The following is an 85755-nucleotide window of genomic DNA, read 5'->3' as shown; positions in this document are numbered from 1 at the left end:
CGCCCGTCAACCGAAGCAGCTCACCCGACAGCGGCACCAACCCGGCGCCCGTCAACCGAAGCGGTTCAGCAGGCGGCGGTACAGGCCCGGTGCGAGACCGCGGACGCGGCCCGGGACGGTCAGCCAGGTGGGGACGTAGGCCTCGTCGCGGTTCTGACGGACGGCCTCCCAGATCGCGCCGGCCACGCAGCCCGGCGAGAGGAGACCGGTGCGGGTCCCGTCGTAAGGCCTGCCGCGGCGGGTGTGAAAGGCGGTGTCGACGGCTCCGGGCACGACGAAGGTGACGCCGACGCCCGTGCCCCGCAGTTCCTGGCGCAGCGCCTCGGCGAAGGCGGCGAGGCCCGCCTTGGCGGCGGAGTACACCGCCTCCTCCCGCAGGCCCACGCAGCCCGCGACCGAGCCGAGCAGCACCACACGCCCCCGCCCGGCGGCGATCATGGAGGGCAGCACCTCACGCACGAGGTGCAGTGTGGCGTTGAGGTCGAGGGTCAGCACCCGGTCGATGTCGGTGTGCGGCATGGCGGAGAAGGGGCCCGCCCAGCCCATGCCCGCCCCGGCGACCAGGACGTCGATCCGGCCGGTGGTGTGCAGCGCGGACTGGGCCAGCAGGCGCGGGCCGTCCGGGGCGGCGAGGTCGGCGGGCAGCACGACGGCCGTGGTCCCGGACGCCGTCTGCTCCAGGCGGCGCCGGTCGCGTCCGCTGAGAAGCAGCTGCCAGCCGTCCATCGCGAATCGCCGGGCCGTGGCCGCCCCGATGCCGGAGGACGCGCCGGTGACCAGGGCCACGCGCCGGTCGAGCCGTCGCGGTGGCCCGTACTGGTGCACGCGGGCGGGGACGGGGGCCGTGGAGCGGCGCCGGGCGGGATCCGCCGGTGGGTCGTAGGCCGAGCCGGAGCCGGTGAGTGTCACGAGTCGCTCTCCCCTGCACTGGGCGTCCGCCGTGGTCTCGTCTGTCTCCATGCGCTCCCTTGAAACGGAACCCCGTCTCACCGGACACCGCCACCGCACCGGGTGCCGGCCTAGACCCGGCGCTCCGGCTCCGGCGGGCCCCCTGTCCCTGGCCCACCCGGTTCGGGGCCGCCGTGCACCGCGTCCGGCGGGTCCACTCCCGCGGGCCGTGCGATTGCGCCAAGCGGCGGAACGAGAGGGGTGCGGTGGGTGGGGCGGAGACCCCCTCCCCGAAGATGTTGAACATTGAACGGAATAGGTCTACGGTGGGTCCCGTTGGAGTAGTTAAACATTCAACATCACGCACAGGAGGCGTACACCATGAGTATCTTCAGCCGCACCGACGCCCGCACCGCCGCCGCCACGAGCGCCGCCGTGAACCCCGACCTGGCCGCCCTGACCGGCGACTACACGATCGACCCCGCACACTCGGCGATCGGCTTCACCGCCCGGCACGCCATGGTCACGAACGTCAAGGGCGGCTTCCAGGACTTCACCGGCACGCTCCGCCTCGACGGCACCGATCCGTCGCGCTCGACGGCCTCCCTCGACGTCGTGATGGACAGCATCGAGACCGGCAACGCCGACCGGGACGGCCACCTCAAGAGCGCGGACTTCTTCAAGACGGACGAGTTCCCGGCCATGACCTTCCGCTCCACCGGAGTGGAGGCCCTGGGCGGTGACGACTACCGGATCACCGGCGACCTGACGATCCTCGGCACCACCCGTCCGCTCGCCATCGACCTCGAGTTCAACGGCGCCGCGAAGGACCCGTTCGGCAACGAGCGCGTCGGCTTCGAGGGCAAGGCGGAGATCCTGCGCTCCGAGTGGGGCCTGACCTGGAACGCCGCACTGGAGACCGGCGGCGTCCTCGTCTCCGACAAGATCAAGCTGAACTTCGACATCTCGGCCATCAGGAACGCGTGAACCCCTGGGGGACCGGCCCGGCGCATCATCGCCGGGCCGGTCTGGCCGGTTCCCGCCCCTTGTGCGGAGACTGTCGGCGTTCTCATAATCCAGCAGCAAATATTTTGACCAGTCCATGCCAGCACATGGACGTTCTTTTTGCCCTTGCTGCTGTCATGCACTCGTCAATCTGATGCTTCGGTTGCACCTCCCCAGTCAACCCCCCACGAAAGGCATCACGTTGAAGAGACTTCTCACGGCCCTGAAGAGATGCGCGGCCCTCGGCGCCGCCGCGCTCGCGATCGCCAGTCTCCAGCCCGTCTCCGCCGCACAGGCCGCCCCGTCGCCCGTCGTCGGCGGGACCCGGGCGGCGCAGGGCGAGTTCCCGTTCATGGTCCGGCTCTCCATGGGCTGCGGCGGCGCGCTCTACACCCAGCAGATCGTGCTCACGGCCGCGCACTGCGTGGGCAGCTCCGGCAACAACACCGGCATCACCGCCACCGCGGGGGTCGTCGACCTGCAGTCCACCAGCGGCCGGGTCCAGGTCCGCTCCACCAAGGTGCTGCGCGCCCCCGGCTACAACGGCACCGGCAAGGACTGGGCGCTCATCAAGCTCGCCCAGCCCATCAACCTGCCCACCCTGAAGATCGCCACCACCTCGCAGTACAACACCGGTGACTTCACGGTCGCCGGCTGGGGCGCGAACCGCGAGGGCGGCTCCCAGCAGCGCTACCTCCTGAAGGCGACCGTGCCGTTCGTCAGCGACGCCGCGTGCAAGGCCTACGGCGGCCTCTACAGCGGCCTCGTCGCGAACGAGGAGATCTGCGCCGGCTTCGACGCGGGCGGTGTCGACACCTGCCAGGGTGACTCCGGCGGCCCGATGTTCCGCAAGGACAACGCCGGCGCCTTCATCCAGGTCGGCATCGTGAGCTGGGGCGAGGGCTGCGCCCGGCCCGAGGCTCCCGGCGTCTACACGGAGGTCTCGACCTTCGCCTCCGCCATCGCTTCGGCGGCGTCGACCCTCTGACCCGCGAACCGGGGCCCGGCGCCGAGGGGTGCCGGGCCCGTTCGGCCTGTGGGGCTCAGCCGTCCGGGCCCGCCGACTCCAGCTTCCGCACCGCAGCCGCCACCTGCGCCGCCCGGCTCCGCGCCGTCCTGGCCCGCAGCACGCCGAGCATCGCCAGGTACCGGTCCGTCCGGCCGAGGGCGGCGAACGCCGCGGCGGCCCGGGGGTTCCGCTCCAGCGCCGCAGCCAGGTCCTCGGGGACCTCGGCCTCCTTCTGTGACGCGTACGCCGCCCCCCACCGCCCGTCCGCCCGCGCGGCCGCCACCTCCGCGAGCCCGCCGGGCCGCATCCGCCCGGCGGCGGTCAGCTCCTCGATCCGCCGGACGTTGACGAGAGACCAGAGGCTTCCCGGACGCCGCGGCGTGATCCGCTGCAGGTAGTACGCGTCGTCAAGCCCCTTGCGCTGCCCGGTGATCCACCCGTGGCACAGGGCCAGGTCGTTGACGTCGGCGGCACTGGCGGAGGGGATGCCCGAGCCCTTCTTCGCGATCCTGACCCAGAGGCCGGGACACGGCGGCGGGTGGGCGGAGAGCCAGGAGTCCAGATCGGTTGCGTCCTCGAAGGACAGGGGGCCGGTGTCCTCGGAGCTGGTCATGGCGCCACCGTAGGGCGGAAGCAGGACAGTTGCCGTCCGCTACGCGAGCACCGCGCGGGCCTCTTCGCGCGCCTGGGTGATGGCGTCGGGGAAGACACCGAGGCCATGGGCGACCAGGGCACCCTCGTGCAGGAGCATCAGCGTCCGGGCCGTCGCCTCCGCCGTTTCGGGCGCGATCTCCGCGGCGAGGCGGGTGAACAGGTCGAGCATCCACCGCTTCTGCCCGGTGATGATCGGGTGGGCCGGATGGGCGGGGTCGCTGATCTCCGCGTGGGCGTTGACCATGCTGCATCCCTTGGGACTGAACTCCTCCGCCCAGGCGCGCGAGGCGTCGAACACCGTCAGGACGCGCACCCGCGGGTCCGGGCCCGCCGCGTCGAGGCGCTCGGCGAGGAAGGCCCGCCAGCGCTCGTCGCGCTCCGCGAGGTACTCCACGACGATCTGCTCCTTGGAGCCGAACCGGTCGTAGAGCGTCTTCTTCGTGACCCCGGCCTCGGCGGCGATGAGGTCGACGCCGACGGCGTGGATGCCGCGCTCGTAGAAGAGCCGGGTGGCGGCCGTCAGGGCCCGGCGGGCGGCGGGCGTCATCGTGATCCGGCGCGGGGTCGGTGCGGTGGTACCCATGGCACCCGACTATACCGATCTGTATAGTGAGCCGGGAACGGGTAAACCGATCTGTCTACTGGTTGTGATGTCGTGAACATCCTCCTCTCCCTCGCCTTCGTCCTGTGCTGGAGTTCCGGTTTCATCGGCGCCAAGCTCGGCGCCGGCAGCGCGCCCGCGCTCACGATCCTGATGTGGCGGTTCCTGCCGCTGGCCGTCGTCCTCGTGGCCGTCGCCGTCATGATGCGGGCGGCCTGGCGGGGCCTCACCGCCCGGGACCTCGCCCGGCAGGCCGTGGTCGGCGTGTTGTCACAGAGCGGCTATCTGCTCAGCGTCTACATCGCCATCCAGCTCGGCGTCTCCAGCGGTACGACGGCCCTGATCGACGGGGTCCAGCCCCTGGTCGCGGGAGCCCTGGCGGGGCCGCTGCTGGGACAGTACGTCTCGGGCCGGCAGTGGGGCGGTCTGGGCCTCGGGCTGTGCGGCGTCGCCGTGGTCACCCTGGCCGACGCGGCGGCGGGCGGCGATGTGGCGTGGTGGGCGTACGCGGTCCCGCTGCTCGGCATGCTGTCCCTGGTCGCGGCGACGTTCCTGGAGGGCCGGTCCCGCTCGCGGGTCGCCCCGTCGGTGTCGCTGACCGTCCACTGCGCCACCAGCGCGGTCCTCTTCTCCGCCCTGGCCCTCGGCACCGGGACCGCCGCACCGCCCGCCCGGGGGGACTTCTGGGTGGCGGTCGCCTGGCTCGTGGGACTGTCCACGTTCGGCGGCTACGGGCTGTACTGGCTCATCCTGGAGCGTTCCGGCGTCACCAGGGTCAACACACTGATGTTCCTGATGGCCCCGGTCACCGCGGTCTGGGGCGCGCTGATGTTCGGGGAGCCGTTCGGTGTGCAGACCGCTCTCGGGCTCACCGTCTGCCTCGCGGCGGTCGTGATCGTCCACCGCGGGGGCGGCCGGAGGGACACGACGCTGACCGCAGCCCGGGGGGAGACCGGCGAAAACCGGTGGACCCGGTCCCGGGGGCCCGCCTAACCTGCCGTCCATGTCCGGCCCCGAGGCGTCCAGAGTGCGGCCACCGGCTCTCCGGTGGCTGTTCGTGACGCCGATGCCGGGCCGCTGAGGCCGCCCGCTCCGCTCCGCTGCCGGTTTGCCGTCCGACCTGTCGTGTCCGACGTCGACCTCCGGTGCGGAGTTCTTTCATGCCGTTCACTCTTCTTCTGCTGGGCCTTGCCGTGTTCGCGCAAGGCACGTCCGAGTTCATGCTGTCCGGGCTGGTGCCGGACATCGCGCGCGACCTGGGGGTGTCCGTCCCCGCGGCGGGCGCGCTGACCTCGGCCTTCGCGGCCGGGATGGTGGTGGGGGCACCCCTCGTGGCGGGGCTCGCGCGGCGCTGGCCGCGGCGGGGCGCCCTGCTGGCGTTCCTCGTCGTCTTCCTCGCCGTCCATGTCGTCGGCGCGCTCACCGGCAGCTTCGCCGTCCTGCTCGCCGCGCGCGTGGTGGGGGCGCTCGCCAACGCCGGGTTCCTGGCCGTCGCCCTGGTCGCCGCCGTGGGCATGGTTCCGTCCGATGCGAAGGGGCGGGCCACGTCCACGCTGCTGGGCGGAGTGACGCTGGCCTGTGTCGCCGGGGTCCCGGCCGGGGCCCTGCTCGGCGAACTATGGGGCTGGCGTGCCGCGTTCTGGGCCGTGGCGCTGGTGTCGCTGCCCGCGCTCGTCGCGGTGGCGCGGTCCGTGCCGGGTGGTGCGGCCGTGAGTGAGCCGCCCGCGCTGCGCGGTGAACTGCGCTCGCTGTGCGACCCCCGGCTGCTCGTCACCCTGCTGCTGGGCGCCCTGGTGAACGGCGCGACGTTCTGCACCTTCACCTATCTCGCGCCGCTGGTCACCGAGGTGACGCAGTTGGGCAGCGCCTGGGTCCCCGGCGTCCTGGCCCTGTTCGGCACCGGGGCGTTCCTCGGGGTGACGGCCGCGGGGCGTCTCGCCGACCGGCGTCCCCTGCCAGTCCTCGTCGGCGGGGGCCTGGCGCTGGGCGCGGGCTGGTGCGCCCTGGCCCTCGGGGCCGGGCACCCGGCCCTGGCCCTCGCCCTCGTCTTCACCCAGGGCGCCCTGTCCTTCGGCGTCGGCTCCACGCTGATCGCCCGGGCGCTGTACGCGGCGCAGGGCGCACCGACCCTGGCTGGCGGTTTCGCGACGGCGGCGTTCAACGTGGGCGCGGCGGTGGGCCCGTGGGCCGGAGGTGCGGTGATCGGAGCGGGGCTCGGGTACCGGGCGCCGGTGTGGGTCAGCGCGGGTCTGGTGGCGCTGGCCTTCGCGGTCGCCGGGGTGACGGCACGGCGGCGCGAGGGGGCGTCGGCGCGGGAGACGCTACGGCGTTGATCGCGCGTACGCGAGCCTCGGGTCATGGCCGGGGCCGGGCCCGCTGCCGAGCGCCGTGGAACTCAGGCCCTGGTCAGGCCCGCCGCCCCGAGCACCGTGGACCTCACCCTCCGGTCAGGGCCTGCCCGCACTGCGGCTCCCGCCGGCGTCAGAACCCGCCCCCGAAGTCCCCTCCACCACCGAAGTCTCCCCCGCCGCCGAAGTCCCCGCCTCCGAAGCCGCCCCCGAAGTCACCGGTGTCGAAGTCCGCGCCGGAGACGTCGCCGCCCTCGTAGCCGCCGAAATCGCCGTAGCCGGAGCCGTAGTCGGCCGCGTAGGCGGGGCCGGCCATCATGCTGCCGAGCATGGTGCCGACGAGGAGGCCGGGCAGGAGGCCGCCGCCGAAGTAGCCGCCGGCCCAGGGGCCGTACGCGGGCCCGGCCTCCCAGTAGGGGCGGCGGCCGCGGTCGGTGTCGACCTCGCGGATCTCCGGGTCGCGGCCCTCGGCCAGGCGCCTGTCGTCGGCCGCGCAGACGGGGACCTCGCGGGCGCTGCCGGCCGGCGGCGTCCAGGTCGCGTCGGCGACGGAGGGGCCGTGGCGCGGGTCGAAGAAGCAGGGCGGGCGGCGCTCCGGCAGGGCTCCGCCCGTGCGGCGGGCCTCGAGCCTGGCCAGGGAGAACCGGCCGTCCTCCACGGCCTGGGTGACGGCCCGGACGTCCTCCGGTTTCGTCGCGGCCGCCATGAGGGACTTGGCCTGTTCGTAGGAGTCCAGGGCACGCTCGTAGTCGGTGCGCATCGCGTCGTCGGCGCCCGGCTCCGCGGGATGGAAGTCGAGCCGGTCGAGTTCCTCGCCGAACGCGGTGATGTCCTCGTCGACGACCACCCGCAGCTTCTCCAGCGCGGCCCGCTGTTCCTCCTCGTGGCGGCGCCGGTTGCGGCGGACCACGGCGTAGGCGCCCGCGCCGCCTGCCGCGGCCAGGGCGCCGATCGTGATCAGGCCGCCGACCGGCACGTCGGTGCCCGAGCCGTCGCTCCAGCTGCTCGGCGCCGAACCGCCCACGTTGCGCAGGGCGTCGTCGACGAAGTCGTTCAGCTGGGCCTTGGTGTCACCCGCGTCCTGCACCGCCGTGACGAGGTTGGACACCGCCTGCCTGCTCATGACGGAGCTGTCGGCGCGGGCGTCGAACCGGTCGCCGAGGTGGATGCCGTACAGGCCGGCGATGCCGGTCTCGGTACGGAGGTTCCGGAAGAGGTCCTGCGTGGGGTAGCCGGCCGGGAGGACCGCCACGAAGACGGGCTTGTCCGCATCCTTGATCTTGTCGGCGAGCGCCTCCGCGTCCGACGCCGCGAGCTGCCCGGAGGCGGCCGGATCGACGTAGACCGGGTTGTCGCGCAGTTCCCGGGCGACCTCGGAGAGGTCGGTGGCCGCGTGCGCACCCGGCGCACCGGCCATCAGCACCGCCAGTACGGCGGCGAACGGCACGATCAGCAAGCGTACGACGGTACGCATCAGTGCGGCCCTCATATGTTCGAAAGTACCCGAAACGGCACAGAAAGGGTTATCCGTCGAGGCAGGGATTTGTCGGCGCGGCTGCGCCTAGGATGCCCCTGGCCATCCAGGAGGGCGGGAGCGGAACATGTTCGGACGACGCAGGGCTGCGGACATGACGGTGTCCGAACTGACCGAGCTGGACCGGTCGCGTACACGCGCGGACCTCCTGTGGGAGCTGTTCCGGCATGCCGAGGCGGAGGTGACGTCGGCGATCGGCTGGTATCTGGCCCGCCGCCGGGGGCCGTCGCTGTGGTCACGTTCGCTGCGGGCGCTCGCCACGCTGCTGGGCATCGTCGGCACGATAACGCCGCTGGTGCACGCGGCCTCGCCCACGACCGTGCAGCCCGAGTGGGGGTTCGTGTTCCTGGCCGGCGGTGCGGGCTGTGTGCTCTTCGACCGGATCTTCGGGTTCTCGGCGTCCTGGACCCGCTACATCCGTGCGGAGATGGCGCTGCAGCAGATCCTCAAGAGGGCGCAGTCCGACTGGGCGCAGGCGTACCTGAGGACCACCGACTCCCCCAGCGACAAGGAGCAGGCCGCCCTGCTCGGGGTGATCGAGCGGCTGCGGACCGACGCGCAGCGGATCATCGAGGACGAGGGCACGGCGTGGGTCGGCTATCTGGCCGACGGCGTCGAGGAGCTGACCCGCTCCACCAGCAACGCCACCGGCCAGCGCTCCCACACCGCGGGCCTCTTCCGCCTCGACCGGACCCCGGGCCGCGACCGCGGCGGCGAGGTCCCGGGACCGCGGTCCCGGGACACGGCGATGTGACACGCGCCCCGGCACCCGGCCGGGCCGCGGCTACTCCGCCGGTGCGACCCCCGCGCGCAGCAGCCCGTAGGTGTACGCGTCCTCCAGGGCCTGCCAGCTCGCGGCGATGACGTTCTCGGCGACACCGACCGTCGACCACTCGCCCGCGCCGTCGGAGGTGGAGATCAGCACGCGGGTCGTGGAGTTGGTGCCGTGCTTGCCCTCCAGGATGCGGACCTTGTAGTCCACCAGCTCCAGCTTGGCGAGCTGCGGGTAGATCTTCTCCAGGCCCACGCGCAGGGACCGGTCGAGGGCGTTGACCGGGCCGTTGCCCTCGGCCGTGGCGACGATGCGCTCACCCTTGGCCCACAGCTTGACCGTGGCCTCGTTGGCGTGGGAGCCGTCGGGCCGGTCCTCGACGATGGCCCGCCAGGACTCGACCTCGAAGTAGCGCAGCGGCCTGCCCTGGACCTCGGCGCGCAGCAGGAGTTCGAAGCTCGCGTCGGCGGCCTCGTAGGTGTAGCCCTCCAGTTCGCGCTCCTTCACCCGCTCGACCACCCGGCCGACCAGCTCGCGGTCGCCGCCGAGGTCGACGCCGAGCTCCTTGCCCTTGAGCTCGATGGACGCCCGCCCGGCCATGTCGGAGACCAGCATCCGCATGGTGTTGCCGACCAGCTCGGGGTCGATGTGCTGGTACAGATCCGGGTCGACCTTGATCGCGGAGGCGTGGAGTCCGGCCTTGTGGGCGAAGGCGGAGAGGCCGACGTAGGGCTGGTGCGTGGAGGGGGTGAGGTTGACGACCTCGGCGATGGCGTGCGAGATGCGGGTCATCTCCCGCAGACGGCCCTCGGGCAGGACCTTCTTGCCGTACTTCAGTTCCAGGGCCGCCACGACCGGGAAGAGGTTGGCGTTGCCGACGCGCTCGCCGTAGCCGTTGGCCGTGCACTGCACGTGCGTCGCGCCGGCGTCTACGGCGGCCAGGGTGTTGGCGACCGCGCAGCCGGTGTCGTCCTGGGCGTGGATGCCGAGCCGGGCACCGGTGTCGGCGAGGACGGTGGAGACGACGGCCTGGATCTGGGCCGGGAGCATCCCGCCGTTGGTGTCGCACAGCACGACGACGTCAGCGCCGGCCTCCGAGGCCGTACGGACGACCGCCTTGGCGTACTCGGGGTTGGCCCGGTAGCCGTCGAAGAAGTGCTCGCAGTCGATGAAGACCCGGCGGCCCTGCTCCTTGAGGTAGGACACGGTGTCGCGGACCATCGCCAGGTTCTCGTCCAGGGTGGTGCGCAGCGCGAGCTCGACATGGCGGTCGTGCGACTTGGCGACGAGCGTGATCACCGGCGCGCCGGACTCCAGGAGCGCCTTGACCTGAGGGTCCTGGTCGGCGGTGGTGCCGGCGCGGCGGGTGGAGCCGAACGCGACGAGCTGGGCGTGCCGGAAGTCGATCTCCTGCTGGGCGCGGGCGAAGAACTCGGTGTCCCGGGGGTTGGCGCCCGGCCAGCCGCCCTCGATGAAGCCCACGCCGAAGTCGTCCAGGTGCCGTGCGATGGCCAGCTTGTCCGCGACGGTGAGGTTGATGCCCTCCCGCTGGGCGCCGTCGCGCAGGGTGGTGTCGAAGACGTGGAACGAATCGTCGAGCTCGCTGGTTTCGGTCATGGTCTCAAGGCTCCTGAGAATGGGATCTCGGTCGTACCGGAATGACCGGCTCCACCGCCCTCACATACTCCCTCGCGCTCTCGCCTCCGGCTGTGGGTGGGCCAGAAATGCGAAAAACCTCTCGCGGGTGCGAGAGGTCTGCGCGCGGGTCTAGGACGACGGTGTCCACCCGTACCTGGTCGTACGTGGTGGTCACTGCGGACCGGCGCGCCTGCTGCCAATAATCATGGCGAACGAGAGCACGGGGGAAGTGTGGCACACCCCCCGCGCTCCGCTCACCGCCGTCTCAGGATGCGGTCGGTCACCTCAGGTGACGGACGTAGCTGTGCGAGGTGTCGTACGTGTCGCCGGGGACCAGGTCGGGTGAGGAGCTGCCGAAGGCGAGGGTGCGGCCGTCGCGGTCGATGACCGGGGCGGACACGCTCTGGTCGTTCGGGCCGCCCTGCGCGTCCGGGCTGGCGAGGGTGGCGCGTCCGGTGCGCAGGTCGCGGACGTACGCCCGGGTCGTGCGGTCCGCGTCCCCCGGGTCCCCGTGGACGCTGCTCCCCCGGCCCCGCGCCGAGGGCTCCCCCGAGCCAGCATCACCGCGGGCCGGAGGGCAATCCACCGTATTGGGTACGGCCCGGGCGTGCGTTCAGCCGTCTGCGAGGAGGCTGTCGGCGAGGAACTCGCCCACGTGACGGAGGATCTGCGTCCGGTCGGTGCCGCGCAGGCCGATCGCCACGTGGATCGCGAAGCCGTCCAGCAGTGCCCGCAGGCGGGCGGCGAACCGGTCCGGGTCGACGCGGCGGAACTCGCCCCGCGAGATGCCCTCCGCGAGCAGGGCGACCAGGTCGCGGTGCCAGGCGCCCTCGATGGCGGCCTGCCGGTCGCGGGCGTCCTCATCGGCGTTCTGCGAGCGGTTCCAGACCTCCAGCCACAGCGTCCAGTGCGGGTCGCGGTGGCCGTCGGGGACGTACAGGTCGACGTAGGCGTCGAGGCGTTCGCGGGCGGACGCGGTCCGGGTCAGCAGACGCCCCCGCTCGATCCCGAGCCGGCCCTCGCTCCACTCCAGGGTGCGCAGCAGCAACTCGTCCTTGGACCCGAAGTAGTAGAGCAGATGGCCGCTGCTCATGCCGACCTCGCGGCCAAGGGCGGCCATGGTGAGCTTCTCCAGGCCGCGCTCGGCGATCATCTCCATGGCGGCGGCGAGGACGTCCTCGCGGGGCGGGGCCTGCCTTCGCCCACCGGCCATGTGCGCTCCTAGATTTTCGGCTGCTGCTGCGTGATGCAGTGGATGCCGCCACCGCCCGCGAAGATCGTACGGGCGTCCACCAGTGTCACGGTCCGTTCGGGGAACAGGCGGCGGAAGATGCCGGCCGCGATCTCGTCGCGCGGGTCGTCGAAGCCGCACAGGACGACGCCGCCGTTGCAGAGGTAGTGGTTGATGTACGAGTAGTCGGCCCAGTGACCGTCGGCCTCCAGGACGGTCGGGGCGGGGACCTCCACCACCTCCAGGCGCCGTCCGCGCGCGTCCGTCTGCGACTTCAGCAGGCCGATGACCTCCCGGGTCACCTCATGATCGGGATGGGCCGGGTCCGGCTGGGAATGGGCCACGACGACGCCAGGGCGGGCGAAGGCCGCGACGATGTCGACGTGGCCGAGGGTGCCGAAGCCGTGGTGGGGGTACCCCCTGCTCGAGCGGAGCCGAGAGCTTGGGGGAGGGTAGTCGCCGGTCAGGCCGCGCGGCAGCCAGATGGCCCTGCGGGTGCCGAGCTGGGCGTGGATCTCGGCCTCGACCTGCTCGCGGGACCAGCCCGGGTTGCGCTCCGGGCCGAGCTGGACGGTCTCGGTCAGCAGGACGGTTCCCTCGCCGTCGACATGGATCGCCCCGCCCTCGTTGACGAGCGTCGAGGCGTACGTCCGGGCCCCGGCGAGGTCGGCGACGTGTGCGGCGATCTTCGCGTCGTGCTCCCAGCGGGCCCACGCCTGGGCGCCCCAGCCGTTGAACGTCCAGTCGACGGCGGCCAGTTCGCCGTTCCCGCCGGTCAGGAAGGTCGGGCCGATGTCGCGCATCCAGGCGTCGTCGAGGTCGCGCTCGACCATGTCGACGCCCTCGCCCAGCAGCGCACGCGCCTCGCCCGACTGCCCCGGCCCGCACACCACCGTCACCGGCTCGAAGCGGCGCACGGCCCGGGCCACCGCGGCCCAGGCGACCCGGGCGGCGTCCAGCTCCCCGGGGTCGTCGAAGGTCTGGTTCGGGCCCGGCCAGGCCATCCAGGTCCGCTCGTGCGGAACCCATTCGGCGGGCATGCGGAAGCCGTCGGCGGCTGCGGACATCGTTGATCCTCAGAGGAAGTAGAGACGGTTGAGGGAGACGGACTCGGCGGGTTCGGAACGCAGCGGCTCCCCGTCGAGCGTGACGAGGCCGGTGCGCTGGTCGACGTCGACGGCTCCGGTACGGGAGTTGAGGCGCAGGTCGGCCGGGCCGATACCGCGGGTGCCCCGCACGGCGACCCTGCGGCGCCGGGTCGGCATGGTGTCGTTCCCCTGGTCGAGCGCGGCCCGCGCGACGAACGCCACCGAGATGTCGGCCGGAGTCGCCCCGTGTGCGCCGAACTGCGACCCGAGGACGAGGGGTTCGCAGGTGTCGGTCGCCGCGTTGGGGTCGCCCACCACGCCGTACGCGGGGAAGCCGGCCTTCAGTACCAGTTGCGGCTTGGCGCCGAAGTACTCGGGCCGCCACAGCACGATGTCGGCGAGCTTGCCGGTCTCGATGGACCCGACCTCGTGGGAAAGCCCGTGCGCGAGGGCCGGGTTGATGGTCAGCTTGGCCATGTAGCGCAGGACGCGCTCGTTGTCGTGGCCTTCGTCCGGAGCGCCGGACTCGGCCTTCATCTTCCCGGCCATGGCGAAGGTGCGGCGGACGGTCTCACCCGCGCGCCCCATGCCCTGGGCGTCCGAAGAGGTGATGCCGATCGCGCCCAGGTCGTGCAGGACGTCCTCGGCGCCCATGGTTCCGGACCGGATGCGGTCCCGGGCCATGGCGGCGTCGCCGGGCAGGTCGGTCTTGAGGTCGTGGACCGAGACGATCATGCCGTAGTGCTCGGCGACGGCGTCCCGGCCGAAGGGCAGGGTCGGGTTGGTGGAGGAGCCGATGACGTTCGGCACGCCCGCCATCTTCAGGACGTTGGGGACGTGCCCGCCGCCGCAGCCCTCGATGTGGAAGGCGTGGATGGTCCGGCCCTCCAGCACGCGCAGGGTGTCCTCCACCGACAGGCACTCGTTCAGCCCGTCGCTGTGCAGGGCGACCTGGACGTCGTGCTCCTCGGCGACGCGCAGGGCGGTGTCCAGGGCGCGGGTGTGGGCGCCCATGTCCTCGTGCACCTTGAACCCGGAGGCACCGCCCTCTGCGAGGGCCTCGATCAGGGGCGCCTCGTGGGACGAGGAACCCCGGCCCAGGAAACCGATGTTGACCGGCCAGGCGTCGAACGCGTTGAACGCGTGCCGCAGCGCCCAGGGCGAGTTGACGCCGACACCCCAAACGGGCCCGAACTCCTGCCCGATGACCGTGGTCACGCCGGAGGCGAGCGAGGCCTCCATGATGCGCGGCGACAGCAGGTGCACGTGGGTGTCGACGGCTCCGGCGGTGGCGATGAGGCCCTCACCGGAGACGATCGAGGTGCCCGTGCCGACGACGACGTCGACCCCGTCGAGGGTGTCGGGGTTGCCGGCCCGCCCGATCGAGCAGATCCGGCCCTCGCGGATGCCGATGGAGACCTTCCGGACGCCCTGCACGGCGTCGATCACCACGACGTTGCTGACCACGACGTCACAGGTATGCCGGACCGCCGCGGCCTTGAGGTGCAGCCCGTCGCGGGCTGTCTTGCCGAACCCGGCGAGGAACTCGTCGCCGTGGAGCTGGGAGTCGGACTCGACCTTGACGATCAGCCCCGAGTCGGCGAGACGGATGCGGTCACCGGCGCGGGGCCCGTGGGTGGCGGCGTACTCGTAAGGGGTGAGGCGGCGGGCCTCGGCGGGGTGGCCTCCTGGTCGGCTCATCGTCCGGCCTCCCGATCAGCTGTGTCCGGTACGCCGAGATAGCCGCAGGCGGCGGCCCGTCGCAGCGCCTCCTCCTTCGCGCCCGGCGCGTCCAGCGGCCCGTCGACGAGCCCGGCGAACCCGATCGCGATCCGCTCGCCCCCGATCGGCACGAGCCCGACCTCGGCGCTCTCCCCCGGCCCGAACCGCACGGACGACCCCGCGGGCACGGCGAGCCGCATGCCGTAGGCCCGGCCGCGGTCGAAGTCGAGCCGGGGGTTGGCCTCGAAGAAGTGGAAGTGGGAGGTCACCGAGACGGGCACGGTCGCGGTGTTGGTGACCTCCAGCCGCTCGGCCGGCTCGGGCACGGGCTGCTGCGGCCCGGGCAGCAGCGCGCCCGGGGCGTCCGGCCCCGAGCCGCCGCCGATGGGGTCGGAGACGACCGCGAGCCGGGAGCCGTCGTCGAAGACGGCCTCGACGTGCACCTCGGTGACCACGTCGGCGACGCCGGGCAGCACGTCGTCGGGTCCGAGGACGGACCGGGCGGCCTCCACGGCCTCCGCGAGCCGCCTGCCGTCCCGGGCGGCCTCGCACACCGTGTCGGCGATGAGCGCGGTCGCCTCGGGGACGTTGAGCCTCAGCCCCCTGGCCCTGCGGGCGCGGGCGAGCTCGGCGGCGCCGAAGAGCAGCAGCCGGTCGCGTTCGGTCGGGGTCAGCCGCATGTCACTCCCTCTATTTAGAGCATCACTCTAAACATAATTTCCCCTTGCCCGGAAGGTTGACGACGGACCGAGCAAGCCAGCACATTGAACGTCGCTCTAACCGAGGGAGACCAGCATGCCGATCGAACAGCGCGGAGTCGACACCATTCCCGAGGAGGAACGCACCAGCGGGCCGCGGGACCTCGTCTCGATCCTGCTCGGGTCGAACCTCTGCCTGGGCGTGATCGTCTTCGGCTGGCTGCCGCCGTCCTTCGGCCTGGACTGGTGGTCCTCGGTCAGCGCGGTGCTCGCGGGCACCGTGGTGGGTGTCCTGTTCACGGCCCCGCTGGCACTGGTCTCACTGCGTACCGGAACCAACCTGTCGACCTCCTCCGGCGCCCAGTTCGGGGTCCGCGGGCGGCTGGTCGGCTCGGTGGTCGGGCTGCTGCTGGCCCTCGGCTACACGGCCCTGACCGTGTGGATCGGCGGGGACGTGATGGTGAGCGTCCTGGGCCGGCTGGCCGGACTGCCGCAGGGCGGGATCTCGTACGGCGTGGTCTACGGGCTGCTCGCCGCGGCCACCGTCGCGGGCGCCGTCTACGGCTACCGGGTGCTGCTGGCGATGTCACGGGTGCTGGCCTTCGGCATGACGGCCCTGCTGGCGCTCGGCGTGATCGCCTACGCCCCCGGCTTCACCGCCGCCGCGCTGCCGGAGGCCGGCGGCTATCTCCTGGGCGGCTTCTGGGCGACCTGGCTGCTCGCTGCCGTGGCCGCCGGGCTGTCCGGGCCGGTCGCGTTCATCACGCTGCTCGGCGACTACACCCGCTACATCTCCCCGGCCCGCCACTCCTCCCGCCGGGTGCTGCACGCGACCTGGCTCGGGCTGCTGCTGGGCCTGCTGGTGCCGCAGCTGTTCGGCACGTTCACGGCGTACGCGGCCGGGGCGGCCCTCGACTACGCCGGCCCGCTGGTCGACGCGGCTCCGTCCTGGTACCTCGTCCCGCTGCTCCTCGCGGCCTCGGCCGGCTCGGTCGGCAACGCGGGGCTGATGCTGTACTCGATGGGCCTCGACCTGGACGCGATCCTGCCGCGCGCGTCGCGGGCCCGGGCGACGTACGTGGTGGCGGCCGTCGCCACGGCCTGCGTCTTCGCCGGGCACTACTACTCGTCCGCCCAGGACGCGATGACGTCCTTCGTGCTCCTCCTGACCGCCATCGGCACGCCCTGGGCGGTCATCACCCTCATCGGCTTCGCCCGCTGCGGCGGGGTCTACGACGCGGACGCCCTCCAGGTCTTCAACCGCCGCGCCCGTGGCGGTCGGTACTGGTACCGCGCCGGCTGGAACGTCCCGGCGGCCCTCTCCTGGGCGGCCGGAGCGACGGTGGGCGTCCTGGCGGTGTCCCTGCCGTCGTACGAGGGGCCGCTGCTGTCCCTGACGGGCGGGGTGGACTGCAGTTTCCTGCTGTCGGGGGTGGTGGGAGGAGTGGCGTACGCGCTGTCGGCCCCGGGCTCGCCCGCAGAGGAGCCCAGGGCCGACCAGGCGATGCCCGCTTCTCGCCCGATCGATTCGAGCCAAGCTTCCTGACGGCCGCGAGTGGACGCGGGCAGGAGCCCGGCTTACTGCCGACCAGCGTCGACGCGGGCAAGGTCCGGCTCCGTGCCCGACCGACTCGGCTCAACCGTTCGACGCGGGCAAGGGCCCGGCTGCCTGTCCGACCGATTCGGGTGGTGGGTGGGCGCAGGCCGGGGGTCCGGGGGCGGAGCCCCCGGTAGCCAGGGCGATTCAGCCCAGGCGGTGCATCCAACCGTGCGCGTCCGAGGCCGTACCCCGCTGGATATCAAGCAGCGCCTGGCGCAGCCGCAGCGTGACCTCGCCCGGCTCTCCCCCGCTCTGCTTCCACTCCGCCCCGGAGCGCTTGACCGTACCGACCGGAGTGATCACCGCGGCCGTACCGCAGGCGAAGACCTCCGTCAGCGACCCGTTCTCCGAGTCCCGCTGCCACTGGTCGACCGAGACCCGGCCCTCCTCGGACTCGTACCCGAGGTCACGGGCGACGGCGAGCAGGGAGTCCCGGGTGACGCCCTCCAGGATCGACCCGGTGAGGGACGGCGTGACGATCTTGTCGCCGTACACGAAGTACAGGTTCATGCCGCCCAGCTCCTCGACCCAGGTGTGCTCCACGGCGTCGAGGTAGCAGACCTGGTCGCAGCCCTTCGTCGCGGCCTCGGCCTGCGCCAGCAGGGACGCCGCGTAGTTGCCGCCCGTCTTCGCGTCGCCCATGCCGCCGGGGACGGCGCGGACGCGGTCCTCGGAGACCCAGATGGACACGGGCTTCACCCCACCGGGGAAGTACGCCCCGGCCGGGGAGGCGATCACCAGGAACAGGTACTCGTTGGCCGGCTTCACACCCAGCCCGACCTCGGTGGCGATCATGAAGGGGCGCAGGTAGAGGGACTCCTCGCCGCCGTGCGCCGGCACCCACGCCTTGTCCTGCTGCACCAGGACGTCACACGCCTCGATGAACGTCTCGACGGGCAGCTCGGGCATCGCCAGCCGGCGGGCCGAGCGCTGGAACCGCTCGGCGTTCTTCTCGGGGCGGAAGGTGGCGACGGACCCGTCGGGCTGCCGGTAGGCCTTCAGGCCCTCGAAGATCTCCTGTGCGTAGTGCAGGACCGTGGTGGCGGGGTCGAGGGAGATCGGCGCGTACGGCACGAGCTGACCGTCGTGCCAGCCGCGGCCTTCCGTCCACTTGATCGTCACCATGTGGTCGGTGAAGTGGCGGCCGAACCCGGGGTTGGCCAGGATCTGCTCGCGCTCGGCGGCGGAGAGCGGATTGGCGGATGGCTTGAGCTCGATCGTGGGCGTCGTCATGGGTTGATGTCCTTCACCGGTTGTAGTGACGGGCCGCGCTCGGTACTGCTCTGATGGTGACCAGTGCTAGGACGTCCGAGCATTCCCTCATTTCGCGGCCTCGCGTTCGATTATCGCCCGGGGGCGGCGGCGGAAGGAACGGGGTGACTGCGGCCCGGTGGTCGATGGTGGCACCCGGCGGGAACATGCGAAAGCCGCCGGGCGCGGATGCGACCCGGCGGCCTGCGTGAAAGCAGCGGCGGGTCAGCCGGCTACGCGTACGGCGAGCGCGTCGCCGATCTCCGAGGTGGAGCGGGCGGGCTTGCCGGTGCGCTCCGACAGGTCGGCGGCGACCGCCTCGTCGATGCGGGCGGCCTCGGCCTCGTAGCCGAGATGGCGCAGCAGCAGGGCGACGGACAGCACGGTGGCGGTCGGGTCGGCCTTGCCCTGCCCGGCGATGTCCGGGGCCGAGCCGTGCACGGGCTCGAACATGGACGGGAACTCGCCGGAGGGGTTGATGTTGCCGGAGGCCGCGACGCCGATGCCGCCGGAGACGGCCGCGGCCAGGTCGGTGACGATGTCGCCGAAGAGGTTGTCCGTGACGATCACGTCGAAGCGCTCGGGCTGCGTGACGAGGTAGATCGTCGCCGCGTCCACGTGCATGTACTCCGTGGTGACCTCGGGGAACTCCTCGGCCACCTTGTTGAAGATGTTCGTCCACAGGTGGCCGGCGAAGGTCAGCACGTTGTTCTTGTGGATCAGCGCGAGCTTCTTGCGCGGGCGGGCCTGGGCCCGGGCGAAGGCGTCGCGGACGACGCGCTCGACGCCGAAGGCCGTGTTCACGGACACCTCGGTGGCGACCTCGTGCTCGGTGCCCTTGCGGATCGTGCCGCCGTTGCCGGTGTACGGGCCCTCGGTGCCCTCGCGGACCACGACGAAGTCGATCTGCGGCTCGCCCGCGAGCGGGGTGGCGACACCCGGCAGGAGCTTCGAGGGACGCAGGTTGACGTGGTGGTCGAAGGCGAAGCGGAGCTTGAGCAGGAAGCCGCGCTCCAGGACGCCGGAGGGCACGGTCGGGTCGCCGATCGCGCCGAGCAGGATGGCGTCGTGCCGCTTCAGGGCGTCGAGGTCGGCGTCGGTGAGGGTCTCACCGGTGGCGTGGTAGCGCCGGGCGCCGAAGTCGTACTCCTCGGTCTCCAGCTTCACATCCTGCGGAAGGACGGCGGAGAGGACCTTCAGGCCTTCGGCCACGACCTCCTGGCCGATGCCGTCACCGGGGATCACTGCGAGACTGATGCTGCGAGACATGCGGGCACCCTACTCCTCGTCCCATGGGATGACACACGGTGTCCGTGATGCGGACACCGCGGGAGGCGCCCACCCGGGGGACGGCACGCGTCCGTCCGGTGCCGTTCACTCATATGTGGTGCGGCCGTTGGCCTGTGCTGGGACATTCGCTTCCCATGGAGATCCCCCACTTCGGCATCCCGCCCGAGCTCGCCCGCCGGATGAGCATGGCGGAGCAGCACGAGTACCTGCGGGCGCGGCTGTCACGGCGGCGCACCCTGGTGACCGCGGGCGCGGTGGCGAGCGGGCTGCTGACCGGCTGCTCCGGTTCCGGCTCCCGTTCCGGGCAGGCCGGTGCCACGGCGACCGGGAGCCCGTCGCCCGCCACGTCGAAGGCCCCCGGCTCCTTGATCACACCCTTCGGCCGTCATCTGGCCTTCGGCGCCGATCCGAAGACCCAGATGCGGATCTCCTGGCAGGTGCCGCTCGCGGTGAAGAAGCCGTACGTGCGGGTCGGCCTGCGCCCCGACGACCTCGGCCGCAGGATCGAGGCGGAGCTGCGCGACCTGCACACCCCGGAGCTGAAGGGCGTACGGGCGGCGGTCGAGCAGTACTACCTGCACGCCGCGCTGGACGGGCTGCGCCCGGGCACGACGTACTACTACGGCGTCGGCCACGAGGGCTTCGACCCGGCCTCCCCGCGGCACCGGTCGACCGTCACGTCCTTCCGCACGGCACCGGCGAGCCCGCCCGGGCGTTTCGTGTTCACCGCGTTCGGCGACCAGGGCGTCGGTGACGAGGCGGCCCTCAACGACCGTACGCTGCTGCGCCGCGAGCCCGCCTTCCATCTGCACGCCGGCGACATCTGCTACGCCGACCCCACCGGCAAGGGCAAGGAGTCGGACGTCTTCGACGCGAGCCAGTGGGACCGGTTCCTCGAGCAGACCGAGCCGGTGGCCAGGTCGGTGCCGTGGATGGTGACGACCGGCAACCACGACATGGAGGCCTGGTACTCACCCGACGGCTACGGCGGCCAGCTCGCCCGGTTCTCCCTGCCGGACAGCGGCTTCGACGCGCGCAGGGCACCGGGTGTGTACGCCTTCACCTACGGCAACGTCGGTGTGGTGGCGCTGGACGCGAACGACGTGTCGTACGAGATCCCCGCCAACTTCGGCTACACCGAGGGGCGGCAGACGAAGTGGCTGGATGCGAAGCTCGGCGAGCTGCGCTCCTCGAAGGACGTCGACTTCATCGTCGTCTTCTTCCACCACTGCGCGTACTCGACGTCCACGCACGCCTCCGACGGCGGGGTGCGCGCCGAGTGGCTGCCGCTGTTCGCCCGGCACGAGGTGGACCTGGTGATCAACGGGCACAACCACGTCTACGAGCGGACGGACGCCGTCCGGGGCGGTGACGTGGGCAGGCCCGTACCGGTCGGCGGGACGACGGACCCGAGGCGGGACGGAATCGTGTACGTCACCGCGGGCGGCGGCGGCAAGGAGCTGTACGGTTTCCCCGACGGCGTGAAGGAGAGCTACGAGGGGCACGCCGCCGACCACGAGCCGGTCTCCACCTTCCGGTGGACCAAGTCCCGGGACACCAAGGCGGAGTCGGCGCAGTGGTCACGGGTGCGCTACCGCGGTTTCTCGTTCCTCTCGGTGGAGGCGCAGAGCGGCGTCAGGCCGAGGCTGAAGGTGTCGGCGCTGGCGTCGAGCGGTGAGCGGATCGACCACTTCGAGGTGCGGCGCGGGGCGTGAGACCCCGCACCGCGCCTCGTCGGGCGGCTCCCGGTCCTGCGGTGATGCTGCGGCTCAGTGGCCGCTGGATCCGCCGTTGTCCCTGCGGTCGAGGGCGCGCTGGAGCGCGGCGGCGGCGTTCTTCCGGTCGGACTCGGTCGTACGGGAAACGTGACGGACTCGGCGGCGGACGGTCGTCTCGGCCATGGGGAATCGACTCCTTCGACAGCACGGAGTGCACAGGGAGGGTTACGAGACGCCGGAAGGGGCGGGGAGCGGTGCCGCAGGGATTGCCTGCACGGGGCCCGGCTCACGACCGCCATTCGCTTGGTCGAGCGAGACGTTCGGCTCCTACAAAGCTAAGGGAGCGCGGAGCGTCTGTCTCCACAATTACTCGGACTTCCTACTATCTGAGACGGTGGACTGGGTCACACCCCCCTGACCTGCGGTGATCGTCAGAGCACATCACCGTCGCGCCAGTCGAAGACCAGCTCGTACGCGGGGTCGAGCGGACCGGCGAGGGCGGGCCGCACGTACGTGCTGTCCTCTTCCTCCGGCAGGCGGACGATGCCGTGCAGCGGGCTGAGGGCGTGCACCTGACCGTCCCAGAGCCGCCAGCCCCGGGATGTGTAGAGGCGGGCGCCCTCGTCGCTGGCGGAGAGGGCGCCGAAGTCGTAGGCACGGTCGACGACGCGTTCCAGCTCCGCCATGACCCGCCCGCCGAGGCCGCCGCGACGGGCGTCGGCACGCACGGCGACGTTCTCGACGTACCCGGCCCGCAGCCACCGCCCGCCGTGCCGCACCCGGCGCATCACGACCGCCCCGTGCGCGGCGAGCCCGGAGTCGTCGTGCACGAGGGCATGCACGCCGCCGAGACCGTGATCCCAGTCCTCGTCACCGAAGTCCCCCGCGAACGCGGCGTCCAGGAGGCCGCGCACGGAGTCGAGTGCGGCGGGGGTCAGATCGGCGGTGTGGGCGGTGCGCACTCGGATGCTCATCGGCCCAGTATGTGAAGAGACCGGATTACTCTCGACCGGTTATCCGGCCCCGAGGCCCGCTGCCATCACCTCCCGAAAGGCCCCCGGGTCCTCCACCCACGGCAGGTGACCGGCCTTCGGGAACGTCGCCCGCGTCACGTGCGGCAGGGCCTGCTCCAGCGAGTCCACCGCCGAGCGCGGCCGGATGTCCTCGGCCCCGTCGACGATGAGCACGGGCACCTCCAGGGCCGCGCAGGCGGTGTACAGGCCGGGAGTGCCGCAGACGCTCCTCGCCGCGGCGTTCAGCCGCTTGTTGCACGCGGAGTTGATCCCGAGCCAGGGCTCGGCCATCCGCTCGGCGTGCTCCGTCGCCCGGTCGCTGTCAGGGAACTCGGCCGACCAGTGGAGGACCGCCCATTCCCGCTCCTGGGCCTCGTCGCGCCCCGGCATGTCCGTCAGCTCCCGCCAGCGGGCCAGACGTTCGGGCCGCTCTCCGAGCCGGGCCCGCTGGTTCTCCTTGTACGCGCCGTGCCAATCGGCGTCCGGGCCGATGCCCGTACCGCTGACGTAGACCAGCGTGCCGACCCGGTCCGGGTGCGCCAGTGCGTAGTGCAGCGCCAGTTGGGCGCCCCAGGAGTGGCCCAGCAGTGTCATGCGGTCCAGCCCGAAGTGCCGTCGTACGGCGTCGAGATCGGCCACGAAGCGTTCCACGGTCCACGGCCCGTCGCAGGGCTGTGAGCGCCCGCAGCCGCGCTGGTCCCAGCGGATCACCGTGGCGAGGTCGCCGAGCAGGCCGGCGACGTCGTCGAACATGTCCCACAGTCCGGGACCACCGTGGCACAGCACCAGGGGCGTGGGGCCCCGGCCCGAGCGCTGGGCCCACAGTCGTGCACCGTCGTCGGCGGTCACCGTCTCCGTCTTCGCCATGGCGCCAGTGTTTCCGCCGCACATGCCGACGGGCCAGGTCTTTTCGACCTGGCCCGTCGGTTCACCCGGGGTGTCAGCCCATGTGCGGGTACGTGTAGTCGGTCGGCGGGACCAGGGTCTCCTTGATGGCGCGGGTCAGGGTCCAGCGCATCAGGTTCTGCGGGGCGCCGGCCTTGTCGTTGGTGCCGGAGGCGCGGCCGCCCCCGAAGGGCTGCTGGCCGACGACGGCGCCGGTCGACTTGTCGTTGATGTAGAAGTTGCCGGCCGCGTAGCGGAGCTTGTCGGCCGTGTAGGCCGCGGCCGCGCGGTCGTTCGCGATGACCGAGCCGGTCAGGGCGTAGTCGGAGACGGACTCCATCTGGGTCAGCATCTCGTCGTACGTGTCGTCCTCGTAGACGTGCACGGCGATGATCGGGCCGAAGTACTCGGTGCGGAAGACCTCGTTCTCCGGGTCGGTGCACTCGATGACGGTCGGGCGGACGAAGTAGCCCACCGAGTCGTCGTAGGTGCCGCCCGCGACGATCGTGCAGGTGGGGTCCTCCTTGGCGCGGTCGATGGCGGCCTTGTTCTTGGCGAAGGCACGCTCGTCGATGACGGCGCCGATGAAGTTCGACAGGTCGGTGACGTCGCCCATCTTGATGCCGTCGACCTCGGCGGCGAGCTCCTCCTTGAAACCGGAGTTCCAGATCGAGGCGGGGATGTACGCCCGCGAGGTCGCGCTGCACTTCTGGCCCTGGAACTCGAAGGCACCCCGGGTGAACGCCGTCTTCAGGATCGCCGGGTCGGCCGACGGGTGGGCGACGAGGAAGTCCTTGCCGCCGGTCTCGCCGACCAGGCGCGGGTAGGTGCGGTACTTCTCGATGTTCGCGCCGACCGTCTTCCACAGGTACTGGAAAGTGGGCGTCGAGCCGGTGAAGTGGATGCCGGCGAGGTCGCGGTGCTCCAGGGCGACCTTGGAGACCTCGATGCCGTCGCCGGTGACGAGGTTGATGACGCCCTTCGGCAGGCCGGCTTCCTCCAGCAGCTGCATGAGCAGTACGGCGGCGTGCGTCTGTGTCGGGGACGGCTTCCAGACGACGACGTTGCCCATCAGGGCGGGGGCCGTCGGCAGGTTGCCCGCGATGGCGGTGAAGTTGAAGGGCGTGATCGCGTAGACGAAGCCCTCGAGCGGGCGGTGGTCCAGACGGTTCCACACGCCCGGGGAGTTGGCCGGGGGCTGCTCGGCGAGGAGTTTGCGGGCGTAGGAGACGTTGAAGCGCCAGAAGTCGATCAGCTCGCAGGGCGTGTCGATCTCGGCCTGCTGGGCGGTCTTGGACTGGCCGAGCATGGTGGAGGCGGCGAGCGTCTCGCGCCACGGCCCGGACAGCAGCTCGGCGGCGCGCAGGATGATCGCCGCACGGTCGTCGAAGGACATCGCGCGCCAGGCGGGCGCGGCGGCCAGGGCCGCGTCGATGGCGTCCTGGGCGTCCGCCTGCGTGGCGTTGCGGTACGTGCCGAGCACGGCCTGGTGGTTGTGCGGCTGGACGACCTTGAAGGCCTCGCCGCCGCCCATCCGCTTCTCGCCGCCGATGGTGCAGGGCAGGTCGACGGGGTTGTCGGCCAGCTCCTTCAGCCGGGCCTCCAGCCGAGCCCGCTCGGGCGAGCCGGGGGCGTAGCCGTGCACCGGCTCGTTGACGGGGGTGGGGACCTGGGTCACAGCGTCCATGTTGTCCGTAACTCCTTACTGAGCGGTGTTTCGGTCTCGGCCCTTGACGGGCTCTGGGCCCTGGTCGGGCTGTCAGCCCTTGGTGAGCATCGAACGGGCGAAGAAGCGCAGGTTGGCCGGCTTCTCCGCGAGACGGCGCATGAAGTAGCCGTACCAGTCGGTGCCGTAGGCGGTGTAGACGCGCATCCGGTGGCCCTCGGCGGCCAGCCGCAGGTGCTCCTCGGTGCGGATGCCGTAGAGCATCTGGAACTCGTACGCGTCGGGCTTTCGCCCGGCCTGGTGGGCGAGTTCCTGGCCGATCGCGATCAGTCGCGGGTCGTGGGACCCGATCATCGGGTACCCCTCCCCCTGCATCAACGTGCGCAGAATACGAACATATGCCCGGTCGATCTCGTGTTTGTCCTGGTACGCGACCGAGGCGGGCTCCTTGTACGCGCCCTTGACCAGGCGGACCCGGCTGCCGCTCTCCGCGAGGCGGCGGGCGTCGGCCTCCGTGCGGAACAGATAGGCCTGGATGACGCAGCCGGTCTGCGGGAAGTCCTTCCGCAGCTCCTCGTGGATGGCGAACATCGAGTCGAGGGTGGTGTGGTCCTCGGCGTCGAGGGTGACCGTGGTGCCGATCTCGGCGGCGGCCTCGACGACCGGGCGGACGTTGCTCAGGGCCAGCTCGTGGCCGCCCTCCAGCGCCTGACCGAACATCGACAGCTTCACCGACATCTCGGCGCGGGTACCGAGCTCCAGCGGCTTGAGGCGGTCGACGAGCTCCAGGTAGGCGTCCCGGGCGGCGGCGGCCTGCGCGGGGTTGGTGATGTCCTCGCCGACGACGTCCATCGTCAGCTCCAGCCCCTGCTCGGTCAGGCTCCGGACGACGGGGACGATGTCGTCGACGTCCTCGCCCGGGATGAAGCGGTCGACGACCTGCTTGGTCACCGGGGCCGCCGAGATCAGGCGTCGCATCCGGTCGCTGCGAGACGCGGCGAGAATCACGGGACCCAGCACGGGGCACCTCCAAGCACCAGCAACGTGAAGGCCGACCCCTCGCGGACGACGCGTCGGGTACGGCACGGAGAACCACCGTGAAACCTAAGGATCCCTCCGATCGTGGGCCATCGACAGCTGTCACGCATCCGTGCCGCAGATCTCAGACAGATGTATGAAGGGGTCCGGGAAGTGCGCGACAATGCCCGGGTGACGTCGGAACACAGGGGCGACTACGAGGAGCTGGTCGACGAGATCTCGGAGCTGCTCGGCGCACCCGCGACCCTGGAGAACCGGGACTTCGAGCTGATCGCCTTCGGGGCCTACGACAGTGAGGGCGACCTCGATCCGTCGGCCCTGGACCCGGTGCGCACCCGCTCGATCCTCACCCGCCGTTCGACGGCGGCGGTCCGGGCCTGGTTCGAGGGCTTCGGCATCACCCGGGCGACGGCCCCGGTCCGGATCCCTCCGACTCCGGAGGCCGGGGTCTACCGGGGCCGGATCTGCCTCCCCGTCCGCCACCGGGGCGTGGTGCACGGCTACGTCTGGCTCCTGGACGACGACCCCGGCCCGAGCGAGCGCCAGCTCTCCGCCGCCATGCGGGTCACGGCCCGCATCGGTGCCCTGCTCGCGGACGAGGCACAGCACGGCGCGGACCTCAGCCGCGAGCTCCGGGCCGTCCTCACCGCCGAGCCCGGCTGGCAGGGCGACATGGCCGTCGCCGAGCTCCGCACGGCCCTCGGCCCCCGCGCCGACGGCCTCCACGCACTGATATGCGTCGCCCCCTGGCCCTCGGCCGACCCGGACGACGCTCCGTCGGTGCGCGCGGTCCCGGGCGCGACGGCGCTGTGCACCCTGCCGTGGGGGACGACGACCCAGTGTCTGGCGGTACTGATCCGCCTGCGCTCCTCGGATGTCCTGACACCGGCGACGACGGCGGCGGGGCGGCTGCTGGAGCGGGCACGCGGGGGAAGCGGGCCTGAGGGCGGCGGGTCGAGCGGCAGCGGCCCGAAGGGAGGCGGGACCACCGGCAGCGCCCCCAAGAGCGGCGGGACCAGCGGCAGCAGCCCCAAGGCCGGCGGGACCAGCGGCACCAGCCCCAAGGCCGGCGGGACGCGCGGCAGCGCCCTTACGGGCGGCGGGACCACCGGCAGCGGCCCGGCCCCGGCAGCCGCCGGAATCGCCACCCCCCGCTCCGGCCTCGCCGAGTCGGCGACCGCCTGGCGGGAGGCGTCGGCGGCCGCCCGGGCGGCGCTGGCCGAGGCACGCTTCGGGCCGGTCGCGCAGTGGGCGTCGATCGGGCCGTTCCGGCTGCTCACGGCCCTGCCCCCGGAGGTCGCTCACGACCCCGTCGCCCGCACCCTGCTCGCCCCGGTCCACCAGGAACTCGCCCGGACCGCCGAGGTCTACCTCGACTGCGCCGGCCAGGCCGCCCGGGCCGCCGCCGAGCTGGGCATCCACCGCCAGACCCTGTACTACCGCCTGTCCCGGATCGAGAAGCTCACCGGCCTCGACCTCGACGACGGCGAGGACCGTCTGCTGCTGCACATGGCCCTCAAGGCACACCGACTGTGAGGACGGCCCGTTCATGCCCCTGCTGCTGCTCGACCTCGACAACACCCTGATCGACCGGGACGCCGCCTACCGCGCCACGCTGCTGGACTTCCTGGCCGAGCACGGGCTGCCCGAGGACGACATCGACTGGCTCATGACCGTCGACGCCAGCGGGTACACGCCACGCCCGGAGGTCGCCCGGGCGATGCACGGCCGGTACGGCGACCGCGTCCCCCGGGACGCCGTCCGCTCCCTGCTCGACCGGGGCGCGGCCGACCGTGTCGTGCTGTCCGCGCCCGTCCGCACAGCGCTCGAGAAGGCCACCGCCGCCGGCTGGACCCTCGCCATCGTCACCAACGGCCGCACCTCCCAGCAGGAGAGGAAGATCCGCACCACCGGCCTCGACGCGCTGACCCACGGCTGGGCCGTCTCCGAGGCCGTCGGCCACAAGAAGCCGGCGCCGGAGATCTTCCGCGCCGCTGCCGCCGCCGTCGGCGCCACGCTCGACGGCGCCTGGGTGATCGGCGACTCCCCGCACGCCGACATCGCCGGCGCGGCCGGCATCGGCGCGCGCAGCGTCTGGGTGTCGGCGGGCCGCTCCTGGACCGAGACGGCACTCACCCCCACCCGGACCGCCCCGGACACCGAGTCCGCCATCGACTCGGTCGTCGGCGCACCCGGGTGAGGCGTCACTTCCCCGCGGCCGCCTCGATCACCCGGCGGAGCCCCGCTGCGAGCTGCTCGGCCTCCGGAGCGTGCTCCGGGTCGAAGGTCCACTGCGCCATCAGGCCCATCATGAGGGTCAGGTAGAAGTACCCGAGGGTGTCCACCTGCTCGTCCGTCACGTCCGCCTCGTGCCCGCCGAGGAAGAGGGGCAGGATGCCCCGCGCACCCTCGCGCTGGGCCCGCGCGAGATGCTCCCGCACCTCCGGCAGCTGATCCCCCATGGCCACGATCTCCATGCTGAGCCGCCACATCGAGCCGGGCTCCCGCATGGTCGCGATGATGTTCGCCCACACGTCGGTGAAGCGCTCGAGTGACCCCGGCTCGCCCCGCAGCTCACCGCCGCCCTCGAAGGCGTCGGACATGCCCTCCACCATCTCGACGTACGCCTGGGCCAGCAGCGCGTCCTTCGAGCCGTAGTGGTAGCCGATCGAGGCCAGGTTGGTCCCCGACTCCTTGACGATGTCGCGCGCGGTGGTGCGCAGGAAGCCCTTCGCCAGCAGGCAGCGCTTGGCGCCCTCCAGCAGATCCTCACGGTGTCCCATGGCCCGCCACCCTATCCCGAGATCCAGACGTGCGTATTAAACAGCCGTACTAGACAAGCGTTTAATACGCTCGTACAGTCCTGCTCATGACGACGAAACCGCCCCCTCCCGCCCTCGCCGGCCGCCGCGAATGGACGGCCCTCGGCGTGCTGATGCTCCCGCTGCTGCTGGTCTCGATGGACGTGTCCGTCCTCTACTTCGCGATCCCCGCGATCAGCGCCGACCTGGAGCCGAGCGCCACCCAGCAACTGTGGATCTTCGACATCTACGGCTTCGTACTGGCCGGGCTGCTGATGACGATGGGCTCTCTCGGCGACCGCATCGGCCGCCGCCGGCTCCTGCTGATCGGCGCCGCCGCCTTCGGCACGGCCTCGCTGGTCGCGGCCTACGCGAACAGTGCCGAGACGTTGATCGCCGCCCGCGCGGTCCTCGGCATCGGCGGCGCGACGCTGATGCCGTCCACGATGGCGATCGTGCGCACGATGTTCAGCGACCCCGCACAGCGGACCAAGGCGATCGGTGTGTGGTCGGGGGTGATGACGGCCGGCATCGCGCTCGGCTCGGTGATGAGCGGGGTGCTCGTCGAGCACTTCTGGTGGGGCTCGGTCTTCCTGGTCAACCTGCCCGCGATGCTGCTGCTCCTGGTCCTCGGCCCCGTCCTGCTGCCCGAGTCGCGCACGCCCAATCCCGGCCGCTTCGACCTGCTGAGCGTCCCACTGTCGATGGCGGCGGTGCTCCCCGTGATCTACGGACTGAAGGAACTCGCCTCACAGGGCTGGAACGTGCGGTACGTGATGTCGGTGACCATCGGGCTGCTCTTCGCCGCGCTGTTCGTCCACCGCCAGCGTACGGCGGCCTCCCCGCTGATCTCCCCCGACCTGTTCCGGGCCCGCGGCTTCAGCCCGGCCGTCGTCCTCAACCTCGCCGCCGCCTTCGGCATGATGGGCTCGGCGTACTTCACGACCCAGTACATCCAGTCGGTCCTGGACAAGGGCCCCCTCGAAGCGGCCCTGTGGAGCCTGCTGCCGTCGGTGCCCATCGGGCTCGCGGCCCCGGTCTCCGCACAGCTCGTGCAGCGGGGCGTTCCCCGGGCGCACGTCGTCGGCGCGGGTTTCGCGGTCGCCGCGTGCGGCTACGTGATGCTGGCCCTCGCCGGTACGGACTCCCTCTGGCTGCTGCTGGCCGCGTGCGCCGTCCTGGCCTGCGGCATCGTGGCCGTCATGTCGCAGGTGGCGGACCTGGCCCTGAGCGCCGCTCCCGTGGAGAAGGCAGGCGCCGCGTCGTCCCTGCTGGAGACGGGCACGGAGTTCGGCGGCGCGCTGAGCATGGCGTTCCTCGGCTCCATCGGCACGGCCGTCTTCCGGCACGAGATCCCGGCCTCGGCACCCACAGCGGCACGCGAGACGCTGGGCGGCGCTCTGGCCGTGGCCGACCGGCTCCCGGGGCGCGCTGGGGACGCCCTGGCGACGGCGGCGCGCGAGGCCTTCACCAGCGGCATGCACGCGGCGGCCGTCACGGGCGCGGTGCTGCTGGCCGGTGCGGCGGCAGCGGCGCTGCTGACCCTGCGGCGGGTGGGGGTACGGAAAAACGCCGGACAGGCTGATCGGCTCAGCCCGTCCGGCGTCTGAGAGCGGGCCCGTTCAGGACGAACGGGCGTCCGGGGCGCAGGCCCTGGGAAGGTCAGGCCAGGTTCACGGAGCGGGCCGAGGTCGCCCCGATCTCCGCGGCCACCTCGGCCAGAACGTTCGCGGTCACCGTGTCGTCCACGGTCAGGACCGCCAGCGCCTCGCCGCCGGCCACCGAACGCGACACCTGCATGCCGGCGATGTTCAGGCCCGCCTCACCGAGGATGCGGCCGACCGTGCCGACGATGCCGGGGCGGTCCTCGTACTTCAGGACCAGCATGTGGTCGGCGAGCGCGAGGTCCACGTCGTAGTCACCGACCGCGACGATCTTCTGGAGGTGCTTGGGACCGGCCAGCGTGCCGGACACCGACACCTCCTCACCGTCGGCGAGGGTGCCGCGCACCGTGACGACGTTGCGGTGCTCGGTCGCCTCGGAGCTGGTGGTGAGGCGCACCTCGACGCCGCGCTCCTGCGCGAACAGCGGGGCGTTGACGTAGGAGACCGTCTCGTCGACGACATCCTCGAAGACGCCCTTGAGCGCGGACAGCTCCAGCACCTTCACGTCGTGCTGGGTGATCTCGCCGTAGACCTCGACATCGAGGCGGACGGCGACCTCACCGGCGAGGGCGGTGAAGATCCGGCCCAGGCGCTCGGCGAGCGGCAGACCCGGCTTGACGTCCTCGGCGATGACACCGCCCTGCACGTTCACCGCGTCCGGCACGAGCTCACCGGCGAGGGCGAGGCGCACCGAGCGGGCCACGGCGATACCGGCCTTCTCCTGCGCCTCGTCGGTGGAGGCACCGAGGTGCGGGGTGCAGACGACCTGGTCGAACTCGAACAGCGGGGAGTCCGTGCAGGGCTCCTTCGCGTACACGTCGAGGCCGGCACCGGCGACCCGGCCCTCCTTGAGGGCGGAGTACAGGGCCTCCTCGTCGACGATCCCCCCGCGCGCGGCGTTGACGATGCGCACGCTCGGCTTGACCTTGCGCAGCGCCTCGTCGCCGATGAGGCCGACGGTCTCGGGGGTCTTGGGGAGGTGCACGGTGATGAAGTCGGAGACCTCGAGCAGCTCGTCCAGCGACAGCACCTTCACGCCCATCTGGGCGGCGCGGGCGGGCTGGATGTAGGGGTCGTAGGCGACGACCTTCATGCCGAACCCGGACATGCGCTGGGCGACCAGCGCACCGATACGGCCGAGGCCGACGACTCCGAGGGTCTTCTCGGCGAGCTCGACGCCCGTGTACTTGCTGCGCTTCCACTCGCCGTTCTTCAGCGCGGCGTTGGCCTGCGGAATGTGGCGGGCGGTGGCGACGAGGAGACCGCAGGCCAGCTCGGCGGCGGTCACGATGTTCGAGGTGGGGGCGTTGACGACCATCACGCCGGCCTTGGTGGCGGCGGAGACGTCCACGTTGTCCAGGCCGACGCCGGCTCGTGCGACGACCTTCAGCTTGTTCGCGGCGGCGATCGCCTCGGCGTCGACCTTGGTGGCCGAACGGACCAGGATCGCGTCCACGTCGGCGATGGCCGGGAGCAGCTCGGCCCGGTCCGCGCCGTTGCAGTGCCGGATCTCGAAGTCCGGGCCCAGGGCGTCGACGGTGGCGGGCGACAGCTCTTCAGCGATGAGTACGACGGGTTTCGAGCTCACGTGAGTCCTCACAAGTCCAGTGCTGCGGACGGCCGTCCCGACGGCCGCAGGCGGTGGAGGGGGGCTAGCCGCGGAAGACGCACGACGCTGTGGGCCTGACGCGTAGGTGTGTGCAGCAGTCTAGTGGCGCCTGGGGCGTCGTCCTGTGCCGCTGCGGAAGGATCACCCGTCCGTGGCCGGACGGGATGGACAACGCCGTACCACCGACGTTACCCGGGGTTCGCCGAAGGGGCCGGAGCGGGTTCGCTCCGGCCCCTCGGGCGGCGGGCTCACGCCTCTTCGTCGACCCAGCTCATGAGCTTGCGCAGCTCCTTGCCGGTGGTCTCCAGCAGGTGCTCGGAGTCCTGCTTCTTGTACTCGTTGTACTTCTTCAGACCGCCGTGGTACTCGTCCATCCACTGGTTCGCGAAGGTGCCGTCCTGGATCTCGGCGAGGACCTTCTTCATCTCGGCCTTGGTGGCGTCCGTGATGATGCGCGGACCGGTGACGTAGTCGCCCCACTCGGCGGTCTCGGAGATCGACCAGCGCATCTTCTCCAGGCCGCCCTCGTACATGAGGTCCACGATCAGCTTCAGCTCGTGCAGGCACTCGAAGTAGGCGATCTCCGGCTGGTAGCCGGCCTCGGTCAGCGTCTCGAATCCCGCCTTGACCAGCGCCGCGGTGCCACCGCAGAGGACGGCCTGCTCACCGAACAGGTCGGTCTCGGTCTCCTCGGTGAAGGTCGTCTTGATGACGCCGGCGCGGGTGCCGCCGATGCCCTTGGCGTAGGACAGGGCCAGCTCGAAGCCGTTGCCCGTGGCGTCCTGCTCGACGGCGGCGATGCAGGGCACGCCGCGGCCTTCCTCGTACTGGCGGCGGACCAGGTGGCCCGGGCCCTTCGGGGCGACCATGCAGACGTCCACGCCGGCCGGGGGCTTGATGAAGCCGTAGCGGATGTTCAGGCCGTGGCCGAAGAACAGGGCGTCGCCGTCGTTCAGGTTCGGGGCGATGTGCTCCTCGTAGACCTGCGCCTGGATCGGGTCCGGCACCAGGATCATGATGACGTCGGCCTCGGCGGCGGCCTCCGACGGGCTCACCACGCGCAGGCCCTGCTCCTCGGCCTTGGCCTTGGACTTGGAGCCCTCGTGCAGACCGACGCGGACGTCGACACCCGAGTCACGGAGCGACAGCGCGTGGGCGTGGCCCTGGCTGCCGTACCCGATGACCGCGACCTTGCGGCCCTGGATGATGGACAGGTCGGCGTCGGCGTCGTAGAACAGCTCGGCCACTTTGGGTTCTCTCCTCGGGAGTGCAGGTGTTGCGTCCCACCGTATGACGGGGGGCGGAAGGGAAGTCTGCGGGTCTCGGAATACGGGCGGCCGACGGCGCGCCGACCGCCCGTTCCGGGTTCTAGGCCGACCGGTCCAGAGCGCGCAGCGACCGGTCCGTGATGGAACGGGCACCGCGGCCGATCGCGATCGTGCCGGACTGGACGAGCTCCTTGATGCCGTACGGCTCCAGCATCTTGAGCATCGCGGTCAGCTTCTCGCCGGAGCCGGTGGCCTCGATGGTGACGGCCTCCGGGGAGACGTCGACGGTCTTGGCACGGAACAGCTGGACGATCTCGACGATCTGGGAGCGCGTCTCGTTGTCGGCGCGCACCTTCACCAGGACGAGTTCGCGCTGGACCGCCTGTGACGGCTCCAGCTCGACGATCTTCAGCACGTTGACGAGCTTGTTGAGCTGCTTGGTGACCTGCTCCAGCGGCAGGTCCTCCACGCCGACGACGATGGTGATGCGGGAGATGTCGGGGTGCTCGGTGACGCCCACCGCGAGCGAGTCGATGTTGAAGCCGCGGCGGGAGAACAGGGCGGCGATCCGGGCGAGGATGCCGGGGGTGTTCTCCACCAGGACGGAGAGCGTGTGCTTGGACATGATCTCTTCGGTCTCTCTCGCTCAGTCGTCTTCGTTGTCGCCGAAGTCGGGGCGGACGTCCCGGGCGGCCATGATCTCGTCGTTGGAGGTGCCGGCGGCCACCATCGGCCACACCATCGCGTCCTCGTGGACGATGAAGTCGACGACGACCGGGCGGTCGTTGATCGAGTTCGCCTCCTCGATGACCTTGTCGAGGTCGTCCGGGGACTCGCAGCGGATGGCGTGGCAGCCCATGGCCTCCGACAGCTTCACGAAGTCGGGGACGCGGGTGCCGCGGGCCTCGGGGTTGACGTCGTCCGGGCCGGAATGCAGGACCGTGTTGGAGTAGCGCTGGTTGTAGAAGAGGGTCTGCCACTGGCGGACCATCCCGAGGGCGCCGTTGTTGATGACGGCGACCTTGATCGGGATGTTGTTCAGGGCGCAGGTGGTCAGTTCCTGGTTGGTCATCTGGAAGCAGCCGTCGCCGTCGATGGCCCAGACGGCGCGCTCGGGCGCTCCGGCCTTGGCGCCCATGGCGGCCGGGACGGCGTAGCCCATCGTTCCGGCGCCGCCGGAGTTGAGCCAGGTGCCCGGCTTGTCGTACTCGATGAAGTGGGCGGACCACATCTGGTGCTGGCCGACGCCCGCCGCGAAGATCGTGCCCTCGGGCGCGAGCTGTCCGATGCGCTCGATGACCTGCTGCGGGGAGAGTGAGCCGTCGCCGGGCTGGTCGTAGCCGAGCGGGTAGGTGTCGCGCCAGCGGTTCAGGTCGTTCCACCACATGCTGTAGTCGCCCTGGTGGCCCTCGCCGTGCTCCTTCTGGACGGCCTGGATCAGGTCGGCGATGACCTCCCGGGCGTCGCCCACGATCGGCACGTCGGCGGCGCGGTTCTTGCCGATCTCGGCCGGGTCGATGTCCGCGTGGACGATCTTGGCGAACGGGGCGAAGCTGTCCAGCTTGCCGGTGACGCGGTCGTCGAAGCGGGCGCCGAGGGCGACGATCAGGTCGGCCTTCTGCAGTCCGGTGACGGCCGCGACCGAGCCGTGCATGCCGGGCATGCCCAGGTGCTGCGGGTGCTTGTCGGGGAACGCCCCGAGCGCCATCAGCGTGGTGGTGACGGGGGCACCGGTGAGCTCGGCGAGGACCTTCAGCTCGGCGGTGGCCCGGGCCTTGAGCACACCGCCGCCGACGTACAGCACGGGCCGCCTGGCCTGGGTGATCAGCTTGGCGGCCTCGCGGATCTGCTTGGCGTGCGGCTTGGTCACCGGGCGGTAGCCGGGCAGATCCATGGCGGGCGGCCAGGAGAAGGTGGTCTTCGCCTGGAGGGCGTCCTTGGCGATGTCGACCAGGACCGGGCCGGGGCGGCCGGTGGAGGCGATGTGGAACGCCTGGGCGATGATCCGCGGGATGTCCTCGGCCTTGGTGACGAGGAAGTTGTGCTTGGTGATCGGCATGGTGATGCCGACGATGTCCGCCTCCTGGAAGGCGTCCGTACCGATCGCCTTGGACGCCACCTGGCCGGTGATCGCGACCAGCGGCACGGAGTCCATGTGCGCGTCGGCGATCGGGGTGACCAGGTTGGTGGCGCCGGGGCCGGAGGTGGCCATGCAGACACCGACCTTGCCGGTGGCCTGCGCGTAGCCGGTGGCGGCGTGACCGGCGCCCTGCTCGTGGCGGACCAGGACGTGGCGCACCCGGGTCGAGTCCATCAGCGGGTCGTAGGCCGGGAGGATCGCACCGCCGGGAATGCCGAATACCGTGTCGGCGCCGACCTCCTCGAGAGAGCGGATGAGGGACTGCGCGCCCGTCACCTGCTCGGGGGCGGAGTGTCCTCCGGATCGGGGCCGGGGCTGCGGGTGGTGGGCCCCGGTGGCCTGCTCGGTCATCGGCATTCTCTTCTCAGATGCTGAGGGTTTTTTGCGAGAGTTGTGCGGTTTTCGGCTGCTGCACGGAGGGTGCCTGTGCAACAAAAAACCCCTCGTGCCATAAGGCAAGCGAGGGGAGCGCGCCGGGTGGGGTCGCTGAGCGGTCGAGGCTCAGCGTCAGCCGACGCGCTTTCCAAGTACGAGAATTCGGGTGCGCATGGCACTGACCCTCTCCCCGGCACGCACCCACTGTCAAGTAGGTGGGACGGGAGTCTCATTATGTGAGCGCAGAGCCGTGCCGCCACCGATGACGGCGGACACGCCCGAGTTGTACACCCGCGGGGCGCCGCCCGCGAACGCCGGTTCGGACGGTCCGTTCGGCACCGGATAGTGGCCGGCGGCGAGCGCCCTGCGCAGCCGGTACTCGTCGAGCGGCCCGGAGAACGCCATGCCCTGCCCGTGCGTGCAGCCCATAGCGCGCAGGGCGACGACCTGCTCGGGCAGATCCACCCCCTCCGCAACGGACTTCAGCCCGAGGTCGCCCGCGATGCGCAGCAGCCCGCTGGTGATCTTGTGCAGGCGCGCGGACTCGACGACGCCGTCGACCAGGCCGCGGTCGAGCTTCAGCACGTCGACGGGGAGCCGCCGAAGGGCCGTGATCGCCGCGTAGCCGCTGCCGAAGCCGTCGAGCGCGATCCGTACGCCGACCCGCCGCAGGGCGCCCAGGCGCCGCTCCAGCTCGTCCAGCGAGACCCTCGGGTCGGCGTCCGACAGCTCGATGATCAGCGCCCCCGGCGGCAGTCCGTGGCGCGTGAGCAGCGCCTCGATCGAGCCGAGCGGCATCGACCGGTCCAGCAGCCGGCGGGCGCTCATCCGCACCACGACCGGCACGGACAGCCCGGTCGCGTGCCGCTCGGCGGCCTGCTCGACGGCCTCCTCGATCATCCAACGGCCCAGCTCGGCGGTCCTGTCGCCGTCCTCGGCCACGCGCAGGAACTCCGCCGGGGTGAAGAGCACCCCCTGCGAGGAGCGCCAGCGCGCCTGTGCGGACACCGACGTGATCCGGCCGTCGTCCAGGGACACCACCGGCTGGTGCAGCAGGGCGAACTCTCCGTCGTGCAGCGCGGCCCGCAGGCGGGTGGCGAGCTCGGCCTTGCGGACGACGTCCTGCTGCATCTGCGGCTTGTAGAGCTCGACGCGGCCCTTGCCGGCGGCCTTGGCGCGGTACATGGCCAGGTCGGCGTTGCGCAGCAGTTCGCCCGCGCCGAGGCCGGATTCCGCGAAGGCCACGCCGATGGAGGCGTTGACACGGACATCGTTGCCGTCGATGAGGTAGGGCTGGGACAGCGTCGTCCTGAGGCGGTCGGCGAGCTCCAGTATGTGCCGCTCGCGGGCGTCCCGGTCGCGGGTGTTGTCCCCGGCGATCAGGGCCGCGAACTCGTCTCCGCCGAGCCGGGACGCGGTGTCGCCGCGCCGGACGGAGTCCTGGAGCCTGCGGGCGGCCTGGACCAGCAGCTCGTCCCCGGCCTGGTGCCCGATCGTGTCGTTGACGGCCTTGAAGCCGTCGAGGTCGATGAACAGCACGGCCGTGTTCCGCAGGGCCACGCCCCGGTCGGAGGCACGGCGGCCCGAGAGGGCGTGCTGGACGCGCTTGGTGAACAGGGCGCGGTTGGGCAGGTCCGTGAGCGGGTCGTGCTCGGCGTTGTGCTGCAACTGCGCCTGCAGGCGCACCCTCTCGGTCACGTCGCGGCTGTTGAAGATGAGGCCGCCGTGGTGGCGGTTGACGGTCGACTCGACGTTGAGCCAGCCTCCCCCACTCTCGGCTTCGCTCGAGCGGGAGGTGCCCCCACCGCCCGAGCGGAAACGGCACTCGATGCGTGTGGTGGGTTCCTCGACCGGGTCGGCGGCGAGGAACCGGCGTACCTCGTGCACGACGCAGCCCAGGTCCTCGGGGTGGATGAGGTTGGCCAGTTCCGTACCCACCAGCTCCTCCGCCGAGCGGCCGTACACACCGGCCGCGGCCGGGGAGACGTACCGCAGGACGCCACTGGGTGCGGCGATCATGATGACGTCGCTGGAGCCCTGCACCAGGGAGCGGAAGTGGTTCTCCTTCTGCGCCAGTTCCTGGGTGAGGGTGATGTTGTCGAGCAGCATGATGCCCTGGCGCACGACGAGCGCGAGCACCACGGTGCCTCCGGTCAGCAGGACCACGCGGTCGACGCTGCGGCCGTTGAGGACGTTGTAGAGGATCCCCAGGGTGCACACGGCGGCCGCCAGGTACGGCGTGAGGGCGGCGAGGGAGCCGGCGATGGGCCGGCCGGCGGGGTATCGGCTGTGCTCGGCGCCGGGCAGGGGCGCCTGGTGGTGGGTGCCTCCGCGCTGCCCCGGCACGTGCTCGTGCACCACGCGGGTGTGCCCGGCGGCGCCGTGCCGGTCGGAGCCGTGCCGGTCGCCCTCCGCGCGGGCCCCGGCCCACGGGGCGTACGCCAGGAGCAGCGAGCCGGCGAACCAGCCCGCGTCGAGCAGCTGCCCGGAGCGGTAGTCGTGGTGCATGAGCGGTGAGGTGAACAGGGCGTCGCACATCACGGTCAGGGCGAGGGCGCCGATGGCGGTGTTCACCGCGGAGCGGTTCACGGCGGAGCGCCTGAAGTGCAGGGCGAGGACCATGCTCACCAGGGCGATGTCGAGCAGCGGGTACGCCAGCGACAGCGCGATGTGCGCCACGCCGGGCCCTTCCGATTTCGCGGCCTGGGCGAGGGCGAGGCTCCAGGCCAGCGTCAGCAGCGAGCCGCCGATGAGCCAGGCGTCCAGCCCCAGGCAGACCCAGCCAGCCTTGGTCACCGGCCGCTTGGCGAGCACGAGCAGCCCGACGATCGCGGGCGGCGCGAAGCAGAGGAAGAACAGGTCGGCGTAGCTGGGACTGGGTACGGGCAGGCCCAGGACCACCTCGTACCACCCCCAGACCAGGTTGCCCAGGGACGCCATGACCGAGGAGAGGCCGAACAGCAGCCAGGCGGGTCGAAAGCGGGGTCGGCGGCTGCGGGCGTAGAGGAAGCACGAGACGGCGGCGGTGCCGGCCGCGGCGCTCAGCCCGAAGTCGCCCATGAACAGGGCCAGTTCGTAAGAGCCCCAGCCGAACGCGGCGCCGACGGCGTATCCCGCGCAGGCCAGGGCCAGGACGAGTTGGAGGGCCAGGCCCGGCCGGCGGCCGGTGACCGGCGTGCGGGGCAGGAGCGCGCCCGTGGAGGGAGGCTGTGCCCGCAGCGCTCCGTCCAGCGTGGGGGTGGGGGGCGCGCTCACCGGGTCCTCCCGGTCCGCGCGGCTCCCGGGTCCCGCGGGCCCCGGTGGGCCGGCTGGGCATGCCTCCTGCTCCTGCCGGACCTGCGGTGATGATGGCTGTGGTCCGTGTGGTGGTCGGTGCGGTGTTCGCTGTGGCGGGTGTGGTGGCCGACGTGATCGGCGTGCTGACCGCGTCTGCTCGCGGCCGTCCGCCAGGGTCGCCGCCGGCAGCCCCGTCCCGTCGGATCGCTCGTCCATAGGCCGTGCATCGCCTGTCGCCCCCCTCACAGTCTGAAGTGTCCGTCCCCGGCGCCGAACGGTCCCCGGCGCAGCCCCTGTCGGGACGATACACCAGTCTCGTCACTCAGGGACATAGGTTCTCTACGCTCCGTGACGATCACCAGATATATGAGTACCCACCGCACCCGAGGGATTGCGGACGGTACCCGAAGGTCTCTCAGTCGGTTGATGCACCCGTCGTGAGGATCACGTTGCGGAGCGGCTCCCGGTTCACATAGCGGTTCAACTGGTCCACCAGGAGCCGCTTGGCGCGCGGAAGGAACGCGGAGGTGGGTCCGCCGACATGGGGGCTGATGAGTACCCCCGGCGCACGCCACAGGGGGTGTTCGCGCGCCGGCGGCTCCGGGTCGGTGACGTCGAGGGCGGCGGTGATGCGGCCGGTCTCCAGCTCGGCGAGCAGGGCCTTGGTGTCGACGACGGGGCCGCGGGCGACGTTGACGAGGAGCGCACCGTCCTTCATCCGGGACAGGAAGTCGGCTCCGGCCAGGCCGCGGGTGGCTTCGGTGAGGGGAGTGGAAAGGATCACGACGTCCGCTTCCGGCAGCAGTGAGGGCAGGTCGGTGAGCGGATGCACCGGACCGCGCGCCGTGGTGCGCTCGGAGCGCGCGACGCGCGCCACCCGCGCCACCTCGAACGGAACGAGCCGGTCCTCGATGGCCTCGCCGATCGAGCCGTATCCCACGATGAGGACGTTCTTGTCGGCGAGGGCGGGCCGGAACCCGCCGAGCCACTCCCCCCGGTCCTGCGCCCGGACGAAGTCGGGGATCCCGCGCAGCGAGGCCAGGATCAGCGCGAGGGTGAGCTCGCCGGTGCTGGTTTCGTGCACCCCCCGCGCATTGCACAGCCGCACACCCGCCGGCAGCCGCGCGAGCCCCGGCTCCACGTGGTCGATCCCGGCGGAGAGGGTCTGCACGACCCGGACGTTGCTCATCCGCCCCATGGGCCGCACGCACAGCGGGCTGGGCTTCATGTAGGGGACGACGTAGAAGGCGCAGTCGGCCGGGTCCGCGGGGAAGTCCTCCTCACCGTTCCAGAAACGGTAGTCCGGGCCCTCGGGGAGTCCGTCGATCTCGTCCGGCGGGATGGGCAGCCACACGTCAGCAGTCATGCTCTGGAGGCTATGTCAGGAGGGTGTGACGGCAGAGGTTAGGTTGGGGTGGCTCGAACAGGGAGGGTCACGACCAGGTGGAGCGCAGGACGATCGGCGCGGCGGCGCTCGCGGTGGGGGCCGTCGGACTCGGGTGCATGCCGATGAGCTGGGCCTACAGCGCGTCGCGGCGGCGGGGCGACGAGTCGCTCAGGGCGGTGCACCGGGCGCTCGACCTGGGTGCGTCCCTGCTGGACACGGCCGACATGTACGGCCCCTTCACCAACGAGCTGCTGGTGGGGCGGGCGTTGAAGGAGCGGCGGTCCGACGCGTTCGTGTCGACGAAGGTCGGGCTGCTCGTGGGCGACCAGCACATCGTCGCCAACGGCCGCCCCGGGTACGTGAAGCGGGCCTGTGACGCGTCGCTGCGGCGGCTGCAGACGGACGTCATCGACCTCTACCAGCTGCACCGGGCCGACCCCGAGGTGCCGGTCGAGGAGACCTGGGGCGCGATGGCGGAGCTCGTCCAGGCCGGGAAGGTACGCGCGTTGGGCCTGTGTGCGGTGGGCGCGCGGGCCGGCCGCCGGGCCGGGGCCCGGCTGCACGACGGAACGATCCGGCAGCTGGAGCGGGTGCAGCAGGTCTTCCCGGTGAGCGCGGTGGAGGCGGAGCTGTCGGTGTGGTCGCCGGAGGCGCTGGAGGCCCTGCTGCCGTGGTGCCGGACGCGAGGTGTCGGTTTCCTCGCCGCGATGCCGCTGGGCAACGGCTTCCTGACCGGCAGGCTGCGCCCCGGCGCGGGCTTCGAGGCGGACGATCCGCGCGCCCGGCACCCGCGCTTCACGGCCGAGATGATGGCCGCGAACCAGCCGTTCGTCGCGGGTCTGCGCCGTGTGGCCCGCCGGCACGGCACGGGCGTCACGCCCGCCCAGGTCGCCCTCGCGTGGGTGCTGGCCCAGGGCCCGCACGTGGTCCCGGTCCCCGGCGCGAAGCAGGAGCGCTGGGTCACGGAGAACACGGCGGCGACGGAGGTGCGCCTGACGCCGGACGATCTCAGGGAGATAGCCGCGCTGCCGCCGGCCCAGGGATCGTGGGACTGAGGACGGTCTGCGCCCCGGTGCGTTCCGGACAAACCCCGTGTTCCCGCTACGGCGTTCCGTGATCGGGAACCCTCGAGCCGCGAGCGGTGTATGACAGGGAGAAGGACCTGCCCCGTCGAAGGGACCATGATCGTGCAACGTCGAGCCGTCCCGGCCCTGCTGGCCGCCGCCGCGCTCCTGCTGACGGCCGGTTGCTCCTCCGACGAAGGAGACCCGTCCGGCAAGGACGACAGCGCCTCCCCGAGCCGCACGGCCCCGGGGTCGTCCGCACCGCCGCGGCAGGCCGCCGAGGAGACGCCTCCCGCCCGGGGCTCGGTGAAGGTGGTGCGCACCGTCGCCGAGGGCCTGGACTCCCCCTGGGGTCTCGCACCGCTGCCGGGCGGCGGGCTGCTCGTCGCCTCACGGGACGACGGCACGATCGTCCGGGTCGACGAGAAGACCGGCAAGAAGACCGAACTGGGCGAGGTGCCGGGGGTCTCGGCGGCCGGTGAGGGCGGCCTGCTCGGGATCGCCCTGTCCCCCGACTACGCCTCGGACCGCATGGTCTACGCGTACTTCACCTCGGCGTCCGACAACCGCATCGTCCGCATGATCTACGACGGGCAGAAGCCCACCGGCGAGCAGCTCGGCGCTCCCGACACGGTGTTCAAGGGCATCCCCAAGGGCTTCATCCACAACGGCGGGCGTATCGCGTTCGGCCCGGACAAGATGCTGTACGCGGGCACCGGCGAGAGCGGCGACACGGGCCTGTCCCAGGACAAGGACTCGGTGGGCGGCAAGATCCTGCGTCTGACCCCGGAGGGCGAGCCGGCGCCGGGCAATCCGTTCCCGGACTCGCCCGTGTACTCCTACGGCCACCGCAATGTGCAGGGCCTGGCCTGGGACGGCAGGCAGCGGCTGTTCGCCTCGGAGTTCGGGCAGGACACCTGGGACGAGCTGAACGCGATCAAGCCGGGCGGCAACTACGGCTGGCCGGAAGCGGAAGGCCGGTCCGGCGACAAGCGGTTCCGCGATCCCATCGACCAGTGGAGCACGGCCGAGGCCTCGCCCAGCGGCATCGCCCACGCCGAGGGGTCGATCTGGATGGCGGGCCTGCGCGGCAAGCGGCTGTGGCGCATCCCGCTGGACGGCACGGCGGCCTCGGCGGAGCCGCAGGCGTTCCTGGAGGGCGAGTACGGGCGGCTGCGCACGGTCGTCGCGGCGGGCGGCGACAGGCTCTGGCTCGTCACCAGCAACACGGACGGCCGGGGTAGCCCGAAGGACGGCGACGACCGGATCCTGGAACTGCGGGTGACGTAGCCCCGGGAACCGAGGGGGCTGTTCCCTTGCGCCCTCCTCGCCGTCCTCCTACTCCCGCGGCGGACGTGAGCCTGGGAACACAGGGGGTTACTCCCCCGCGCCGTCCTCGCCGTCCTCGTGCTCCCGCGCCGGGCGGACGACGACCTTGCCCGACGCGAGATCTATCGGTCCGCGTCCGGGGTCGCCGTCCCCGACGTCCTCACGGGTCAGTTCCAGGCGGTTCTGCTCGTCGCGGGTGTGCTTGCGGCCGGGCGAGAACAGCTCCTCGAACACGTTGAACAACTGGTCCTCCCTGGGGCCGCGGAGTCCGCGCCGTCCTTTCCAGCGTATGCCTCAGCCCGCGCGACCGGGCATGACCATCTCGGCCGGGAACAGCCCCAGCCGGTGCGCCAGCGCCGCCGCCTCGCCCCGCCCGGAGACGCCGAGCTTCCCCAGGATGTTCGAGACGTGCACGCTCGCGGTCTTGGGTGAGATGAACAGCTCCTCCGCTATGCGGCGGTTGGTGTGACCCGCGGCGACCAGGCGCAGGACGTCCCGCTCCCGGGTGGTGAGGCCGAGGGCGTCGGCGGGGTCGGACCGCGCGGGGCCGGGGGCCCTGGCGGGCGTGAGCTGGAGGCGGGCGCGCCGGGCGAGCGCGGCGGCGGCGTCCTCCAGCGGCCGGGCGCCGAGGTGGCGGGCGACGGTGTGGGCGAGCCGCAGCAGTTCCGTGGCGCGGTCACGCTCGTCCTCGCCGCCGCCGGTCAGCAGCGACTCGGCCAGGCGGTACCGGACGCGGGCGAGGTCGTAGGGCCGGGCCAGGGGTTCGAAGGCGGTGACCACGTCCGACCAGGCGTCCGGGGTGCTCCGGCCCTCGGCGCGGTGGAGTTCGGCGCGGACCCACCGCTCGTGGGCGAGCCAGACGGGGGCGTGGGTGGTGAGGCGCTTGACGGCGGAGAAGACGGTGTCCAAGACCTGCTCGCGGCCGTCGCGGGCGGCGGGCAGGGCCCGGGCGTCGGCCTCGGCGGTGGCCGCCTCGAGCAGCAGCGGCCAGGCGTAGCGCTGGGTGCCGAGCGGGAAGCCGGAGGTGAGGGCGCGGGCCAGTTCGGCGCGGGCGTCGGCCAGGCGGCCCTCGGCGGCGGCGACGGCGACGGTGAGGCAGGAGATCGGCAGATCGTGCTGCGGCATGGGGTCGTGCGGACCGTAGGAGGCGCGGGCCTCGGCGAGGTGTCGGGCGGCCTCGGACACCTGACCGCGGGCCAGGGCGAGGAAAGCCCGGCTGTTGGCGCCCGACCCGTACGGCCCGGCCGTCTGCCCCAGCCGCTGGGCGCTGACGGCCGCCTCGGCGGCCTCGTCCCAGCGGCCGAGGGAGATGAGCGACTCGGCGAGATTGCCCAGGACCCAGCCCTCGGTCTCGGTCAGTCCCATCCTGCCGGTGAGCCGCAGGCCTTCGCGCAGGATGGTCACGGCCTCCTCGGAGCGGCCGATGCCCTCCAGCGTGGAGGGCAGGTTCACATGGCTGCGGCCCAGGACGACCGCGAGTCCACGGGCCACCACTTCGTCCCGGACCTCGTACATATGGGCCAGCCCGGCTTCGATCTGCCCGGCCTCGACCATGAGCCCGCCGAGGGTGAGGCGGGCGTTGGACTCGATCTCGTCGGCGCCCACCATGCGCGCGTACTCGACGGCCCGCTCGGCGGCCGTCAGGGTTTCCGGGCCGGGTTCACGGAGCATCGACCAGTGGGCGGCCGTGGCCAGCACCTCGGCGTGCACCTCGGACGGCGGCAGGCCGCGGACCAGCTCCTGCGCGGTGGCGATCTCCTGCCAGCCGTCACCCCGGGCGAGCCGCTGGACCAGCCGGGAACGCTGGATCCAGAACCAGGCGGTGCGCAGGGGGTCGTCCTCGTCCTCCAGCAGGCGCAGTGCCCGCTTGGTGATCTTCAGGGCGCGTTCGCGCTCCCCGCAGAGCCGTCCCGCCACGGCCGCCTCGGCCAGCAGGTCCAGGTGGCGCAGCGCGGTGGTGGCGGGGTCGCAGCCGCAGGGAGGGTAGACCTCGGTGTAGTCCACGGGGCGCAGGGTGGCGCGTACGGCTTCGGGAGCGGAGTCCCACAGTTCCATCGCCCGCTCCAGGAGCCGGAGTTGTTCGGAGTAGGCGTGGCGGCGGCGGGCCTCGACGGAGGCTTCGAGGACGGCGGGCAGGGCCTTGGCGGCGTCGTGCGCGTGGTACCAGTAGCTGGCCAGGCGGGTCGCCCGCTGATCGGCGGGGACGAGGGACGGGTCGGTCTCCAGGGCTTCGGCGTAGCGGCGGTTGAGGCGGGAGCGTTCGCCGGGGAGCAGGTCGTCGCTGACGGCCTCGCGGACCAGGGAGTGGCGGAAGCGGTAGCCGTCACCGCCGGGCGCGGGGGCGAGGATGCTCGCGTTGACGGCGGCCCGCAGTGCCTCGATGAGGTCGTCCTCGGCGAGCCGGGCGACGGCTGCCAGCAGCCGGTACTCGACGGTGGAGCCGCCCTCGGCGACGATCCGGGCGACCTGCTGGGCAGACTCCGGCAGCCCTTCCACGCGGACGAGCAGCAGGTCGCGCAGGGAGTCGGTCAGGCCGGTCCGGCAGCCCTCGTGGGCGGCGACGGCGAGTTCCTCGACGAAGAAGGCGTTGCCGTCGGAGCGCTGGAAGATCGCGTCGACCTGGTCCGGCTCGGGTTCGTGGGCGAGGATGCCGGCGACCTGGCGGCCGACCTCGTCGCGGGTGAAGCGGGCCAGTTCGAGGCGGCGGATCGTGCGGAGCCGGTCGAGTTCGGCGAGCAGGGGCCTGAGCGGATGGCGGCGGTGGATGTCGTCGGAGCGGTAGGTGGCGAGGACGACGAGCCGGCCGGTGCGCAGGGTGCGGACGAGGTAGGAGAGCAGATGGCGGGTGGAGGCGTCGGCCCAGTGCAGGTCCTCCAGGGCGAGGACGACGGTGTGCTCGGCGGCGACGCGCTCCAGCAGGCGTGCGGTGAGCTCGAAGAGGCGGGCCATGCCGTCCTCGTCGTGCCGCCCGGCCCGCGACTCGCCCAGCTCGGGCAGCAGCCGGGCCAGCTCCTCCTCCTGGCCGGCGGAAGCGGCGGCCAGCTCGCCGGGGAGTTCGCGGCGCAGGGTGCGCAGCGCTGTGGAGAAGGGGGCGAAGGGCAGCCCGTCGGCGCCGACCTCCACGCACCCGCCGAGTGCGACCACCGCCCCGTGGCGGCGGGCGGCGGCGGCGAACTCCTCGACGAGGCGGGTTTTGCCGACCCCGGCCTCACCGCTGATGAGCAGCGCTTGCGGCTCGCCCTCGCCGGCACGTGCGAGGGCGTCGTACAACGTGCCCAGTTCCTCGGCACGGCCGACGAACACGGGACTGACGGACCTGGTCTCCACAGGCCCGAGGATCGCATGCGGGTCCGACGGCGTGAGACCGGTTTTCCGTCGAACGGCCGGAAAAGCGGCCGCCGTTCTTCCGCGAACGACGGCCGCTTCTTCCCGGACGGCCACGGCGGCTGCCGGTCCCGCCCCGGTGCTCACGCCGTCCGGGCGGACCGGAGCCGGCGGAAGCGGCGGCTATGGCTCTCGTGCTCGGCGGAGTCCCCGCCCCCTTCGTGGCGGGCCGCGCGGCGGGCCCGGGCGGCCTCGCGGACCAGACGGGCGTGGTCGGCCCGGCGGATGAGGTCGGAGGTGCGCATCTGCTGGAGCTCGTACTCGTACATGGTGTGTCCTTCGAGAGAGGCCGGTCACGGAGGGTTTCTCCGCGATGACCTCACTCTCGTCTCCCAGGCGGGGCCGCCACATCGGGAGAGTTCCGCATCTTCGGCGGCGCACGGTGCCTTAGACGCGGCCGAGGGGCCTCAGGGACTCCGTAAGGTGCTCACGGAACCGCCTAAGACCCCTCAGGACCTGCGGGCTCTCAGCTCTGGGGCGCTCAGCTCGCGGACGGCAGTCCGAGCAGGATGCCGGTGTACTTGAGGACGGCCAGGAACAGGCCGATGACGCCGAGCGCGACTCCCGCCCAGGCCACGGACTTGATCCAGGGGGCCTGGACCCTGCCCGGCGTGCCGAAGGCGGGCCGGGCCAGCGTGACGACGCCGACGACCAGCGCGATCAGCGCGAACAGGCCGCCCCACAGGGCGGTGGTCTGCCAGGCGTCGCCGTAGACCGCCTGGATCTGCTGGGCCACGCCCGCGTTCTGGGCGGTCTCCAGCTGACCGACGAGGTTCTGGCGCGCGGAGGCGACGGTGCCGATCCAGCTGCCGGTGAGCGAGACGACGCCCAGCGCGGCGGAGACCACGGCGGCTGCGCCCTGGCCGACGCCGGAGGAGCTCTCCTCCTTGGCCGGCGCGTCGTCGGCCGCGGCCGGGACCTCGGTCTGGGGCACCTCGTCGGACTCGGTGGTGTCCACCGCCTTCTCATCGGTCGTGGCCTTGGTGGCCTCGGTCTCGTCCACTGCGTTCGTTGCCATGTCTCGCACCGTAGGGTCGCTGTCTGAGAAGTCTCTTAATGATCGTTGTGAGCCGCACGCACGCGTGCGGCGCGCCACTCGGGCGCCAGCACGGACCAGACTTCGAGATCGTGCCGTACGCCACCATAGGGGTGAGCCTCGCGTCGCACACCGTCGCGGGTCATCCCGAGTCGGCGCGCCACGTTCAGGCTCGGCTGATTGGGGGAAGCGGCGACCCATTCGACGCGGTGGATGCCGCGCTGCTCGACGGCCCAGTCGATGAGGACCCGCATCGCGCGCGTGACCAGGCCCCGGCCCGTGGCGGCGGGCTCCAGCCAGCAGCCGACCTCGCAGTTGCCGGTCGCCGCGTCGAAGTTCAGGAACAGCACCCCGCCCACCAGGGTCCCCTCCAGCCACAGACCGTGCAGGGAGCCGGTGTCGGCGGCGCGCATGTCCGCGTAGCGCTGGAGCTTCGCGCGGGCCGAGGGCAGGTCCGTCTCGGTCGTCCCGAACGGGATGTACCGCCCGATGAAGTCCCGTCCCCGCTCCAGGTGCGCCAGGAACTCCCCGGCGTGCCAGGGCTCCAGGGGCCTCAGCTCGGCGTCGTCACCCAGGGATATCGCGTACATCCCGCTGCCGCTCCTCCTCCGCCAGGACGTCCGCCACCTCGGCGTCCGTCGCGGCGGCCAGCCTCTCATGGGCGGCGCGGCTCTCGGGCGGTTCGATGCTGATGCGCGGCATGCGCTTGTCCAGCCAGCGGGGCAGCCACCAATTGGCCCCGCCGAGCAGGTGCATCAGGGCCGGGACGAGGAGCGTGCGCAGGACGAAGGCGTCCAGGGCGACGGCGGCGGCCAGGGCGATGCCGAACATGGCGATCACCCGGTCGCCGCTGAGCACGAAGGCGAGGAAGACGGAGATCATGATGACGGCCGCCGAGTTGATCACCCGGCTGGTCTCGGCGAGGCCGACGCGCACCGCCCGCCGGTTGTCACCGGTCTCCAGCCACTCCTCGTACATCCGGCTGACCAGGAAGACCTGGTAGTCCATGGAGAGGCCGAAGAGCACCGACACCATGATCACGGGCAGGAAGGGCTCGATGGGCCCGGCGCTGCCGAGGCCGAGCAGTTCGCTGCCCCAGCCCCACTGGAACATCGCGACCACCACCCCGAAGGCGGAAGCCACGGCGGCGACGTTCATCGCGGCGGCCTTCAGCGGGATGCCGATCGACCGGAAGGCGAGCAGGAGCAGCAGACAGCCCAGGCCGATGACGACCCCGACGAAGACGGGCAGCTTGGAGACGATGACGTCGGCGAAGTCGTCGTAGCCGGCCGTCATGCCACCCACCTGCACATCGAGCCCGGTGCCCGACTCGGCGCGCGGCAGCACCTCCTCGCGCAGCCGGTCGACGAGGTCGCTGGTCCGCTTCGACTGCGGGGAGGACTCCGGTACGACGGTCAGGTACGCGGTCCGGCCGCCGGAGTCGAACGTCACCGGGGTCACCGAGGCGACGCCTTCGGTGGCGCGGAGGGTGCCGTCGAGGTTGTCCAGGGCGAGCTTGTCGTCGGCTCCGTCGACCTTCGTGACGAGGGTGAGCGGGCCGTTCACGCCGGGGCCGAATCCGTCGGCGAGCAGGTCGTAGGCCTGGCGGGTGGTCGCCGTCTTCGGGCCGTTGCCCTGGTCGGAGGTGCCCAGGTGCAGGGAGAAGGTGGGCAGCGCGAGGACGCCCATGACGACCAGGGCGACCGCGCCGAGCACCTTGGGGTGGCGTTCCACGAAGGCCGACCAGCGGGCCGCGAAGCCGGTGGGCACCTCGGGTTCCGGGCCGTGCTCCGCGAGGCGGCGGCGCTCGCGGCGGCTGAGCGCGCGCATGCCGATGAAGGACAGCAGGGCGGGCAGCAGGGTCACGGAGGCGGCGACGGTGAGGATCACGGTGAGGCTCGCCGCTATGGCGACGCCGTTGAGGAAGCTCAGCCGCAGGATCAGCATGCCCAGCAGGGCGATGCAAACGGTGGCACCCGCGAAGACGACCGCCCGTCCCGTGGTCGCGACGGCGTTCGTGGCGGCCTCGGTGACGGACAGCCCGCGTTTCAGCCCGCGCCGGTGCCGGGTGACGATGAACAGCGCGTAGTCGATGCCGACGCCGAGCCCGACGAGCATGCCCAGCATGGGGGCGAAGTCGGCGACGGTCATGGCGTGCCCGAGCAGCACGATCCCGGCGTAGGCGGTGCCGACGCCGACCAGCGCGGTGGCGATGGGCAGCAGGGACGCGGCGAGCGAGCCGAAGGCGAGGAACAGCACCACCGCGGCGACGAGCACGCCGACGATCTCGGCGACGTGCCCGCCGGAGGACTGGGTGAGCGCGACGGCGCTGCCGCCCAGCTCCACCCGGAGCCCGTCGGTCTCGGCGCTCTTCGCCGTGTCGACGACGGCCTGTGCCTCGCCCTTGGCGATGTCCTCGGCCTGGTCGTCGAAGGTGACCGAGGCGTACGCCGTGCGGCCGTCCTCGCTGATGCGGCCGGTGCCCGGTCCGTCGTAGGGGCTGGTGACCGAGGCCACGCCGGGGAGGTTCTCGATGCGGTCCAGGGTGCGGGTCATCGTCTGCTCGACGTCGGCGGCGCGGACGCTGCCGGACGTGGTGTGCCAGACGACGGTGTCGCTGTCGCCGCCGAGCCGTGGGAAGCCCTCGTGCAGCAGCTCGGTGGCGCGGCCCGACTCGGTGCCGGGGACCTGGTAGTCGTTCGAGTACGTGGTGCCGGCGACGGCGGCTCCCGCGGCGACCCCCGCGAACGCGAGGAGCCACAGCAGGACGCTGAGCAGACGGCGCTGGACGCACCAGCGGGCGAGGGCTGCCACGGAACGTGCTCCCGGAGTTGCCTTGTGTGGATCTTTGACCGGGAACAGTCGTGCATGAACTGAACAGCCAGCAAAGAACGCATGAGCAATGCGCTGCCACTCTTACAAACCAACGAGATCATTTGTCGGTTTCGTGGGCTTATTCACAGTGGCCGGTCTCAGTCGAACTGATCTCCCAGCGCCATCACCATCACGCCCGCGATCAGCAGCCACAGGGCGCGCCGGGTGCGCCCGCGGGAGCCCAGCAGGGAGGCGGCAGCGCACAGGGCGGCCCCGCCGGCGTAGGCGGCCGGAACGAGCGCCGGAGCGGAGCGGGTGAGGCGGAGCAGTGCCGCGGCGAGGCCGGCCAGGGTCAGTGCGGCGCCGGTGCCCACCGCCGTCCAGCGGGCCCGGCGCGCGTCCTCCCCGGTCTCGGCCGGGCCGTCGGTCCCGTCCTGCCCGGCGGCCGCCTCCGAGTCCGCGTTCTCCCGGCCGGTGTCGGAATCAGGACGTCCACTCATGGCCGTGACGGTAGCGCGCCGGGCGGGCAAAACCGGGTGCGGGTCCGACGGGCGGGCTGCTAGCGTCGGCCGGTCCGAGGAAACGCCCGCGGCCTCCCGCCGCCCGGCCGAAGCAGGTGCATTGTTTGACGGTCCGACCGAGCTCCTCCGCATCCCCGTTCTTCCTCAAGGACTCAAGGAGCCCGTTCACCGATGTCGGACATCACTTCCCGGACCTCGAACGACCCCCTCGCTGACCGTGTGAGCCACCCCCGCTACCCCCGCAGCAACGGCTACGACGCCCGCTGGACCATCGACAACCAGATGGGCCCGCACGCGCTGTGGCTGCTGGAGTCGCTGGCCCCCGCCCTGGGGCTCGACACCCTGAGCCCCGGCTCCCGCGTGCTCGACCTGGGCTGCGGCCGTGCCATGACGTCGATCTTCCTCGCCAGGGAGTACGGCGCCCAGGTCGTGGCCGCCGACCTGTGGATCAAGCCCGACGAGAACGCCGGGCGCATCGCCGAGGCGGGTGTCGCCGACCGCGTCCTGCCCGTGTTCACCGAGGCGCACGACCTGCCGTTCGGCGAGGGCACCTTCGACGCGATCGTGAGCATCGACGCGTACCAGTACTTCGGCACCAACGACCTCTACCTGCCCACCCTGACCCGGCTGCTGAAGCCGGGCGGGCGGATCGGGGTCGTGATGCCGGCGCTGCGGGAGGAGCCGGAGGGCGACGAGCCGCCGGCGCACCTGAAGAAGTACTGGGAGAAGGATCCCGGCTTCTGGGCCTTCCACTCCCCCGCCTGGTGGCGGCGGCTGTGGGCCCGCAGCGGGGCCGTCGAGGTCGAGACGGCCGACTGGCTCGACGACGGCTGGCGCGACTGGCTCCTGTGGAGCGAGGTGTGCGCCGAGGAGAGCACGAGCGAGTTCATGGCCGACATGGCCCGCTGGTCGGTCGAGCTGATGCACGCCGACGTGGAGCACGTCCTGGGCTTCACCCGGGTCGTCGGCCGCCGCGTGTGAGTGACGAGGGGGGATGCACCGGGTCCGGTGCATCCCCCCTCCTCGGGTCCGCCGGGGTCAGCCCTCGCTGACGCCCAGCTTCTCCAGGATCAGTTCCTTGACGCGTGCCGCGTCGGCCTGGCCGCGCGTGGCCTTCATGACCGCGCCGACCAGCGCACCGGCCGCGGCCACCTTGCCGCCGCGGATCTTGTCCGCGACGCCCGGGTTGCCGGCGATGGCCTCCTCGACGGCGGTGGTGAGGGCGCCCTCGTCGGAGACGACCTTCAGACCGCGCTTGTCGACGACCTCGTCCGGGGTGCCCTCGCCCGCGAGTACGCCCTCGATGACCTGTCGGGCCAGCTTGTCGTTCAGGTCGCCCTTCGCGACGAGCTCGGTGACCCGGGCCACCTGCTGCGGCGTGATCGCCAGCTCGTCGAGCGCCTTGCCCGACTCGTTGGCGCTGCGGGCCAGCTCGCCCATCCACCACTTGCGGGCGGAGGCGGCGTCGGCCCCGGCCTCGATCGTGGCGACGATGGGCTCCAGCGCACCGGCGTTGAGAATGGCCTGCATGTCGGTGGCCGAGACACCCCACTCCTCGCGGAGCCGGTTGCGGCGGACCAGCGGCAGCTCGGGCAGCCCGGCCCGGATCTCCTCGACCCACTCACGGGACGGGGCCACCGGGACGAGGTCGGGCTCCGGGAAGTACCGGTAGTCCTCGGCCTCCTCCTTCACACGGCCCGAGGTCGTCGACCCCGTGTCCTCGTGGAAGTGCCGGGTCTCCTGGATGATCGTGCCGCCGGAGGACAGCACGGCCGCGTGCCGCTGGATCTCGAAGCGGGCCGCACGCTCGACGGACCGCAGCGAGTTGACGTTCTTCGTCTCCGAGCGGGTGCCGAACTTCTCGGTGCCGTTCGGGCGCAGCGACAGGTTCACGTCGCAGCGCATCTGGCCCATCTCCATCCGGGCCTCGGAGACGCCGAGCGCCTTGATGACCTCGCGCAGCTCACGGACGTACGCCTTGGCGACCTCGGGGGCACGCTCGCCGGCGCCCTCGATCGGCTTGGTGACGATCTCGATGAGCGGGATGCCGGCGCGGTTGTAGTCCAGCAGCGAGTGCGAGGCGCCGTGGATGCGGCCCGTCGCGCCACCCACGTGGGTCGACTTGCCGGTGTCCTCCTCCATGTGGGCGCGCTCGATCTCCACGCGGAAGGTCTCGCCGTCCTCCAGCTGCACGTCGAGGTAGCCGTTGAAGGCGATCGGCTCGTCGTACTGGGAGGTCTGGAAGTTCTTCGGCATGTCCGGATAGAAGTAGTTCTTCCGGGCGAAGCGGCACCATTCGGCGATCTCGCAGTTGAGCGCGAGGCCGATCTTGATCGCGGACTCGACGCCGGTCGCGTTGACGACCGGGAGCGCGCCGGGCAGGCCGAGGCAGACCGGGCAGGTCTGCGTGTTGGCGTCCTGGCCGAGGGCGGTCGAACAACCGCAGAACATCTTGGTCTTGGTGCCGAGTTCGACATGGACCTCGAGGCCCATGACGGGGTCGTACGACGCGAGTGCGTCCTCGTACGACACCAGGTCGGTCGTGGTGGTCACGGTGAGTACTTCCCTCTCAGCCCAGCAGGACGTCGTCGTCGCCCAGCCGCTTCAGCTCGCGGTAGAGAATGGCCAGGTTGGTGACGACCGCGGCTCCGGTCACGACGGCGTCGAGCAGCCGCAGCGTGTCGTTGTCTCCGCGGGCCTTCTTGATCTGCTTGTAGACACCGACGGCGCCGAACGCCGACGTGGCCATCGACACGTACAGACCGGACTTGGACTTCTTGAAGCCCTTGGCCTTGGACAGTGCGCTCACAGCGACGGAGCCTCCTCGATCAGCGGGTGGCCCCACTTTTCCACGAAGGCGGCCTCGACGGCTGCTCCCACCTTGTACAGGCGGTCGTCCTTCATGACGGGGGCGATGATCTGCAGGCCGACCGGGAGGTTGTCCTCCGGGGCGAGGCCGCACGGCAGTGACATGGCCGCGTTGCCCGCCAGGTTGGTCGGGATGGTGCACAGGTCGGCGAGGTACATCGCCATCGGGTCGTCGGCGCGCTCGCCGATCGCGAAGGCGGTGGTCGGGGTCGTCGGGGAGACGATCACGTCGACCTGCTCGAACGCCTTGTCGAAGTCCTGCTTGATGAGCGTGCGGACCTTCTGGGCGCTGCCGTAGTAGGCGTCGTAGTAGCCGGAACTCAGCGCGTACGTGCCGAGCATGATGCGGCGCTTGACCTCGGGGCCGAAGCCGGCCTCGCGGGTGAGGGAGGTGACCGCCTCGGCGGAGTTCGTGCCGTCGTCGCCGGTCCGCTGGCCGTAGCGCAGGCCGTCGAAGCGGGCGAGGTTGGACGAGCACTCCGAGGGCGCGATCAGGTAGTACGCCGACAGCGCCAGGTCGAAGGACGGGCAGTCCAGCTCGACGATCTCGGCGCCCAGTTCCTTCAGCAGCTCGACCGACTCGTCGAAGCGCTGGATGACGCCGGCCTGGTAGCCCTCGCCGCGGAACTGCTTGACGACGCCGACGCGCATGCCCTCGACGCTGCCGTTGCGGGCGGCTTCGACGACCGCCGGGACGGGCTCGTCGATGGACGTGGAGTCGAGCGGGTCGTGCCCGGCGATGACCTCGTGCAGCAGGGCCGCGTCCAGGACCGTGCGGGCGCAGGGGCCGCCCTGGTCGAGGGAGGAGGAGAAGGCGACCATGCCGTAACGGGAGACCGCGCCGTACGTCGGCTTCACACCGACCGTTCCGGTGACCGAGGCCGGCTGGCGGATGGAGCCGCCGGTGTCGGTACCGATGGCGAGCGGCGCCTGGAAGGAGGCCAGCGCGGCGGAGGAACCGCCTCCGGAGCCGCCGGGGATCTTGGTGAGGTCCCAGGGGTTGCCGGTCGGGCCGTACGCGCTGTTCTCGGTGGAGGACCCCATGGCGAACTCGTCCATGTTGGTCTTGCCGAGGATCACGACGTCGGCGGCCTTTAGCCGCTTGGTGAGCGTCGCGTCGTACGGCGGGATCCAGCCCTCGAGGATCTTCGAACCGACGGTGGTCGGGATGCCCTCGGTGGTGAAGATGTCCTTCAGCGCCAGGGGCACGCCGGCCAGCGGGCCGAGCTTCTCGCCGTTGGCGCGCTTCTCGTCCACGGCGCGGGCCTGGGCGAGGGCGCCCTCGCGGTCGACGTGCAGGAAGGCGTGCACCTTCTCGTCGACGGCCTCGATACGGGCGAGGTGGGCCTCGGTGACCTGCACCGCGGTGAGCTCGCCGGAGGCGATCTTCGCAGCGGTCTCGGCGGCCGTGAGCTTGATGATGTCCGTCATGGCTGTTAGTCCTCCCCCAGGATCTGCGGCACCTTGAAACGCTGCTGCTCCTGGGCCGGGGCGCCGGAGAGCGCCTGCTCGGGGGTGAGCGACGGACGGACCTCGTCCGCGCGCATGACGTTCGTCAGCGGGAGCGGGTGCGAGGTCGGCGGTACGTCTTGGTCGGCGACCTCGCTGACGCGGGCGACCGCGCCGATGATGTCGTCCAGCTGTCCCGCGAAGTGGTCGAGCTCTTCGGGCTTCAGCTCCAGACGCGCCAGCCGGGCGAGGTGGGCGACCTCCTCGCGCGTGATGCCAGGCATGCAGCGATCCTCTGGGGTGAGTGAATGTGGTGTGGCCCAATCCTATGGGGCGTGGGGCCGTGCCCGTGAAACGGTTTGCCCTCCGGGGAGGATCTCCGGACGCACTCAGAGCGCGAAGAGCAGTCCGGCGCCGATCAGGACGACGACCGCGGTGGCGAAGTGGATGCCGAAGGCCACCGCCTTCGTGCCGCCGTGGCGCAGTACGAGCAGTGTGTCGCCGAGCGGCACGAGGGCCACGGCGAGCATGAACCCGGCCTCGGCCCGGACCCCCGCGAAGGCGAGCAGTGCCAGACCCACCAGCCCGAGGGTGCCGTCGCGCACGCCCTTGACGGCCAGGTAGGCACCGGCGTCGCCGCCGGGGTCGGCCGGGACGCCGTATCCGGCGGCCGCGGCGGCGGGCTGGAACAGGAACCGGTAGCCCAGGAACAGGCAGAACACGTTGAGCACGACAGCCAGGGTGTACGCGGTGATGGTCATGGCTCTCCTCGAATTCCGGCAGGCGGCTTCCCGCTGCGCTATCTAGCAACGCTAGGAACAAGTTCGAAGCTAGCAGAGCGTCGACAGGGATACTAGCGGCGCTAGGATTCCTCTCGTGACGATCCAGACGCGCCGGGAGCGCGAACGAGCGGAGCGCGAGCGGCTGATCGTGACGGCCGCACGGGAGCTGGCGGAGACGGAGGGCTGGGACGCGGTGACCACGCGTCGGCTCGCCGACCGGATCGAGTACAGCCAGCCGGTCCTCTACAGCCACTTCACGGGCAAGGACGCGATCATGGCGGCGGTGGCCGTGCAGGGGTGCGCGGACCTGGCCGGGGAGCTGCGTGCGGCGCGCTCGGCGGCCGGGAGCGCCCGCGAGGCACTGGCGGCGGTGGGCGGGGCGTACACCGCTTTCGCCCGGCGGCGGCCCGCGCTCTACGACGCGATGTTCACGCTCGCCGTGGACCTGCCGTTCGCCACCCCCGAGGCGCCGGCGGCCCTGCGGGAAGCCTTCGGCGAACTGGTGCGGGCCGTCCGTCCGATCGCGGCCGAGCGCGCGGACACGGGACTGCTGACCGAGACGTACTGGGCCGGGCTGCACGGGCTGGTGACCCTGATGCGCAGCGGCCGGCTGCCCGAGGAGGCACATGAGCAACGGCTGGCGCTGCTGATCGGCCACTTCGTGCCGCCCGGCACGAGCTGAGCGCCGGCCCGAGGCGCGCCGGGCCGAGCAGGTCGACGGCGGTCACGCTCCATACGGGCCCGCGGTCCGTGTCGCCCGGCAGGCCGGCCGAGCGGAACAGCGAGACACGGCCGGCCCGTGTCCCAGCCGGCCGAGCGGAACAGCGGGATACGGCCTATTCGTCGGCCGTCGCCGCGGGCAGCGCGGCGCGCGGCCGCTGCCACCCCCGGGGCCCCCGCGCCCGCAGCCAGGCCGTGGTCTCCTCCGGGGGCATCGCCGCGGCGACCAGCCAGCCCTGGACGGCGTCACAGCCGAGGTCGCGCAGGCGTTCCCAGGTCTCGTCGTCCTCGACGCCCTCGGCGACGACGAGCAGCCCGAGGGAGTGGGCGAGGTCGACCGTGCAGCGCACGATCTCCGCGTCCTCGGTGTCGACCGCGAGCCGGGCCACGAACGAACGGTCGATCTTCAGCTCGCTCACCGGCAGCCGGCGCAGGTGCACGAGCGAGGAGTAGCCCGTGCCGAAGTCGTCGAGCGACATCTTCACGCCGTGCGCGGTCAGTTGGTTGAGGGTGTCGGCGGCACGCTGCGGATCCTCCAGCAGGACGTGCTCCGTGATCTCCAGTTGGAGCGCTCCCGCCGGGACGCCGTGCCGGGCCAGCCGGGCGGCGACGGAGCCGGCGAAGCCGGGGGTGTGCACATCACGCGGGGAGACGTTCACCGCGACCGGGACGAACAGGCCCTGGTCCCGCCAGCGCGCGACCTGGCCGAGCGCGGTCTCCAGCACGTACTCGGTGAGGTGGGGCATCAGGCCCGAGGACTCGGCGATCGCTATGAACTCGTCCGGCGGCACCTTCCCCCGCTCGGGGTGCACCCAGCGGACCAGCGCCTCCAGGCCCGCGACCTGCCCGTCGAAGCGGACCTTGGGCTGGTAGTGCAGATGCACCTCGTGCGCGTCGAGGGCGCGGCGCAGATCACCCAGCAGGCCGAGGCGGTCGGGGGTGTTGGAGTCGCGCTTGGACTCGTAGACCTCGACGCCGGTGCGGTCCCGCTTCGCCTGGTACATCGCCACGTCCGCACGGCGCAGCAGCCCCTCGGCGTCCAGGGCGTGGTCGGGGAAGACGGCGACCCCGGCGCTGGCCTCCAGGACGAGCGTGAGGCCGTCGAGGTCGAGGGGAGAGCTGAGGGCGGCCACGAGGTTGCGGGCCACGCGGGTCGCGGAGGTCGTGGAGTCGGCGACCGGGAGTAAGACGGCGAACTCGTCCCCGCCGAGCCGGGCGGCCTCCGCCCCGCGCGGCAGCGCCACCCGCAGCCGGTCGGCGATCTGCAACAGCAGCCGGTCACCGGCCAGATGTCCGAGCGTGTCGTTGACCGACCGGAACCGGTCGAGGTCGATCAGCATCAGGGCGGCTCGGGCGTCGATCCGCTCCGCGTCGTCCAGCGCGGTCCAGATGCGCTCCAGCAGCCACTGGCGGTTGGGCAGCCCCGTCAGCGGGTCACGCAACTGCTCCTCCGCCCGGGCCCGGGCGATCCACAGGGTGGAGTCCAGGGCGATCAGAGGGATGGAGAACAGCGGCAGCAGGATGGGCTTGGCCACGGCGACCACGCAGAGCAGCGGCGCGATGCCCAGCAGGGCGATGGCGACCAGGCCCTGCCTGACCAGGGCGGTGCGGGCGACGGTGGGCAGGCCGGGGCGCGGGGCGTGCAGGTACCAGAGCAGGACGCGGGTGACCATCAGGTAGGCGACGGCGACCAGGAAGACCTGGGGGGCGGTCGCGAGGGTCCAGGCGGCGGGGTCCGCCGGGGACTCGACGGACGGCACGGTGCCGAAGACGCCCAGCACGAGCGCGCCGGCGCCGATGCCGAGGAGGTCGACCGCGCCGTGCAGCACGCCCTGGCGCCAGCGGTTGCGGCGGGCCGTGCCGACCAGCACGACGACCGTGAGGCTGACCATGCCGGCCGGAACCCAGCCGTAGAGCAGCAGCACGGCGAGGGTGAGGGCGGCGCCCGAGCCGGTGCCGCCCCACCAGCGGGAGCGGCCCAGCATGACGAGGTGGCCGACGATGATGCCGGTGAGCACGGCCAGCGACCAGCCGGCCGTGCCGGCCGGGAAGAGCGCGTGGCCGCCGGTGAAGGCCCGGTAGAAGCCGGCGCTCAGGACGAACCCGGCCGCCGCGACGACGGCCGCGGGCAGCGTGGGCCAGGTCTGGTGCCGCTCGCCGCCCTCGTCCGGATCGGCGCCGGCCGGCCCGGGAGTGTGTTCGACGGTCGGCTGTGCCCCGGGGCCGTCCGCGGCGCGCCCTGCGCCGCCGCCCCCGTCCGGGGTGTACTGTCCGACGGCGCGCACCTCCGCACCCGGACGCCCCGCCGACCACACGGCCTCACGGACCGCACGCCATGCGTCCGCCATGCGGCGCAGGTGCAGCCGTGAGTCCGGCGCGGCGCTCTCGGTCGGTTCCATTCCCGTCCCTCTCACAGCCGGCGGTGCCCCACGCCCCGCGGCCCGGTGCCCGACAACCCTTGGGCGGCCCGCGTCGGAAAGCCCTTCCCCGCGCTCTGTGCGAGCACGAAGATGCCCCGACCGCAGCTGGGCACGGCGGGCGCACATCTCAACAGTAGGCCGCAGAAGGCTTCCACGGGCAGCGGTCGCCGACGGTTGCCCGAATGCGCCCCGGCCACCCGTATGCATCTGGTATGCGCCGAACGGGTGGCCTTCAACCGCTACTCCTCGGCCGAAAGAGCGACTTCGGCCGCCGCGTCCGGTCCCTGCTCCAGCAGGACGCCGAATCCCTCCTCGTTCAGGACCGGAACCTTCAGCTGCATCGCCTTGTCGTACTTCGATCCGGGGCTGTCACCGACCACGACGAACGACGTCTTCTTCGAAACCGAGCCGGTCACCTTCGCTCCGCGGCTCTGCAGCGCCTCCTTGGCGCCGTCCCGCGTGAAGTGTTCGAGCGTGCCGGTGACGACGACGGTGAGGCCTTCGAGCGGGCGCGGCCCCTCGTCCTCGCCGGTGCTCTCGGCCTCCATGCGGACGCCGGCGGCCTTCCACTTGCGGATGATGTCGCGGTGCCAGTCCTCGGCGAACCACTGCTTGAGGGAGGCGGCGATGGTCGGGCCGACGCCCTCGGTGACCGCCAGCTCCTCCTCCGTGGCCTGGTCGATGCGCTCGATCGAGCGGAACTCGCGGGCCAGTGCCTCGGCGGCGACGGGCCCGACGTGACGGATCGACAGGCTGGTGATGACGCGGGCCAGGGGACGCTCCTTGGCCGCCGCGATGTTCTCCAGCATGGCGACCGCGTTCTTGCGGGGCTCGCCCTGCTGATTCGCGAAGATCGTGGCGATCTTCTCCTCGCCGGTCTTCGGGTCGCGTTTGGGCAGGCCGCTGTCCGGGTCGAGGACGTACGCCTTGATGGGCAGCAGCCGCTCGATGGTGAGGTCGAAGAGGTCGCCTTCGTCGACCAGAGGCGGGGTCTCCGGCTCCAGCGGGGCGGTCAGGGCTGCCGCGGCGACGTAACCGAAGTGCTCGATGTCCAGGGCCTTGCGGCCGGCGAGGTAGAACAGGCGCTCGCGCAACTGGGCCGGACAGGTACGGGCGTTGGGGCAGCGCAGGTCGACGTCGCCCTCCTTCATGGGCCGCAGCGCCGTGCCGCACTCGGGGCACTCGCTCGGCATCACGAACTCGCGCTCGCTGCCGTCGCGCAGGTCGGCGACGGGGCCGAGGATCTCGGGGATGACGTCACCGGCCTTGCGCAGCACGACCGTGTCCCCGATGAGGACGCCCTTGGCCTTGACCACGTCCTGGTTGTGCAGCGTGGCGAACTCGACCTCGGAGCCGGCGACCGTGACCGGCTCGACCTGGGCGTACGGGGTGACGCGGCCGGTGCGGCCCACGCCGACGCGGATGTTGACGAGCTTGGTGTTGACCTCCTCCGGCGCGTACTTGTACGCGATCGCCCAGCGCGGGGCGCGCGAGGTGGAGCCGAGGCGGCCCTGGAGCGGGATCTGGTCGAGCTTGACGACCACACCGTCGATCTCGTGCTCGACGGAGTGGCGGTTCTCGCCGAAGTAGGCGATGAACTCCCGGATGCCTTCCAGGCCGTCGACCACCTTGTTGTGCCGGGAGGTGGGCAGGCCCCAGGTCTTGAGCAGGTCGTAGGCCTGGGAGAGGCGGGTCAGGCCGGTGAAGCCCTCCAGAGCGCCGATGCCGTGGACCACCATGTGCAGGGGCCGGGTGGCGGTGACGCGCGGGTCCTTCTGGCGCAGTGAACCGGCCGCCGCGTTGCGCGGGTTGGCGAAGGGCTTGTCGCCGGCCTCCACCAGGCGGGCGTTGAGCTCCTGGAACTTCTCCATCGGGAAGTAGACCTCGCCGCGGATCTCCACGAGGTCGGGGACGTCGTCGCCCTTGAGGCGGTCGGGGATCTCCGCGATCGTCCGCACGTTCGGCGTGATGTCCTCGCCGGTGCGGCCGTCACCGCGGGTGGCCGCGCGGGTGAGGCGGCCGTGCTCGTAGGTGAGGTTCACGGCGAGGCCGTCGACCTTCAGCTCGCACAGGAAGTGGTACTCCTGCTCGCCCAGTTCCCTGGCGATGCGCTCCGTCCAAGCGGCCATCTCCTCGTCGTTGAACGTGTTGTCGAGGGAGAGCATGCGCTGGCGGTGCTCGACCGCCGTGAACTCCGTCGCGTAGGACCCCGAGACCTTCTGGGTCGGCGAGTCCGGCGTGCGCAGCTCCGGGTGCTCCTCCTCCAGCGCCTCCAGGGAACGCAGCAGCTGGTCGAACTCCGCGTCGCTGACGACGGGAGCGTCCTTCACGTAGTAGCGGAAGCGGTGCTCCTCGATCTGCTCCGCGAGGCGCGCGTGCTTCTCCCGTGCCTCGGCGGGCACCGTCGTCGTCTCCGCTTGCTTGTCGCCGGCCACCGTGTCGTCCTCCCGTTACTCTGGGTTGTCCGCGAGGGATCTCGCCGCCCGGGCGCAGTGCGCGAGAGCCGTGCGCGCGTACCCCGGGGAGGCCCCCGCCAGTCCGCACGCCGGGGTGACCGTGACCGCCTCCGCGAGAAGCCCCGGAGACAGCCCCAGCCTGCGCCACAGCGTCCTGACACCCATGACGCTACCGGCAGGGTCTGACAATGGGCCCTCGGTGCCCGGGACGACACCGGTGAAGAGCCGGGTCCCGGCCTCCACGGCCTCCCCGATCGCGTCGTCGTCACGCTCGGTGAGCAGCGAGAAGTCGAAGGAGACGGCGGCCGCTCCGGCCCGGCGCAGCAGGGCGAGCGGCACATCCGGGGCGCAGGAGTGGACCACGACCGGCCCCGCCCCGTGCACCCCGACGAGGTCGCGCAGCGTCTGCTCGACGACCTGCCGGTCGACGGCCCGGTGGGTGCGGTAGCCGCTGGCGGTCTTCACCTGGCCGCGCAGGACGGCGGTGAGGGACGGCTCGTCGAGCTGGAGGACGAGCTGCGCGCCGGGGATCCGCCGCCGCACCTCGCCGAGGTGCAGCCGCAGCCCCTCGGCGAGGGAGGCGGCGAGGTCGCGGCAGGCGCCGGGGTCGGAGAGGGCGGCCTCGCCGTTGCGCAGCTCCAGGCCGGCCGCGAGGGTCCAGGGTCCGACGGCCTGGACCTTCAGCGGCCCCTCGTACTCCTGCGTGAACTCCTCCAGCGCGTCGAGGTCCTCGCCGAGCCAGGAGCGGGCCCGCTTGGTGTCGCGTCCCGGCCGGTCCCCGAGCCGCCATCCGCTGGGCTCCACGCGCGCGTACAACTCGACGAGCAGGCCGGCGGTCCGTCCGATCATGTCCGCGCCGGGTCCCCGGGCGGGCAGTTCGGGCAGGAAGGGGAAGTCCTCGAAGGTGCCGGTGACGGTCTTGGCGGCCTCACGGGCGTCGCCGCCCGGCATGGATCCCACACCGGTGGCGGCGCCGAACCTGAACTGGCTGTTTTCACTCACCGGAGAAGCCTACGCAGCGCCTGAGCCGGGGTCAGCCTCCCGGGCGCACCGTCAGGTCGTTGACCTCCGCGTCGCGCGGCAGGTCCAGGGCCATGACGATCGTCGTGGCGACCGATTCCGGGTCGATCCACCTCGAGGCGTCGTACTCCTTGCCCTCCTGCTGGTGGACCTTGGCCTGCATGGGGCTGGCCGTGCGGCCGGGGTAGACCGAGGTGACCCGGACCCCGTTGCCGTGCTCCTCGTGGCGCAGGGAGTCGGCGAGGGCCTTCAGGCCGTGCTTGGAGGCGGCGTACGCGGACCAGTCGGCGTGGGCGTTGAGGCCGGCGCCGGAGTTGACGAAGAGCACATGGCCGCGGGCGGCGCGCAGTTGCGGCAGGAAGTGGCGGGTCAGCTCGGCGGGGGCGATCAGGTTGACGTTGAGCTGGTGACGCCAGGCCTTGGGGGTGAGCTCGCCGACCGGGCCGAGGTCGACGACCCCGGCGATGTGCAGCAACGAGTCCACGCGGTCCGGCAGCGACTGGTGGGAGAAGGCCCAGGAGAGCCGGTCCGGGTCGTCGAGGTCTCCGACCAGGGTCGCCGCCCCGGGGAACTCGGCCGCCAGCTCCTTGGCGCGGCCCGCGTCGCGCGCGTGCAGTACGAGCTCGTCCCCGCGCGCGTGCAGGCGGCGGGCCACGGCCGCGCCGATGCCGGAGCCGGCTCCGGTGATCACATGAGTAGCCATGCCCGCCATGCTCGCATCAGCACGGTGTCACTCGACGCCCCGGCTCCACCGCCCGTGCGCGCATCCCGGGCGGTTCACTCGGCGCCCCCCGGCCCTCCGCCATACGCGCATCACGCGCGGTTCACTCGATGCCCCGGCTCTCCTCCAGGTACGCCAGCGCCCCCACCGGCTCCTCGGCGAAGAACACCAGGTCGGTGAGCGGCCGGGGCAGGAAGCCCTCGGCGTCCATGCGGCGGAACTGCTCCTTCAGTCCGTCGTAGAAGCCCGCGGTGTTGAGCAGCACCACCGGCTTGTCGGTGTGCCCGTGCTTCTTCAGCTCCAGGATCTCGGTCGCCTCGTCGAGCGTGCCCGTCCCGCCGACCATGATCACCACGGCGTCGGCCCGCTCCAGGAGCAGCTTCTTGCGCTCGGCGAGGTCCTTGGCGACGACCATCTCGTCGACGCCCGGGCGGGCCTTGGCCGCGAGGAACTGCACGGAGACGCCGGCCAGCCGGCCGCCCGCCTCCTGCACCCCGTCGGCGACCACCTTCATGAGGCCGACGTCGGAGCCGCCCCAGACGAGCGTGTGGCCGCCCTTGCCCAGCAGCGTGGCGAACTCCCGCGCCGGGCGGGTGTAGCGCTCGTCGAGGTCGGCGGCGGACAGGAAGACACAGATGTTCATGAACCCACCGTACGGGCCCGGTCCCCGGTGGCGGTGACCCGCATTTTCGACTGCCGGTGCGGCAGCCGCTCCCAGTCGTCCATGAACCGGGCGTGCAGGCCGTGCCGCGCGGCGAGGTCGGTGAGCGTGCGGGTGCGGTAGTAGAAGTCCTCGTGCAGGACCTGGTGCTCCTCGCCCTCGGTGCGGTCGAAGGTGAAGTCGAAGAAGCCGCCGGGCGCGAGGATCCGGCCGACGTGGGCGAAGCACTCCTCGATGACGTGCAGCGGCGAGTGCGAGAAGACGCTGTGCGCGTGCACGACGTCGAAGTGGGCGTCCGGCAGGAAGGCGAAGGTGAGGTCGCCGGCGAGAGCCAGGTAGGGCAGTTTGGGCTGGAGCTTCTCGGCCACGAGGGTGTCCTGGGCGGCGAGCAGGATGTGCGGCGAGATGTCGATGCCGTAGTAGTGCCCGGTGTCGAGGTGGTCGATGAACAGCCGCCCGGCGCGCAGGTTGCCGCAGCCGATCTCCAGCATCCGGTGGTGCGGCAGGAGGCCGTGGCCCACCAGGTAGTCGAACTGCATGCGGCCGATCCGCGCCCACTGTTCACGCGAGGGGTTGTGCCCCACCGCCGCCTCGGTGCTGCGGGCCGCGTCCGAGGCCATGACGGCCCGGTAGTACGCGATGTGGTCGGGGTGGCGCAGCCGCAGCCAGGCGTCCCGCACCACGCGCCGGGCGTGCGCGGGCACGCGCTCCGGGTGGCGCACGGCATACCGGACCTGGTGGAGCAGGCGGGAGCGGTTTCCGGCCGGTTCCGTGGCGCGCATGGGGGCCTCCTGCCGCGGGGGGAAGAACTCCGCTTCAGCGTGCGCTGTACCGGTGGAGTCGGCTACCCGAGGAGGGACGATCGTGACCCGAGGACATCGCATCACCGTCGAGCGCAGCGGCGGGCACGTACGCGTGGTGCACGGCGGGCAGGTGCTGGCCGAGAGCGACCGGTCACTGGTGCTGCGCGAGACGGGCTGTCCCGAGCGGTACTACATCCCGGCCGAGGACGTGCGCCTGGACCTGCTGACACCGTCCGGCACGCAGACCCACTGCCCGTTCAAGGGAACGGCCTCCTACTGGTCGCTGCCGGACGCGGAGGACCTCGTCTGGGCGTATCCGGATCCCAAGCCGGACGTCGCCGAGATCAAGGACCACCTGTGCTTCTACGAAGTGGACGTGCTCTGATCGGCTGACGCGCCGCCCGCTTCACCGATGAACACCGCGCCGTGCGGCAGTCTGCATGAGCATGGACAAGAAGATCCTTTCGCGCGACGGCACCCGCATCGCCTACGAGAGCACCGGACGCGGCCCCGCGGTCGTCCTGGTGAGCGGCGCGATGTCGACGGGCGGCACCCTGGCGCCGCTGGCCGTGTCGCTCTCGGAGCGTTTCCAGGCCGTGGTGTACGACCGGCGGGGCCGCGGCGCCAGCGGTGACACCGCGCCGTACACCGTGGAACGTGAGGTCGAGGACCTGGCCGCCGTGATCGAGGCGGTGGGCGGCGAGGCGCTGCTGTACGGCATCTCCTCGGGCGGGGCCCTGGCGCTGGAGGCGGCGGCGAGCGGGCTGCCGGTGCGGCGCGTGGCCGTCTACGAGACACCGTTCGCGATGTCGGAGGAGGGCGCCAGGGAGCGTGCCGAATACACCGGGCGGCTGACGGAGGCGCTCGGCGAGGGGCGGCGCGGGGAAGCGGTCGAACTTTTCCTGCGGCTGACCGGTCTCGCCGAGGGCATGATCCAGGGCGCCCGCCAGTCCCCGATGTGGGCCGGGATGGAGGCGATGGCGCCGAGCCTCGCCTACGACGACGCCGTGATGGGCGACGGCACCGTCCCCCGCTCCCGGCTGGGCTCGGTCGGCGTCCCCGTCCTGGCGGTGGCGGGCGACGCGAGCCCCGAGTGGCTGCGTGAGGCGGCCCGGGCGATCGCGGAATCGGTTCCCGAGGGCACCTGTCGCACGCTCCAGGGGCAGACGCACATGGTCGAGCCGAACGTGCTGGCGCCGGTGCTCACGGAGTTCTTCAGCCGGGACTGAGCCGGGCGGCACGGGGCACGCCCGCGGCACGGGTTGCACGTTCGAGGCGCGGGGTCACGCGGGAGGCCCGGGGGCACGCGCGCGTGGAGCCGCCCCCGGCGTCCGCGAGGCGGATCAGGCCACGCCGGCCGTCGCCCGGGTCGTCGACGCGATGGTCGCCGAGCCCACCACGCGCGTGCCGTCGTACAGCACGATCGCCTGGCCGGGGGCGACGCCGCGGACGGGCTCGGTGAAGGTGACAGCCAGGGAGCCTTCCACGACTTCGGCGGTCACCTCGGTCTCGCCTCCGTGGGCGCGCAGCTGGGCCGTGTAGGTGCCGGGGCCGGCGGGGGCGGCGCCGCACCAGCGCGGCTTGACGGCGGTGAGGGCGCTGACGTCCAGGGCGGCCGCCGGGCCGACGGTCACCGTGTTGTCGACCGGCGAGATGTCGAGGACGTAGCGCGGCTTGCCGTCGGCGGCCGGGGTGCCGATCCGCAGGCCCTTGCGCTGGCCGATGGTGAAGCCGTACGCGCCCTCGTGGGTGCCGATCTTGGTGCCGGTCTCGTCGACGATGTCGCCCTCGGAGCGGCCGAGCCGGTTCGCGAGGAAGCCCTGGGTGTCGCCGTCGGCGATGAAGCAGATGTCGTGCGAGTCGGGCTTCTTGGCCACGGCCAGGCCCCTGCGCTCGGCCTCGGCGCGGATCTCGTCCTTGGTGGTGACGGTGTCGCCGAGCGGGAACATCGCGTGGGCGAGCTGCCGGTCGTCCAGCACGCCGAGGACGTACGACTGGTCCTTGGCCATGTCGGAGGCGCGGTGCAGCTCGCGGGTGCCGTCCTCGCGGACGATCACCTGGGCGTAGTGGCCGGTGCAGACCGCGTCGAAGCCCAGCGCGAGCGCCTTGTCGAGCAGGGCGGCGAACTTGATCTTCTCGTTGCAGCGCAGGCAGGGGTTGGGGGTGCGGCCGGCCTCGTACTCGGCGACGAAGTCCTCGACGACGTCCTCGCGGAAGCGGTCGGCGAGGTCCCACACGTAGAACGGGATGCCGATGACGTCCGCGGCGCGGCGGGCGTCGCGCGAGTCCTCGATGGTGCAGCAGCCCCGCGCGCCGGTCCGGAAGGATTGGGGGTTGGCGGAGAGCGCGAGGTGGACGCCGGTCACGTCGTGGCCCGCTTCGGCCGCGCGGGCGGCGGCGACGGCGGAGTCGACTCCGCCGGACATGGCGGCCAGGACGCGGAGGGGACGGGGGCGCTGCGGGGTCTCAGTCATAACCCTTCCAGGGTACGGGGCGCGGGAACCAGGACCGCCGGGTATCCGTTGACGATCACATGGGACAGCGGAAGGCTTCGAGGGACGGCGACCGGAAGGTCGGCCGCCGCGCGCTGCTGATCGGCGGCACGGTGGCCGCGGCGGGCTCCGCCGTGCTCGCCCGGGACGAGCTGGCGCGTCTGTGGTGGCGGACCCCAGGCGTCGAGAAGCCGCGCAAGGAGGGCGAGGTCGACTACGCGGGCGCGCGCTGGGTCGCGGCGTCGGAGGCGAACTGGCGCCGTGCGGACCGGCCCGACGACTACGGCATAGACATGGTGGTCGTCCATGTCACGCAGGGCAGCTTCGACAGCGCGGTGAAGGCCTTCCAGGACCCGGGGCACAAGGCGGCCGCGCACTACATCGTCCGGCAGGACGGGCATGTGGCGCAGATGATCCGCGAGCTGGACGTGGCGTACCACGCGGGCAACCGCGACTACAACGAACGCAGTGTCGGCATCGAGCACGAGGGCTTCGTCGACCGCCCGCAGGACTTCACGGACGCGATGTACGAGGCCTCTGCCCGGCTCACGGCCCGCATCTGCGCCCGCTACGGCATACCCGTCGACCGCGAGCACATCATCGGCCACGTGGAGGTCCCGGGCACGGACCACACGGACCCGGGGCGGCACTGGGACTGGGAGAAGTACATGCGCCTGATCCGCCGGGCGCGTACGAGCCCGGTCTGATCTCCGGGGCTCGTCGGCACCGGGTCCTTACGTCAGTCCCGCCGCCCTGGCCCGTTCCACCGCCGGGCCGATGGCCTTGGCCAGGGTTTCGACGTCGGCCTCGGTGGAGGTGTGGCCGAGGGAGAAGCGCAGGGTGCCGCGGGCCAGGTCGGGGTCGGTGCCGGTGGCGAGGAGGACATGGCTGGGCTGGGCGACGCCGGCGGTGCAGGCGGAGCCGGTGGAGCACTCGATGCCCTGGGCGTCGAGCAGGAGCAGCAGGGAGTCGCCCTCGCAGCCGGGGAAGGTGAAGTGGGCGTTGGCCGGGAGGCGGCCCTGCGGGTCCGGGTCGCCGCCGAGGATCGCGTCCGGCACGGCCGAGCGGACCGCGGTGACGAGGCTGTCGCGCAGGGCGCCGATCTCGCGGGCGAACCACTCGCGTTGCTCGGCGGCGAGCCGTCCGGCGACGGCGAAGGAGGCGACGGCGGGCACGTCGAGGGTGCCGGAGCGCACATGCCGCTCCTGACCACCGCCGTGCAGGACGGGTACGGGGGTGTGTTCGCGGCCGAGGATCAGCGCGCCGATGCCGTAGGGGCCGCCGATCTTGTGGCCCGAGACGGTCATCGCGGCGAGGCCGGAGGCGGCGAAGTCGACGGGGATCTGACCGAAGGCCTGCACGGCGTCCGAGTGCAGCGGCACCCCGAACTCGGCTGCCGCGTCGGCGAGTTCACGGACGGGCAGGATCGTCCCGATCTCGTTGTTCGCCCACATGACGGTGGCGAGGGCCACGTCGTCGGGGTTGCGGGCGATCGCCTCGCGCAGGGCGTCGGGGTGGACGCGGCCGTGGGGGTCGACCGGCAGGTACTCGACGGTGGCGCCTTCGTGCTCGCCGAGCCAGTGCACGGCGTCGAGGACCGCGTGGTGCTCGACGGGGCTGGCGAGGACGCGGGTGCGGGCCGGGTCGGCGTCGCGGCGTGACCAGTAAAGGCCCTTGACGGCGAGGTTGTCGGCCTCCGTGCCGCCCGAGGTGAAGACGACCTCGCTGGGGCGGGCGCCGAGGGCTTCGGCGAGGGTCTCGCGGGCCTCCTCGACGGTGCGGCGGGCCTGCCTGCCGGATGCGTGGAGGGAGGACGCGTTGCCGGTGGCACCCAGCTGGGCGGTGAACGCCTCAACCGCCTCCGGGAGCATCGGGGTGGTCGCGGCGTGGTCGAGGTAAGCCATGGTGAGCCCGATTCTACGGCTCCCCTTCGACCGGCCTCAGAGCAAGGCTGGCCGATCGTGAACCGCTTTCCGGCGCGGCGACGGCCCGTCGTCCCCGGGCCCGGCCGCGGCGTACCGGCGGACGGCTGTCCGACGGCGGCTCAGAAGCTCCACGAGATGGTGCTGTCGAACTCCATGAAGGCCGCGAGGACCAGCAGGTCGGCGACGCCCAGGCCCAGACCCAGCAGCGCGCGGCCGCGGCGCTCGGTGCCGCGCCACAGGGCCACACTCGCCAGCACGATGGCGATGGGGCCGAGGAAGAGGTTGAGCACGAGCAGGCCGAGCAGGCCGAGGATGAAGGACGCGACGGCCATGCCGTCGGTGTCACGGATACCGGTGCGGCGCGAGGCCGGAGCGGTGAGCTGCATGGTGAACGACTCCCGAATTCGGATCGAAGGGCTGGTGGGCGGTGTCAGTGGGCCTGCGTGTGGCGTCGGCGGCCGCGCTCGCGGAGCGCGAAGATGCCGAGCCAGACGGCGATGACGGCGCCGACGGCGACGGAGAAGGTGAGCGGTGCGTGGGCCACGGTGCCCAGGACGACGCCCAGCAGGAGGAGTGCGGCGACGATGAACAGCACGGGAAACAACCCCCAGGGTTTCGGTGAACGGTTGTGGTTACAGTTGTTCACTGACTTCCCAGCCTAACGCCTCTCATGACTTTCCAATTCCAGAGAACAGTTGTTAACTGCATGGTATGAGTCACACCCTCGGCATCCGGCAGGCCCAGAAGCAGAAGACCCGTCAGGCACTCCTCGACGCGGCCCTCGTGCTGCTGGAGGAACAGAGTCTGAGCAGCCTGGGACTGCGCGAGGTCACCCGCGCCGTCGGTGTCGCCCCGACCGCCTTCTACCGCCACTTCCGCTCCACGGCGGATCTGGGCGTGGCCCTGGTCGAGGAGGCGCTGGGCAGCCTGCACCCGATGATCCGGACGACGGTGTCCACGACGGGCGACCGCGAGGAACGCGTCGTGCGCACCATCGACTTGATCGCCCGTCACGTCGACGGGTACCCCGCCCATGTCCGTTTCATCGCTCGTGAGCGACATGGCGGAGTTCAGCCGGTTCGGGAGGCGATAAGGGGCCAACTGGCCCGGTTCGCCCAGGAGGTCAAGGACGAACTGGCCAAGGACCCGGTCTCGGAGGGCTGGAGCCAGGACGACCTGCTGATGCTCGCGCATCTCTACGTCGACCAGATGCTGAGCACGGCGTCGCTGTTCCTGGAAGCCCTGGAGGGACCGGAGGAGGAGCGCCCGGCCCGGACCCGGCAGGTCGCGCAGCTGGCGACCCGCCAGATGCGGCTGATCGGCCTCGGCCGCCATCACTGGCTGGATTGACACCCGTACGACGCACAGGGGCGGCGCGCCCGTTCGCCGGACGCGCCGCCCCCGCCGTGCCCGGGAGAGCCGGACTCGTCTTCTTGCTCCTGCCGCGCCCTCTCCGGCGCCTGCCGCTCAGCGAGGCGGAGTTCAGCCCAGACGGACGCGCGCCAGCTGGCGGGACTGCGCGACCAGCCGGTCCGCGCTGTCCCACACCTCGGCGTCCTCCTCCAGGAAGCCGCCGGCGAGGTTGCGTGTGGTGATCGACACCCGCAGCGGGCCCGGCGCCGGGCGGCACCGGACGTGCACGGTCAGCTCGACGGTCGGCACCCAGCCCTTCAGTCCGAGCTCGAAGGCGGTGGGCGGCAGGGCGTCGACCGCGAGCAGCAGGGAGAGCGGGTCGTGATCGCGCCCGTCCTTGAGTCCGAACCAGGCCCGCATCTCACCCTTGCCGGAGGGCTGCCCGAGGGCCCAGCCGAGGGTGGACGGGTCGAGCTTGAGCATCAGGCGCTCGGTGATCGCCGAGCTGCCGTCCACGGGGGCGGGTCCGTCCTCCGGGCCGAAGCAGTGCTCCAGCGGCGGGATCGCGGGCGGCCGGGCCGTGGTGCGGACGTCGTCGGGGAGGGTGTCCAGGTCGCCGTAGGAGGCGAGGACCCGGATGCGTTCGACCTCGCGCCCCTCGTCGTCGTACTGGAAGAGGGAGGCCTGGCCGGTCGACAGGGTGCGGCCGGTGCGGACGACGTCCGTGCGGACGACCGCGGGGCCGGGCTGGGACGCGGTCAGGTAGTGCGCCGAGATCGTGAAGGGGTCGGCGTGCGGCAGGGCGTCCGCGAGGGCGCGGCCCAGGACGGCCAGCAGGTAGCCGCCGTTGACGGCGCTGATGATCGTCCAGCCGGCGGAGAGGTCGATGTCGTAGACGCCCGGCGCGCGGCGGGTGAGCGCGGTGTCGCGGTCGAACTCGCTGTCGCCGATCGTGGCCCGGGCGGCCGGGGCGGTGGCTGCTTCTGGCATGGCTGAACAGTACAAGAACTAACTACTAAGCGGTAGCTTTGTGACCGCGACGCAGGTCATACGCCTCCCCTGCCGCCCCGGTCACGCCTTGGTGAGACACGGGCAATTTCTCGGTAAGTGTCCGACTCATCCGTAAACCCCCGTACGCCGTCCGTCCTCTGTAGGGGCATGAGCCTCACCGGAACCCCGTTCCTCTGCACGCTGGTCGTCCTGTCCGTCGCCGCCCTGGTCCTGCCGCTGGTCCTCTGGTCGCGCATCCGCGGGCCCCGGTTCACGCGCGTGGCGGCCCGGGCGCTGATGCTGCTGTTCGCGCAGGGGACGGCCGTGGCGCTGGTCTTCACCCTGGTCAACAACGCCGACAACCTGTACGACAACTGGGCCGACCTGCTCGGCACCGGCGACCACGTGGAGCAGGCGGCGAATCTGGGCGCCGACGGCACCGGCGGCATCGCGCTCACGCGGCTGCCCAAGGCGCGCCAGACCTTCAAGCCCGCCACCGGACCCGGGATGGGCGCGGCCGGCGGGGTACGGGTGACCCAGCTCGCGGGCCGGGTGTCGGGGGTGAACGCCGAGGTCTACGTCTGGCTGCCGCCGCAGTACGGCGAACCGGCCTACCGGCACCACCGGTTCCCGGTCGTGGAGCTGCTGCCCGGCTACCCCGGCTCGGCGAAGGCGTGGTTCGGCTCGCTGTACGCGCACGAGCAGCTGGAGCCGCTGATGCGTGACGGGCGGGTGGCCCCGTTCATCCTGGTCGCGCCCCGCACCAACCTGCTGGCCGCGGTGGACACCGGCTGCGCGAACGTCCCGGGCACGGTCGACGCCGACACCTGGCTGAGCGTCGACGTGCCGAAGATGGTCATGGACAACTTCCGCGCCCAGCCCGCGCCGCAGGGCTGGGCCGTCGCCGGCTACTCGGCCGGGGCGCACTGCGCGACCAGGCTCGCCGTCGCCCATCCCGACCGCTACCGGGCCGCCGTCAGCATGTCCGGCTACAACGACCCCGGCGGCGAACGCGATTCGCTCACCGCGCAGAGCCCCGCCCTGCGCTCCGCGAACAACCCGCTCCTGATGCTGCGCAGGTCGGTCGTCCCGCCGCGGATCGCGCTGTACCTCTCCGGCCAGCCGCGCGACGGCTACCAGGACGCCGTGGCCATGCAGCAGGCCGCGAAGGCACCGACGACCGTGCACGTCGTGTACATCCCCAAGAGCGCGGGCGGACACAACATGGCGCTGTGGCGGCCGCAGGTGGTCCCGGCGTTCCGCTGGCTGACCCAGCAGATGGGCATCGGCCGGGTCACGGCAGGACGGGCTGCTCCTCCTCGCTCACCGTCGACCTCCGGTGCCACGCCCGCGGAGCTCGCCAGTGGTACCGCATCGCGAGCAAACGCAGTACGAAGGCGGTGATCACCGCGAGAGAGCTGGTGAACGGGTTCAGGGCGTCGTAGCGGATGCAGAGGGCGGCCAGGGCGGAGCCGACGATCGCCGGGACCGCGTACAGGTCTCGGTCCCAGCGCAGCAGGGAGGGGACCTCGTTGGCGAGGACGTCCCGCAGCACACCGCCGCCCACGGCGGTGGTCAGCCCCAGACCGGCGGAGGCGGTCAGGCCGAGCCCGTACTCGTACGCCTTGATCGTGCCGGCGACGCAGAACAGGCCGAGGCCGGCCGCGTCGAAGACGTTCACCGCGATCTGGATGCGCTCCACCTGGGGGTGCAGGAAGAACACCAGGAGGGTGGCGAGCAGCGGGGTGAGGAAGTACCCCAGGTCCGTGAAGGCGGCCGGCGGTACGGCCCCGATGACCAGGTCGCGGAACAGCCCGCCGCCCAGCGCGGTGACCTCGGCGAGGACGGCCATGCCGAACACGTCGAAGTTCTTGCGCACGGCCAGCAGGGCGCCGGAGATCGCGAAGACGAAGATGCCGATGAGGTCGAGCGTGTGCTGGACGGACGGGCTGAAGAGTTGCTGGAGCACCCGGACATCTTCCCCTGCGGTCGGGCGACGCCCCATCCCGCCTGCCTGAAGCCCGGTGAACACCGCAGGGCCGGCAGGAGTACCTGCCGGCCCTGTGGCCGTCGTGGTCGTCGCGGCGCAGCGACAGGCCGGTGAGCGGGGAGCTCAGGCCTTGGAGCCGGTGGCGTCGCCCTTCTCGGCAGCGGAGCTCTCCCCCTCGGAAGAAGCCTCCGCCACGGCCGCCGACGTCTGCGCGGACTCCTCCAGCACCTCGTCCGGAACGAGCTCCGCGGCTTCCTTCGCCGCGGTGAGCAGCACGGTGTCCTGCGGGGCCTGGTCCTCGAAGTTCTCCGGGTGATGACAGGCGACCCGCTGGCCGGGCGTCAGCTCGACGAGCACCGGTTCGGTCGTCTTGCAGATCTCCGTGGCCTTCCAGCACCGCGTGTGGAAGCGGCAGCCGCTCGGCGGCGAGATCGGCGACGGTACGTCGCCCTTGAGCAGGATGCGCTCGCTCTTGGCCGACTTGCGCCGCGGGTCCGGGATCGGCACCGCCGACAGCAGGGCCTTGGTGTACGGGTGCATCGGCGACCGGTAGAGCTGGTCCCGGTCGGCCAGCTCGACGATCTTGCCGAGGTACATCACCGCGATACGGTCCGAGACGTGCCGGACGACCGACAGGTCGTGCGCGATGATCACATACGTCAGGCCGAGTTCCTGCTGGAGGTCGTCGAGCAGGTTGACGACCTGGGCCTGGATCGACACGTCGAGCGCGGAGACCGGTTCGTCGGCCACGACCAGCTTCGGATTGAGCGCGAGCGCGCGGGCGATGCCGATGCGCTGGCGCTGGCCGCCGGAGAACTCGTGCGGGTAGCGGTTGTAGTGCTCGGGGTTGAGGCCCACGACCTCCAGCAGCCGCTGCACTTCCTTCTTGATGCCGCCCTCGGGCGTGACGCCCTGGAGCTTGAAGGGGGCGCCGACGATCGTGCCGATGGTGTGGCGCGGGTTCAGCGAGGAGTACGGGTCCTGGAAGATCATCTGCACGTCCCGGCGGAGCGGACGCATGCCGCCGACACCGAGGTGCGTGATGTCCTTGCCCTCGAACTCGACCGTTCCCGCGGTGGGTTCGAGCAGCCGCGTGATCAACCGGCCCATCGTCGACTTGCCGCAGCCCGACTCGCCCACGACACCGAGGGTTTCGCCGGCCCTGACCTCGAAATCTATGCCGTCGACCGCGCGCACCGCACCGACCTGCCGCTGCAGCAGCCCCTTGCGGATCGGGAAGTGCTTCTGCAGCCCGGTCACCTTCAGCAGAACGTCGCCCGGAGCCGCGTCCCCGTTGAGGGTTGCCGCGCCGGATGCGCTCGCCTCGGTGCCGTCGCTCTCGGCGGGAGTGGTCACAACGGTGTCCTTGGAGTTCTCGCTCACAGCTTCGGCGCAATCTCTTCGGTCCAGATCCGCTCCCGCTGCTCCCTGGACATGTGGCAGGCGGCCCAGTGCCGGCTTCCGGCTTCGGTCAGCTCGGGGCGGACCGTGCGGGTGACGTTGTCCTTGGGGACGTCGGCGTACGGGCAGCGCGGGTTGAAGGCGCAGCCGGACGGGACGTTGATCAGGGAGGGCGGGGATCCCTTGACCGGGATGAGGCGCTCCTGCTGCTCACGGTCGAGGCGCGGCATCGAGCCGAGCAGCCCCCAGGTGTAGGGGTGGCGGGGCTCGTAGAACACCTGCTCGGCCGGGCCTCGTTCGACGCAGCGGCCTCCGTACATCACGAGGAGATCGTCGGCGAGTTCGGCGACGACCCCCAGGTCGTGGGTGATGATGATGACCGCGGAGCCGAACTCCTTCTGCAGGTCCCGGATCAGGTCGAGGATCTGCGCCTGCACGGTCACGTCGAGGGCGGTCGTCGGCTCGTCCGCGATGAGCAGCTCGGGGTTGTTGACGAGCGACATCGCGATCATCGCACGCTGGCGCATACCGCCGGAGAACTCGTGCGGGTAGCTGTCGACGCGCTTGTCCGGCTGCGGGATGCCCACGCGGTCGAGCATCTCGACCGCCCGGCGGCGCGCGACCTTCTTGCTGACGTCGTGGTGGATCCGGTACGCCTCCACGATCTGCTGGCCGATCGTGTAGTACGGGTGCAGCGCGGACAGCGGATCCTGGAAGATCATCGCCATCTGACGACCGCGCAGCTTGCGCACGTGGTCGGGGTCGGCGGACAGCAGCTCGGTACCGTCCAGCCAGATCTCGCCCGAGAGCCGCGCCTTGCGCTTGCCGTACTGGCCGGCGGTGTGCAGACCCATGATGCCCAGCGAGGTCACCGACTTGCCGGAGCCCGACTCGCCCACGATGCCGAGGGTCTTGCCCTTCTCCAGCTGGAAGCTGAGCCCGTCGACGGACTTGACCAGGCCGTCGTCGGTCGGGAAGTGCACCTTCAGGTCGCGCACTTCCAGGAAGGCGGTCGGTGCCGTGGAGTCACTCGTGGGCTCGCCCACGGCCGCTCCGGTCTTGCTGAGTTCGGTCATGCGAGCCTCACTCGGGGGTCGATCACGGCGTACAGGACGTCCACCACGAGGTTGGCGATGAGCACCGCGACGGAGGTGATCAGGGTGACGCCCAGGATAATGGGCAGGTCCTGGTTCTTGATCGCGTTGAGTACGGCCTGGCCCAGGCCGGGCAGGCTGAAGGTGGTCTCGGTCAGGATGGCGCCGCCGATGAGGGCGCCGAGGTCCATGCCGAGCATGGTCAGGATGGGTGTCATCGTCGAGCGCATGGCGTGCTTGCGGATGACGGCCTGTTCGCGCATGCCCTTGGCACGGGCGGTACGGATGTAGTCCTCACCGAGGATCTCCAGCATGGTGGCGCGGGTGATCCGGGCGTACATCGCGGCGTACAGGAACGCCAGGGTTACCCACGGGAGGATCATGCCGCCGAGCCAGCCGGTGAAGCTCTCCTCGATGGGCACGTACTCGGCGTTGATCCAGCCCAGCCCGTAGGAGAAGACCGCCAGGCTGAGCAGCCCGGTGAAGTAGATGGGGAGGGAGACGCCCGCGAGGGCGATCACCATCGCACCGCGGTCCCACATGCTGCCCCGCTTGAGAGCGGAGAGGACACCCGCCGCGACACCGAACAGCAGCCACAGCACGGCCGCACCGAGCGCGAGTCCCAGGGTCACCGGGAATCGGTCGGTCAGTACCGGCCAGATGGCCTGTTCACTGCGGAACGAGTAACCGAAGCACGGTGCGGCGCAGTGGGTGACGTCGCCGCCGCCCGCATAGGTGCGGCCCACGAAGATGCCTTTGAAGAACTCCCAGACCTGGACGAAGATCGGGTCGCCCAGACCCAGTTTCTGGCGCACGGCCTCGACGGCAGCCGGGTCGGCCTGCTTGCCCACGAAGCTGGCGGCGATGTCGACGCCCGCCCACTTGGGGACGAGGAAGAAGATGCCGAAGACCACCATGATGATGACCGCGAGCATCACTACGGCGGCGAACAGCCGCCTGATCAGGTAAGCGAGCACAGATCTCGGCCCGCTGCGGACCTCGGGCCACCGGAGGTCTTCCGGTGGCCCTGGGTCACGCCGCGCCGGCCTTCACCTGCCTTTCGTGCCGTACGGCGGGTGTGCCGGTTACTTCGCGGACTTCAGGCCGAGGTTGACGAAGTCGTACATGCCGCTGTACGCGTCCGTCGTGTAGACGTTGGCCAGACGGCTGGAACGCCAGTTGATGAACTTCTCGAAGACGAAGGGCAGGTAGTAGCCGCCCTCCATGACCTTGTGGTTGATCTCCGTGGCGATCTTGGTCTTGCCCGCGTCATCCAGAGTGGTGACGTACTTGTCGAACAGGCCGTCGATGGCCTTGTCCTTGATCAGGGCGAAGTTGTTGTTGCCGCTCTCCAGGATGTAGCTGCTGTCCCACAGCGGCAGACCGTAGCCCTGCACGGACGGGAAGTCCGGGCCCCAGCCCATGATGATGATGCCGTAGCCCTTCTTCTTCACGTTCGAGGGGCTGCCGATGATGCCGGAGCTCTGCGAGCCGTCGTACTGGTCGATGTCGGCGGTGATGCCGACCTTCTTCAGCGACGCCTGGAGGGACTCGGCGGTGGCCACCTCGGACGGCTTGTTGTTGCGGACCGCGATGGTGGTCTTGAAACCGTTCGGCTTGCCGCAGGCCTTCAGGGCTTCCTTGGCCTTGGCGGCGTTGCCCTTCTTGTTGGCACCCGCGATCTCGTACGGGTCGTACTTCTGGCCCTCGGCGCCCGGGACGGCCGGCGGCAGCATGTTGGTGCCGATGTCACCACCGGCGATGGGGCCACCGCGGGCGGTCTGCAGCGACACGTGGTCGGCGCCGTAGATCACGGCCTTGCGGCACTCGATGTTGTCGAACGGCTTCACGCTCTGCGGGAAGACCGCGTAGCGGATGTAGCCGGAGACCGGGTTGTCCAGGTTGCCCTTGTGCTGCTTCAGGGCGGTGGTGCGGCCCTGCGGGGACATACCGGTCTGGTTGATGTCCAGGTCGTAGTCGCCCGCGATCAGGCGCGCGTCCATGTCGTTGGCGTTGGAGAAGAACTTGACCGTGATCTTGTCCGGGTTCGCCTTGCGGATCGGGTCCGAGGCCTGCTTCCACTCGGTGTTGCGGACCAGCGTCAGGTCCTTGCCCGGGTTGTACGACTGGAACTTGTACGGACCCGAGGAGAACGGGTGCAGGCCGTACTTGGACTTGGTGTCCTTGTCCTGGCGGACCGGGGACGCCGAGGTCAGGGCCAGCATCTCCTCGAAGTCGGAGTTGGCCCGCGGCAGCTTGAAGACGATGGTCTTGTCGTCGGGCGTCTCGATGGCCTTCAGACCCAGCTTGTCCGCGGACTTGTCCTTGTACGGGCCCTGGTACTCGCCCTTGGGGTCGAGCACGTCCTTCAGGTAGACCGGGCCGCCGGACAGCACGTCCTGTGCCCAGACGCGCTCGATGCCGTACTTGACGTCCTTGGACGTGATCGGCTTGCCGTCCTCCCACGTGACACCCTCACGCAGGGTGTACTGGTAGGTCTTGCCGTCGTCCGAGATCTTGGCGAGCCCGGTGGCGAGGTCAGGCGTCAGCTCGGTGCCGGCCTTGCCCGGCTCCGTCTTGCTCGTGACGAGCTGGCGGCTGTAGTAGCGGGAGAAGTTCCACATGAAGCCGTAGTAGCCGCGCGTGGTGTCCCACGAGTCGGCGTCCTGGGCACCGGCGAACTTCAGCGTGCCGCCCTTCTTGGCGAGCGAGGCCTGGGCGACCTTGTTGTTCGCGGCGTCGAAGCCCGCCGCCCCGTCCTTCGACCCCTCGTCGCCGTTGCCGCCGCCGCACGCCGCCGTGGTCAGCAGTGCGGCGACCACGGCCGCAGCGGCCATGGCCTGCTTGCGCCGCCCTGAGGTGCGTTGGGTAGTCACGATCTCGGATCCTCCGGATAGATGAGAGACCCCGTGCCAGGTGTCACGGGTCGCTGTTTGTACGGCAGTTCAGCGGGAACCCTTCGGGTCGAGCGCGTCACGCACGCCGTCACCGAAGAGATTGAAGGCAAGGACGGTGATGAAGATCGCCATGCCCGGGACCACCATGTACATGGGGTCCGAGTCGTAGTAGTCGATCGCGCTCGACAGCATCTGCCCCCAGGAGGCCGTTGGGGGCTTGACACCCACACCCAGGAAGCTGAGTGCCGCCTCGGTGAGGATGTTGGTGGGGATCATCATCGTCGTGTACACGATGATGGGCGCGACGAGGTTGGGCAGCAGCTCCTTGAAGAGGATGTAGAACCGCCCGGCGCCGAGCGACCGGGCCGCCTCGACGTACTCCCGCTCGCGCAGCGAGAGCGTCTGGCCGCGCACCACGCGTCCGATGTAGGGCCACCCGAAGAAGCCGATGACCAGGATCATCACGAACAGACGCACGCCGGTGCCGGTCAGCCCCAGCATCTGGTTCGGCATGACGGAGACCAGGGCGATGATGAACAGCAGCTGCGGGAAGGCCAGCAAGCCGTCCATCACACGGCTGACGACGGCGTCGACCCAGCCGCCGAAGAAGCCCGCCAGAACACCCAGGACGGTGCCGATCACGACGGCGACGATCGCGGACAGGAAGCCCACGAGGAGTGAGATCCGGGCGCCGTAGATGATGCGGGCGAAGATGTCACGGCCGCTCACCGGCTCGACACCCAGCAGGTGATCACCACTGATGCCGCCCAGCGCTCCCGTGGGGGTGCCGAACAGCGGGTCGATCAGGTCCTCGTGGTGCGCCTCGGGATCCTGGCCCACGAGGCTCGTGATGACCGGCGCGAGGAGGGCGATCGCGATGAGCACGAGCACCATGACGCCACCCGCCAGCGCGAGTTTGTCCCGTTTCAGGCGCTCCCAGGCGATCCTGCCGAGAGAACGGCCCTGTACGGCTTTCACACCGGCGCCGACAACTGCCGCTTCCTCGGCCGCACTCGGAGCCGCTTCCGCGGTCGGCTCGTGCAATGGTGCCGTCATCAGGCAGGGACCCCTCTTCTCAACCGGCGGTGGCCGGCCCGCGCATTCCGCTGTAGCGGCGTGATCAGTCCGTCGTACGCAGGGGTGAAACTCCCCTGGTGCGGGGAGTCTTCAACGCTTCAGCGTTTCGCTGCCAGACTTGACGATGAAAGGATGCGCAAACGTGATGCTGTCTGCGGGATTCCGTTATCCGGACAAGGGGCGACGGGGATCGGTCGCGGACAGACCTGGACATTTGACGCAGGCTAGATGATTTCGCCGCTATCTACGCGCGAAGACGCGCCTCTGTCACGCTCGATGAGGATGAGGGCGGGCGAAGCTCAGTACCGGCCCTGGACCGGAGGGTAGCCGTAGCCGGAGGCCGGGGCCTGGACGGGCGCGGTGGCGTGGGCCTCACGGTCGTAGAAGGGGCGCGCGTTCTCGCGCAGCCACATCGCGACCGGGTCGTGCTCGTCGGACATGGCGACGGTCGACACGGGCAGCCCGTCCGGTACGGCGCCGAGGGACTGCTGCATCATCGCGCGCACCGAGTCCACGGCCGGCGGCGAGGTGTCGTACACATCCAGTCCGATGGCGAGGTACGGCGCGCCGAGCGCGGGCTGCACCCAGGCGCGGCGCAGCGAGCGGACGGCCGGGGTGCGGTGGGCGTTCTGCGCGAGCAGGGCGTAGAACTGCGGGATCTCGATGGCGGGTTCGGACAGGCGCAGGGGTCCGGCGGGCTGGCGGTCCAGGCCCGTGGCGATGCGGCGCAGGTCGAGCCACGGGATACCGACGCCGCCGCCGGGGGCGTGCGGGTTGAGCCAGAGGCCGTAGTGGTCGGGGTAGAGGGCGCGGGCGACGTCGAGTCCGTCGATCACCTCGTACGAGCGGTTCCAGCCGCTGGCGGAGAGCTCCTGGGCGGAGGTCACGCAGGGGGCGTAGCCGTGTCCGTCGACGTCCATGTTCCCGTACTGGGCGTCGGGGGAACCGGCCTGACCGTGCCAGAGGAGCATCCAGATCTGGCCGGTGTGCGGGGTCGCGAGCGCGCGCAGGAGTGCCTCGTAGGCGTCGTAACGCCCGGGCGTGACCTGGCGCAGCATGTGCTCGACCTGTCCGGCCGCGGCCGTGCCGCTCGCGCTCACCTTTACCGCCCCTTCGTACAACGCCTCGACGGTGCCCTAGCTTAAGCCCGCAGGGGAGCCAGGGGATTATGCCGTGGGGCGGGTGCGGGTCGTGTGTGGTTGATCGCGCCCACGCGGCGGAGCCGCATGATGTCACAGCCCCGCGCCCCTGCGGCGATGTCCTACCGCTGGTAGAAGGGCCGGACCCGTTCCCTCATCCAGTTCCCCACGGGATCCTCCGTCACGTCCAGGAGGACCAGGTTGACCGGCCACGGGGCCGGGGCGGCGGTGACGGCGCGGGTGAGGGCGTCCAGGGGGAGGACGCGCAGGTCGCCTTCCCACTGGGAGAGTTCGACACCGACGAACATCACCGGGTCGGCGGTCTCGATCGCGGCGAGGCAGCGGCGGGCGGTGACGACGACGCCGGTCGCCTCGAACTCGGCGGCCGCGGCGGCGAGGAAGTCCACCGGGTCGTCCTGCCAGTCGGGCTCGAAGAGGCGGACCCGGCCGCCGCTCGCGGGGCCGTCCAGCGGGGTCCGGCCGGCCCGGCACAGCTCGGCCACGGCCGGCGGCGGCAGCGGGATACCCACCACCCCGCCCGGGTTGACGGCTATCCCCGCGTGCGGAGGAAGGCCGCGGGCGAACTCCACGGCGGGCGCGATGGTGTACGACATGTGCGAGCCGGCGACCTGGCGGAACTGCTCCTCGGAGCTGAACACCGGCACGAACGCCTGGCCGTCGATCTCGATGCCCGGCAGGTCGAGGGGGCCGCTGTGCGGGCCGCCGCCGTTGGGCAGCGGGATCCACACGAAGCTCCGGCCGAGCACCTCGACGATCCGCCCGCCGGCCGCCGGTCCCGCGCCGAGGGAGGCCGAGAGCACCTCCTCCAGCTCGTTGCCGGGCCAACCACCGTGCGGGTGGGTCTGCGTCCGCGCCGGGAAGTCCGCGGAGAAGTCCGCCGGGATGTCCATCTGCCTACCGCCTGCCTGGAACCACTGCTGTGGGTCAAAAGGCTAACGGCTGACGGATGCCGGGCGGCAGGAGGAAGGCCGGATGGTGGACGACCGCGCGGGCTCAGCCCGTGAAGCCGATTCTGCGGAGGCCGTTCGCCGCGTCCCGGTCGGCCAGGACGGCCGAGGCGCAGCCGGCGGGGAGGTCGCCACGCTCCACCGCGCGCAGGAGGCGGGTGCTCGCCGCGCGGTGGCGCAGGAACGCGTAGCGCGAGACGCCGCGGCCGCGGTCGCGCTGGCCGGCCAGGGCCTGTTCGGGACTGACGTCGAGGAGGAGGAGGTGCAGGGCGCCGCCGCGGCGGCCGGCCTCGCGGGCGAGCCAGCGGCGGACCCAGGCCTGCGTGCCGCAGTCGTGCACGACGACGCCCTCGCCCGTGCGCAGGGCGCGCCGCAGCCCGGCGTAGTGGGCGAGGCGGACGAGCGGGCGGTAGAGCGCGTACGGCAGGGCACGCGGCATGCGGCGGGCCCAGTGGTCGCGGGTGTCCTGGGAGTCGATACGCCGGCCCGGGACGGTGCGCCGCATCAGCGTGGACTTGCCGCTGCCCGGCAGTCCCGTGACCACGACGAGGTCGCGGGGGCCGAACAGCAGTGCGTGCGGGCTCCGGCCGGCACGGTCGCGCAGGTCGCGGACGACCGGCGCCGGTGCCGGGGCGCGGACCGCCCGGGCCGGTGCGGCCGGCTGCTCGGGCAGCGCGATGCCCGTCGTCGCGTACGCGGTGGTCCTGTTCACCGTGATCGTCCTCCCCTGGGGCCAGGTACGGAGTCCCATCCCCGCCGAGTGTAAAGAGAAGGTAATGCCGCAGGCCTCTCATTTACGTGCCCGTCCTGCAACAGGGCTGCTACAGGTCGCTGCGTCCGGCGCGACGGACTCGTGCACTCCCTGGAAAAGGTCCCCCTGCCGCGCCGGAAGGATGCGTGCAATGATGTGCCCGCCAACTGCATACCGGCCGTTTGAATCCGCGCGGGAGAGTTCCCAGCAGCAGCTGTCGCTGGGGCGCCGAAGGAGCAAGTCCCTCCCTTGAATCTCTCAGGCCCCGTTACCGCGCGGGCGAGGCACATCTGAAAAGCGGGCCGCCCCCTCCTCATGACAGGGGTGGCTCCACCCAAGGTGCAAGTCACGACCCGTGCGGTCATGGCGAACCTCTCAGGTTCCGATGACAGATGGGGAGGAACGACCTCGCCCTCCCCCACGCTCGAACGAGCTCGCGCGGGAGGTACCCCCATCGCCTCTGGGAGACGACCGACCGTGAGCAGTACAGGAGAACTCCGTCACACCGCGCTCGATGCCCTGCATCGCTCGCTCGGCGCGACGATGACCGACTTCGCCGGCTGGGACATGCCCCTGCGCTACGGCTCCGAGCGCGACGAGCACACCGCGGTGCGCACGAAGGCCGGGCTCTTCGACCTCTCCCACATGGGCGAGATCACCGTCACCGGCCCGCAGGCCGCCGCCCTCCTGGACTTCGCCCTGGTGGGCAACATCGGCGGTGTGAAGCCGGGCCGGGCCCGCTACACCATGATCTGCCGGGCCGACGGCGGCATCCTCGACGACCTGATCGTCTACCGCCTGGGCGAGACCGAGGCCGCTTCATCCGAATACATGGTCGTCGCCAACGCCTCCAACGCCCAGGTCGTGCTGGACGCGCTGACCGAGCGCGCCGCCGGCTTCGACGCCGAGGTGCGCGACGACCGGGACGCCTACGCGCTGATCGCCGTCCAGGGACCCGAGTCGCCCGGAATCCTGAAGTCCGTCACCGACGCCGACCTCGACGGCCTGAAGTACTACGCCGGTCTGCCCGGCACCGTCGCGGGTGTCCCGGCCCTGATCGCCCGGACCGGCTACACCGGTGAGGACGGCTTCGAGCTGATCGTGAAGCCCGAGCACGCCGTCGAGGTGTGGCAGGGCCTGACCAAGGCCGGCGAGGGCGTCGGCCTGGTCCCGTGCGGTCTTTCCTGCCGCGACACGCTGCGCCTGGAGGCGGGCATGCCGCTGTACGGGCACGAGCTGACCACCTCCCTCACCCCCTTCGACGCCGGGCTCGGCCGGGTGGTGAAGTTCGAGAAGGAGGGCGACTTCGTGGGGCGCGAGGCCCTGCGCGAGGCCGCCGGGCGGGCCGAGCAGAACCCGCCGCGCGTGCTGGTCGGCCTGGTCGCCGAGGGCCGTCGGGTCCCGCGCGCCGGGTACGCGGTCGTCGCCGGCGGCGAGGTGATCGGCGAGGTCACCTCCGGTGCCCCCTCCCCCACCCTCGGCAAGCCGATCGCGATGGCGTACGTCGACGCCGCGCACGCCGCACCCGGCACGACCGGCGTGGGCGTGGACATCCGGGGCAGTCACGAGCCGTACGAGGTCGTGGCGCTGCCGTTCTACAAGCGCCAGAAGTAGACACTGGCCCAAGGGCCGCGGCAGCGACTCCGCGCCCGTCGTCCCAGCTCACCAGCAGTCCCCCCTTCCACAGCACTCCCGCGCGTACAGGAGAATCCAGGCCATGAGCAACCCCAACGAGCTGCGCTACAGCAAGGAGCACGAGTGGCTGTCGGCCGCCGAGGACGGCGTCTCGACGGTCGGCATCACGGAGCACGCGGCCAACGCGCTCGGCGATGTCGTGTTCGTCCAGCTTCCCGAGGTCGGTGACTCCGTGTCCGCCGGCGAGACCTGCGGCGAGCTGGAGTCGACCAAGTCGGTGTCCGACCTGTACTCCCCCGTCTCCGGTGAGGTCACCGAGGTCAACGAGGACGTCGTGAACGACCCGTCGCTGGTGAACTCGGCCCCCTTCGAGGGCGGCTGGCTGTTCAAGGTGCGGGTCACGGACGAGCCGGGCGACCTGCTCTCCGCCGACGAGTACACCGCGTTCTCCGCGGGCTGAGGGAGTCGCATGTCCGTCCTGAACACACCCCTGCACGAGCTCGACCCGGCCGTCGCCGCGGCGGTCGACGCCGAGCTGCACCGCCAGCAGTCCACGCTCGAGATGATCGCCTCGGAGAACTTCGCGCCGGTCGCGGTCATGGAGGCGCAGGGCTCGGTCCTCACCAACAAGTACGCCGAGGGCTACCCGGGCCGCCGCTACTACGGTGGCTGCGAGCACGTCGACGTGGTCGAGCAGATCGCGATCGACCGCGTCAAGGAGCTGTTCGGCGCCGAGCACGCCAACGTCCAGCCGCACTCGGGCGCCCAGGCCAACGCCGCCGCGATGTTCGCGCTGCTCAAGCCGGGCGACACCATCATGGGCCTGAACCTCGCGCACGGCGGGCACCTGACCCACGGCATGAAGATCAACTTCTCCGGCAAGCTCTACGACGTCGTCGCCTACCACGTGGGCGACGACGGCCGGGTCGACATGGCCGAGGTGGAGCGGCTGGCCAAGGAGTCCCGGCCGAAGCTGATCGTCGCCGGCTGGTCGGCGTACCCGCGGCAGCTGGACTTCGCGGAGTTCCGCCGGATCGCGGACGAGGTCGGCGCGTACCTGATGGTCGACATGGCCCACTTCGCCGGGCTCGTCGCGGCGGGGCTGCACCCCAACCCGGTGCCGCACGCCCACGTGGTGACCACCACGACCCACAAGACCCTCGGCGGCCCGCGCGGCGGTGTGATCCTCTCCACGGCCGAACTGGCCAAGAAGATCAACTCCGCGGTCTTCCCCGGTCAGCAGGGCGGCCCGCTGGAGCATGTGATCGCCGCCAAGGCCGTCTCCTTCAAGGTCGCCGCCTCGGAGGACTTCAAGGAGCGTCAGCGCCGTACGCTGGAGGGTGCCCGCATCCTGGCCGAGCGTCTGGTGAAGGACGACGTCCGGGCCGTGGGCGTGGACGTCCTGTCCGGCGGCACGGACGTGCACCTCGTCCTGGTCGACCTGCGCCACTCGGAGCTGGACGGCCGGCAGGCCGAGGACCGGCTCCACGAGATGGGCATCACCGTCAACCGGAACGCCATCCCGAACGACCCGCGCCCGCCGATGGTGACGTCCGGTCTGCGGATCGGCACACCGGCCCTGGCCACCCGCGGGTTCCAGGCCGAGGACTTCGCGGAGGTCGCGGACGTCATCGCCGAGGCGCTGAAGCCGTCCTACGACGCGGAGGCCCTCAAGGCCCGGGTGAAGGCCCTGGCCGACAAGCACCCGCTGTACCCGGGCCTGGACAAGCACCTGGGGTGAGGCTGTTGACCGCGGCCTGGACGGCCGCGCGCATGTCGGTGCCGGTGTGGACCGTGCTGCCACCGCGCCGGGCGGTCCAGGTGCC

Annotated in this window: 78 protein-coding genes and 2 riboswitches; of the genes, 22 read left to right on the top strand and 56 right to left on the bottom strand. The window is 71.5% G+C overall.

The features are described from left to right. Positions 1-51: 51 nt before the first annotated feature. Entirely contained in the window at positions 52-909 is an 858-nt protein-coding gene (locus ABTX60_RS11415; protein ID WP_352097031.1) for an SDR family NAD(P)-dependent oxidoreductase, read from the bottom strand. A gap of 360 nt (positions 910-1269) precedes the next feature. On the opposite strand from ABTX60_RS11415, the gene ABTX60_RS11410 reads away from it, so the two are divergent. Together ABTX60_RS11410 and ABTX60_RS11405 are read left to right on the top strand one after the other, a co-directional pair. After that, entirely contained in the window at positions 1270-1875 is a 606-nt protein-coding gene (locus tag ABTX60_RS11410) for a YceI family protein (RefSeq protein WP_352096861.1), read from the top strand. 220 nt (positions 1876-2095) lie between these two features. Continuing rightward, complete coding sequence (locus ABTX60_RS11405; RefSeq protein ID WP_352096860.1) at positions 2096-2881, top strand: S1 family peptidase; 786 nt, start codon at positions 2096-2098, stop codon at positions 2879-2881. 55 nt (positions 2882-2936) lie between these two features. Here ABTX60_RS11405 and ABTX60_RS11400 read toward each other — a convergent pair whose 3' ends face one another. Then, positions 2937-3515 carry a YdeI/OmpD-associated family protein gene (locus ABTX60_RS11400; protein ID WP_352096859.1) on the bottom strand — a complete coding sequence of 193 codons (579 nt, stop codon included), beginning with the start codon at positions 3513-3515 and terminating at the stop codon, positions 2937-2939. 39 nt (positions 3516-3554) lie between these two features. Continuing rightward, positions 3555-4139 carry a TetR/AcrR family transcriptional regulator gene (locus ABTX60_RS11395; RefSeq protein WP_352096858.1) on the bottom strand — a complete coding sequence of 195 codons (585 nt, stop codon included), beginning with the start codon at positions 4137-4139 and terminating at the stop codon, positions 3555-3557. 72 nt (positions 4140-4211) lie between these two features. Between ABTX60_RS11395 and ABTX60_RS11390 the strand changes: the two genes are divergently transcribed. Together ABTX60_RS11390 and ABTX60_RS11385 are read left to right on the top strand one after the other, a co-directional pair. Further along, positions 4212-5150 carry a DMT family transporter gene (locus ABTX60_RS11390; protein ID WP_352096857.1) on the top strand — a complete coding sequence of 313 codons (939 nt, stop codon included), beginning with the start codon at positions 4212-4214 and terminating at the stop codon, positions 5148-5150. Between the two features lie 167 nt (positions 5151-5317). Continuing rightward, entirely contained in the window at positions 5318-6490 is a 1173-nt protein-coding gene (locus ABTX60_RS11385) for a Cmx/CmrA family chloramphenicol efflux MFS transporter (RefSeq protein ID WP_352096856.1), read from the top strand. 148 nt (positions 6491-6638) lie between these two features. Here ABTX60_RS11385 and ABTX60_RS11380 read toward each other — a convergent pair whose 3' ends face one another. After that, complete coding sequence (locus ABTX60_RS11380; protein WP_352096855.1) at positions 6639-7994, bottom strand: hypothetical protein; 1356 nt, start codon at positions 7992-7994, stop codon at positions 6639-6641. 112 nt (positions 7995-8106) lie between these two features. Between ABTX60_RS11380 and ABTX60_RS11375 the strand changes: the two genes are divergently transcribed. Further along, a complete protein-coding gene (locus ABTX60_RS11375; protein ID WP_352096854.1) occupies positions 8107-8793 on the top strand; it encodes an SLATT domain-containing protein in 687 nt (228 codons plus the stop codon). Positions 8794-8823: 30 nt separating this feature from the next. On the opposite strand, the gene cimA is transcribed toward ABTX60_RS11375, so the two are convergent. From cimA to ureA, 6 genes are all read right to left on the bottom strand, one after another. After that, on the bottom strand, positions 8824-10428 hold the full coding sequence (gene cimA / locus ABTX60_RS11370; RefSeq protein ID WP_352096853.1) for a citramalate synthase: 1605 nt from the start codon (positions 10426-10428) through the stop codon (positions 8824-8826). 301 nt (positions 10429-10729) lie between these two features. Further along, positions 10730-11035 carry a hypothetical protein gene (locus ABTX60_RS11365; RefSeq protein WP_352096852.1) on the bottom strand — a complete coding sequence of 102 codons (306 nt, stop codon included), beginning with the start codon at positions 11033-11035 and terminating at the stop codon, positions 10730-10732. A 27-nt stretch (positions 11036-11062) separates the two neighbouring features. Next, entirely contained in the window at positions 11063-11662 is a 600-nt protein-coding gene (locus tag ABTX60_RS11360) for a TetR/AcrR family transcriptional regulator (RefSeq protein ID WP_352096851.1), read from the bottom strand. A gap of 8 nt (positions 11663-11670) precedes the next feature. Then, on the bottom strand, positions 11671-12747 hold the full coding sequence (locus ABTX60_RS11355) for an agmatine deiminase family protein (RefSeq protein ID WP_352096850.1): 1077 nt from the start codon (positions 12745-12747) through the stop codon (positions 11671-11673). A 9-nt stretch (positions 12748-12756) separates the two neighbouring features. Further along, positions 12757-14469 carry an urease subunit alpha gene (locus tag ABTX60_RS11350; protein WP_352096849.1) on the bottom strand — a complete coding sequence of 571 codons (1713 nt, stop codon included), beginning with the start codon at positions 14467-14469 and terminating at the stop codon, positions 12757-12759. Then, complete coding sequence (ureA, locus tag ABTX60_RS11345; RefSeq protein WP_352096848.1) at positions 14466-15170, bottom strand: urease subunit gamma; 705 nt, start codon at positions 15168-15170, stop codon at positions 14466-14468. Before ureA ends, ABTX60_RS11350 begins: the two co-directional genes overlap by 4 nt. Before the next feature lie 115 nt (positions 15171-15285). Between ureA and ABTX60_RS11340 the strand changes: the two genes are divergently transcribed. Further along, positions 15286-16734 (top strand): cytosine permease, encoded by a 1449-nt coding sequence (locus ABTX60_RS11340; RefSeq protein WP_352096847.1) that lies wholly within the window; start codon positions 15286-15288, stop codon positions 16732-16734. Positions 16735-16932: 198 nt separating this feature from the next. On the opposite strand, the gene ABTX60_RS11335 is transcribed toward ABTX60_RS11340, so the two are convergent. Both ABTX60_RS11335 and ABTX60_RS11330 read right to left on the bottom strand, forming a co-directional pair. After that, positions 16933-18021, bottom strand: coding sequence for a branched-chain amino acid aminotransferase (locus tag ABTX60_RS11335; protein WP_352096846.1), 1089 nt, complete (start codon positions 18019-18021; stop codon positions 16933-16935). A gap of 243 nt (positions 18022-18264) precedes the next feature. Further along, positions 18265-19308 (bottom strand): 3-isopropylmalate dehydrogenase, encoded by a 1044-nt coding sequence (locus tag ABTX60_RS11330; RefSeq protein ID WP_352096845.1) that lies wholly within the window; start codon positions 19306-19308, stop codon positions 18265-18267. Between the two features lie 155 nt (positions 19309-19463). On the opposite strand from ABTX60_RS11330, the gene ABTX60_RS11325 reads away from it, so the two are divergent. Further along, entirely contained in the window at positions 19464-21044 is a 1581-nt protein-coding gene (locus ABTX60_RS11325; protein WP_352096844.1) for a purple acid phosphatase family protein, read from the top strand. A gap of 54 nt (positions 21045-21098) precedes the next feature. Here ABTX60_RS11325 and ABTX60_RS11320 read toward each other — a convergent pair whose 3' ends face one another. The 5 genes from ABTX60_RS11320 to ABTX60_RS11300 form a co-directional block, all read right to left on the bottom strand. Further along, a complete protein-coding gene (locus ABTX60_RS11320; protein WP_104781486.1) occupies positions 21099-21230 on the bottom strand; it encodes a hypothetical protein in 132 nt (43 codons plus the stop codon). A gap of 248 nt (positions 21231-21478) precedes the next feature. Beyond that, positions 21479-22021, bottom strand: coding sequence for a GNAT family N-acetyltransferase (locus tag ABTX60_RS11315; protein WP_352096843.1), 543 nt, complete (start codon positions 22019-22021; stop codon positions 21479-21481). Between the two features lie 39 nt (positions 22022-22060). Next, positions 22061-22927, bottom strand: a complete 867-nt coding sequence (locus tag ABTX60_RS11310; RefSeq protein WP_352096842.1) for an alpha/beta fold hydrolase — start codon at positions 22925-22927, stop codon at positions 22061-22063. A 73-nt stretch (positions 22928-23000) separates the two neighbouring features. Then, entirely contained in the window at positions 23001-24632 is a 1632-nt protein-coding gene (gene pruA / locus ABTX60_RS11305) for an L-glutamate gamma-semialdehyde dehydrogenase (protein WP_352096841.1), read from the bottom strand. Positions 24633-24704: 72 nt separating this feature from the next. Next, positions 24705-25631 (bottom strand): proline dehydrogenase family protein, encoded by a 927-nt coding sequence (locus ABTX60_RS11300; RefSeq protein ID WP_352096840.1) that lies wholly within the window; start codon positions 25629-25631, stop codon positions 24705-24707. A gap of 150 nt (positions 25632-25781) precedes the next feature. Between ABTX60_RS11300 and ABTX60_RS11295 the strand changes: the two genes are divergently transcribed. Next, complete coding sequence (locus tag ABTX60_RS11295; protein WP_502992308.1) at positions 25782-27185, top strand: PucR family transcriptional regulator; 1404 nt, start codon at positions 25782-25784, stop codon at positions 27183-27185. Between the two features lie 13 nt (positions 27186-27198). Next, positions 27199-27849: an HAD family hydrolase gene (locus tag ABTX60_RS11290; RefSeq protein ID WP_352096838.1), complete on the top strand. Its 651-nt coding sequence runs from the start codon at positions 27199-27201 to the stop codon at positions 27847-27849. A gap of 4 nt (positions 27850-27853) precedes the next feature. Here ABTX60_RS11290 and ABTX60_RS11285 read toward each other — a convergent pair whose 3' ends face one another. Continuing rightward, positions 27854-28432, bottom strand: coding sequence for a TetR/AcrR family transcriptional regulator (locus ABTX60_RS11285; RefSeq protein WP_352096837.1), 579 nt, complete (start codon positions 28430-28432; stop codon positions 27854-27856). An 86-nt stretch (positions 28433-28518) separates the two neighbouring features. Here ABTX60_RS11285 and ABTX60_RS11280 point away from each other — a divergent pair, with 86 nt between their 5' ends. Beyond that, positions 28519-30060, top strand: a complete 1542-nt coding sequence (locus ABTX60_RS11280) for an MFS transporter (RefSeq protein ID WP_352096836.1) — start codon at positions 28519-28521, stop codon at positions 30058-30060. Positions 30061-30112: 52 nt separating this feature from the next. On the opposite strand, the gene serA is transcribed toward ABTX60_RS11280, so the two are convergent. The 6 genes from serA to ABTX60_RS11250 all read right to left on the bottom strand — a co-directional run bounded on the left by serA (position 30113) and on the right by ABTX60_RS11250 (position 40148). Then, positions 30113-31702 carry a phosphoglycerate dehydrogenase gene (gene serA / locus ABTX60_RS11275; protein ID WP_352096835.1) on the bottom strand — a complete coding sequence of 530 codons (1590 nt, stop codon included), beginning with the start codon at positions 31700-31702 and terminating at the stop codon, positions 30113-30115. Positions 31703-31971: 269 nt separating this feature from the next. After that, positions 31972-32970 carry a ketol-acid reductoisomerase gene (gene ilvC / locus ABTX60_RS11270; RefSeq protein ID WP_352096834.1) on the bottom strand — a complete coding sequence of 333 codons (999 nt, stop codon included), beginning with the start codon at positions 32968-32970 and terminating at the stop codon, positions 31972-31974. A gap of 121 nt (positions 32971-33091) precedes the next feature. Next, positions 33092-33616: an acetolactate synthase small subunit gene (gene ilvN, locus ABTX60_RS11265; RefSeq protein WP_003993148.1), complete on the bottom strand. Its 525-nt coding sequence runs from the start codon at positions 33614-33616 to the stop codon at positions 33092-33094. A 21-nt stretch (positions 33617-33637) separates the two neighbouring features. Beyond that, positions 33638-35482: an acetolactate synthase large subunit gene (locus ABTX60_RS11260; RefSeq protein ID WP_352096833.1), complete on the bottom strand. Its 1845-nt coding sequence runs from the start codon at positions 35480-35482 to the stop codon at positions 33638-33640. Between the two features lie 231 nt (positions 35483-35713). Beyond that, positions 35714-38761 carry a putative bifunctional diguanylate cyclase/phosphodiesterase gene (locus ABTX60_RS11255; protein WP_352096832.1) on the bottom strand — a complete coding sequence of 1016 codons (3048 nt, stop codon included), beginning with the start codon at positions 38759-38761 and terminating at the stop codon, positions 35714-35716. A 436-nt stretch (positions 38762-39197) separates the two neighbouring features. Next, positions 39198-40148 (bottom strand): 2-hydroxyacid dehydrogenase, encoded by a 951-nt coding sequence (locus ABTX60_RS11250; RefSeq protein ID WP_352096831.1) that lies wholly within the window; start codon positions 40146-40148, stop codon positions 39198-39200. Positions 40149-40225: 77 nt separating this feature from the next. Here ABTX60_RS11250 and ABTX60_RS11245 point away from each other — a divergent pair, with 77 nt between their 5' ends. Continuing rightward, on the top strand, positions 40226-41224 hold the full coding sequence (locus tag ABTX60_RS11245; protein ID WP_352096830.1) for an aldo/keto reductase: 999 nt from the start codon (positions 40226-40228) through the stop codon (positions 41222-41224). A gap of 126 nt (positions 41225-41350) precedes the next feature. Beyond that, positions 41351-42523, top strand: a complete 1173-nt coding sequence (locus tag ABTX60_RS11240) for a PQQ-dependent sugar dehydrogenase (RefSeq protein WP_352096829.1) — start codon at positions 41351-41353, stop codon at positions 42521-42523. A gap of 87 nt (positions 42524-42610) precedes the next feature. Here the strand turns inward: ABTX60_RS11240 and ABTX60_RS11235 are convergent, their stop codons facing one another. The 7 genes from ABTX60_RS11235 to ABTX60_RS11205 all read right to left on the bottom strand — a co-directional run bounded on the left by ABTX60_RS11235 (position 42611) and on the right by ABTX60_RS11205 (position 50296). After that, positions 42611-42796 carry a DUF6191 domain-containing protein gene (locus tag ABTX60_RS11235; RefSeq protein ID WP_352097030.1) on the bottom strand — a complete coding sequence of 62 codons (186 nt, stop codon included), beginning with the start codon at positions 42794-42796 and terminating at the stop codon, positions 42611-42613. A 60-nt stretch (positions 42797-42856) separates the two neighbouring features. Next, the gene (locus ABTX60_RS11230; RefSeq protein WP_352096828.1) at positions 42857-45889 is read right to left on the bottom strand and encodes a helix-turn-helix transcriptional regulator; all 3033 of its coding nucleotides are present in this window, start codon (positions 45887-45889) and stop codon (positions 42857-42859) included. Positions 45890-46029: 140 nt separating this feature from the next. Continuing rightward, positions 46030-46215, bottom strand: a complete 186-nt coding sequence (locus tag ABTX60_RS11225; protein ID WP_344458951.1) for a hypothetical protein — start codon at positions 46213-46215, stop codon at positions 46030-46032. Between the two features lie 212 nt (positions 46216-46427). Then, entirely contained in the window at positions 46428-46964 is a 537-nt protein-coding gene (locus ABTX60_RS11220) for a hypothetical protein (RefSeq protein WP_352096827.1), read from the bottom strand. A gap of 35 nt (positions 46965-46999) precedes the next feature. Beyond that, entirely contained in the window at positions 47000-47572 is a 573-nt protein-coding gene (locus ABTX60_RS11215; RefSeq protein WP_352096826.1) for a GNAT family N-acetyltransferase, read from the bottom strand. Continuing rightward, positions 47550-49796 (bottom strand): MMPL family transporter, encoded by a 2247-nt coding sequence (locus ABTX60_RS11210; RefSeq protein ID WP_352096825.1) that lies wholly within the window; start codon positions 49794-49796, stop codon positions 47550-47552. The genes ABTX60_RS11215 and ABTX60_RS11210 overlap by 23 nt, the downstream gene beginning before the upstream one ends. A 158-nt stretch (positions 49797-49954) precedes the next feature. Next, positions 49955-50296, bottom strand: a complete 342-nt coding sequence (locus tag ABTX60_RS11205) for a hypothetical protein (protein ID WP_352096824.1) — start codon at positions 50294-50296, stop codon at positions 49955-49957. Between the two features lie 192 nt (positions 50297-50488). On the opposite strand from ABTX60_RS11205, the gene ABTX60_RS11200 reads away from it, so the two are divergent. After that, complete coding sequence (locus ABTX60_RS11200; RefSeq protein WP_352096823.1) at positions 50489-51298, top strand: SAM-dependent methyltransferase; 810 nt, start codon at positions 50489-50491, stop codon at positions 51296-51298. Positions 51299-51355: 57 nt separating this feature from the next. Here ABTX60_RS11200 and gatB read toward each other — a convergent pair whose 3' ends face one another. The 5 genes from gatB to ABTX60_RS11175 form a co-directional block, all read right to left on the bottom strand. Then, the gene (gene gatB, locus ABTX60_RS11195) at positions 51356-52870 is read right to left on the bottom strand and encodes an Asp-tRNA(Asn)/Glu-tRNA(Gln) amidotransferase subunit GatB (protein WP_352096822.1); all 1515 of its coding nucleotides are present in this window, start codon (positions 52868-52870) and stop codon (positions 51356-51358) included. A gap of 16 nt (positions 52871-52886) precedes the next feature. Further along, the gene (locus tag ABTX60_RS11190; RefSeq protein ID WP_019329755.1) at positions 52887-53126 is read right to left on the bottom strand and encodes a hypothetical protein; all 240 of its coding nucleotides are present in this window, start codon (positions 53124-53126) and stop codon (positions 52887-52889) included. After that, positions 53123-54616 (bottom strand): Asp-tRNA(Asn)/Glu-tRNA(Gln) amidotransferase subunit GatA, encoded by a 1494-nt coding sequence (gene gatA, locus ABTX60_RS11185; protein ID WP_352096821.1) that lies wholly within the window; start codon positions 54614-54616, stop codon positions 53123-53125. Before gatA ends, ABTX60_RS11190 begins: the two co-directional genes overlap by 4 nt. A gap of 5 nt (positions 54617-54621) precedes the next feature. Then, positions 54622-54918: an Asp-tRNA(Asn)/Glu-tRNA(Gln) amidotransferase subunit GatC gene (gatC, locus tag ABTX60_RS11180; RefSeq protein ID WP_018531282.1), complete on the bottom strand. Its 297-nt coding sequence runs from the start codon at positions 54916-54918 to the stop codon at positions 54622-54624. A 105-nt stretch (positions 54919-55023) separates the two neighbouring features. Further along, positions 55024-55395: a DUF4267 domain-containing protein gene (locus tag ABTX60_RS11175; RefSeq protein ID WP_352096820.1), complete on the bottom strand. Its 372-nt coding sequence runs from the start codon at positions 55393-55395 to the stop codon at positions 55024-55026. A gap of 115 nt (positions 55396-55510) precedes the next feature. Between ABTX60_RS11175 and ABTX60_RS11170 the strand changes: the two genes are divergently transcribed. Continuing rightward, complete coding sequence (locus ABTX60_RS11170) at positions 55511-56098, top strand: TetR/AcrR family transcriptional regulator (RefSeq protein WP_352096819.1); 588 nt, start codon at positions 55511-55513, stop codon at positions 56096-56098. 154 nt (positions 56099-56252) lie between these two features. On the opposite strand, the gene ABTX60_RS11165 is transcribed toward ABTX60_RS11170, so the two are convergent. The 6 genes from ABTX60_RS11165 to ABTX60_RS11140 all read right to left on the bottom strand — a co-directional run bounded on the left by ABTX60_RS11165 (position 56253) and on the right by ABTX60_RS11140 (position 64196). Then, positions 56253-58535: a putative bifunctional diguanylate cyclase/phosphodiesterase gene (locus tag ABTX60_RS11165; RefSeq protein WP_352096818.1), complete on the bottom strand. Its 2283-nt coding sequence runs from the start codon at positions 58533-58535 to the stop codon at positions 56253-56255. Between the two features lie 260 nt (positions 58536-58795). Further along, entirely contained in the window at positions 58796-60991 is a 2196-nt protein-coding gene (ligA, locus tag ABTX60_RS11160; protein WP_352096817.1) for an NAD-dependent DNA ligase LigA, read from the bottom strand. 15 nt (positions 60992-61006) lie between these two features. Further along, positions 61007-62014 carry a methionine synthase gene (locus ABTX60_RS11155; RefSeq protein WP_352096816.1) on the bottom strand — a complete coding sequence of 336 codons (1008 nt, stop codon included), beginning with the start codon at positions 62012-62014 and terminating at the stop codon, positions 61007-61009. Between the two features lie 31 nt (positions 62015-62045). Further along, complete coding sequence (locus tag ABTX60_RS11150; RefSeq protein WP_352096815.1) at positions 62046-62735, bottom strand: SDR family oxidoreductase; 690 nt, start codon at positions 62733-62735, stop codon at positions 62046-62048. A gap of 121 nt (positions 62736-62856) precedes the next feature. Then, positions 62857-63396 (bottom strand): LOG family protein, encoded by a 540-nt coding sequence (locus ABTX60_RS11145; protein ID WP_033313276.1) that lies wholly within the window; start codon positions 63394-63396, stop codon positions 62857-62859. Beyond that, positions 63393-64196 carry a class I SAM-dependent methyltransferase gene (locus tag ABTX60_RS11140; protein WP_352096814.1) on the bottom strand — a complete coding sequence of 268 codons (804 nt, stop codon included), beginning with the start codon at positions 64194-64196 and terminating at the stop codon, positions 63393-63395. The genes ABTX60_RS11145 and ABTX60_RS11140 overlap by 4 nt, the downstream gene beginning before the upstream one ends. A gap of 82 nt (positions 64197-64278) precedes the next feature. Between ABTX60_RS11140 and ABTX60_RS11135 the strand changes: the two genes are divergently transcribed. Together ABTX60_RS11135 and ABTX60_RS11130 are read left to right on the top strand one after the other, a co-directional pair. Beyond that, complete coding sequence (locus ABTX60_RS11135) at positions 64279-64602, top strand: DUF427 domain-containing protein (RefSeq protein WP_352096813.1); 324 nt, start codon at positions 64279-64281, stop codon at positions 64600-64602. A gap of 61 nt (positions 64603-64663) precedes the next feature. Further along, positions 64664-65446: an alpha/beta fold hydrolase gene (locus tag ABTX60_RS11130; RefSeq protein WP_352096812.1), complete on the top strand. Its 783-nt coding sequence runs from the start codon at positions 64664-64666 to the stop codon at positions 65444-65446. A gap of 114 nt (positions 65447-65560) precedes the next feature. On the opposite strand, the gene mnmA is transcribed toward ABTX60_RS11130, so the two are convergent. Then, positions 65561-66691 (bottom strand): tRNA 2-thiouridine(34) synthase MnmA, encoded by a 1131-nt coding sequence (gene mnmA, locus ABTX60_RS11125; protein WP_352096811.1) that lies wholly within the window; start codon positions 66689-66691, stop codon positions 65561-65563. A 59-nt stretch (positions 66692-66750) separates the two neighbouring features. Between mnmA and ABTX60_RS11120 the strand changes: the two genes are divergently transcribed. Further along, a complete protein-coding gene (locus tag ABTX60_RS11120; protein WP_352096810.1) occupies positions 66751-67416 on the top strand; it encodes an N-acetylmuramoyl-L-alanine amidase in 666 nt (221 codons plus the stop codon). A gap of 27 nt (positions 67417-67443) precedes the next feature. Here the strand turns inward: ABTX60_RS11120 and ABTX60_RS11115 are convergent, their stop codons facing one another. The 3 genes from ABTX60_RS11115 to ABTX60_RS11105 all read right to left on the bottom strand — a co-directional run bounded on the left by ABTX60_RS11115 (position 67444) and on the right by ABTX60_RS11105 (position 69229). Then, positions 67444-68613 (bottom strand): cysteine desulfurase family protein, encoded by a 1170-nt coding sequence (locus ABTX60_RS11115; RefSeq protein WP_352096809.1) that lies wholly within the window; start codon positions 68611-68613, stop codon positions 67444-67446. A 140-nt stretch (positions 68614-68753) separates the two neighbouring features. Further along, positions 68754-69020, bottom strand: coding sequence for a hypothetical protein (locus tag ABTX60_RS11110; RefSeq protein WP_031103607.1), 267 nt, complete (start codon positions 69018-69020; stop codon positions 68754-68756). Between the two features lie 44 nt (positions 69021-69064). Next, complete coding sequence (locus tag ABTX60_RS11105; RefSeq protein WP_031103608.1) at positions 69065-69229, bottom strand: hypothetical protein; 165 nt, start codon at positions 69227-69229, stop codon at positions 69065-69067. Positions 69230-69345: 116 nt separating this feature from the next. Here ABTX60_RS11105 and ABTX60_RS11100 point away from each other — a divergent pair, with 116 nt between their 5' ends. Continuing rightward, entirely contained in the window at positions 69346-69984 is a 639-nt protein-coding gene (locus ABTX60_RS11100) for a TetR family transcriptional regulator (RefSeq protein ID WP_352096808.1), read from the top strand. A 132-nt stretch (positions 69985-70116) separates the two neighbouring features. Here ABTX60_RS11100 and ABTX60_RS11095 read toward each other — a convergent pair whose 3' ends face one another. Then, positions 70117-70977, bottom strand: coding sequence for a thioesterase family protein (locus ABTX60_RS11095; RefSeq protein ID WP_352096807.1), 861 nt, complete (start codon positions 70975-70977; stop codon positions 70117-70119). A 168-nt stretch (positions 70978-71145) separates the two neighbouring features. Here ABTX60_RS11095 and ABTX60_RS11090 point away from each other — a divergent pair, with 168 nt between their 5' ends. Next, complete coding sequence (locus ABTX60_RS11090) at positions 71146-72381, top strand: alpha/beta hydrolase (protein WP_352096806.1); 1236 nt, start codon at positions 71146-71148, stop codon at positions 72379-72381. Here ABTX60_RS11090 and ABTX60_RS11085 read toward each other — a convergent pair. The 9 genes from ABTX60_RS11085 to ABTX60_RS11045 form a co-directional block, all read right to left on the bottom strand. Beyond that, positions 72272-72946: a trimeric intracellular cation channel family protein gene (locus ABTX60_RS11085; protein WP_352096805.1), complete on the bottom strand. Its 675-nt coding sequence runs from the start codon at positions 72944-72946 to the stop codon at positions 72272-72274. The two genes, ABTX60_RS11090 and ABTX60_RS11085, sit on opposite strands and share 110 nt — an antisense overlap. Positions 72947-73090: 144 nt before the next feature. Next, positions 73091-74323 (bottom strand): ABC transporter ATP-binding protein, encoded by a 1233-nt coding sequence (locus ABTX60_RS11080; protein WP_502992307.1) that lies wholly within the window; start codon positions 74321-74323, stop codon positions 73091-73093. A 23-nt stretch (positions 74324-74346) separates the two neighbouring features. Next, positions 74347-75444: an ABC transporter ATP-binding protein gene (locus tag ABTX60_RS11075; RefSeq protein ID WP_352096803.1), complete on the bottom strand. Its 1098-nt coding sequence runs from the start codon at positions 75442-75444 to the stop codon at positions 74347-74349. Then, complete coding sequence (locus ABTX60_RS11070; RefSeq protein ID WP_352096802.1) at positions 75441-76439, bottom strand: ABC transporter permease; 999 nt, start codon at positions 76437-76439, stop codon at positions 75441-75443. Before ABTX60_RS11070 ends, ABTX60_RS11075 begins: the two co-directional genes overlap by 4 nt. A 108-nt stretch (positions 76440-76547) precedes the next feature. After that, entirely contained in the window at positions 76548-78338 is a 1791-nt protein-coding gene (locus ABTX60_RS11065) for an ABC transporter substrate-binding protein (RefSeq protein WP_352096801.1), read from the bottom strand. 69 nt (positions 78339-78407) lie between these two features. Further along, on the bottom strand, positions 78408-79415 hold the full coding sequence (locus ABTX60_RS11060) for an ABC transporter permease (protein ID WP_352096800.1): 1008 nt from the start codon (positions 79413-79415) through the stop codon (positions 78408-78410). 320 nt (positions 79416-79735) lie between these two features. After that, the gene (locus ABTX60_RS11055) at positions 79736-80536 is read right to left on the bottom strand and encodes an enhanced serine sensitivity protein SseB C-terminal domain-containing protein (protein ID WP_352096799.1); all 801 of its coding nucleotides are present in this window, start codon (positions 80534-80536) and stop codon (positions 79736-79738) included. Between the two features lie 161 nt (positions 80537-80697). Next, entirely contained in the window at positions 80698-81486 is a 789-nt protein-coding gene (locus ABTX60_RS11050; protein WP_352096798.1) for an enhanced serine sensitivity protein SseB, read from the bottom strand. Between the two features lie 103 nt (positions 81487-81589). After that, positions 81590-82255 (bottom strand): AAA family ATPase, encoded by a 666-nt coding sequence (locus ABTX60_RS11045; RefSeq protein WP_352096797.1) that lies wholly within the window; start codon positions 82253-82255, stop codon positions 81590-81592. A 222-nt stretch (positions 82256-82477) separates the two neighbouring features. Continuing rightward, positions 82478-82578: riboswitch (glycine riboswitch) on the top strand. After that, positions 82579-82696, top strand: a riboswitch (glycine riboswitch). Between the two features lie 75 nt (positions 82697-82771). On the opposite strand from ABTX60_RS11045, the gene gcvT reads away from it, so the two are divergent. The 3 genes from gcvT (at position 82772) to glyA (ending at position 85670) form a co-directional block, all read left to right on the top strand. Continuing rightward, positions 82772-83908, top strand: a complete 1137-nt coding sequence (gene gcvT / locus ABTX60_RS11040; RefSeq protein WP_352096796.1) for a glycine cleavage system aminomethyltransferase GcvT — start codon at positions 82772-82774, stop codon at positions 83906-83908. Positions 83909-84011: 103 nt separating this feature from the next. Further along, positions 84012-84389, top strand: coding sequence for a glycine cleavage system protein GcvH (gene gcvH / locus ABTX60_RS11035; RefSeq protein ID WP_234845364.1), 378 nt, complete (start codon positions 84012-84014; stop codon positions 84387-84389). A 9-nt stretch (positions 84390-84398) separates the two neighbouring features. Next, positions 84399-85670 carry a serine hydroxymethyltransferase gene (gene glyA / locus ABTX60_RS11030; RefSeq protein WP_352096795.1) on the top strand — a complete coding sequence of 424 codons (1272 nt, stop codon included), beginning with the start codon at positions 84399-84401 and terminating at the stop codon, positions 85668-85670. Positions 85671-85755: the final 85 nt, after the last annotated feature.

Origin of the sequence: Streptomyces sp. NPDC126510 (genome assembly GCF_040302345.1) — a bacterium.
Taxonomy (GTDB): Bacteria; Actinomycetota; Actinomycetes; order Streptomycetales; family Streptomycetaceae; genus Streptomyces.
This window is presented reverse-complemented; position numbering and strand designations above follow the sequence as displayed.

Bases quoted from the DNA above. Each gene is read 5' to 3' on its own strand.
- ABTX60_RS11410 (WP_352096861.1), top strand. From the start codon at position 1,270: ATGAGTATCTTCAGCCGCACCGACGCCCGCACCGCCGCCGCCACGAGC.
- ABTX60_RS11400 (WP_352096859.1), bottom strand. From the start codon at position 3,515: ATGACCAGCTCCGAGGACACCGGCCCCCTGTCCTTCGAGGACGCAACC.
- ABTX60_RS11395 (WP_352096858.1), bottom strand. From the start codon at position 4,139: ATGGGTACCACCGCACCGACCCCGCGCCGGATCACGATGACGCCCGCC.
- ABTX60_RS11385 (WP_352096856.1), top strand. From the start codon at position 5,318: ATGCCGTTCACTCTTCTTCTGCTGGGCCTTGCCGTGTTCGCGCAAGGC.
- ABTX60_RS11380 (WP_352096855.1), bottom strand. From the start codon at position 7,994: ATGAGGGCCGCACTGATGCGTACCGTCGTACGCTTGCTGATCGTGCCG.
- ABTX60_RS11375 (WP_352096854.1), top strand. From the start codon at position 8,107: ATGTTCGGACGACGCAGGGCTGCGGACATGACGGTGTCCGAACTGACC.
- cimA (WP_352096853.1), bottom strand. From the start codon at position 10,428: ATGACCGAAACCAGCGAGCTCGACGATTCGTTCCACGTCTTCGACACC.
- ABTX60_RS11360 (WP_352096851.1), bottom strand. From the start codon at position 11,662: ATGGCCGGTGGGCGAAGGCAGGCCCCGCCCCGCGAGGACGTCCTCGCC.
- ABTX60_RS11355 (WP_352096850.1), bottom strand. From the start codon at position 12,747: ATGTCCGCAGCCGCCGACGGCTTCCGCATGCCCGCCGAATGGGTTCCG.
- ABTX60_RS11350 (WP_352096849.1), bottom strand. From the start codon at position 14,469: ATGAGCCGACCAGGAGGCCACCCCGCCGAGGCCCGCCGCCTCACCCCT.
- ureA (WP_352096848.1), bottom strand. From the start codon at position 15,170: ATGCGGCTGACCCCGACCGAACGCGACCGGCTGCTGCTCTTCGGCGCC.
- ABTX60_RS11340 (WP_352096847.1), top strand. From the start codon at position 15,286: ATGCCGATCGAACAGCGCGGAGTCGACACCATTCCCGAGGAGGAACGC.
- ABTX60_RS11335 (WP_352096846.1), bottom strand. From the start codon at position 18,021: ATGACGACGCCCACGATCGAGCTCAAGCCATCCGCCAATCCGCTCTCC.
- ABTX60_RS11330 (WP_352096845.1), bottom strand. From the start codon at position 19,308: ATGTCTCGCAGCATCAGTCTCGCAGTGATCCCCGGTGACGGCATCGGC.
- ABTX60_RS11325 (WP_352096844.1), top strand. From the start codon at position 19,464: ATGGAGATCCCCCACTTCGGCATCCCGCCCGAGCTCGCCCGCCGGATG.
- ABTX60_RS11320 (WP_104781486.1), bottom strand. From the start codon at position 21,230: ATGGCCGAGACGACCGTCCGCCGCCGAGTCCGTCACGTTTCCCGTACG.
- ABTX60_RS11315 (WP_352096843.1), bottom strand. From the start codon at position 22,021: ATGAGCATCCGAGTGCGCACCGCCCACACCGCCGATCTGACCCCCGCC.
- ABTX60_RS11310 (WP_352096842.1), bottom strand. From the start codon at position 22,927: ATGGCGAAGACGGAGACGGTGACCGCCGACGACGGTGCACGACTGTGG.
- pruA (WP_352096841.1), bottom strand. From the start codon at position 24,632: ATGGACGCTGTGACCCAGGTCCCCACCCCCGTCAACGAGCCGGTGCAC.
- ABTX60_RS11295 (WP_502992308.1), top strand. From the start codon at position 25,782: ATGTATGAAGGGGTCCGGGAAGTGCGCGACAATGCCCGGGTGACGTCG.
- ABTX60_RS11290 (WP_352096838.1), top strand. From the start codon at position 27,199: ATGCCCCTGCTGCTGCTCGACCTCGACAACACCCTGATCGACCGGGAC.
- ABTX60_RS11285 (WP_352096837.1), bottom strand. From the start codon at position 28,432: ATGGGACACCGTGAGGATCTGCTGGAGGGCGCCAAGCGCTGCCTGCTG.
- ABTX60_RS11280 (WP_352096836.1), top strand. From the start codon at position 28,519: ATGACGACGAAACCGCCCCCTCCCGCCCTCGCCGGCCGCCGCGAATGG.
- ilvN (WP_003993148.1), bottom strand. From the start codon at position 33,616: ATGTCCAAGCACACGCTCTCCGTCCTGGTGGAGAACACCCCCGGCATC.
- ABTX60_RS11260 (WP_352096833.1), bottom strand. From the start codon at position 35,482: ATGACCGAGCAGGCCACCGGGGCCCACCACCCGCAGCCCCGGCCCCGA.
- ABTX60_RS11250 (WP_352096831.1), bottom strand. From the start codon at position 40,148: ATGACTGCTGACGTGTGGCTGCCCATCCCGCCGGACGAGATCGACGGA.
- ABTX60_RS11240 (WP_352096829.1), top strand. From the start codon at position 41,351: ATGATCGTGCAACGTCGAGCCGTCCCGGCCCTGCTGGCCGCCGCCGCG.
- ABTX60_RS11225 (WP_344458951.1), bottom strand. From the start codon at position 46,215: ATGTACGAGTACGAGCTCCAGCAGATGCGCACCTCCGACCTCATCCGC.
- ABTX60_RS11220 (WP_352096827.1), bottom strand. From the start codon at position 46,964: ATGGCAACGAACGCAGTGGACGAGACCGAGGCCACCAAGGCCACGACC.
- ABTX60_RS11215 (WP_352096826.1), bottom strand. From the start codon at position 47,572: ATGTACGCGATATCCCTGGGTGACGACGCCGAGCTGAGGCCCCTGGAG.
- ABTX60_RS11205 (WP_352096824.1), bottom strand. From the start codon at position 50,296: ATGAGTGGACGTCCTGATTCCGACACCGGCCGGGAGAACGCGGACTCG.
- ABTX60_RS11200 (WP_352096823.1), top strand. From the start codon at position 50,489: ATGTCGGACATCACTTCCCGGACCTCGAACGACCCCCTCGCTGACCGT.
- gatA (WP_352096821.1), bottom strand. From the start codon at position 54,616: ATGACGGACATCATCAAGCTCACGGCCGCCGAGACCGCTGCGAAGATC.
- gatC (WP_018531282.1), bottom strand. From the start codon at position 54,918: ATGCCTGGCATCACGCGCGAGGAGGTCGCCCACCTCGCCCGGCTGGCG.
- ABTX60_RS11175 (WP_352096820.1), bottom strand. From the start codon at position 55,395: ATGACCATCACCGCGTACACCCTGGCTGTCGTGCTCAACGTGTTCTGC.
- ABTX60_RS11165 (WP_352096818.1), bottom strand. From the start codon at position 58,535: ATGGAACCGACCGAGAGCGCCGCGCCGGACTCACGGCTGCACCTGCGC.
- ABTX60_RS11150 (WP_352096815.1), bottom strand. From the start codon at position 62,735: ATGGCTACTCATGTGATCACCGGAGCCGGCTCCGGCATCGGCGCGGCC.
- ABTX60_RS11145 (WP_033313276.1), bottom strand. From the start codon at position 63,396: ATGAACATCTGTGTCTTCCTGTCCGCCGCCGACCTCGACGAGCGCTAC.
- ABTX60_RS11140 (WP_352096814.1), bottom strand. From the start codon at position 64,196: ATGCGCGCCACGGAACCGGCCGGAAACCGCTCCCGCCTGCTCCACCAG.
- ABTX60_RS11130 (WP_352096812.1), top strand. From the start codon at position 64,664: ATGGACAAGAAGATCCTTTCGCGCGACGGCACCCGCATCGCCTACGAG.
- mnmA (WP_352096811.1), bottom strand. From the start codon at position 66,691: ATGACTGAGACCCCGCAGCGCCCCCGTCCCCTCCGCGTCCTGGCCGCC.
- ABTX60_RS11120 (WP_352096810.1), top strand. From the start codon at position 66,751: ATGGGACAGCGGAAGGCTTCGAGGGACGGCGACCGGAAGGTCGGCCGC.
- ABTX60_RS11115 (WP_352096809.1), bottom strand. From the start codon at position 68,613: ATGGCTTACCTCGACCACGCCGCGACCACCCCGATGCTCCCGGAGGCG.
- ABTX60_RS11110 (WP_031103607.1), bottom strand. From the start codon at position 69,020: ATGCAGCTCACCGCTCCGGCCTCGCGCCGCACCGGTATCCGTGACACC.
- ABTX60_RS11100 (WP_352096808.1), top strand. From the start codon at position 69,346: ATGAGTCACACCCTCGGCATCCGGCAGGCCCAGAAGCAGAAGACCCGT.
- ABTX60_RS11095 (WP_352096807.1), bottom strand. From the start codon at position 70,977: ATGCCAGAAGCAGCCACCGCCCCGGCCGCCCGGGCCACGATCGGCGAC.
- ABTX60_RS11090 (WP_352096806.1), top strand. From the start codon at position 71,146: ATGAGCCTCACCGGAACCCCGTTCCTCTGCACGCTGGTCGTCCTGTCC.
- ABTX60_RS11075 (WP_352096803.1), bottom strand. From the start codon at position 75,444: ATGACCGAACTCAGCAAGACCGGAGCGGCCGTGGGCGAGCCCACGAGT.
- ABTX60_RS11060 (WP_352096800.1), bottom strand. From the start codon at position 79,415: ATGACGGCACCATTGCACGAGCCGACCGCGGAAGCGGCTCCGAGTGCG.
- ABTX60_RS11050 (WP_352096798.1), bottom strand. From the start codon at position 81,486: ATGGACATCCCGGCGGACTTCTCCGCGGACTTCCCGGCGCGGACGCAG.
- gcvH (WP_234845364.1), top strand. From the start codon at position 84,012: ATGAGCAACCCCAACGAGCTGCGCTACAGCAAGGAGCACGAGTGGCTG.
- glyA (WP_352096795.1), top strand. From the start codon at position 84,399: ATGTCCGTCCTGAACACACCCCTGCACGAGCTCGACCCGGCCGTCGCC.